At 44.5% G+C, this 115,343-nt stretch carries 89 protein-coding genes and 1 pseudogene; 13 read left to right on the top strand and 77 right to left on the bottom strand.

The window, feature by feature from the left end; genetic code table 11:
- Positions 1 to 92: 92 nt before the first annotated feature.
- Positions 93 to 830: a DUF4886 domain-containing protein gene (locus tag GVN20_RS21555; protein WP_166560341.1), complete on the top strand. Its 738-nt coding sequence runs from the start codon at positions 93 to 95 to the stop codon at positions 828 to 830.
- Between the two features lie 50 nt (positions 831 to 880).
- Here GVN20_RS21555 and GVN20_RS21550 read toward each other — a convergent pair whose 3' ends face one another.
- The 38 genes from GVN20_RS21550 to GVN20_RS21365 form a co-directional block, all read right to left on the bottom strand.
- Positions 881 to 1,090 (bottom strand): RpiB/LacA/LacB family sugar-phosphate isomerase, encoded by a 210-nt coding sequence (locus GVN20_RS21550; protein ID WP_166560340.1) that lies wholly within the window; start codon positions 1,088 to 1,090, stop codon positions 881 to 883.
- 18 nt (positions 1,091 to 1,108) lie between these two features.
- The gene (locus GVN20_RS21545; protein WP_166560339.1) at positions 1,109 to 1,345 is read right to left on the bottom strand and encodes a TIM barrel protein; all 237 of its coding nucleotides are present in this window, start codon (positions 1,343 to 1,345) and stop codon (positions 1,109 to 1,111) included.
- 109 nt (positions 1,346 to 1,454) lie between these two features.
- Positions 1,455 to 1,808 carry an SDR family NAD(P)-dependent oxidoreductase gene (locus tag GVN20_RS21540; protein WP_166560338.1) on the bottom strand — a complete coding sequence of 118 codons (354 nt, stop codon included), beginning with the start codon at positions 1,806 to 1,808 and terminating at the stop codon, positions 1,455 to 1,457.
- Positions 1,809 to 2,102: 294 nt separating this feature from the next.
- Positions 2,103 to 3,995 carry a histidine kinase dimerization/phosphoacceptor domain -containing protein gene (locus GVN20_RS21535; RefSeq protein WP_166560337.1) on the bottom strand — a complete coding sequence of 631 codons (1,893 nt, stop codon included), beginning with the start codon at positions 3,993 to 3,995 and terminating at the stop codon, positions 2,103 to 2,105.
- Positions 3,996 to 4,008: 13 nt separating this feature from the next.
- Positions 4,009 to 4,752 (bottom strand): LytTR family DNA-binding domain-containing protein, encoded by a 744-nt coding sequence (locus tag GVN20_RS21530; RefSeq protein WP_166560336.1) that lies wholly within the window; start codon positions 4,750 to 4,752, stop codon positions 4,009 to 4,011.
- 243 nt (positions 4,753 to 4,995) lie between these two features.
- A complete protein-coding gene (locus tag GVN20_RS21525; RefSeq protein ID WP_166560335.1) occupies positions 4,996 to 6,171 on the bottom strand; it encodes a PP2C family protein-serine/threonine phosphatase in 1,176 nt (391 codons plus the stop codon).
- A gap of 79 nt (positions 6,172 to 6,250) precedes the next feature.
- Entirely contained in the window at positions 6,251 to 7,147 is an 897-nt protein-coding gene (locus GVN20_RS21520; protein WP_166560334.1) for a sensor histidine kinase, read from the bottom strand.
- 23 nt (positions 7,148 to 7,170) lie between these two features.
- Entirely contained in the window at positions 7,171 to 10,968 is a 3,798-nt protein-coding gene (locus tag GVN20_RS21515) for a sensor histidine kinase (RefSeq protein ID WP_166560333.1), read from the bottom strand.
- A 22-nt stretch (positions 10,969 to 10,990) separates the two neighbouring features.
- The gene (locus tag GVN20_RS21510; RefSeq protein ID WP_166560332.1) at positions 10,991 to 13,879 is read right to left on the bottom strand and encodes an MFS transporter; all 2,889 of its coding nucleotides are present in this window, start codon (positions 13,877 to 13,879) and stop codon (positions 10,991 to 10,993) included.
- Between the two features lie 22 nt (positions 13,880 to 13,901).
- Positions 13,902 to 14,450 carry a GNAT family N-acetyltransferase gene (locus GVN20_RS21505; RefSeq protein WP_206023339.1) on the bottom strand — a complete coding sequence of 183 codons (549 nt, stop codon included), beginning with the start codon at positions 14,448 to 14,450 and terminating at the stop codon, positions 13,902 to 13,904.
- Between the two features lie 42 nt (positions 14,451 to 14,492).
- On the bottom strand, positions 14,493 to 17,093 hold the full coding sequence (locus tag GVN20_RS21500) for a TonB-dependent siderophore receptor (protein WP_166560330.1): 2,601 nt from the start codon (positions 17,091 to 17,093) through the stop codon (positions 14,493 to 14,495).
- A 25-nt stretch (positions 17,094 to 17,118) separates the two neighbouring features.
- Positions 17,119 to 20,310, bottom strand: coding sequence for a hypothetical protein (locus GVN20_RS21495; RefSeq protein WP_166560329.1), 3,192 nt, complete (start codon positions 20,308 to 20,310; stop codon positions 17,119 to 17,121).
- Positions 20,311 to 20,345: 35 nt separating this feature from the next.
- A complete protein-coding gene (locus GVN20_RS21490; protein ID WP_166560328.1) occupies positions 20,346 to 20,771 on the bottom strand; it encodes an ATP-binding protein in 426 nt (141 codons plus the stop codon).
- Positions 20,772 to 20,951: 180 nt separating this feature from the next.
- A complete protein-coding gene (locus GVN20_RS21485) occupies positions 20,952 to 21,272 on the bottom strand; it encodes an anti-sigma factor antagonist (RefSeq protein WP_114070625.1) in 321 nt (106 codons plus the stop codon).
- 34 nt (positions 21,273 to 21,306) lie between these two features.
- Positions 21,307 to 23,424 (bottom strand): glycogen debranching protein GlgX, encoded by a 2,118-nt coding sequence (gene glgX / locus GVN20_RS21480; protein WP_166560327.1) that lies wholly within the window; start codon positions 23,422 to 23,424, stop codon positions 21,307 to 21,309.
- A gap of 2 nt (positions 23,425 to 23,426) precedes the next feature.
- Entirely contained in the window at positions 23,427 to 23,765 is a 339-nt protein-coding gene (locus GVN20_RS21475) for an STAS domain-containing protein (protein WP_166560326.1), read from the bottom strand.
- 21 nt (positions 23,766 to 23,786) lie between these two features.
- Positions 23,787 to 25,613: an AGE family epimerase/isomerase gene (locus tag GVN20_RS21470; RefSeq protein WP_166560325.1), complete on the bottom strand. Its 1,827-nt coding sequence runs from the start codon at positions 25,611 to 25,613 to the stop codon at positions 23,787 to 23,789.
- A 63-nt stretch (positions 25,614 to 25,676) separates the two neighbouring features.
- Complete coding sequence (locus GVN20_RS21465) at positions 25,677 to 26,096, bottom strand: VOC family protein (protein ID WP_166560324.1); 420 nt, start codon at positions 26,094 to 26,096, stop codon at positions 25,677 to 25,679.
- 12 nt (positions 26,097 to 26,108) lie between these two features.
- Positions 26,109 to 26,681 (bottom strand): DJ-1/PfpI family protein, encoded by a 573-nt coding sequence (locus GVN20_RS21460; protein WP_166560323.1) that lies wholly within the window; start codon positions 26,679 to 26,681, stop codon positions 26,109 to 26,111.
- A 118-nt stretch (positions 26,682 to 26,799) separates the two neighbouring features.
- The gene (locus GVN20_RS21455) at positions 26,800 to 27,225 is read right to left on the bottom strand and encodes a hypothetical protein (protein ID WP_114464159.1); all 426 of its coding nucleotides are present in this window, start codon (positions 27,223 to 27,225) and stop codon (positions 26,800 to 26,802) included.
- 55 nt (positions 27,226 to 27,280) lie between these two features.
- A complete protein-coding gene (locus GVN20_RS21450; protein ID WP_114070632.1) occupies positions 27,281 to 27,673 on the bottom strand; it encodes a nuclear transport factor 2 family protein in 393 nt (130 codons plus the stop codon).
- Between the two features lie 25 nt (positions 27,674 to 27,698).
- Positions 27,699 to 28,355 carry a hypothetical protein gene (locus tag GVN20_RS21445; RefSeq protein ID WP_166560322.1) on the bottom strand — a complete coding sequence of 219 codons (657 nt, stop codon included), beginning with the start codon at positions 28,353 to 28,355 and terminating at the stop codon, positions 27,699 to 27,701.
- A 36-nt stretch (positions 28,356 to 28,391) separates the two neighbouring features.
- A complete protein-coding gene (locus GVN20_RS21440) occupies positions 28,392 to 28,799 on the bottom strand; it encodes an ester cyclase (RefSeq protein ID WP_166560321.1) in 408 nt (135 codons plus the stop codon).
- A 48-nt stretch (positions 28,800 to 28,847) separates the two neighbouring features.
- Positions 28,848 to 29,288, bottom strand: coding sequence for an ester cyclase (locus tag GVN20_RS21435; protein WP_166560320.1), 441 nt, complete (start codon positions 29,286 to 29,288; stop codon positions 28,848 to 28,850).
- A gap of 57 nt (positions 29,289 to 29,345) precedes the next feature.
- Positions 29,346 to 29,783, bottom strand: coding sequence for an ester cyclase (locus GVN20_RS21430; RefSeq protein ID WP_166560319.1), 438 nt, complete (start codon positions 29,781 to 29,783; stop codon positions 29,346 to 29,348).
- A 73-nt stretch (positions 29,784 to 29,856) separates the two neighbouring features.
- Positions 29,857 to 30,648, bottom strand: coding sequence for a nuclear transport factor 2 family protein (locus tag GVN20_RS21425; RefSeq protein WP_166560318.1), 792 nt, complete (start codon positions 30,646 to 30,648; stop codon positions 29,857 to 29,859).
- Positions 30,649 to 30,685: 37 nt separating this feature from the next.
- On the bottom strand, positions 30,686 to 31,096 hold the full coding sequence (locus tag GVN20_RS21420) for an ester cyclase (protein ID WP_166560317.1): 411 nt from the start codon (positions 31,094 to 31,096) through the stop codon (positions 30,686 to 30,688).
- A gap of 42 nt (positions 31,097 to 31,138) precedes the next feature.
- Positions 31,139 to 32,011: an ester cyclase gene (locus GVN20_RS21415; protein ID WP_166560316.1), complete on the bottom strand. Its 873-nt coding sequence runs from the start codon at positions 32,009 to 32,011 to the stop codon at positions 31,139 to 31,141.
- Positions 32,012 to 32,076: 65 nt separating this feature from the next.
- Positions 32,077 to 33,591, bottom strand: a complete 1,515-nt coding sequence (locus tag GVN20_RS21410; RefSeq protein ID WP_166560315.1) for a GMC family oxidoreductase — start codon at positions 33,589 to 33,591, stop codon at positions 32,077 to 32,079.
- A gap of 38 nt (positions 33,592 to 33,629) precedes the next feature.
- Positions 33,630 to 35,336 (bottom strand): thiamine pyrophosphate-binding protein, encoded by a 1,707-nt coding sequence (locus tag GVN20_RS21405; RefSeq protein ID WP_166560314.1) that lies wholly within the window; start codon positions 35,334 to 35,336, stop codon positions 33,630 to 33,632.
- Complete coding sequence (locus tag GVN20_RS21400; protein WP_166560313.1) at positions 35,326 to 36,153, bottom strand: type 1 glutamine amidotransferase domain-containing protein; 828 nt, start codon at positions 36,151 to 36,153, stop codon at positions 35,326 to 35,328. Before GVN20_RS21400 ends, GVN20_RS21405 begins: the two co-directional genes overlap by 11 nt.
- 71 nt (positions 36,154 to 36,224) lie before the next feature.
- On the bottom strand, positions 36,225 to 38,081 hold the full coding sequence (locus tag GVN20_RS21395; RefSeq protein ID WP_166560312.1) for a glycogen synthase: 1,857 nt from the start codon (positions 38,079 to 38,081) through the stop codon (positions 36,225 to 36,227).
- 728 nt (positions 38,082 to 38,809) lie between these two features.
- Positions 38,810 to 39,550, bottom strand: coding sequence for a LytTR family DNA-binding domain-containing protein (locus tag GVN20_RS21390; protein WP_166560311.1), 741 nt, complete (start codon positions 39,548 to 39,550; stop codon positions 38,810 to 38,812).
- Positions 39,551 to 40,445: 895 nt separating this feature from the next.
- On the bottom strand, positions 40,446 to 41,486 hold the full coding sequence (gene selD / locus GVN20_RS21385) for a selenide, water dikinase SelD (protein WP_166560310.1): 1,041 nt from the start codon (positions 41,484 to 41,486) through the stop codon (positions 40,446 to 40,448).
- A 9-nt stretch (positions 41,487 to 41,495) separates the two neighbouring features.
- Complete coding sequence (gene mnmH, locus GVN20_RS21380) at positions 41,496 to 42,539, bottom strand: tRNA 2-selenouridine(34) synthase MnmH (RefSeq protein WP_166560309.1); 1,044 nt, start codon at positions 42,537 to 42,539, stop codon at positions 41,496 to 41,498.
- A 78-nt stretch (positions 42,540 to 42,617) separates the two neighbouring features.
- Positions 42,618 to 42,938 carry a hypothetical protein gene (locus GVN20_RS21375; protein WP_166560308.1) on the bottom strand — a complete coding sequence of 107 codons (321 nt, stop codon included), beginning with the start codon at positions 42,936 to 42,938 and terminating at the stop codon, positions 42,618 to 42,620.
- A 112-nt stretch (positions 42,939 to 43,050) separates the two neighbouring features.
- On the bottom strand, positions 43,051 to 46,554 hold the full coding sequence (locus tag GVN20_RS21370) for a PVC-type heme-binding CxxCH protein (RefSeq protein WP_166560307.1): 3,504 nt from the start codon (positions 46,552 to 46,554) through the stop codon (positions 43,051 to 43,053).
- 22 nt (positions 46,555 to 46,576) lie between these two features.
- The gene (locus GVN20_RS21365; RefSeq protein WP_166560306.1) at positions 46,577 to 47,824 is read right to left on the bottom strand and encodes an SGNH/GDSL hydrolase family protein; all 1,248 of its coding nucleotides are present in this window, start codon (positions 47,822 to 47,824) and stop codon (positions 46,577 to 46,579) included.
- 258 nt (positions 47,825 to 48,082) lie between these two features.
- Here GVN20_RS21365 and GVN20_RS21360 point away from each other — a divergent pair, with 258 nt between their 5' ends.
- On the top strand, positions 48,083 to 49,240 hold the full coding sequence (locus tag GVN20_RS21360; protein ID WP_166560305.1) for an ATP-binding protein: 1,158 nt from the start codon (positions 48,083 to 48,085) through the stop codon (positions 49,238 to 49,240).
- Positions 49,241 to 49,243: 3 nt separating this feature from the next.
- Entirely contained in the window at positions 49,244 to 50,266 is a 1,023-nt protein-coding gene (locus tag GVN20_RS21355; protein WP_166560304.1) for an LLM class flavin-dependent oxidoreductase, read from the top strand.
- An 85-nt stretch (positions 50,267 to 50,351) separates the two neighbouring features.
- On the opposite strand, the gene GVN20_RS21350 is transcribed toward GVN20_RS21355, so the two are convergent.
- A complete protein-coding gene (locus tag GVN20_RS21350) occupies positions 50,352 to 51,320 on the bottom strand; it encodes a site-specific integrase (RefSeq protein WP_166560303.1) in 969 nt (322 codons plus the stop codon).
- A 199-nt stretch (positions 51,321 to 51,519) separates the two neighbouring features.
- A complete protein-coding gene (locus GVN20_RS21345) occupies positions 51,520 to 51,990 on the bottom strand; it encodes a YopX family protein (protein WP_166560302.1) in 471 nt (156 codons plus the stop codon).
- Between the two features lie 252 nt (positions 51,991 to 52,242).
- On the opposite strand from GVN20_RS21345, the gene GVN20_RS21340 reads away from it, so the two are divergent.
- On the top strand, positions 52,243 to 53,064 hold the full coding sequence (locus GVN20_RS21340) for an XRE family transcriptional regulator (RefSeq protein ID WP_166560301.1): 822 nt from the start codon (positions 52,243 to 52,245) through the stop codon (positions 53,062 to 53,064).
- Between the two features lie 75 nt (positions 53,065 to 53,139).
- Here GVN20_RS21340 and GVN20_RS21335 read toward each other — a convergent pair whose 3' ends face one another.
- The 3 genes from GVN20_RS21335 to GVN20_RS21325 all read right to left on the bottom strand — a co-directional run bounded on the left by GVN20_RS21335 (position 53,140) and on the right by GVN20_RS21325 (position 55,172).
- On the bottom strand, positions 53,140 to 54,114 hold the full coding sequence (locus GVN20_RS21335; RefSeq protein ID WP_166560300.1) for a YitT family protein: 975 nt from the start codon (positions 54,112 to 54,114) through the stop codon (positions 53,140 to 53,142).
- An 80-nt stretch (positions 54,115 to 54,194) separates the two neighbouring features.
- Complete coding sequence (locus GVN20_RS21330) at positions 54,195 to 54,686, bottom strand: hypothetical protein (protein WP_166560299.1); 492 nt, start codon at positions 54,684 to 54,686, stop codon at positions 54,195 to 54,197.
- Between the two features lie 108 nt (positions 54,687 to 54,794).
- A complete protein-coding gene (locus tag GVN20_RS21325; RefSeq protein ID WP_166560298.1) occupies positions 54,795 to 55,172 on the bottom strand; it encodes a hypothetical protein in 378 nt (125 codons plus the stop codon).
- Between the two features lie 358 nt (positions 55,173 to 55,530).
- On the opposite strand from GVN20_RS21325, the gene GVN20_RS21320 reads away from it, so the two are divergent.
- Entirely contained in the window at positions 55,531 to 57,366 is a 1,836-nt protein-coding gene (locus GVN20_RS21320) for a CocE/NonD family hydrolase (protein ID WP_229599145.1), read from the top strand.
- A 91-nt stretch (positions 57,367 to 57,457) separates the two neighbouring features.
- On the opposite strand, the gene GVN20_RS21315 is transcribed toward GVN20_RS21320, so the two are convergent.
- From GVN20_RS21315 to GVN20_RS21295, 5 genes are all read right to left on the bottom strand, one after another.
- Complete coding sequence (locus GVN20_RS21315; protein ID WP_166560296.1) at positions 57,458 to 58,321, bottom strand: DUF1080 domain-containing protein; 864 nt, start codon at positions 58,319 to 58,321, stop codon at positions 57,458 to 57,460.
- Between the two features lie 24 nt (positions 58,322 to 58,345).
- Positions 58,346 to 60,988 (bottom strand): c-type cytochrome, encoded by a 2,643-nt coding sequence (locus GVN20_RS21310; protein ID WP_166560295.1) that lies wholly within the window; start codon positions 60,986 to 60,988, stop codon positions 58,346 to 58,348.
- 479 nt (positions 60,989 to 61,467) lie between these two features.
- On the bottom strand, positions 61,468 to 62,310 hold the full coding sequence (locus tag GVN20_RS21305) for a hypothetical protein (RefSeq protein WP_166560294.1): 843 nt from the start codon (positions 62,308 to 62,310) through the stop codon (positions 61,468 to 61,470).
- Between the two features lie 14 nt (positions 62,311 to 62,324).
- Positions 62,325 to 63,269, bottom strand: coding sequence for a ParA family protein (locus tag GVN20_RS21300; RefSeq protein WP_166560293.1), 945 nt, complete (start codon positions 63,267 to 63,269; stop codon positions 62,325 to 62,327).
- Positions 63,270 to 63,584: 315 nt separating this feature from the next.
- On the bottom strand, positions 63,585 to 64,523 hold the full coding sequence (locus tag GVN20_RS21295) for an inositol-3-phosphate synthase (protein ID WP_310586842.1): 939 nt from the start codon (positions 64,521 to 64,523) through the stop codon (positions 63,585 to 63,587).
- On the opposite strand from GVN20_RS21295, the gene GVN20_RS21290 reads away from it, so the two are divergent.
- On the top strand, positions 64,514 to 65,101 hold the full coding sequence (locus GVN20_RS21290) for a substrate-binding domain-containing protein (protein WP_166560292.1): 588 nt from the start codon (positions 64,514 to 64,516) through the stop codon (positions 65,099 to 65,101). The genes GVN20_RS21295 and GVN20_RS21290 overlap by 10 nt on opposite strands.
- 15 nt (positions 65,102 to 65,116) lie before the next feature.
- Here GVN20_RS21290 and GVN20_RS21285 read toward each other — a convergent pair whose 3' ends face one another.
- Together GVN20_RS21285 and GVN20_RS21280 are read right to left on the bottom strand one after the other, a co-directional pair.
- On the bottom strand, positions 65,117 to 67,720 hold the full coding sequence (locus tag GVN20_RS21285; protein ID WP_206023338.1) for a PQQ-dependent sugar dehydrogenase: 2,604 nt from the start codon (positions 67,718 to 67,720) through the stop codon (positions 65,117 to 65,119).
- Positions 67,721 to 67,808: 88 nt separating this feature from the next.
- Positions 67,809 to 69,038: a fibronectin type III domain-containing protein gene (locus GVN20_RS21280; protein WP_166560291.1), complete on the bottom strand. Its 1,230-nt coding sequence runs from the start codon at positions 69,036 to 69,038 to the stop codon at positions 67,809 to 67,811.
- Between the two features lie 398 nt (positions 69,039 to 69,436).
- On the opposite strand from GVN20_RS21280, the gene GVN20_RS21275 reads away from it, so the two are divergent.
- Genes GVN20_RS21275 through GVN20_RS21265 form a run of 3 tightly spaced genes read left to right on the top strand, consistent with a single transcriptional unit; the run spans position 69,437 to position 75,662 of the window.
- Complete coding sequence (locus tag GVN20_RS21275) at positions 69,437 to 72,592, top strand: SusC/RagA family TonB-linked outer membrane protein (protein WP_166560290.1); 3,156 nt, start codon at positions 69,437 to 69,439, stop codon at positions 72,590 to 72,592.
- Between the two features lie 23 nt (positions 72,593 to 72,615).
- A complete protein-coding gene (locus GVN20_RS21270) occupies positions 72,616 to 74,100 on the top strand; it encodes a SusD/RagB family nutrient-binding outer membrane lipoprotein (protein ID WP_166560289.1) in 1,485 nt (494 codons plus the stop codon).
- Between the two features lie 20 nt (positions 74,101 to 74,120).
- A complete protein-coding gene (locus GVN20_RS21265) occupies positions 74,121 to 75,662 on the top strand; it encodes an alkaline phosphatase family protein (protein WP_166560288.1) in 1,542 nt (513 codons plus the stop codon).
- A gap of 94 nt (positions 75,663 to 75,756) precedes the next feature.
- Here GVN20_RS21265 and GVN20_RS21260 read toward each other — a convergent pair whose 3' ends face one another.
- From GVN20_RS21260 to GVN20_RS21245, 4 genes are all read right to left on the bottom strand, one after another.
- Positions 75,757 to 76,530, bottom strand: a complete 774-nt coding sequence (locus tag GVN20_RS21260) for a DUF1080 domain-containing protein (RefSeq protein WP_166560287.1) — start codon at positions 76,528 to 76,530, stop codon at positions 75,757 to 75,759.
- A gap of 155 nt (positions 76,531 to 76,685) precedes the next feature.
- Positions 76,686 to 78,404 carry a GMC oxidoreductase gene (locus GVN20_RS21255; RefSeq protein ID WP_166560286.1) on the bottom strand — a complete coding sequence of 573 codons (1,719 nt, stop codon included), beginning with the start codon at positions 78,402 to 78,404 and terminating at the stop codon, positions 76,686 to 76,688.
- Between the two features lie 16 nt (positions 78,405 to 78,420).
- Positions 78,421 to 79,026: a gluconate 2-dehydrogenase subunit 3 family protein gene (locus GVN20_RS21250; RefSeq protein ID WP_166560285.1), complete on the bottom strand. Its 606-nt coding sequence runs from the start codon at positions 79,024 to 79,026 to the stop codon at positions 78,421 to 78,423.
- Between the two features lie 154 nt (positions 79,027 to 79,180).
- Positions 79,181 to 79,429, bottom strand: a complete 249-nt coding sequence (locus GVN20_RS21245; protein ID WP_229599144.1) for an alpha-L-fucosidase — start codon at positions 79,427 to 79,429, stop codon at positions 79,181 to 79,183.
- 245 nt (positions 79,430 to 79,674) lie between these two features.
- Between GVN20_RS21245 and GVN20_RS21240 the strand changes: the two genes are divergently transcribed.
- The 4 genes from GVN20_RS21240 (at position 79,675) to GVN20_RS21225 (ending at position 82,447) form a co-directional block, all read left to right on the top strand.
- Positions 79,675 to 80,541 carry an AraC family transcriptional regulator gene (locus GVN20_RS21240; protein ID WP_166560284.1) on the top strand — a complete coding sequence of 289 codons (867 nt, stop codon included), beginning with the start codon at positions 79,675 to 79,677 and terminating at the stop codon, positions 80,539 to 80,541.
- Positions 80,542 to 80,732: 191 nt separating this feature from the next.
- A complete protein-coding gene (locus GVN20_RS21235) occupies positions 80,733 to 81,323 on the top strand; it encodes a Crp/Fnr family transcriptional regulator (protein WP_166560283.1) in 591 nt (196 codons plus the stop codon).
- A gap of 64 nt (positions 81,324 to 81,387) precedes the next feature.
- A complete protein-coding gene (locus GVN20_RS21230; RefSeq protein WP_166560282.1) occupies positions 81,388 to 81,798 on the top strand; it encodes a hypothetical protein in 411 nt (136 codons plus the stop codon).
- 61 nt (positions 81,799 to 81,859) lie between these two features.
- A complete protein-coding gene (locus GVN20_RS21225; RefSeq protein ID WP_166560281.1) occupies positions 81,860 to 82,447 on the top strand; it encodes a nuclear transport factor 2 family protein in 588 nt (195 codons plus the stop codon).
- Between the two features lie 56 nt (positions 82,448 to 82,503).
- Here GVN20_RS21225 and GVN20_RS30045 read toward each other — a convergent pair whose 3' ends face one another.
- From GVN20_RS30045 to GVN20_RS21110, 23 genes and pseudogenes are all read right to left on the bottom strand, one after another.
- Positions 82,504 to 84,393: a glycoside hydrolase family 97 catalytic domain-containing protein gene (locus GVN20_RS30045; protein WP_310586841.1), complete on the bottom strand. Its 1,890-nt coding sequence runs from the start codon at positions 84,391 to 84,393 to the stop codon at positions 82,504 to 82,506.
- A gap of 229 nt (positions 84,394 to 84,622) precedes the next feature.
- Positions 84,623 to 86,239 carry a RagB/SusD family nutrient uptake outer membrane protein gene (locus tag GVN20_RS21215; RefSeq protein WP_166560280.1) on the bottom strand — a complete coding sequence of 539 codons (1,617 nt, stop codon included), beginning with the start codon at positions 86,237 to 86,239 and terminating at the stop codon, positions 84,623 to 84,625.
- A gap of 20 nt (positions 86,240 to 86,259) precedes the next feature.
- A complete protein-coding gene (locus GVN20_RS21210) occupies positions 86,260 to 89,619 on the bottom strand; it encodes a TonB-dependent receptor (RefSeq protein WP_229599143.1) in 3,360 nt (1,119 codons plus the stop codon).
- 185 nt (positions 89,620 to 89,804) lie between these two features.
- Positions 89,805 to 90,896, bottom strand: a complete 1,092-nt coding sequence (locus tag GVN20_RS21205; protein WP_166560279.1) for a FecR family protein — start codon at positions 90,894 to 90,896, stop codon at positions 89,805 to 89,807.
- A 66-nt stretch (positions 90,897 to 90,962) separates the two neighbouring features.
- Positions 90,963 to 91,559, bottom strand: a complete 597-nt coding sequence (locus tag GVN20_RS21200) for an RNA polymerase sigma factor (protein WP_166560278.1) — start codon at positions 91,557 to 91,559, stop codon at positions 90,963 to 90,965.
- 161 nt (positions 91,560 to 91,720) lie between these two features.
- Positions 91,721 to 92,962 (bottom strand): MFS transporter, encoded by a 1,242-nt coding sequence (locus GVN20_RS21195; protein WP_166560277.1) that lies wholly within the window; start codon positions 92,960 to 92,962, stop codon positions 91,721 to 91,723.
- A 76-nt stretch (positions 92,963 to 93,038) separates the two neighbouring features.
- On the bottom strand, positions 93,039 to 94,433 hold the full coding sequence (locus GVN20_RS21190; RefSeq protein ID WP_166560276.1) for an FAD-dependent oxidoreductase: 1,395 nt from the start codon (positions 94,431 to 94,433) through the stop codon (positions 93,039 to 93,041).
- A gap of 8 nt (positions 94,434 to 94,441) precedes the next feature.
- Complete coding sequence (locus GVN20_RS21185) at positions 94,442 to 96,328, bottom strand: FAD-dependent oxidoreductase (protein WP_166560275.1); 1,887 nt, start codon at positions 96,326 to 96,328, stop codon at positions 94,442 to 94,444.
- A gap of 9 nt (positions 96,329 to 96,337) precedes the next feature.
- Positions 96,338 to 97,711: an FAD-dependent oxidoreductase gene (locus tag GVN20_RS21180; RefSeq protein ID WP_166560274.1), complete on the bottom strand. Its 1,374-nt coding sequence runs from the start codon at positions 97,709 to 97,711 to the stop codon at positions 96,338 to 96,340.
- Between the two features lie 29 nt (positions 97,712 to 97,740).
- Positions 97,741 to 99,603: an FAD-dependent oxidoreductase gene (locus tag GVN20_RS21175; RefSeq protein ID WP_166560273.1), complete on the bottom strand. Its 1,863-nt coding sequence runs from the start codon at positions 99,601 to 99,603 to the stop codon at positions 97,741 to 97,743.
- A 62-nt stretch (positions 99,604 to 99,665) separates the two neighbouring features.
- Positions 99,666 to 101,114 carry a SusD/RagB family nutrient-binding outer membrane lipoprotein gene (locus GVN20_RS21170; RefSeq protein ID WP_166560272.1) on the bottom strand — a complete coding sequence of 483 codons (1,449 nt, stop codon included), beginning with the start codon at positions 101,112 to 101,114 and terminating at the stop codon, positions 99,666 to 99,668.
- Between the two features lie 32 nt (positions 101,115 to 101,146).
- Positions 101,147 to 104,572: a SusC/RagA family TonB-linked outer membrane protein gene (locus GVN20_RS21165; RefSeq protein WP_166560271.1), complete on the bottom strand. Its 3,426-nt coding sequence runs from the start codon at positions 104,570 to 104,572 to the stop codon at positions 101,147 to 101,149.
- Positions 104,573 to 104,759: 187 nt separating this feature from the next.
- Entirely contained in the window at positions 104,760 to 105,866 is a 1,107-nt protein-coding gene (locus GVN20_RS21160; protein ID WP_166560270.1) for a FecR family protein, read from the bottom strand.
- A gap of 100 nt (positions 105,867 to 105,966) precedes the next feature.
- Positions 105,967 to 106,539 (bottom strand): RNA polymerase sigma factor, encoded by a 573-nt coding sequence (locus GVN20_RS21155; protein WP_166560269.1) that lies wholly within the window; start codon positions 106,537 to 106,539, stop codon positions 105,967 to 105,969.
- A gap of 87 nt (positions 106,540 to 106,626) precedes the next feature.
- Positions 106,627 to 107,943 (bottom strand): gluconate:H+ symporter, encoded by a 1,317-nt coding sequence (locus tag GVN20_RS21150; protein ID WP_166560268.1) that lies wholly within the window; start codon positions 107,941 to 107,943, stop codon positions 106,627 to 106,629.
- Positions 107,944 to 107,964: 21 nt separating this feature from the next.
- Positions 107,965 to 109,113, bottom strand: coding sequence for an alpha-hydroxy acid oxidase (locus GVN20_RS21145; RefSeq protein ID WP_166560267.1), 1,149 nt, complete (start codon positions 109,111 to 109,113; stop codon positions 107,965 to 107,967).
- Positions 109,110 to 109,451 (bottom strand): annotated as a pseudogene (locus tag GVN20_RS21140) (L-rhamnose mutarotase). The gene GVN20_RS21145 and the pseudogene GVN20_RS21140 overlap by 4 nt, the downstream one beginning before the upstream one ends.
- A 2-nt stretch (positions 109,452 to 109,453) precedes the next feature.
- Positions 109,454 to 110,707, bottom strand: a complete 1,254-nt coding sequence (gene fucP, locus GVN20_RS21135) for an L-fucose:H+ symporter permease (protein ID WP_166560266.1) — start codon at positions 110,705 to 110,707, stop codon at positions 109,454 to 109,456.
- A gap of 9 nt (positions 110,708 to 110,716) precedes the next feature.
- On the bottom strand, positions 110,717 to 111,115 hold the full coding sequence (locus GVN20_RS21130) for an SDR family NAD(P)-dependent oxidoreductase (RefSeq protein WP_229599142.1): 399 nt from the start codon (positions 111,113 to 111,115) through the stop codon (positions 110,717 to 110,719).
- A gap of 667 nt (positions 111,116 to 111,782) precedes the next feature.
- Positions 111,783 to 112,514, bottom strand: coding sequence for an ABC transporter ATP-binding protein (locus tag GVN20_RS21125; protein ID WP_166560265.1), 732 nt, complete (start codon positions 112,512 to 112,514; stop codon positions 111,783 to 111,785).
- A 56-nt stretch (positions 112,515 to 112,570) separates the two neighbouring features.
- Entirely contained in the window at positions 112,571 to 113,803 is a 1,233-nt protein-coding gene (locus GVN20_RS21120; protein WP_166560264.1) for an ABC transporter permease, read from the bottom strand.
- 1 nt (position 113,804) lies between these two features.
- Positions 113,805 to 114,947 carry an efflux RND transporter periplasmic adaptor subunit gene (locus GVN20_RS21115; RefSeq protein WP_166560263.1) on the bottom strand — a complete coding sequence of 381 codons (1,143 nt, stop codon included), beginning with the start codon at positions 114,945 to 114,947 and terminating at the stop codon, positions 113,805 to 113,807.
- A 2-nt stretch (positions 114,948 to 114,949) separates the two neighbouring features.
- Complete coding sequence (locus tag GVN20_RS21110) at positions 114,950 to 115,297, bottom strand: TolC family protein (RefSeq protein ID WP_310586843.1); 348 nt, start codon at positions 115,295 to 115,297, stop codon at positions 114,950 to 114,952.
- Positions 115,298 to 115,343 lie beyond the last annotated feature (46 nt).

Raw genomic sequence — 115,343 nt, 5'->3', positions numbered from 1 at the left:
TAGAGTTCTTAACGGGAAATTCTGCCATTAACGTGTTTTAGTAGAGGTATATTTGGAGAAACAACGAGGTTTAAATCAATGCATCCATGAATATGGCAAAGAAAAGCGTCTTTTTTATTGGGATAGTGTACTTGGTTTTCCTTTCTAATGCACTCCGTTCTCAGCCCCTTCAAAATTCGTTGCCCAAAGAACTGAAAATTCTGTTCATCGGCAACAGCTACACTTACGGCAACGACCTGCCCGAAATACTGGCTCAACTCATGAACGGCAAGGGAATAAAAGTCAGCTATGAATCAGTTACCGTTGGCGGGGCAACGCTGGAAAAACATTGGTTGGACGGGAAAGCAAAAGGAGCGATTCACAAACAGACCTGGGATTATGTGGTGTTGCAGGAACAAAGTACGCGACCGTTTAGCCATCGTGAAGCTTTTTTTCATTACGCAAAGCTGTTTACGGAAGAAATAGAAGCAGCCAAAGCCAAGCCGCTGTTCTACATGACATGGGCCGCCAAAGCAAATCCCGACGAACAGCCCAAACTTTCGGAAGCGTATCGAACCATTGCCAAAGAAACGGGCAGCTTAGTGGCACCTGTGGGCGAAGCCTGGAAACAGGCCGGTTTGGTAGGAATAGATTTGTTCATCTCCGACGGAAGACACCCCAATTTATTCGGAAGCTATTTGGCCTGTTGTGTTATTTATCAAACGCTGTCGGGAAAAAGTGCATTGGAATTGCCGCGTCAATTACTGAAAGATGGGCAACCCAGTGCCGTCCTTTCGGAATCGCAGGCAGAAACTTTACAGCGAATGGCCGATGAAATAATGCTTAAATAATTGCTGAAACCCGAGACTTTTAATATTTTTAAATGTTATGAAACAGCTAATTACCACGCTTGTTTTTGTATTTTGCCTAACCGCCCGAACAGTACTGCTTTTGCTACTTTGGCGGCAAAGTAAGGATACCGTACAATGTCTTCGGAATAACAGCAAACATCCTCAACGGTGTAGCTTTTTTCGGTCAGGTATTTCACCAATGCCACTTTAAGGGCATAGCCGCCGTGGTCATTTCCGATGTAGATTTTTGGTTTTTCCATGGTGTTTTATAATAACTGTTAGGAAACGATTATCGGCAATACTTCTGCTCTTCGCTCATTATAGGCATGAATCAAAGGCAATAGAAACTCCGCTGATTGTCGGGCGGCAGTATCGGGGTCAGGCTTTGGAAGGATTTCAACCGAGACCCACCCGTCATAGTGGGCTTGAAAAAGGCTATTCATGATTTTGGGGAAGTCTAAATGCCCCTGCCCGGGTGCTAAACGATTGGAGTCAGCGAAATGAATGTACTTCACAAAATCAATATGTTATGCCAATTCGGGGCCTATGGTTCGGTCTTCAATATTCATGTGGAATACATCCGGCATGAGTTTCATGTTGGGCCGATTGACTTTTTTCATTAACTCAACGCCCCCTCGACGTTATTGATAAAGTCAATTTCATACCCTCGGCGGGAGAGCGTCGGATGATGCCGGCGTTGTTGACCAAAATATCAATAGGGCCTATATGGGTTTCAATTTCATGTATCGCCTCTTTCACACTTTCGGCATTTGTTACGTCAAACAATGCGCCTATTGCGTCGATTCTCAATGATTTCAATTCCTGAATACATTGAGTTAGCTTTTCGGAATTACGGGCATTAATGACCAACGATGCACCAGCTTCTCCCAACCCTTTGGCAATGGAAAAACCGATTCCCTGCGTCCCTCCGGTAATCAATGCCCTTTTGCCTGATAGATTGAATAAAGATAATGACATACTTTTTACTAAAATAATACAAGACTTTGTTGGATACAAAGGTATAATCCGCGATAAAGAAGAAGTGGAAGAGTTTTAGCGAACACTTAAACTATTTTAGCAAGTTTAGTCGGAAAGTTAGAGGATAGGGGTTAACTTGTATTTATTAGTGGGCTATTTTCTCCAAAATCATTGCTCCAATTGTGGTTACTTCACGAACAATTTTTGAAACCGTAATTTGCACCGATTGCCACGCCCCCGAAATATAGACCATTTTTGCTTATCTCTCTACCCTTCATTATTAGCTACTACAACTTAGTATACCGCATGATTACCCATTACCTTTTCAAATTGTAGAAATGTTGAGTAGCCCTCGGTAGTTTCGATTATTTTGGAGTCTCCTTTGAGTTTTTTACTTAAAATCTTTACCAGATTCAATCCAAAAGCGGTTCCATTATTTAATTCTGGTGCTTTGGCAGAGCCAATACCATTGTCTTTTACTTGAAGGCAGAGTTTGTCATTTTCCTCACAAAACGAAAGTTCAATCTCGCCTGTTCGCCCCTCGGGAAAAGCATATTTTAGGGAATTGGTTAATAATTCATTAACAATCAGGCCAATAATCATTGCGGTGTCTACGTCTAAATAAATTGGATCCAACTTATAGTTAATCGTGACTTGCTCAGTGGTAAGCAAACCAAATGAATCCAATAACGAAATACCCAGGTTTTTGAGATAATCGTTCATATCCACTGTTCCTGGATTGATTCCCATGTATAATTTTTGGTGAATAAGTCCCATCGCTTCTACGCGGTTTTCGCTTTCTCTTATTGCTTCCAATGCGGCTTTATCTTTTATGTATTTACTTTGTAGATGTAATAAACTTGAAAGAACTTGAAGGTTGTTTTTCACACGATGGTGAATCTCCCTAATCAAATATTCCTTTTCTTTATTGCGTTGGCGTAAGGTGCGAATGAGCCTAAATAGCATCAGACCACCAATAATCATCAAACCAAGAAAAGAAGATAAAGTCCAAAGTTTTATTCGGTCCTCTGATAATTGCTTATTTTGTAATGCAATTTGAGTCTCCTTTTGTTCTGATTCGTATTGCGTCTTTAAACTTGAAAATTGAAAATTTTTCTGAGCATTCAGTAAACTGTCACCGATAAACGATGCTTTCTTCTGAAAATAAAAGGCTGAATCGTACTTTTTTAGTTGACCATAGGTATCAGCTAGTAGTTTATAATTATCTACAGCCTGTTGGGAGCGAAATGTTTTTTTTAATAGCTTTTCATTTTCAATTAAATATGGCAGAGCTTCCCGATATTTTCTCATCATATTGTATATATGTCCAATACTGCCAGTAATAGAGGCGGTAAGCCAATAAATTCTGCTATTTTGGGCTATTCGGAGGCTCTCTTTATAATCAGCAAGGGCGGCTATATATTGTCGTTTTTTTTTGTAAACGTTGGCTCTACTATTCAATGAGAGCGCAATATCTGTGTCGTAGTTAAAAAGACGCCTAATGTTTAGACTTTCATTAAGAAATGTCAATGCTTTTTGAGAGTTACCAGACAGCAGCCAAGCATCCCCCAGAATTTGGGCCGACGTGGAGAGGTCTCTTAAAATATTTGATTGTTTTTGCTCATCGTATGCTTTTTGTGCATAATTGATTGCTTCTTCAGATTTATTCTGTGAAAAAAAAACGGAAGCTAAATCCGAATTAGCTTTTGCAATTCCAATGGGGTCATTGAGTTTTTGATAAATTGTAAGCGCCCGAAATCCGTAAAGTAACGCTTTGTCAAAATTGCCCAAATAATTGTATACCCAACAGATTCTACCAAAAGTTTTGGCTTCCCATTTTAAATTGTTTTGCTTCTGAAATGCGTATAAAGCTCGATTGTAGTAATAAAGAGCTGAGTCGGGTTGATTTAAATTTGCCCCGACATTTCCTAGATTAAACTCAATTTTGGGAATCCACTCTTGGTGATTATTTTCCTTTGCAATATGGTAAGATAGGTGAAAAATTCTTTTAGCGCTTCCTATATCAGTGTTGTTAATAGATTCTGCTAATGTATATAATTTTCTGATTTTTAGGAGAGTATTGTTCAATAACAAAATCTTTTTCTCAGAACTTTCGGGAAGTGTATTTTGTGAAAATGCCGAAAAACTAAACAAAAAAGCCAGAGTTTTGAGTAAAGTTTTTTTCATTATTGAAATGAAATTAAGAAATCTTCTTTAAACGTCCCATGATTTCTTCTCGGGCGGATTTGCTAACTGGAATTTGGTGCTTACCAATGTAGAGGGAAAGGTCACCAATTTGCTCAACATGGTTCAAATTAACAATAAATGAACGATGTACCCTCAAAAATTCAGATAGATTGCTCAGGGTTTCACTAAATTTACCTAAGGTTTGTAAAATTTGAATCTCTTTCGTCCGAGTAAAAACTTTACAATAATAATCGTTGGCTTCGACCCATTGGATGTCCTGAAAAAATAATCGTTCCATACCGTTTTTTACTTTGACAAAAAGCCGATCTTGAAGAACGTAGGCACTTTCATTTTCAGCAACATCAACCATTTTTTTTGTTTTTACGGCTGATTGAATGATGGCTAATTCAATTGCATGTTTTAAATCTCGACCACGATAAGGTTTGGAAAGAAAAGCCGCTGGTGCAGTGGTTTTTGCTTTTGAAAAGGTAATTTCATCAGAATTACCCGTCAAAAAAATGATTGGAAACTGAACTTTTTTTGAAATCTGTCTTACTGTTTCAATCCCATCCCATTTTCCCGACAACTGCACATCCATGATAATTAAATCTGGAGAAGATTGTTGGAGATATTCATAAGCTTCCTCACCATTATCGAAAAGTCCAATCACTTCGTAGCCCATCTCCTCAAGGCGGTCTTGGAGGTCTGCTCCGATAATGGCATCATCTTCAACAATAACGATTTGAATTGCATCCATAATTTACTTAAAAGGAAGTTTTGAGGAAAAAGGTCAATATCATTAGTGTATTAAATAAGGGTCTAATTAAGCCATTTTAGGACTAAAAATCATTTTTTTGTGTACGAAAGGGCTAAAAATTATATGCCAATCGTAGTTTTTTATTATACGAAAAAAAAGCAGCCTCTGAAACTAACCCTAAAAGGGGGCGTTTCGAGGCTGCTTTTTAAGCAGTTTATTCGTTTAATAAACGAAATTTTCTCCTTAGTTGCCGTTATACTGAATCGTCAAGACGGTAATATCATCAAATTGTGAGTTTTCACCGATAAAGTCTTTCAAGTGCTGGCGAATGGAGTTGTTGATGTCTTGGGGCAACGGTGCATTAACAAAAGGTGTTAAAACTTCTTCTGCTCTATGGGTGCCGAAGCGGTCGCCTGCCGTATTATTGGCATCGGTTACACCATCTGTATACATAAAAAGGGTGTCGCCAGGGTTTAAAGTCAACACTTGTTTTTTATAGTTGTAGCTCGGGTCGATACCAAGTGCCATACCCGTTGTTTTTACCACCGGTTCAACTCCCTTATCTTTTCGTAAAATGAAAGGTGGCTCATGGCCTGCATCAACGTATTCAACGACGCCTGTCTGTAAATCTAAAATGCCAATAAAGGCAGTTACAAACATAAAAGAGTCGTTGTCTTCCGATAAGAATGCGTTAACTTCTTTTACTTCATCGGCGATATCTTCATAGTTACGGTGTAAAAAATGGGTTTTGAAAATGGCTTTTGTAATGGCCATAAACATACACGCTGGCACTCCTTTATCAGATACATCTCCGATGATAAAGAAAAGGTGATTTTCGTCAATCAAGAAGAAATCGAATAAATCTCCACCTACCGATTTGGCTGGTTCGAGAAAGCCGTGCAAATCTAGGTCTTTTCGATTGGGGAAAGGTGGAAAAATCTTAGGCAACATTGATTGTTGAATATCCCTGGCAATGAGCAAATCATTCTGAATCGAGACCAATTGGTCTCGCTCCTTCTCATGCTGTATCACCATTTCGATGTACCCGGCGGTTTTGTCAATGGTAATGTCTAAGTCATCAAAATTGATGGGTTTTGTTATAAAATCAAACGCTCCAAGGTTCATGGCCCGCCGGATATTGTCCATATCACCATGAGCCGAAACCATCACCGCTTTTATCCTTGATTTTTTTATTTGGTTGAGGTGCGACAAAAAAGTCAGCCCGTCCATTTCGGGCATGTTGATATCCGAAAGCACAATGTCGATGTCGGAATGTTCAGTTAACGCTTCGAGGGCTTCAACGCCATTGTGTACAAAAATGAATTCGTATCTTTTTTCACGAATTTGTTTTCTGAATCGAGTTTGGATGAGCATTTCCATATCTAATTCGTCATCCATACTTAGTATCTTGATTGCCATTGTCTTGGTAATTTGAGGTGAGTTTTAACGTTTTAACTGATTGGTTAGGTTATAATGGGTTATAATGCACTTAAATATATTATAATGTTAAAGGAATTTGAAGAGTAAATTCAGTAAATTTACCTGCCTCAGAGTCAACACTCACCGTGCCTCGGTGCATAATATTTACAATATCACGGCTCAGTGCTAGCCCTAATCCAGTGCCTTTACCAACGGGTTTAGTGGTAAAAAAAGGTGTAAATAGTTTTTCTTTAATTGAATCTGGAATTCCTATGCCGTTGTCCCTGATTTTTATCTCAACCATATCACTCAGCCGTTTTGAAGTGACGATGATTTGGGGCGCGTATCCTTCAATCTGCAGTTTGAGTTTTTCATTGATGGCGTAGCAGGCATTATTAACCAAATTAAGGATCACCCTACTAATCTCGGTAGCGGAGATTTTTACCATTTTTACGGTGGTATCCAGTTGAAAAACCAACGATACATTGAACGACCTATCCTCTCCGCGGGTGCCTTGATAGGCGAGTTTTGTAAATTCTTCTAACAAAACGTTTAAATCAACGGGATCAAATTGGGGGTCCTTGCTTTCGCTTCTTGTTTGCGCTAACATACTTTGGATAATTCGGGTAATTCGGGCCCCGTTTTCTCCGATTTTCTGGTTAAGACCAGTTAGTTGGTCAAGCAAAAAAAGCAAATCTTCCTCCTCTTCGGTGAGTTGAACATCCTTACGATTGTCAAAAATCTCTTTTATTTCTTTGACTAATTCAATGGAGAGTTTTGAGAAGTTATTTACAAAATTTAGGGGATTTTGAATTTCGTGCAGAATTCCTGCCGTTAACTGACCAATTTCGGCCAATTTATTCATTTGTTTGTACCGCTCTTTAAGTGCCTCAATGTCATGCTCAGATTGGTGATTTTCTTGGTGTTCTAATTCACCCTTTTTTTCAGACTCAATCGTTTTATTGTCATTTTCCATATATCCTTTTGGTTAAAAGAGGCTTAGTTGAGCGTTGGTAACGTGATAATTACTTCGGTAAACTCCCCCTCTTTGGAAGTGAGTTCTATTCTCCCTTTATGGAGTTCAATGATGTCTTTGGTCATAAAAAGGCCCAATCCAGTACCTTTTGAAGTTGGTTTGGTGGTAAAGAAAGGGCTAAAAATTAGATTTAAATCACGTTGTGGGATTCCTTTTCCATTGTCGCGGATTCTTAACTGAATTTCACCGTTGATTAGTTTCGTTGTTAATTTAATTTGGGGTGAAAAATTTTTATTGAGTTTACTTTTTTCCGACACCGTGTAAAGGGCATTATCAATGATGTTGGAAAGAACATCCCCAAACTCAGGCGGGAGAATGCGGGTTTTTAGCGATTGGTTTTCTAGGTCAATGAGCAATTCACCGTTAAAATCCCTGTTCTTTTGGGTAAAGTCGTGAAAAATGACTTTTGCTCTGCTCTCAATAAAATAATTTAAATCTGTTTCAAAAAACTCACGGGATTTTTCTTTGAGCAATTTCTGCATGTCCTTGACAATACGCGTTGTACTGTTTCCATGGTCATAAATTTTGGTAATGCTATTTTTGAGTAACGTCAGCGAATCTTCAAATTCTTCTTGTAAATCCTGATTGATACCCGCTTTGTTCTTTTCGAGCAGCTCATTGAGTTCATCAATCAAAATGGTTGAAGATTCAGAAAAGTTGTTTATATAATTCAACGGATTCAAAATTCGGTCAACAATTCCTTTGGTCAATTGACCCACCGAGGCCAGACGTTCCTGTCGAATCAACTCTTCTTGGGTATTCTTAAGGTTGCTCAGGGTCTTTTCGAGGTCTTCCAGAATGCGGGTTTTGATGTAAGCCGCAATCAGGTGTTCCTTTAAGTTTTTAATCATGTTGAAATCTCGTTGGTCAAACGCGTTTGCGCGGACGGAGTTTTCGAGCGTGATAAAACCTTCAATATGATTATCCACTTTGATAACGATGGCAATCATGGATTTAGGAGTCACCAAAGAATCAATGGGGTTATTCAGTTTTTCATAGGTAATGTCATTCTTAAAATAAATATCTTCGTAGACTTCTATGGCTTCGTAAATATAGCGATTTTCGGCTTCTTCAAGGCTTAATTGAACCGATTCTACCGTCGATAGTTCATTGAAGCCATAAAGCGCTTTGAATTGATAGCCGTTGGTTTCTTTATTAAAAATCAAAGCACTGGCACAGTCCATGTTACGAATGATTTTCAAACGGTTTAAGACGGTTTGAAACAAATTCGCGAAGTTGATTTCTGTATTGATGGCCTGAACGATAAAGTCAATTTTTTCGAGTTGATCATTTTTGGTAGTAAGCTCTTCTGATTGTTGTTCCAACTCAACTTTTTGGGTCACCACTTCCTCCGTACGCTCACGAATGAGGTTTTCAAGTTCCAATTTTTCACGAACCAATACCCGCAAACGCCAACGTACGGAGTTGTAAATAAGCGCTCCAATCAGCAAAATGTAGGCGGCAATAGCCCACCATTTAAGATACATTGGCGTTGCTATCGAAAATTCGACGATGGCTTCATCACTTTGTTTTCCGTAAATATTGCGGGCTCTTACCCTAAATTTATAGTTTCCTGGCGGAAGGTTGGTATATTCCTTTTGAGATTGTGTAGTCCATTCTGACCACACTTTATCAAAGTTTTCGAGGTAGTATTGAAAGCTCAATACTTCGTTAACATTAAAACTCGGGGCTGAAAATTCAAATTCTATGTTATTATTATTGGGCTCTAAACGAATTTTCGGCACCGACAGATTATCAGTAATGGCTGTTGAATCGGTAGGATAACCGTTGAATAGCGCTTGTTCGCCTTTGACCGTCACTTTTCGAATCAATGCTGGAAACGACCTTTGGTATTCTTGACTGAGGTTTAAATCAAACCGAATCAAACCCTCAGATCCTCCAAACCAAATTATGTTTGATTGGTCTGGATAAATAACGTTAAATGGTATATCTGAAATCGGCAAAAATGGGGTATTAGTGGCCTGATAAGGCTTGTTGGGTTGGCCTGTTGGTAGATAAGAAGTTATCAATTTTTCGTCGCCACGGGTGGTCCATATTTTTCCACTTCGCTCTTCCAAAATTTTTCCGTTCCAATATACAGTTGCTGCACTATCGGTTTGGAAAAGATTAAAAGGTTCGAATTTGTCTTTTTGCGACTGAAACCGAAAAATTCCCTTTTGATTATAAGCAATAAGTCCTTTGGAGGTGTTGGTGATACGATTGTACGATAAGGGCGGCAAACCATCTTGGGCGGAGTACTTTTTTTCCTCGTTGGTTTGAACGTTGATTTTTATGACGCCGTCAGATAGGGTTTCAAGCCACAGATTCCCTTTTTCATCTTCGGTTATGCCTACTATTTGCTCATTGGTTTTACCAACAAGTCGGAAGTTTCGTCCACCGCCTGCTAGGTTCAACATTCCTAACCCATTTTGCTGCCCCACAAAAACCACGGAGGGATTTATTTTAGAAACGTAGACGCACAGTGAATAAAAAGGAGTAAGTTGTTGACTACCACGTTCTGAAACTAAAAATAAGCCTCTGTTGGTAGCTGCTAAAAGTCCATTAGAGGCCACAGCCAAGTCAAAACAACCTGCATTGAGGGTAGCTACGGGCTTGACGTTAAAATTGTCGATGTAAAAAAGGCCGTTGAGAGTGGCAGCATATAGGCGTCCATTGGCCCGTACTACGGCTTTTACTTCGCCCTTCAGGTTACTAAATTCATTGAATTTTTCAATGGGAGAGTCTACTTCAATTTGTACAATACCGTTATTAAGCGCTAACCATAATGCACCGTCACGGTTGGTAAACATGGCATTAACGAGCATGTTTTGCAGGTAGTCATTGTCTTTAATTTGGTTGATAATTTGACCATTTTTAGAAATAATAACGATTCCTGCATTTAAGGTTCCAATGGCAAATTGACCATTTCTTAGTACAGTTCCAGAGGTAGTTTGATTGGTAATTAATTGGCTATTGGCTTCACAATCAAAAACTTTGATGGTATTTTGGGATAATTTAAATAAACCTTGACTGCTCGTAAGCAACAGGAATTCATTGTTTTCTAATGGAAATACCGCGGTTAGATCAAAAAGAGTAGGGGTGATAGCGGTTTTGGGGATCGGAACCAAGTTTTGGCCCTCTAAATACTGAGGCCCTCCGTTTTTTAGAAATAAGATAATTTTTTGATTTTCATAAAACGAAGACAGAATGGTACCCTTAACTCTAAATTCTTTGAGTCCTTTGGAGGTGAGCAAAAAAACGTATTCTTGTGAGATAAAATATACCCCCGCCTTTGTTTGAAATATATTCAGGATTTGCCCAAAGGAAGTTTTAATGGCTTTGCTTAAACTTTCAAAATAGAGCGTTCCGGTGCTATCAGGTTTTAAATAGCCAAACTCACCTTTTCCACCCACAAACACCCGTCCGAATTCACTTACACACAGGGCCGAAACCTTTGTGATGTTTTGGGTAGGAATGGTTCGCCACGAAACGCCGTCGTACTCAAGCACTCCCGCAAAATTTCCGAAATACATCAAACCCCGTTTATCTTGCGCAATGGCGAAGTTTTGACCGTGGGCATTGTATTGTTTCGGATTAAACATTCTGCTGAGGGGTATTCCCTTTTCAGTAGCCTGTTTGTTGTATTGTCCCCACACTCCACCTCCCCACAGTAACAAAAGCCACATGGTCATTCCACGGGCAAAAACAGCTATTTGGCGTAAACTGTTTGGTAGTTGATAGGTTGACAATAAGTTTTTCATTGATTCTTTTATACTGGACGGTTTAGGCTGTTTCCAAAGCAACATCCTCTTTGTAAGCAGTATTTTCGGCAATAAGATTATAAACTAAATAGGGGTCCAAAAGAAAAATAGTGCTGTCTTTCAGGGTATTAACTGAGTGTAGATACACCTTGGGTGGAGGTTCGGGTTCGCGAAACCAATACCCACCTTCGTTTATCCATTGCTGATTACCGTCGGTTTCAATTAATTCAATTTCACCGTCATATACAAACAACAATGGTGGGCCCGCCGTACAATACCGATCCATGAGAATGGTTTCGTAGGAGGTTAATTGAAGTTTTTGCAGTGAAATGGTCACTGGTAAGAGCGAATCGGCGGGCAATTTTTTTAATAAATCTATGGACCGAATGGCATTGAGTTTATTGATTAATAAATCTTCCCTATTAAACCCATGTTCAATTTTTTTGCAAAGGTCAGACCGATGGCAGTTGGGTAAAAAAGCGGCTGTTTCCTTAAATTCTTCAAATGCAGTAGGGTATAACTGGTGCAACACATAAAGGGCAGTTTCAACAATCACTTCACTGTTTGAGTGTGCACAAGAGATTAAAATGTATTGATTTTGGGAGTTTGGAAAATGCAATAAGCTTTGAATTGCCGAGGCTTTTAATTCACTCGAAAGCTGCGCAAAATCCCGGTTTATAATGTCAAGCACGCGCTCCTCGGGCGATAAGCGTTGCTGTGGATAATTTTCGCGACATTTTTGTAGTTTTTCTTCAATCGACTCATCTTCAAAAATAGGGGCCAATTTTACGCGAAGTTCTTCTGAAAGGGCCATCGAAAAGACTTCCTGAACAAAGCCTTGTGTGGTTTCATTTTTATTTTCGTATAAGTCCTTAATTAAGTTAAAATCTTGGTCTACAATCAAAATATTGAGCAGATTGAATAGTTTAGGGGCTGTTTGTCTGGTTTCTTCTTCCAACGAACGGAGTAGCGGAGCTAATTCGGGCATTCGCTCAATATCGGCTTGGGCGGCAATTAGCCAAACCACAAAGGCTGCCTTTTCGTCAATTTCAGCGTTGATGTGGGTGCGTTCGAGCACCGTTGCGGTATAACGATTCTGATTAAGCGCCTCAAAAACCCGGTCTCTGATGTGGGGGTCGGGGTGGTTCATTTTGGCTCTCAAAAAACGCGTTGAAGATAGGCTATCAATTTTTTCAACTATACTGATAATTTCTTTTTGGGTTGCCCGGTCGTTTTCAGAGCGGTTAAAAAAACGTTCTAATTCTCCCATGACAGGGTCGCCGATGGAAGCTAGAGCGGTTTTTGTGGGGAGCTTAAAGTAGTTTGACGTGATATTATTCAACAAATGGGGCCATAATTCCATTTTTCGGATGTTTCCAGCGGCCAGCAGAGCTGCCCTTTTTACGCGAGGGTTGGGGTCCTGCATCAGGGCATCAATATATTTGAAGGCATAATACCGTCCTGAGTTTTCAAGAAGGGCCACCGACTCAAGCCGTTCTTCGGGCAACGGAGAGTTTGCCATTTTGATGACATCATCGAAATCCGTTTTTTTGCCCGTATACTCCACTGGCATAAATGTTTCTGTGTTTTTTTTATCGCTTGTATTTTTACGTTGTGCTGATTCTTTCAATAAATTTTTCAACACATTCCGGTAAAGAGTTTGGGTACTGAACGCAACCCATAACCATACAATTAGAATACCCACAAAAATGTAGGAAAGATAAATGGTGTCGATAAACGTAAAATAGGTCAGACCTAAAAGTAGTACTCCAGCTACAATATTTCCTCCTGCTTTGGGGCCTCCTTCAATCCGGCTTTGTAGTTCAAGCCTTTCTTCAGGATGTATGGGTTGGAAAAGCAATTGGTAGGAAGGGTCACTGATAGATTTTCTAACCGTACTCATTGCAAAACGGCTCATGACGATAAACGCAAAAAAGACGTAGGTAGTACCATAAAAGGTTCCATAAACGGCGGCAAACGCATAAAAGATGGTCAGTACCAAGGGCAATACAATCAAGCCAAGTTTTAAACCGTATTTTTCAATAAAGCGTCCGTATAGTAAGGTTTTGATTAACAGCTCAATAATAGCGCAAAGGCCAAAAAATAACCCCAAAAAGCCAGTTAATAATTCTTTGTCGGGAAATACCTTTTTGGATTCAACGGCAAAAATAAATTCGACATAAAACAACCCCATTACGGGGAACAACGCCAACATAAATACCGCTGTATAATACGGGGTTTTGAAAAAATAATTGAAGGTTTTTTGTTTCGGTTTTTCTTTTTCGCGCGAGAAAATGGAAAGTTCTGATTCGTATTTCTTAGAAATCGTTACCATCAAAACCAAACAAAAGACCAGTGTGCCAATCGATAAATACAACAATCCGTTGGTATCAGTAAACTGCAATAGCAGCGGAACGGATAAATAACTAAGGATGGATGATACTACGTCTCCTGTGGTAATAAAGCTAACGAGCCGCTTGGCTTGTTGAATATTAAAAATGCGAGAGACAATGGCCCAAAATGAAATTCCATTGACAAAAACAAAGACGCGGTTCCAGATAAACAGAAAAAAGTAAATCCATTTGTTGCCCGTAATGAAGTGGCCAATGAGCAGTCCTGAAACGGAAATAATCAAGAAAACAATCAAAAACAGAGCGATTTTTGAAAAGTATACGCGTTCTTGAATTTTAGAAACAATGTATCCCAAAGCATAAACGATGATGCCACTCGCGATGTACGCTTTTGGCAGCATGGTCCGGTCAAAACTATTGAGAAACAAAGACATCGTTGCGGTATAAAAAATAGCAACGGACACACCCATAAAAAAAGAGTAACGCATGAAAGGATTGACAACCTTGAGGTCGCCTTCTTTCAAGTTCATCAGGTGATATAGTCGCTCTTTTTTTAACATAATCAAGTAAAATATAAATGGACTAAAGGTCTAGCTTCATCAGGAAAAAAGGCCTTTCGGGCATTTCGGGGATATTTTCAAGTTGAGAAATTAAATTAAAACCTAATTTCTGTAAATGCACAAGTCGGGACAATTGAGGAAAAGCAATCATTATTTTTGAACCCGCTTTTGCCGCTAACTTTATGCGCTCATTGTCCAGAATTCTAGCAAAACCCCGACCCCGAAACGCGGGGTCGACCACCAAACGGTTGATGGAAGCAATGGGGCTTTTTTGAAAAAGCGGACGATGTTCGTCGTGCAAAAAATCTGCGTAAGGAACCTCCTCGATGCACTCATGAAAACTTAAACGTGCCGCTGCCACAATGACTTTTTCTTTGGTAATAATCCAATGGTGCGCGTTTTTATCTAAAGAATCAATCCACACTTCCTGTGAAAAAAAAGTGGGATTTATGCCATTCTCATTTCGCCAAGCCCTAATTCTGAACCGACCTATTTCTTCCATTCGTTCTGGAAAATAGCCCTCATGAATTTCAAACCCGTCGGGCAATGACTTTATTTTGTTTCTTTCCATTACTAAAAAGTCAAAAAAATCGGGTAAAGTGTTCATTATGAATCATTTTATTTCAAATAATATACCCATTGAAATATTTCGTTTTTCTTGCGGAAAACGCGAAGCTCCCACAATATTGTCGGCTTCTCTGATTCCAGGGACAAAATATTCTTTGTTTAGTAGATTATAACTTGTTACCTGCAACGATACCCCTTTGATGACGTCGTGGTAAGTCAGCGCACCATCCATGATAAAATAAGGGTCGAAGAGTTGGATGGGGTTTCGGCTGCCAGAAGTTCCAGCTCCAGTTTTACGGGCACCCACATAATGAGAGGTGATGTTTAGCCTCAGACTTTTTGTGAATTGATAGTTTGCCCCAATATTGAATGAAAAATCGGCAATATCGCTGATGCGTAAATTTGAGGTTAAGTCGAGTGGGTTGGTGTAGGTAAAATTGCTCCACACGTTGAGTTTCTCCCATTGATAGTTTACTTCGGCCTGGAGCCCCCAAATCCGCTGACGACCAATGCCCTGAAATTGATTGGTTTTGGTTCCGTTTTCCAATACTACCGAGGCCAAACCCACCGCATTACTGTAGTTGGCGCGGTAGGCAGCAACTGTAATATTGAGGTCTTTGATGGGTTTGTAATAAAGGCTGAATTCCATGTTTCTCACTTTTTCTGGTTGGAGCGTGGGGTTATTCAGCCGCCGTTCGGCGGTGGTGCCGTATTTTTGAAGATATGAAGCATCCTTAAAGGCTTCTGCATATATAGCCTTTAAGATAAAGCTCCCCTTGCTATAAATGGCTGATAATCTAGGGTTTGCTACCATGCCGTACCCGCCGTTGTTTCTAACGCGGTTGTTGTCAACCCGCAAACCACCTACTAAACTGAGCGATTCGGAATAACGATATGTGGCTTGGGCGTAGATGCCTATATCAAAAACCCGAAAGTTGTTGCCACCCCGAAGTGTATCGGCTGGAAAACCCTGTTCTTCGGGATTACCAGTACCAGAGGTAACATAATTGCCCTGAATAATACTGTTTCGATACTCTACCCCGCCGTTGACGTCGAGGTTGAGCAAAGGACTCCAGAGCGCCCGAAATTCGTTGCGAAACTGGTTGGAAACGCGGTAATTGTAAGTAGTGGAGAAAGTAGGTCCAGTACCTGCTGCTAAGTCGGCGATACCCAGACGGGCGTTGTAATAACCGCGGTATGAAGGCAAATTTGTTCCTCCGTCTATTTCATGAAGGCGGTAGGATGAAAGGTTGATAATCTGGAATTTATCATTTATTACCTTGTTGTAAGTCACGGCAAAACTTCGATAATAAGTTATCCACCGACCTAAGTCGGCGGTATTGATTCGGGATAAATTTGTATACCAAGGTACAGCCCCTTCGTCGGTTTTCCAGTTGGTGATGGCAATGGTTAATTCTTTAAATTCAATTTTGGTTTTCATGTACCAGTTCTTAGAATAATCGTTGAACTGGACGGGTTTATCCAAGGCATTTCCGTTAAAAAGTCGGTTATCTAGCTCAGCGGCTTTTTCGGCTCCTTTCGGAGTAAGTCGGAGTGCGCTAGGTACACCGTTTGTGAATTCAACGTTGAACAAATCAGAGTTTGGAAATTTGGTCAATAGTTGGGTACTGTTGATGTAATTGAGCGCGTCGGTGCCTGTTTTGTCGAGTCGTGTGCCATAGGCGGCGGGGTTACGGGCGTCGTAATTCCATTCAGGGTATTTCGACAAATTCATTTCGTTGGACTCAAAAAACCTACCCGTAACCGAAATGGCCACGTCTTTGGTTTTGACTGCTACAGTTCCGTCAGCATATCGGGTTTTCCAAGTTCCTGACTTTATTTGGCCATTAAACCGTACTTTGTTGTTGCCGTCGATAATCTCGCGGTATTTTTTAGTAATGATATTTATTACCCCCATGAAAGCGTTGTTTCCGTATAAAGTAGAAGCGGGCCCGTACACTACCTCCACCCGGTCTATGTCGGAAAGCGTATACTGGCGCGAAATGGGGATATTGTCTGAGGCCAAATCGTTTTCTTCCACCCCGTCAATGAGCATCAGCATACGGTCGTTGGAAGTAGAACGGTAGCCCCGCGTGTAGAAATTTGAATAGCCTGGGCCGTTGCCTTTAGCAATGTCGAATCCTGATAAATCGTGCAGAAGTTGTTCTAAGTTTTGATAACCTCGTCTTACAAAATCTTTCTCAGTAATAACAATTACTGTTGCGGGTACTTTCAATACGTTTTCAGCCCTTTTAGATACAGATGTAATTTGTATAATGCGTTCCTGCGAATCTTTGATACGTTGAAACATATCTTTGAATTGGGGTGATGCAGCAAAATCAGGGTCAAAATTGGGGTTAATAGCCAACAAACTCTGAATGGATTCAGCAGCTCTAGCGCTTGAGTCCATTGCCAAATGCGCCATGGCCAGTATTTTATAGGCTTGAACCTTGGCCGTTGGCGAAAAATCGGTTTTTAGACAAGGCAAAAGGATTTGGAAGACTTCGTCAAAGTTGCCCGTGGTGTACTTTTTTTCGGCCTCAGGAATGCTCACCGTTTCGTCACAAATCTGTCCCATTGAGCACGTTGCCTGTAAGCATGCCCCAACCAAAATTCCCCATTTTATCAGTTGTATAATTTTCATCATTGTACAGGTCATTTTCAAAGTATGGTTACTTTAAGGCCGTTTGCACTTTTGTGAATTCGACATCTTTTCCTACATATTTATTCCATTCGTCGACGGTCAAGTCCCGGGTGATTTTTTTACTTACTTTGGCATACAGCTCTTCGATGCCAATATCCCAGAGTCGTACCGTACGGTCGGCACCATAAGAGATGAGTTTTTTACTGTCTTTTGTAAACCGCACACCCGTTACCCAAGTGTTGAAATCGTTGATGACAATGGGCTGTTGTTGTCGTGTTATATCTTCGTAATTAAATAGGTGAACCGACCAATCAAAACTGCTCGTTGCCACCAAATGACCATCGGGAGAAAAAACAATATCACTGACGGTCGAATTGTGTTTACCCAGTACTGTACCCGCCGAAAATTCAACGATTTTGTCATTTTCATAATCCCATACCGTTAGGACCCCAGCAGAGTTTCCGGTCAATATTTTCCTACCATTAGGGCTAAATGCGAGCGCTGTTACTCGTGCACCCATTCCGTAAAAAGCAAAAACGGCGGGTGCTTTTTTCAAATCATTTAGTTCAAAAACAACAACTTTTTCTTTTGAGCCACAAACAATTTTTTGGCCATCTGGGCTAAGTTTTGCGCAAAATATATCAATCCCTGAACGCAAATTGGCCACGGAGTCAATGCCGTTGCCCGATAGATTCCAGGTACGAATATTTCCATCATTGCTCACTGAAACCAGCTGATTGTTTTGGGCCAGCAAAAGTGAATGGATTGGGCTGCGGTGCCCTTTTACTACCACTGGCGTTGGGGTAGGGGAGTCGATGTTCCAACTGAATAAGGTGCCCAAAGCTCCACCCGCAATAAGTTTTTTCTCATCGTTGTCTAAGATAACAGACCTAAATCCCTCGTTTGATTTATTGCCGCGACTGAACGAACGAGTAGGTTGAATCGGGTTGATGCCATAATCCCAGAGTTTAATGGTGGCATCATCGCTACCTGAGGCAAAGATATTATCGACTGATTTCACCCCAACGGCTACTGAGCGTACCACATCGGTGTGCCGCCTTAATATTACTTTTGCAGTTGTACCAGCGGCTTTGGCGAGGGCATTAAAAATATCTGGATTGCTTTTTTCACCTAGGCTTTTCAGGTTGAGATTATAAGCGTGCAGGGCCAGCAAGGCGGGCAATTCATCCTGCGAATTTTCGGGCATTTGAAACGACTGAATGGCAATTGCCCGGGCAATTGCTTTTATTTTTTGCCGTTCAGCATCTCGCTTGGCGTTTTCGGCGATGGTTCTTTGCCTTTCCGCTTCGCGGCTTGCTTTTTCGGCCTCATCTTTGCGTTTTTCGGCCTCACTTTTGGCGGTTACGGCAATTGTCTTTTGATTTTCAGCGTCTCGACGGGCTATTTCTGCTTTGTTTTTTTGTTCAGTTGCGGCCTTTTGGGCCATTATTGCTTCCTGTCGCTGAATCTCCGCTTTTCGTTGTTCGGTTACCGCTATCCTTTTTTGTTCTTCGGTTAGTTGTTTTTGGGCTTCCGCAATTTCTTCTTGTTGTTGGGCAATCCTTTTTTGAGAGATTGCTTCTCTTTTTTGGATTTCAGCCTTTTTTTGTTCTGACAAAGCCAGTTGCTCCTTTTCTAACGATTCCTTTTCACTTTGTTGGGCTTGCGTTCGGAGAATGATGGATACCACCAAAAACATGAGCGACAACAACGAGCCAATCCCCAAGGCTATGGCAAATTGGCGGGTTCGTTTTACCTCTTTTTTGTGGCGACTTTCTTTATTTTGTACCTCAAATTCATATTGGCTACGGCTGTATTCGAGGTAATTTATGGCTCTTTCAAAATAGGGGTCGTAGCGGAGCGCCCATTCTTTGTTGGGGCGGTTTTCTTTTAACCACCTCAACCCAATTTGTAATTCGGGATTTACCCATAAACCTGTTTTCCCTTGTTGGTATAAGTCGGCCGAAAAACTTAGGTTTTTGTATAGTTTTGCTGATTCAGTTTCCTCATCGACCCATGTTTTCAGGCGTTTCCAGAGGTAGGTAAGGCGTTCGTGGGTGAGGTCCACTACCGATGCATCAGAAAGCGGAGTGGAGTAGGAGGGAGAAAGAAAAGAAGTCCCCAATTCACGCAGGCGGTCAATGACATCCAAAAGCAAAAATTCATTTACCCCCGTTACTTTTTTAATGGTTGAAACCGTAGTTGGGCTAACCACCCCGACATCTCCTGAACCAACTACAATCAGTGACTTAAAAAGTTTTTCGGTAACTTGTTTGCGTTTAGTATCAAATACATCCTGATAAATTTCTTCGGCGTGGAGTGATAGCGCATCAGACATGGTACCAATGGCCTCATAGTCTTGTTCATCAATCGGCTGCTGCGGTGATTTGTGGACTTGCCAATAGTCCCAAGTACGCATGAGTGAATGTTGAAGTACAGGAAGTTGGTCAGTTTTGCTGCCAATGTCGCCCAAGAGACGATCTACTAAACTGGGCGAAATATCCACGCCAACGGTTTCGAGTGGCCCGTTGATGGCCTGAATGATTTCGGCGTGGTTCATCTTGGGCAATAGATAATACCCGCGGTTTATGGCTTCAGTCAGGCCGTTGTAGTTGGTGCAATAATCTAAGTAATCGGAGCGCATCGTTAGTGCCACGTGGATGGGCATCGTGCGTTGCTGAATGAGTCGGATTAAAAATTCAATAAAAAGAATGGTTTCATCACGGTCTGTGGTGATTTGCGCTTCTTTTTGGCGGTAGCGAAATACTTCTTCAAACTGGTCAATGACCAACAAGATATTTTTGTCACCGAAAAGTTGAAAAACTTTGGTTAAACCGTCAGAATCATTAAAAATGAACGACTCTAGGTTGTTAATGATTTTAGGGGAAGAACTACCGATGTTATATTTTGAAATGTAATCGGTAAGAATACTTATTAGGTTTTTTATAGGGTTAGCACCTGGTTTTAAAATGAGAATATGCCAGCCATTTTCGAGCGTATTTTCCAATCGGTTTTTTTCCAATGAAGGAATCAAGCCGGCTTTAATTAACGAAGATTTTCCACTTCCAGACGAACCGATAATGGCCAAAAAACGCGAGCTACTTAATTTTTCTCTCAGCTTTTTGACGTGCGTTTCTCTTCCAAAAAAAAGATTTGCGTCTTTGGAGTCAAAACTTCTCAGTCCAGGGTAGGGGTTCGCATAAGTTCTGTTGGGTGCCATATTAAAAAAAGACAGTCAAGGGTTGCCCCTTTGGGCTAGGGACTTTTGATATCCACTACGAAAATATTTCGATTTCGATTATTCTTGTACTCATAAGAAAAATCACTTACACCGGTGATGGTAAGGTAAATTCCTAGTCCGCCAATGGGCCTTTCTTCCAGTGGCAGATTGAAATCCTCCTCGTCGGGGAGTTCACGAGTGGTAGGGTCAAAGGGCGTAGCATCATCCTCAAAAATCACTTTAAATTGATTGGGGGTAGCTTCGCTAAAGACGTCAATATTTCCCTCTAATCCAACATTCTGATAACCGTACAAGATGATGTTTGTCGCAATTTCATCGACTGCTACCAATAAATTATAGGTTGCTTTTTTGTCTACTCCCGCCTCTTGGGATTTTTCTTTGACGTACTGCCGTATGGCATCAAGCGAGTCAATGATTGCCGGAAAGGTTTTCAGTTCCATTTGTTAATTGACAAAGTACGAACGATGATTGAGTTGATTCTCTATACGAAGCATAAATGTTAGTGAATGCTTTTGCCATTAAAATAGATTTAAGTGGTTGAGAAATATGGTAGTATCACCACTTTTCAACCACTTAAAGTCTATTTGATGTATCCAAAAACATTTACTTGTCGTGATGACCTAAACGGGGTATTGATCAACAATATTGACGCTGTGTTGAAGCCCCGTTTTTTCGAGCGTATCGACGATGATTTCCTGCGGTTTTACAATGTAAATCGTAAGTCCAACGCCCATTTTTTGCTTTGAAAATATCAAAACGCGCAATCCTGCCGATGACATAAACGACAGATTTTCTAAGTCCAGAACGAGTTCGGTAGGCGATTCAAGCGCTACTTTTTCGATTTCTTTTTGAAAAACCCTGGCCGATAATGAATCCAGCTCGCCCGTCAGTTTAAGCTTGGCAACTTTATCGACTACTTCTGAGGTTATTGTAAAATCCATGTTATTGAGTGTTTTTGGTTGAGATTAATCAATTTTATTTTGCGACCAGAACAATGACTGAGCGTCCGCCTACAAAAAAGCCTGCTTGATTTTCGAGCAAAGGTTCCTCTCCAATTTGGTGGATGTCTTCTGAGTTGGCCATGTCGGTGTTGGCAAAAACGTGCCATTTCAACCCAGGCTCCAGCGTCGGAAGTTCAAAATGCAGCGGCTCCCAGTACATATTCAGGGCTACGTAGATGGTTTCGTCGCGTATGGTTCCCCCTTTGGCGTGGCTTCCGCAGAGCATAAAAGCCAAGGTGCGGCTTTCTGCCGACCAATCTGGCCGCCATGCCAACGTACCATGGAAGCTAATATCGGGCAAACCGCTTCCTACGTAGTCGTAATGACGGAAGTGCGTTGGGCTTCTGAGTACAGGGTGCGCCCGACGGAATCGAAGAATCTGTTGGGCATAATGAAACAAATCAGCGTTTTTATTGACCAATGACCAATTCAGCCAGTTCCATTCCACATCTTGGCAATACGTATTGTTGTTGCCGAGTTGGGTATGTCCCATTTCGTCGCCCATCAAAATCATCGGAATTCCCTGACTAACCATTAAAATCGTCAAGGCATTTTTGATTTGTTTGTGGCGCAGAAAATTAATGGCTTGGTCGTCGGTTTCTCCTTCCCAACCGCAGTTCCACGAGTTGTTGTCGTTGGCACCGTCGTTGTTGTCTTCGCCGTTGGCCTCGTTATGTTTTTCGTTGTAGGCAAACATATCGTGCAACGTAAATCCATCGTGACAGGCTACGAAATTAATACTCGCGGTTGGTCCTCTGGAGGGGTATAAATCGGGGGAGCCTTGAAGCCGTTGGGCCATTTCTCCTACCAGGCCCGTATCTCCTTTCAGAAAACGGCGTACGGTATCGCGGTATTTTCCGTTCCATTCGGCCCAGCGACCGTAGGCAGGAAACGAACCCACTTGGTACAAACCGCCCGCGTCCCAGGCTTCGGCAATCAATTTACACTTAGCCAAAATGGGGTCGTAGGCCAGTGATTCCAACAGCGGCGGGTTACTCAACGGGCTACCGTCTTGGGCACGGCCCAAAATAGCGGCTAAGTCGAAGCGGAAACCGTCGATGTGGTAATCGGATGCCCAATAACGCAGGCAGTCAAGCACCATGTTTCTAACCACGGGGTGGTTGCAATTCAGGGTGTTGCCTGTTCCAGAGAAGTTGAAATAATACCCCTCAGGCGTAAGCATGTAGTAGGTTTTATTGTCAATTCCTCTAAACGAGATAGTATGCCCACGGTGGTCGCCTTCGGCGGTGTGGTTAAACACCACGTCCAGAAAAACCTCGATACCGTTTTTGTGCAGTTCCTTGATGAGGGTTTTCAATTCATCCACCTGCATTCCAAACTTACCAGTGGCGGCGTAGCCTGCTTTGGGTGAGAAGAAGTTTACGGTACTGTATCCCCAATAGTTAACCAGCATTTCGCCCGTTTTGGGGTTGGTGCGGCTATTTTCCCACTCATCAAATTCATAAATGGGCATGAGTTCAATACAGTTGATACCCAGCGATTTGAGATACGGAATTTTGCTACGAATACCCGCGAATGTACCCGCGTTTTTGGTTTCAGACGATGGGTGACTCGTAAAACCCCGCACGTGCATTTCGTAGATGGATAAATCTTCGATGGGTGTTTCGAGCGGGTGGTCGTTTTCCCAGTCAAAATCCTCAAAGGCCAACCGCGAACGGTAGGGGTACACATCATCCCAGTTGGGTTGGGCACGCCAGGTATCACGGCCACCCAAAACTTTGGCGTAAGGGTCGCTCAAGATGACATTTTTGTCAAACCGATGACCTTCTTCGGGTTTAAACGGCCCGTCCATGCGATAGCCATACTCAAGTCGTTCAAAATCAAGGTCAAAAACCGTCATGCAATACACATCCCCAATCCTGAATTCGTCGGGAAACGGGATTTCTGCGTAGGGCTGGGCTTCACCACGTTCAAAAAGAACCAAAGTACATGAAATAGCGGCACTTGAATAGACGCTGAAATTGACCCCGTTTGGCACCATGGTTGCTCCAAACGGTAGCGTATGCCCCCGTCGGAATTTTATACCCTCGTGTTCGTGGGTTGGGTAGTAATCAATACGAATATCTGCCATAGTTAGCCCTTTTTTAGTGTTTCTACCGCTTCTTCTAACTTATTAACGATGATAAAGAAGTTGATAAAACCAGTGTTCGACATTACGTCCTGAATATCTTCGGATACTCCTACGAGCACCACTTTACCGCTTTGCGATTTTATTTGCCGATAAATCATCAATAAAACCCGTAAACCAGCGCTTGAAAGAAATTCCACTTTGCTCAGGTCAATAATGACTTGCCCTTGTCCTTTGATGGCCGAAATGGCGGCTTTTTCAAATTCGGGGGCGGTTTTGCTATCTATGTTGCCTTCCACCTCAATGACAGCAATGCTCTCTATTATATTCTCGGCTACTTTCATGTCGATAGTGTATTGTCTAATTTAAATAACTGGACTTATAAGCACTTTCACCCGAACCCTTTCGTCGGTTTTAGGGAGTGTGACAAATAACTCGTTGGCGTCAAAATTGGGGTACGGCTCATCGTTGATGTAGCACGCGCTGATATAAACACTTCCTTTGGGAAGAATATCAGGCGAAACAAATAACTTATTGTTTTTGAAACCATTAGGGTATGGCTTGAAGTAGAAATAAGTTGGTTTTTTGGTGATAAGCAAGTTGGTATATACTGCCGACAAGAAGCACAACTCAGTGCTGTGATAGGCACTCATTGAGTGGCTACCTTTGAAGCGCTCAGTACCCAATAGATATGGCATACCGTTGCCAAACACGTTGAAGTACACCCCACCGTCGTCGGTATCAAGGAAAAACGCGTTGTAGAAGGCGGCCGACTCGCGGGCGTATTTGAGGTATTCGTCGTCTTTCAGGATTCCGTGCAAAATCATGTACGCAAGAATGGCTTGCTCTTGTTGCCACCACGCCTTGCGGTCGTGCCATACAAATTGGTGACGACCGTTGGTTTTGGTTTCGCGCTCTACCACGTCATACCAACCACCACGCTGCGGGTCAGAGCCTGCTTCTGGCATCAGGGCGGCGATTTTCTTGGCAAATTCGAGGTAAGAATCTTTGGCAACGAGCGACTGCATACGCATCAAGTTCCAGGCTATTTTGAGGTTGTGACCCACAACGGCCCGGTTTTGCTGCCAGCCCCAAGTTTGGTCTTTGCTCCAATCTTCAAAGAATTTCTCCTGTACAAATGGACTGTTTTCGTAATCAGGGAAGTATTTGGTGATGGTATCAAAAGTGTACTCAAGGAAGTCGGCGTATTTTTTCTCACCCGTGGCCAAGTAAAGGTTGATGAGGTAAGCGGGCGCGTGGTCACCGACTGAGTTCCAGTTTTTGCGGGCACGGTTGTGAGCCAACGATTCTTCGTGGGCATCCAACGAAATCGGGTCAATGTGTGAGTAATAGCCCTCTAGTTTGTCATCTTTGAAGTATTTCTCAAACAGTTCAATCGTTTTTTCGATGTCCCACATGATTCGTGGATCACCCGTCAAACGGTAAGTCTGGGTAGGACCAGCCAAGGCATAAATTTGCTCATACATTGGCAACGAATCCAAGTCATCGCCGAATTCGGAAGTCAATAACTTGGTTTCTTTTTGGCCATCTACTTTTACGCCGTGGTACCAGTATACCAAGTCAGCATCTTTGTCATAAAAACGCATGTGGTCGCGGAGGTATTCCGTTCCCAATTCAGCACCTTCCAAAAACGAGTCATTCCCAGTGAGCATGTACGCCGAAGCAAACCCGTAAATCATGCGGGAAATGGTATCCGTTTCCTGCAAATAATCCCCTTTTTTTGCACCCGCCAAATGAAGCATGGTGCGGTAGTTTTTATAATTAATCGGCTCTTGCGGATAATTAAACTGCCATTTCAAATAACTCGTGGCAATGGAAGAAATTTGCTGAATCCACCAATCTTGCGCTTCGTGGCGGTATTCATGGGGTTGGGTACTTGGGAAAATAATCCACTGAACTTCAAAAACGGGCTCGCCACCTTCTACTGGTGGATAAAATGTACCGTAAGAATACAGAAATTGACCTTTTTGGGCTAGCAAATCTTGCATCACTCCAGAGGCATCCTGATAGGATTCATCAAGGTTTCGGAACGTACGTGCATACGTAGAAGGAAGCAAATTTACTTTAAAAACCCGCTTATCGGAGGTTTCGACAGTATACCATTTTTCGGCAGCGTTGTATTCTATGATGTACCCTGCAAGGGTATCAGAGAAGGTAAAATCGAGTTTCATGAATTGAGAGTTTAATAGTGTTAAATTAAGGATTTAGAAATCAGTCAGAATTTGAATCGGTGATTAATCCTCTTGGTCAACGTAGCCTTGGGTGATTTCAATGATATTCCCTTCGGGGTCTTTGACCCAGGCGGTTTTCCAGCCGGGTATAAAATCATCAAATGCAAGTGGGCCCAATGTAATGACCGCATCTGAACCCATTTCTGCCAGTTTGGCGTCTACGTCGGCAACAGAAAAAGCCAAATGACGCAGTCCAGGATAATGGGGGCCATCACCTTCCACGTTGGGAATGGGGCGCTCTTCGTCGGGGGGGAAAACTTCAAAGTAAAAATTACCAGCATCTTTCAAGAAGACCAGTTCTTTTCCTTCGCCCAACGAAATGGTTCGCGCTCGTTTAAACCCGAAGTATTTTGTATAAAAATTCTCAAATGCGGCGAGGTCTTTGACCGTTACCGCTACGTGAAAAAATGAGGTAGAGAGCATATACAGCCTTATTTAAGCTTTTTCGGATAAGATTTCGATGATTTTGGCAGCAAAAAAGTGCGCATGTCCGCCCGAACGACCCGTGACTAAATCGCCGTCAACGACGACATCCTCATTGACGTATATCGCTCCGTAGGCTTTGGCGTCGCCGATAAGGTTGTTATGACAAACTAATTTACGACCTTTAACTAGCTCAGTAGCGGGGGCCGTAAGCCACAACCCATGGCAAATGATGCCTTTGAGGATAGTTGGCTCGGCAAAAACGCGTTTGAGGAACTCAGTAGCAGGAGGGATTTTTTCAACATCTTCAGTATACCGCAGCCTGTCAGACACCATACCCGAGGGCACGATGATGGCCGAGTAGCTCCGCAACTCTTCGTCGCTCATGTTTTCAAAACTTTCCCAACAGTCCATCGGCACTTTGTGTTCGTGACCGGTGAAAGTGATTTTGGGCTGCCCCCAGAGTCGGGTCAGGAAATGAACTTCGGCCCCTTCTTCCGGAAAACGATATTGATAATAAAATATCTCGTTTTCGTAATAGTCGGCTTCAAAGAGAATTCCAATTTTTTTACCAATAAGTTTCATGTTAATCCGGTTTAAAGGCTAATTTAATGGGCTGTAAATCAGCAACTTTTTAAATAATTTCAGTAAGATAGGTAAAATAAAGAACTCGGTATTAATTCTTTATTTTACCTGCTTTGAATTAAAGCGTTGCCGACCCTTCATAGTATTTCAAATCGTCGACTGTATATCTGGTGATGATGGGGCTACCGTTGGGGCCCACTTTCACGTCCCATGTTTGGTATGCGTCAAGTGTAATGCGCTTGCTGTAAGCATCGGGTGCATTCCAAACACTTGCTTCCCATTTTACTACAACTTTTACCACGGCGGTGTCGCCATTGATGACGGCTTCGGTCGATTTTACGGTGTGTACTTCATCGAAGAAAATGCGGATAACGCGCTGAAACCAGCCTTCAAAGCCAGCGTAGCCATAGACCGTTGCTTCTGGAAAAACCATTTCCAATCCTTCGTCAGCCAGCATCGGAAGTACTTCAACCATAGGAGCGTGAACGTCTAACTTGCGGTACCAAACCTCGGCAAGTGATTGTATTGATTCTGGAGTTAACATATAATTTCTTGTTTAATAAAAGTTATAATTTGATGCGATGGGTTAGGAGTAAGGCTTAGGCCAGTGTACCGTCGGGGTGTTGCACCATACCTGCAAAGTGAATGGCGATTTTGCCGTCTTTAAGCACCCAGCTGTCGGCAAAGCGCATATTGGCGGTATCATTCCCGAATTTCATCGTGATTTGTTCGGTAATCATCAGGGTTTGTGGGTCTTCGGTTTCGGCCCAAAACACGATGTCGGTTTCTAGTCCGTCGATCCCCAAAATTCCCTGCATGTGTTCACGGATTTGGTCACGACCTTTGTAAATAACGGGCGCTTTTGAAAAACTGCTGATCAGAAGCGCGTCATCAGTGTATTGATCCAGCAGGGCCTCAATGTTTTTGTCAAGGATAAGTTGGATGTGTTCGCGGTACATGTTGCCCAGCGGGCTGTCGGGTACGTTTTTCATGACAAATAATATTTTTTCAGGTTGTTTATTCTTTGTGAGCAGCTTCGTTGACAAGGCGTTTTTGAAGTCCCAAAAGCCGGTTGAGTGACCAAAAAAAGATACTGGCCAACGTCACCAAAACGAGGGCAATTCGTAGCGTGTCGTTGGGCTCGGTTTCCCATCTCTTTTTAATCAACAGATAATAAGCAAGTCCTAATACAAAATAGACCGCGCAAATGATTGCGTGGCTATTAAGGTCTGAAGAATGGCCAGTACGGTTGCTATGGTTAAAAACAATGGGCCAAACGTACCAAATCGTCATGGCAAAATGCCAAGTTGAAAGGGCCCAAACATACAGTTGAAAATGATGCGGAGATTCTGCCAAAAATGACCACATCAAAATCGGAAATAAAGCCGAAAAACGGGCGGTATCGAAGATAAATCGGTTGAAAGAACCCTGATACGGCACGCGCTCCATCAAAACACTGAATCCCAACCACGCCGTAACGATAAAAAACAGCGTGGTCAGAAAAGAAACTAACACCAAGACATCGTTCCAAACGGTAAAATCAAAGTTTGGGGATGTGTTCCAATGAAAGCGGTCATTAAGAAGACGAAAGCCCGTTACGAGCGTAAGTGAAAAAAACAACGTAATTAGATTCGGTAATCTTACCAGTACTTTGGATAAGGTGTTAGTTTCCATTTTTGTGTTTAGTTGGGATTTTGTTGAAGGTAAGGTTTAGCGAAGTTGCTCCAGCAATCCCCAATCGTCCCAGTTCGCCCATGCTTCTGTTATTTTACCATCTACGACGTGGTACATAACTATGCCTTTCCAGGTGGCTCTTTTACCCGTAGCTGGGATTCCAGCAAACGTGTTTTGGTGCGTGCCTGGTGCGGCAAACCGTACCACAACTTTGTCACCCTCGGCCACCATGTCTACGATTTGGAGGTCAAGGTCAGGAAACGCGCCGTAGAGCATATCCATTTGATTATGGAGGGCATTTTCCCCTTTGATTGCCTCTGGAACGGCCGAACGGTCGATATAGAAACCAGGGGCCGTAAAATCATTGAATTTACTAAAGTCTCGATTGACAAGGATGGCATTTACGTATCCTCTGACAAGTTCTTTGTTTGCTTCGACTGACATAATTTTTTGGAGTTTTAAAAAGAGTTTAATAACTGCAACCCGCAATTCTTAAAAGTCGTACAGTTTTTTGATGCCGCCGATTTGATTCATCAGGCTCATGACGTCATTCTGAACCTTGGCTTCGTAAATTTTCCCTTCTTCGTTAAATCTGAAGAGTGTCATTCCGTTGATGGCAACATCTTTGTAGCTGGCTGGTACATTGCGCCAAGTACCAATGTGCTTGGATTTCATGGCCCAAAAAGCGGCGCCGTTTTTTTCATCAGCTACAATATCTTCTTCTGACTCAACTGAATAGGTCAAATTCTCAAAAATACTTCTGTTTCTTTCAACCAATCCCATGAATGCAGCACGACCGTCGAGGTGCGCAAAAGCCAGTATAAACTGGAAGTTTGGGTCAATGATTCTCTCGGCGATTTCTACGTTGCCTTTGCTCCAGACATCTTCCAGAAACTGGCGAATCGCTACTCTGTTTTGTTCAATTCTAGTCATGATGACAGTTGGCTTGAGAGGATAAAAGTTGGGTTTTGAACCCAACTTATGGATTGATTATGCACCCGGAGGAGGAGGAACCACGCCTAATTGTTGCAATAGCCCTAATTCATCCACGTTTGCCCAGCGCTCAGCAATTTTGCCGTCTGCCATTCTTACAATCGTTGTACCAGTAAGAGTGATAGTCTTGCCGCTAGGGGGCATTCCCATCACACCACCCGTATCTGTTCCTAAAAGGCTCCAACGGTGTACCACCTTATCAGCTGTATAAATCTCGTCAAGGATGGTCAACTTAACATCAGGCATGGCATGACGAAACATACCAACGATGTGTTTGAAGCTGCCAGAGCCGGGTTCTGTCTTACTTTTACCACCTACCAAAGAGTGGTCAACTGCATCGGCAGATAATAAATCTTCGCGTACGTTGCCTGTGTTCCATGCGGCCTCAAAAAACTCAATGCAAATCGCATTATTTTGTTCGGGAGTAAGTGACATAACTGTGTGTTTTAGGTTTTATTATTGGTTTTTTGTAAAGGAAATTGTTTCTTACTTTGTTGTAAAATGTTATTTATGAGGTGGTTGTGTCGTTGGAAAAAGCCACTTCGGTCGGTAGTGCGCCCATCAATGAACCCACCAATTGTAGATGTACTTTTCCTTCCCGAATCAGCATCACATCATAAACACGTCGTTGGCCCAACGAACTTTTTACGGTGGCCTCAAACCAAATGTAATCATGGTCGTTGGTAATGTTTTCGACCGAAAGGGGCGTAAATCCCGATTCTTTGGCAAACAGGTCTTGAAACATCTGCCTGATGGCTTCGCGACCGGCTACATCTACCCGGGCCGTTATCAATTGAGCATCCTCTGTAAAAAAATCATCCGCCAATCCATTAAAATCACCCTCACTGTGAAATTCAAGATAGCGACTGTGAAAAGCCCGTGCCATGCTGGAATCAGGAGCTGTAAAGCCCGAAAAATCATCGGATTGCCACACGGTACCTTGGCGTAAGCCAAAGAGTTGAAGGTAAAATTTTCCGTTTTGAATAAACTTTACCTCGTAAATTTTGACAGGATTACCTTGGGGATTTTGAATGGTCATTTCCATCCAAATAAAATTTTTGCCCACCGTAAACTTGTCTATGGTACGTTCTCCAAGTGTGCTTAAGCGGCTCAAATACAGTCGTATCAACTCTTTTAGGGCTAGGTGTCCTTCCGCCCTGAAAGTGAATCCATGGATACGGGCATCGGCAGAATAACACTCCTCAACCATTCCGTCAATATCGCCTCTTTGCAGAAAACCCATTTGCTTCGCTTGCAAAGCTTCGACTTCAGCGGTTTGGGGGTTTTGATTTTCCTGCATGATTGAAAATGACTTTTTTCGTTGGAGGTATTATTGTTTATTTAATCACACCCAATTGCTGTAATAAACCGAGGCTATCGCCCGACATCCACATTTCGGCAATCTTTCCGTCTTGGATGCGAAACATATTGATCCCTTGGTCGGTCACATCGCGATTGGTGGCAGGGTTTCCCAAAAATACACCCGTATTTGTGGCAGTATAGGACCACCTGCAAACCACCTTATCACCTTCAGCTACCAAATCATGGATCGTAAAATGAACATTTGGAAAGGCAATGAGTGCCGTTTTTAACCATACTTGAAAAGATGGAGGCTGGTGTGCCTGACCAGGCGGAAAGTGCAATTTTACGTCTGGATGCGTAATCTCGTCGATTACCTTTTCGTCCTTTTTGTTCCAAAGGTCAGTCCAGTATCTGGTAACCACTGCTTTGTTGGCTTCAATTGACATGAGAATAGCTTTAACGTTTTCGGTAAAAAAAACAGAGTTTATTTAGGCAGGAATTACGCCTAATTGCTGCATGAGACCGAAATCATTTTCGTTGACGTGAACAGAAACAATCTTGCCGTGGCGAATGGTGAAAATGTCGATACCAAAGTCTTTGATTTTGTTTCCTGTGGCAGGTGCTCCCAAGAACTCTCCCAAGTGAGTTCCCGTAATTTGCCAACGGCTGGCTACTTTGTTGCCTTCGCTCATGTGGCGCAATGCCGTAAACTGAATATCGGGGAATGCATTACGGAGGTACATCACAAAGCCTTTGAAAGCCTCGTATCCCGTAATTGGCTCTGGTTGGGTTGGAATAATGAAGGCGAAATTGGGAGCCAGAATTTCTTCAATCACTTCCAGTTTACCTTCGCTCATGATGTCTTGGAAATAACGCATCGCCAAGGCTTCGTTTTGCTCAGGAGTGGTTTCTTCCACAATCTCTGGGGCAGGAATTACGCCGAGTTGCATCATCAATCCGAGGGTATCTTCGTGACCGATTGACTCGGTGATTTTGCCGTCTTTGATGGTGTGCCAAGTCATTCCATCAATCTGGAAATAATTTCCAGTAGCTTCCAAATTGCCTTTTACGGTCAACAATGGTCCACCAACGTGCGTGCCGCCACCTACCCAGCGGGTAGCTACCCAATCTCCACTGGCCACCATGTCTTGAGGGTCAATGTAAAAATCAGGGAATGCACTGTGTAACATATTTACCAGACCCAAAAAACCATCTGGCCCGTGGAAGGGCTCGGGGTGAGTGGGTAACGTAAAAACGAAGTCTTCTGACAGAATTTCATAGGCTGAATCCTTATTCGCCTGGTTCATGATTTCATGAAAGTACCGACGCGCGATGGCTTTGTTTGGGTTGCCTTGTGACATTTGTGTAGAAATTAAAATTTATAAGCTGGTTTAGTTACTTCAAATCAAGATTTGTAATTATTCATTTAGGCGTCTGCCAAAATCATATCAGCGGCTTTTTCGCCAATCATAAAGCAGACCGCTACGGTATTGCCACTCGTCACGTTTGGCATTACGGAGGCATCGGCCACGCGCAAACCAGATATTCCGTGAACACGCAAGCGGGAGTCTACCACAGCTAAGTCGTCAGTGCCGATTTTGCAAGTACCTGCGGGATGCCAAAGCGTTGAGCTTTGGGTACGAATGAACCCATCAGGATCTCCAGGACCAGGCGCTAACTCACCCCCATTAATGGGCGCAAATGCTTTGGTATTGCTCAAATTTCGAACCAGTTGAATGGCTTTTCGCAATACCTCCATGTCGTCGGGATGCTCCAGATAATTGGGATTAATGAGCGGCTTGTCGTGCGGGTCGTCTGAACGAAGTTTTACGTCGCCTACGCTTTTGGGTTGCACAAGAATCGGGAGAAAAATGCAGACATTACCGCCAAAATCTGGCAAAACAGGGGCTAAAGGTGCGGGAATACTGGGGGTAAAATTGAGCTGTAAATCTGGCCCAACTGAATTTTCGTTGGTTCTGACAAACAACGCATTTCCCGTCAATAAAGTGGTCATTGGACCGTCGTTGGTACGGAAAATAACGGGCAACTGCACGTGATCCTGCAAGTTTTTACCCACACCTGGCAGCTCATGCTGTATTGGAATACCAACGCTTTGTAAATGTTCAGCCTCACCAATGCCCGACAGCAAGAGGATTTTAGGAGAACTTAGCGCTCCCGCACTGACAATTACTTCCTTCTCAACGAGGAGTTGCTCAATCTTGCCGTTCAGTTGGTATTCAACGCCGATTGCCCGCTTATCCTTGATCAATATACGCGTTACTTCGGCGCCCGTAATGAGCGTAAAATTTGGACGGTCAAGAATAGGCTGCAAAAAAGCGGTGGCGCTGCTTGCTCGTTGGCCTTCAGGAGTGATGTGAAACTGAAGCAACGCAGCTCCATTTTCTTGTCGCTCACCGTTATAGTCCCAGTGTGGGCCATCATAACCGAGCTCAACAGCTCCTTGCAGAAATTCTTCAGAGCGCATTACTTCGTCGGGACAGTCACGCACGGAGATTTCACCGCCTGTACCTCTAAAATTGGGATCTCCACCTTGGTAATCCTCCAATCTTTTGAAATAAGGTAAGACATCCTTGTAGCTCCACCCGTCGGCCCCTAGTGCTTGCCATTGATCGAAGTTAGCGGGGTTGCCCCTTACATACATCATGGCATTGATAGAGGTACTACCCCCTACCACTTTTCCCTGATTGATGGTCAGCTCGCGGCCAGCCATTGCAGGTTGGGGAGTGGTAGGGAGCGACCAATCAAGTTGAGAACCCCACAATTTTACAAAGCCGCCTGGGTCAACAACATTGGCGGTTTGATCCCATTCTCCGGCTTCGAGCAGTACAACCTGCACGGAAGGATCGGCACTGAGTCGGTTTGCAATCACGCTTCCCGAAGCACCTGCTCCGATAATAATGTAGTGACAGTGAGATTTCATTAAAGGTTTAGGAAAGTTTTAAATAACGTCAACTGATATTAATGAGAACAATTGATTTTAATCAAGTCGGGTTTATAATCTCCTTCAAGCACCAAGTCAATCAGGAATGGTTCGTCGTCGGCCAGCATTTTTTCAATGGCTGGCAGGATTTCTGATTCTTTTTCTACCCGCACCGCTTTGACTCCCATGGATTGGGCCAAAAGGTCGAAACGAATGGCAGGGTAAGATAAATCAAAGGGCAGCGGGTAATCGTGCTTATCAATGTTGCGTTCTTTCCAATAAACGTCAATGTTGAGTTGAAGCAACTTATACGAACCGTTGTTGCAGACGATAAACTTAGCCCCTGACTTGTGTCTTATGGCCGACCAAAGCGCTTGTATCGTGTACATACTGCCCCCGTCTCCCGAAAATCCAATCACTACTTTGTCAGGATTTGCCAGTTTTACGCCAATGGCACCTGGAAAACCAACCCCGAGCGAACCGCCCCGGGTAACAAAGTAATGCCCCGCTTGGCGCGGTGGAATGTACCGCGTAATGGCGGGCGAATTGGTCAAGGCTTCGTCGAAAATAATGGCATCTGATGGCAATTTTCGAGACAGTACTTCGGCAAACTGCGCCATTCGTAAGGTTTCTCGAGCGGGTTCGTCTTGGTCTTTGGCCAGTTCGGCAGAATGTTTTTTGGCTTTTTCGTCACCAATCTGGTGAACCCGGGCCGCCGCCGCTGCTTTAAATTCGGGCGTCATGGCTGATTTCAGCGCGTCGGCCAGTGCTTTTAGCGAAAGTTTTGGGTCGCTGACTACGCCTACATCAACCCGGTGATTCTTGGCGATTTCGTAACTGTTGAGGTCGAAATGCACCACCTTGGCCCCAGGAGCATAAATCTCACCCGTTTCGGGAAATACCTCTGGCAACATATAAGTGCCAACGATAAGGTTTATATCCCCTTTGGATGTAATGGGCAGACTATAAGACCCAAACATGTGCCCCGTGGTACCTTGATAAAGCGGGTGGGTAGTATCAAAAATAACATCCCCAAAATCTACACCGTATACTTCGGCACCGATGAGCTCCGCCACCTGAGTTAATTCTGGGATGGCATTAGAGTAAGCCACTCCGTCCCCGATGAAAATCATGGGTTTTTCGGAAGCCAAAAGCATATTTGCCGTTTGGGTAATCAGCTCAGGGTCAGGAAGTACCCGCGTAGAGGGAATACAGGTTGGGAAAACTTCCTCTTCATTTACTTCGTCGAGGACGTTCATAGGCAAACAAACGTACACGGGACCCATTGGTGGGGTAGAGGCAATTTTTACGGCTTTTCTGAGGGTTCTCAACAATGATTTCGAATCCATCACCATCGTCGAAAACTTCGTGACGGGCGCCATCATTGCCACTAAGTCATTGGCCATTTGCGCATCCATGTTCATGTATTGCGTACCAGCATCCGACCCAATCACCACCAGAGGGGCGTGGCCTCTTTTGGCTTGGTAAACCGCACCCACCGCATTCCCAATCCCAGGAGAGCTGTGGAGCTGTACCAACGTAGGGCGTTGGGTATGCCGAGCATACCCATCCGCCATCATTACGGCAATACTTTCTTGCAACGTAAGAATATACTTCATGTCGGGGTATTCGGCAACGGCGTCCAGAAAACCCTGTTCAACCGTTCCCGGATTACCAAACATAAAGTCCATCCCGTCGGCCAAAAACTGCTCGACGATTTTTTGATTACCAGTTTTACCAGCCATACCGTTTTACTCCTTTATCAAGCACATTTACAAATTGTTCGCCAAACTCGAATGAACATTGAAGAGAGCGAGCAGTAATGAATGGATAATCCACAATGACGGAAGTTTCTTTGCCAAAATTTCCATGGAATTGACCTTCAGGGCCAACGGCATCGGCCAGAATGTATTCAAGGCAATATGGTGGAGGCCCCATGTTGAGGTCGGTGTTGAGGAATCCTGTACCGTCGTGATAATCATACTCAATGCAGTGACCAGTCACGTGTTTGCCTTTGATGATGGAAATACGCTCGTTGAAATCACGGGCAAAAACCAACGGAGCAACCCCGTAACAAATCGCACCGATGGGTTGATTTTTTTTGTAAAAACCTAAAATTAGGTCATGTACGCGCTGGTTGTTTACCATGTCGATGATTGGACCGCTACCGCCGACCAATAAAAGACCTGCATACTCTTCCGTTAATTTTTCTTGGGCTACTTTTAAGTCAGTGAAATACTGCTCAAATGCTCTCAAAAAGTTTGGCGTTGAGAAATAAGGTCTTTCAGGAACTTCCTCCGAAAGGTTGCGACGTTGCTCTAAGCGATTTGTAGCCTCAAAAGCTTTCACTTTTTCGGCGGCTTCGGGCGTAGTGACGCAGGTGCCTAGCGGTGGATCTACGTAAGTAGTATCATAACTTGGGGGTAAGGCCTGGGCCTTTTTACCCTTCGGGGTCATGAACTCGACGGTATAACCGGCGGCTTCCAATTTTTCGAGGGGCCCGACTAACTCAACGCCCCAGTACCCGTACTCAGACAGGATAGCCAAAATTTTCTTAGACATAAAAGAGAAAAAATCTATGATGAACGATAAATTGAATACTATACTTTATTCTTTGATTTTGCTTGTTTACCTCAATACATATCGCTCGCTTCGACGGGCAAAGCCGGCGGATGAGGGATGTTTTTTTTTCGTTTTAGGGCTATTTCATGCGCGGTGTCGTAATGGGTGCGCATGTTGTTCCAACTGAATTTTTCAAGCACATTTTCCATTCGGTTGCGCTCGGATTCATTGCTGCGTCGGGTCTTTTTGACAAACCGAAACATGATATCTGTCAACTGCTCAACGGATTCAGTATACGTTTGAGATTTTCGGTTGACGACATAGATACCCCGGTCGTCGTGATTTTTCATATTTTGGGTAACATAATGTCCAAAACCTGATAAATTACTGGTCACCGTTGGCACCCCTGCCACCACACATTCTTGGGGAGTATAACCCCAGGGCTCATAAAAACTCGGGAAAATCCCTAGATGGCATCCGCACACAAATTGCCCATATTCAAGTCCAAATAGCGGATTGGAAGAAGTAATAAATTCGGGGTGATAAACTACCTTTACCTTATCCTTCTGATTATTAAGGAGATTAGTTTGTCGGCAATAATCCGTGATTTCATCATCCTGTGCCAAATCATGGGTCAAAAAAGCAGGTTGATTTTCTGAGCGCCAGCTCAGAATCGTTCTTACCCTCCGGTGTTGGAGGTATTCACTAACAAAAGAATTGAGATTAGGCAATTGAATCTGATCGCCTGTTACAAAACTTTTGAAGAGCTTACTGCCTACTTCCTTTTGAATGGATTTACAGGTTTCTTCCAATTCGTTGAGTACAGAGTGTGAATTGATGACCGAAGCATTGACCGACCTAACTTTTTGATTGGTAATTATAAACATCACCACTGTAGTGTCCATACGCGCCTGCTTCATTTTAGTGTTAAGCAGAGAAAGTGCTTCGAGGGTAATATCAAATCCTTTGTTTTTATATTCAAATCGACCCGAAGTAAAAAAATAGATGGTCTTGTTCAGGTCAAATGAATAACTCGGAAAAAAATGACCCATTATAAACTTATGAATGTGCTTTCGGTACTGCAAATGCAGATTTTCTAATTTAAAGAGGGGGAACTTTTCCAATTTGATGCCATTGGGCGTAATTAAATCGGGAACCCTACCCAAAAAATGAATGCATTCCTGGGAGGTAATTTCACTGATAGTGGTAAAAGTACCCGCACTTTGGGCGGCCATCCTCTCAATAATCACCTGCGCCTCAATACCGTATCGACGAGACTCATGTCGCCAGTCAAATTTTTCGAGTTTTGTGTAAAAATCTGGTTCATTTTGGGCTAAATACCGCCCTAAAATGGTGGCATGGGTGGTAAATACAGTAGCGATGTTTACCTTTTTTGCGAACAATTTTGGCAAACCACTCCCCGTCATCCACTCGTGGAAATGGACAACAACTTCATTAGAAATGGGATTGATCGACATGAATTCAACAATAAAAAGTCGAATCAATTCACCGAATGCAAGTACTTGATTTACAAGTGGGTCTGTCCCAAAGTCCTGTACTCTGTGTTGTTCCTGAAACTCGGTTTTGAGATGACTAAGTTTGGACCAAATACAGTTTAAATCAAATAAAATTACCCTTGGTTTACCTGTAACCAGCAACCAATAGCCACAATGTATGGTTAGGCCCATACCTCGTAACTTTTCTACTGTTTTGCCAACAGGGGAATCATTCGGATAATCAATCGGTTCAAATTCTACCGCCTTTTGGGCAAAATAGGGGCCCATCATTATGTAGCCATCTCCCCATTTATCCATCATTGATGGAATTTTTGAACGAATTACAGTATGAATTCCCCCAATTTGGTTACATATTTCCCAAGAAACTTCAAACAGTAGTTTCTTTTTCGAATTTGTAATTAATGAGGTCAAAAGTGTTACCGGGTTTAGGGGTTACAATCAATAATAATGCACATCTCCACAAATGCACATTGAATGAGCACATTTGAAATCAGAGGCAAAACAAAAAAAGCCATAACCTAAAAAAAAAGATTGACGAATTTGCTTGCCACAAGAGTGTTACAGGACCAAGCACAATTGATTTAGAGTTTTTCAGCTGTGCTTGCCGAAGGGTTAAAACGTTTGAGAATACTTTGTTTTGAGTCTTTATGCTAACATTGATATATCAAAAATCATTGATACCCTAAAGAATACCAAATATTTTCAGTGAAGAACGCTCATTTTCCATTGAATTGTATGTTATTCGCAGGGAAGATGCGATTCTTCGTCAGGGATTCGGTTTTTTAACGCTAAAATTTACAGGGAAAGCAAAAACTTTATATGCCTTTAATATATAGGTGTCTTTTTAGGATAAAATTAACTTTATATGCCATTTTTAGGGCTGTGCTTGTTTTTTATTGAAAGGTGAATAACCTTGTATTTTCAGTGAAAGTGTTTGTTTTTTCAGTGAACGATTCGTTTTGTCCAGTAAACTATCATTTTTAGTTACAAACTTGTCAAGTCTCTTAAAAATCATTAGTATTCTTCATTTTGGGCTTGATAATGTAATGAGAGTTAAAAGAAAAATACCATTTAACGGTTTAAAAATAGCTCTAGGAGTCAAAAAGTCCTTTTTGAGTTAATATAAGTAGAAAAATTACTTATATCTTTCTAAGTCGACTCATTAACTCTTCTTTCGATGATTTACTTAGAGGAATCTGTTTAGTTCCAATATGAAGATGAAGTTCCCTTATTTGCTCTACATGTTTAAGATTTACAATGAAAGACCGATGTACTCTTATAAATTCGGGGCGGTTTTCGAGGGCTTCACTTAATTTGCCCAAGTTCTGTGTAAGCAGAATATCGTTTTCTTTCGATATGATTTTACAATAATAATCTTCGGCTTCAACCCATAATATATCATCAAAGAAAACGCGTTCCATTCGGTCTTTTGTCTTTATAAACAGTCGGTCGCTGAGGCATGGAGTACAATCGGGAGACTTTATGGGCCTTGTATCTTTTGGTTCTTTTTCTGAGTTTTCAAGAGCTAATTCAATCGTATATTTTAAATCACGGATGCGGAATGGCTTAGACATAAAGGCTACTGGTGCCGTATTCTTTGCTTTAGCGAAGGTATCCGCATCGGAGTTGCTCGATAAAAATATGATGGGTAGCTTCTGTTTTGTTAGTATTCGTTTGGCAGTTTCGATTCCATCCCATTTTCCTGCCAGTTGAATATCCAAGATAACCAAATCTGGGTAACCGTTATTTAATGAGTTCACCGCATTTTCTCCCTGTGAAAACGGGCCAGTTACAATGTAACCCATTTCCTGTAGTTGGTCTTTAAGATCAGCTCCTGCAATGGGCTCACCTTCTGCAAGAAGTATATGTGTTTTTTTCATGTGTGAGGTTTTTCATACCAATTCCATCCATTCGGTCAATACATAAGATTAAATGAAGCCTTGTGCATTAACCACTGTACCCCGAAATTTAGATATTTCAACTAAATGTTCTCAATCATTAGCATAAAAAAACTCATACAAAAATAAATGAAAAATATTCCTATTTGCAAGTACCAATTGTATTTATCTAAAAATTGTCAGTCATATTTTCTAAAGTAGGGTATTTTTTTTAATTAAGTGTCTGGTATTCAGAGTTAGTTTCTGGGAAAAATCATATTTTATTCTGTTAGGAGCCAACACTAGCAAAGTGGAATTGTTCTATTAGGTACATATTTTGTATTTGAATAATAGTTCCACTTCTACCTGCTGGCACTTTTGTTTTCTATTTCCTCTTATTTAGTAAAGAATTTATCTAACGGTACTTCAAATATAACTATAATGTATATACGTTTGTTTTGTTTGTTGATATCAGCAAAATAATTGACCGAATATGTTTGGCTATTATTATCAATTTAGGGTTAGAGGTAATCGTTTAGTAATTTATCATCTTAAGATAGAATAAAAAAATATTGGGAGTGTTCAATCGTTTTGTTTCTAATACGCGTATCGCTAACTTAGATTTATGCTAATTTTATGGTAGTTCTCTATAATTTATATAATTGGGTGTTACGGTTTTTGTTGTTTTCGTTATTTTAGTAACTGTAAGTAATTATGTCTTTTTTCTATATTTTTAAAAATCACTGCGAATAAATTATATGGTTTTATAACGGATTTATTACGATATAAATTTATTTTTTATTATACTCCAACTTCTAAAGTAATGTAATCCTCATTACATCTTGTCAAAGTTTGTGGACGAAAAAAAACATTCATCCACAACTTGACTCTAAATTAGTTATTGAACCGAAATCAATGGACCATCAGTCTGTACATTAAGCCGACCAAAAGATTGAAAATTATGACCTAGCCCTCTTAATGATTGCTCAAATTCGTCCGTAGTTTCTTCTGAAACAGCAACCAATAGACCGCCGCTCGTTTGGGGGTCGGCCAAAATGTACTTTTGTTCATCGGTAAGCGGCCCTACTTTATGGCCATAACTCTTCAAGTTACGCTGTGTGCCGCCCGGAAAACAATTGAGGGCAAGGTAATACGGGATTGATGAAATAATAGGAACTTTATCAAATTCAATTTCAGCTGATAGGCCGCTACCCTCACACATCTCCGAAAGGTGCCCCAATAATCCAAAACCAGTTACGTCGGTCATCGCTTTAACGCCTTCCATTTTGGCAAAAACTTCGCCTAGTTTATTGAGCGTAACCATACTTTTCAAGGCAATAGCCGCATCCTCTGGCAGCAAAACCCCTCTCTTCTGAGCGGTTGATAATATTCCCACCCCCAACGCTTTGGTCAAATACAGTCGACAACCCTCCAGTGCGGTAGAATTTTGTTTAAGTTGAGGAATGCTCACCATTCCATTTACAGCAAGTCCAAAAACGGGCTCAGGACAGTCAATGCTGTGGCCTCCAGCCAAGGTGATGCCCGCCTCAGCGCAAACCGCTCGGGAGCCTTCCAATACTTTTTGGGCAACCTCAGGGGGAAGTTTATCAATCGGCCAGCCTAAAATTGCAATGGCCAAGACAGGTTTTCCGCCCATTGCGTATACGTCACTGATGGCATTGGCCGAGGCGATGCGTCCAAAATCGTAAGCATCGTCCACGATGGGCATAAAAAAATCGGTCGTAGAAATCAAAGCCGTTCCGTTGCCCAAATCCAACACCGCCGCGTCGTCGCGTTTGTCATTGCCCACGAGCAAGCGAGGGTCTGTATGAACCGCAATCGGACTGTGAAGAATTTTATCAAGAATAGCAGGGCTGATTTTACAACCGCAACCTGCACCGTGGGAGTACTGAGTAAGTTTTATTGTTGAACTATCCATTGACGTAAGCTATACCTGCTCAAGTAGAGGCAGGGTTTGGGTAAAAGTTAAAATCTTGCTGGCATTTACTGCCATGTCATAATCAGTGATAACCAAAGTAAATAGTTTTTCTGGTTGACGTTTAGCCAAACCCGTTGTGTAGGTTTTATCATAATATACCAGCACTAACCGAACAAAATCTGTCATGCGGTTCTCACGAATGGCCGTAACGGCCAGTTTAGTTTGGAGCGGCCCGAGTCGCTTGTGGATTCTTTCGGTACATTCGACCAAAAAATCTTTGTCCAATTCTCCATATTCCTGCACCAAAGCATTGATTCGTTGTTCGAGTCCTACCTGAATATTAATTAAAACTGCCTCTTTCATCTGATGCCAAAAAGGGTTAGGAATAAAAATTTTACCAATGGTCAGGCTTTCATCTTCTACCCAAATTCTGCGTTGCGGATTAAGCATACGCAATTGGTCGGCAAAATTATTTTCAAACTGTTCCTGCGTGGGCTGCACCATTTTGTTCATCGTACCGTAGGAAGAACCTTGATGCTGCGCCAAATCTTCCAAGTCTATCACCTGCTCACCTTCGTCTTCAAGGGCATGAAGGAGTTTGGTTTTTCCTGACCCAGTCATCCCTCCCATTATCCAGAGCTGATAGGTTTTTCCAAATTGATTCAATACCCACCTTCTGAAGCTTTTATAGCCCCCTTCAATAAGGTAAACTTCAAATCCATATAGATTTAGTGCCCAGGCCATTGCCCCGCTTCGCATGCCTCCCCGCCAGCAATATACACCAATCTTTTTTTCGGGAGCAATTTCCAACGCCCGTTTGATAAAACCCGACCACTTCGGTCCAGTCAAATCAAAACCCAGCAAAATCGCCTCTTCCCGTCCTATTTGTTTGTAAGTTGTACCCACTACAACCCGTTCTTCATTGCTAAACAACGGTAAGTTATACGCATCAGGAATGTGCCCCTGCTCAAATTCGGCGGGGGTTCGAACGTCAACCAAAGGGATGGCGTTTTTTAAGGGAAGAAATTCATCAATGGTGATATTTTTAATCATATTTAAACAGCCTTTGGCCGTAAAATTAATAATGGAAGTCGTTGCAAGAACATGATTTTGGGAGGAACTTCTTTGGAATTAAATCAAAAGGTCGTCAATTTTGACACCTGCAATTCTCATGGCTTCGTATTCCACTTCTACGATAAACTCCGTTTCATCTTGGCTAAAATTTTCATTATCCCATTCTGTAAAATAAGTCTGCACGCGCTCTTGAAGGTTAGTTGCTTCTGCCCTGAGTTGGTGGATTAAAAAGTCGGCAAAACGCAGCACTTCGTTTCGCATTAGTTCAATCGTTTGCTCCGAGGAAGACTCCACTTCGCGGTCTTCCCAATGATCCAAAATAAACCTTTCTTTGATTTTATAAGCTTCCAACTGCTCAATACGCTCCTGATTCGGCATCAATTGTTTTTTTTCAAAGGTAACAAAAATTATCCCTAACTCTTCTTTCCAAAAGTTAGGGATGATTTTTGGGCAGAACCTCTGCGCTAAATTAAGTTATTTTTAGGTCTTACTATCTGCCCATCACCAATCGTGTTTGTGCCGCTCCATTCTCATTTTCAGTTAGTTGCACATTTAATACATTGTCTTTATACAAACTTCTATCCAATGCCAATGTAAATGTATGAATCCCTGGTGCTAGGTCGGAAGCTACGCCTCGCTCCGTTAGTTTGAGCGGTTTTCCGCCCACCCAGGCGGTGATACCTGCGGTAGAATTAAAAGCCAAGTTGACGTTTCCCTTGCTTAACACTTCTATGTCAAACTTCACAAACGTATACTTTTTGTTTGCATTTATTTCAACAACAGGCAGTTCTTCCAAGGGCAAATCACCCGCTACTTTGCTATAAAAGGGCTCATAAGCAAGCTTGGCATTGTCTTTCGCCACGTAGTTAGGGCCTTCCGAAAGAATCTTTTTAACCAACTCCTTACTATTAGAAACACTGTTCCAACGACGAACAAAGCGGGTTGTCGGAACCCTAAATTTACCAGATTCGCCCATTTTGGAAAGGAAACCGATAAGGTTTTTGAATTCTTCTTTGTCCAAACCAGCCGTCAATCCCGCAGGCATCAGCGAGCCTGAAATTTTTTCAACGACACTGATTTGACTTTTAGGTACTGCTACTTCAGAGCCCGTTACGTCGCGGATGATGATTTCGGCCGTCCCGTTACTGACAATGTAGCCCATCATCTCACTTTTGTCTTTTTTAACGATGCGTTGTAGCTCGTAACCTTCTTTGATGGAGGCATTAGGGTACAGAATAGAGCGGATGATGGTCTCGGCGGGCGAGCTAGTTCCTAAGCTGCTTAGGTCTGGCCCGATGCGCCCCCCTGCTCCTCCAATGGCATGGCAGGTGAGACAAGCAAGTCCAGCTTTACGGAAAATCAATTCTCCTTTGGCAGGGTCTGCGGTTTCTGCGATGGTTTTTGCCAAACTGCTGATTTCCTTTTCGTTTAATTCCTGCGGCATTTTTTCAACTGGCAATACCCCCCCCGTTGCTTCCAATGCTTTTACGAAGGCTTTAATATCTTCACTGTTTCGTCGGTTGTAAGGGACGGAGCGTTGCAAAACCTGACGCCCTGCGATAGCCATCGACTCGGGTATTTTTTGGGAATTCAATTCTTCGGTCAATGCAACGGTAGCGGCTTTGGTAGCAATAAATGACCTAAATAATTCAGAAACATCCGTTTGACTTGGCAGCGTACGCAACAGGTCCGAGGCGATGCGGGCTGCATCAGTGGCATCTGTCGAAACCAATCGTGAAGCGGCCGCAACTCGCAAATCAGCTGGGTTTTTACTATCCGTAAGCCCAATGAGGGCTTTGCGCGCTTGGTCATTTTTCATAGAAACCAACGCGTCAAGAGCGGCTTTTCGGCTGGTTTTTTCCCCTTTTTCGGCCAAATTGACCAATTTGCCGTTCAATTCCTTGATTTGCCACAAACCAATCAGACGAATAGCAGCAGTGGCAACCGCTTCATCTTCACTTTCAATAAACCATGTAATGCGATTCAAGTCACCAGATGGTTTTGCACCTCGACGGGCGGCCTCTTCTAGCGCGGTTAATTGTGCTGCAACTTGTTTATTTTTATTTGCATTTAAATCAACAGCTTTGCCAAAAATGATGGCTAAATCTGCCGCCTTACCAAATTTAGAAATTGATGCCAATACATCGCTGCGGTATTCCTCAGGCACCCGGTCGGCTTGGTATAACTGCGCCAATTGCGAAACCGCTTCGGTACTACTGGTTGATTTCAGGGCAAAAACCGTCTTTTTGGTATCTCCAAAGAAATCTGGAGTAGTTTTCACTCGCGCTGCCCACAACGGCTCTAACTCTCGAACGGTTTGCCAAAGGGCAAAATCCAGAAACTCGTCCATAGAATTATCTAATAATGAGAGCGCCGTTCTGGCCGATTCGGCGGTTTTTACATTGCGAAGTCCAATCACAGCTTCCAATCGCACCTGCGGATGAGGGTCGGCTACAGCCTTGGTCAAATGGGCAACAGGATTTGTGACTTTCGTAAACCAAAGCCCAAGAGCCCTCAAGGCAGCCGCGCGCGCTTTGTGATTTTTGGCGTTCAATAAAGACAAAAGTAGCGGTTCATTGACGGTGTCGAGGGTTTGGTACACCCAAAGTCCCTCCAACAAATGATGTTCATAATTGGAGTCATTTTTATCCAAATTCTGAACCCATTTTTGAAGGGCTGGAATCACTTCCGTGGCCCCACGGGTTTTCAATACCTGCTTGGCCTGCGCCCTGGTCCAGTCTTCGGGCAGTTTGAGTGCTTCTAAGAGTTCATTCACTGAAGCTTTAGTTAACTGCATTTTTTTTACCAGCGGACGATTTTTTGCCACAATCCGCCAGATACGACCGTGCTGCTGGTCGCGGCGCGGGTCATGAAAATCCACTTCTCCGTGTTGGATAATCGGGTTATACCAATCGGCTACATAAATAGCTCCGTCGGGTCCAACCGAAATATCAACGGGGCGAAAAGCTACGTTATCAGTCCACATCAGGTCCTCAACCTGCTTCGAAGCATACCCACTTCCCTGTTCTTCTAGTTTAAAGCGATTGATTCGGTTGGCACGAAAGTCGTTGGTAATCAAGCTTCCTTGCCACGATTCTGGCAAGTGCCTACCCGAAACAATATCCAACCCGCTGTGTTTAGGTTGACCCGGATTCAGGCCCCTGATGATTCGCGCCGCACCAGGAGCGGTTACGAAAGTAGCCCCCGGAAAAGCATAATTGATGCCTTCTCCACCTGCCCCGTCGGTCAGGAAAGATTGCCCCCAGCGGTCAAATTGCAGCCCCCACGGATTAATCAACCCACGGGCATACACATCCATGTCGAGATTTTTGGGGTTAAGCTGCCACACACCACCGCCTTCTAGGCGCTTGGTCCCAAACGGCGTTTCGACGTGGCTGTAGATGTAAATCGACTGGTTAAAATAAAGTCTACCCTCTGGTCCCCACCGAAACGTATGAATAAGGTGGTGTGTATCGGCTGTTCCAAAACCGTTTAAGATGCGGCGTCTTTTGTCGGCTTTTCCATCTCCGTCAGTATCGGAAAAATGCAGAATTTCGGTGGAATTCGCCACATAGACACCTCCATCCCCAGGCAATATTCCCGTGGGCGTGATTAGCCCTTCGGCAAAAACGGTTGACTTATCGGCCTTGCCGTCGCCGTCGGTATCCTCGATTACAAAAATTTTATCGTTTGCTTCTTCCCCAGTTTTAAGGTGAGGATAAGCAGTACTGCTCACCACCCACAAACGTCCGTCAGCGTCCCAGTTCATTTGAATGGGCTTGGCCACGAGCGGGTCAGCGGCAAACAAGGTTACTTCAAATCCTTCTGCTACTTTAAACGAACGAAGCTCTCGCTCCACATCTGGTTCTGGATTTGCCTTGCGGTCGTCTTGGTAAACCGTAGATGTAATGAGCAGAGATAAAGGAATGAAAATAAACCGTTTAATAAACACAAGTGTGGTGTTGGACGAATTGAAAAAGCTGAACTTTTGCATAATAACTTTTAAATCTTTTATACTACTTTACCGGGGCAAGTTGATACACAATAGGCTTTGGAGCACTTTGCAGGGCTATTTGTCCTTCCAGCCATTTGATGATGAGACTTTGGTCTTCGAGGCCTTTGGCGTGGCGCCCTTGCTCGTACGAGCGAAACCCAAGAATGTATGTTCGATTGAGGGGGCGGTATTGAAAAAAGAATTGCTCATTTTTTTTCAAAATCATTTCCCTCAATTTACTGACTTGATTGAATGACGGCCCTTGGGTAATTTCAACCCCTTCAGCCCATTTTTTTTCCGACGCCGTAATCACATGCTGATTATCGGCAGTCAAGGTATAAAACCCCTTTTTCAACCCTGTTACCCTGATTATCTGGCCTTTGGTAGGAATCGAGGGATTATTTGTCGGAAACGGAAGGGGTAAAAAACGCTCCTCGGCAGTAAATTTCAGCATCCCATTCTTAACATCAGCGTCTAGCATTTTAGCCGTTGCCACCGCCTCAACGTTATCTTTTGTCACTGCAATGCTGACGGCTTTTGGTTGGGGATCCAATCCGAGATTCTTTTCCAGTACTTCGGCCAAGTAATAATACCCCGCCTCATTTAAGTGAACTCCATTTTCCAAAATAGTCGTTTTTTTGCTCATTTCTTCAATGGGTTTGTAAATATCAATAAACATTTTGCCGCGCTCAGCAGCCAACTTTTCGATGGCAGAAGCATAAACCGCAAGATTTGCATTTCTTTTTTCAACATTTGCGGTAACATCTTCATACTTGACAGGAATCGGTGAAAGCAGAATAGACTTTGCGCCCAGTGAATCAATTTTATCTAGCAACTTGGAAAGTCCATCCCTAAAACGCGGCAGGCCTACTTCACCTTCTTGCGCCTCTACGCCACCATAAGCTACAAAAACCACGGTTGGCTGTGCTTTGGTGATTTGTTGAATGAGGTGCTCATAAGGTGTCGGAGGATTGGTAAATGTACTCCTCGCTTCTCCCCAAACATTATCCCCCGTCCAACCCAAATTTCTGAATGTTACATTATGGCCTGGCCACCGCGTGGTGAGGGCCAATTCCAGGTATCCATATTGAAATTCATTTTCAAACAACGAATTTCCTAGAAAAACGACTCTGTCATTGTCTTTAAGTTCAAAAATTTGGCTCGTAGATGGGGCTATTTTAGGCTGATTTTGGGCCACTACTGACCCAATGGCAATGGAAATTACGACTAAAATAGGACTGAGTAAAGCCTTTACATTTCTCTTTTTCATACAATTTGCGGCCCGGTAATGGATACCGGCAATAGAAGGTCGTGTGAATGTGTTTTAGTTAATAGAATAAGCCAGTTCGGTATATTTCCGAACTATACATAAAAAGCTTTTATTGTAGCACTTATACTACGAAAAGGGCTATTTTCCACGAGAGGGCGTTTTTTGCTGGCAGCAATTTTTTCTTGGCTTAAATTTGTTCGTTTTTTTAGAAAGTTAGTTTTTCGTACATTTAGGAATTGAATTCCTAAATGTACGAAAATGATTCAACGACACCTCTCGTCTAAGATAAATGCATTGTTGGAAAAATACCCGATTGTGAGCATTACGGGGCCAAGACAGTCGGGTAAAACAACACTCGCAAAAATGATACGACCTGACTATCAGTATGTAAGTCTGGAAAATTTGAGTATTCGTCAATTTGCCCAATCTGACCCGCAGGGTTTTTTGACCCAATACCAAGGCGGGGTCATTTTGGATGAAGTACAATACGTACCCGAATTGTTTTCATACTTGCAAGTGTACACTGACGAAAGAAACCGAAAAGGTGAATACATTTTGACGGGTTCCCAAAATTTTCTGTTGATGGAAAAAATTACCCAATCATTGGCAGGACGAGTCGCGGTATTTCATCTTTTACCTTTTTCGTGGAACGAACTAAAAAACACCGAATATCAGTCGAAAAACTGGGAGCAATACCTGATAGAGGGCTCGTATCCGCGCAAACGCGTCGATGATATTGATGCAGATACATTTTACGAGAATTACCTCCGTACTTACATTGAAAGGGACGTTCGTCAGGTAAAAAACATTTTGGATTTAGGACTTTTCCAGCGATTTATTCAGCTACTAGCGGGCCGAATTGGGCAGTTATTCAACCAAAATAGTTTGGGAATCGAACTAGGGCTTGACAACAAAACCATGAATTCGTGGCTTTCCGTCTTGGAAACTTCTTTCATCGCTTTTCGCTTACAACCTTATTACCAAAATTTTAATAAGCGTGTGGTGGGTACGCCTAAGGTCTATTTTTATGATACAGGATTAGCGGCGTATTTACTAGGGATAAAATCTACGGATGACCTAAACCTACATTTTGCAAAAGGAACACTATTTGAAAACCTGATTATTAATGAGTTACAAAAAGATGTACTCAATGAAGGGGCCCGCCCAAGGTTTTATTTTTGGCGTGATTATGGTCAAAACGAAGTGGATCTATTGATACAAGAAGGAACGCAACTAAAAGCCGTGGAGATAAAATCAGGAAAAACCATCAACAACGATTTTTTTAAAGGTCTCAATTATTTCAAAAAAATAGCCCCTGATGCCCAACTGAACTTGGTTTATGGTGGCGTCGATTTTCAAAAAAGAAGTGACACGACGGTGTTTAGCATTGAACAAATCAACAAAATTGTAAACTAAAAAATGGAAATTGGAATTGACAGTTTCGCCGCGGTAACCATCAACTCGACGGGTGCAGAAAATACAAGTACTGAGGCAATGGCCCGTTTATTGGACCGTATCGAACAGGCAGATCAGGCAGGACTTGATGTGTTTGGCATTGGAGAACACCACCGCAAGGAGTTTCTTGACTCGGCCCCTGCGCTTATTTTGGCAGCGGCAGCCGCCCGTACCAAACAAATCCGCCTGACGAGCGCGGTTACTGTGCTCAGCGCCGCTGACCCTGTGCGGGTATTCCAAAACTTTGCAACCCTTGATTTGATTTCTCAAGGTCGGGCCGAAATGGTTGTAGGACGAGGCTCATTTACTGAAGCCTTTCCATTGTTTGGGCTGAATCTTCAGGACTACGATGCGCTTTTCTCAGAAAAGCTAGAATTATTGCTTAACATCCGTGACAATGAGACTGTTACGTGGTCTGGAAAATTCCGCCCTGCACTTAAAAACCAACCCATTTACCCAAGACCCCAACAGGATCCGTTCCCCATTTGGTTAGGGGTAGGCGGAACACCTCAGTCGTTTGTACGAGCTGGAGTGCTCGGTTTACCGCTGATGGTGGCCGTGATTGGGGGCGAAACGCACCGTTTCCGGCCCTTAATTGATTTGTACCGTGAAGCAGGTAGAAGGGCTGGCCACGCACCAGAAAAATTAAAAGTAGGCTTACATTCTATCGGATACGTGGCAAATACAACCGAAGAAGCCATTGACGACTTTTATCCAGGTTACGCCGAAACTTTTACCCGAATCGGTAAAGAACGGGGTTGGCCACCCGTGAGAAGAGAACATTTTGACGCCCAAAGAGGACCACAGGGGGCGCTGCTCATTGGTAATCCAGAAGAAGTAGCAGAAAAAATTCTGCGCCACAGCGAAGCACTTGGTGGTATTTCCCGATTAACTTTCCAGATGGACAATGCCGGATTATCGCATTTAAAGCTGATGAAATCCATCGAATTGATTGGGACACGTGTTGCGACAATGGTAAATCAGTAGAATTATAGGCCTGAAAACTGCCTGAGAATTGTCTAAATTAGGGCTAACTACTTTGACTCAGAAAATAAACGATTCTCAGGCGGCTTTAAAGACCTAATTTTGTGGCGGCATTGTGTTTTTTGATGTCCTCAATTCGGGTGTATCGCTGAATCATCAAACTCGTTTTATGCTTGCTTTGACGCATAATTTCAGAATCGTCGGCACCGTTGATCTTTGCAATGGTGATAAATGAAGCCCGCAAGGAGTGCGCCGAATATTTTTCTCCTAAGTATTTTTTGACCGTAGTATAAACCGTCATGTCGTTGAGTCGGTCAGTCGTTAGTCGGTCGCCCTTACGTACTCTTACGAACAGCGGGCCAGCGGAGCGCTCTAGCCGCGTAATCCAGTTTTTTAAATTCCTAATAGGACATAAACTTGCTTCGGGGCTGTAAAAAAATGCCTTTTCTTCTGCTTCCCCGTATTGATTGGTTTTACTTTTTGACGAGGTTATTATTGCTCCTTCTTCGTTAAATTCAATATTTTCGATGTTTAAATCCACCAATTCTGAACGGCGGTAAGCTCCTGCAAAGCCCAATAAAATCAGGCTTTTATCACGCATTCCAGCGTTGGTTTCGGTCTCCATTGTTCGTAAAACTTTCTTTAATTCATTCATCTGAAAAGCAGGAGCCTGTTTTTGGCGAATGCCTTTGGTTCGTTTGATGCCCTCCATCACCGCCTGGAAAGCCCGGTCATGCGTGGGCAGGTCAACATTATTCAACTCGTGCAACTTCCGAATGGCCGCTAATTTACGATTAATACTCGCCCACTTGTGCGTATCGGCCAAATGTGAAACGTACGCTGACAAAGTCGCAGCCGTGGCGGGGAATTCTGTTTGCCCGTTTTCATTACACCATTCCTTAAAATAATGTACATCCGATTTATAGGCGCGTTGGGTATTGGCTGCCCCTTCCAAGCCTTTGCGCACATAATCGGCGATTTTTCCAGAAAGTGCTTTGGGAAGTTGGGCATTAGGCGAAGTTGCTGGAACGTTTTGAGAGGCAGTGTTTTTTGACATCGGTTCAAAAAAGGGGTGAAAAACAAAAATAATTATTACTTGTGATAATTAAACCTTATCGTAAGTAATAATTTTACTTACGAATAAAAAAAAGATATAAAATTATAAAACTAAGTGCAATTGATTTATTCAATAAATGCAGCTTAATGAGCGAAGAAAAAAGGCAAAAAAAATATTAGCTTAAAGTAGTAGACGGCAACTATCCTGCCATGCGTCGAGAGTTATTGAAGGAGTTATTTATTTGAACCCGAAATGGTTTTATGAATTCAGGATTCTCTAAAATATTTCCTAATATCTCAATTTCTTTTTCATGCGAACTTCTAACTGGGCCTTCTAAATGGAGTTTATTGTCTTTGACCGAATAAAAATGATAAGCTTTAAAAACCTCATTCCAAAGAATGACGCAAGGTTGTCCGTTGTAAATGACAATATCTGCTTCGAAGAGATTCTCCCCGTTTTTGTCACTAAAGCCAATAAATTGGAGTTCGATAAACCGTTTTATTTTCGGATTAGTTTGAAAAGCTGAGCCATCAGGTAAGATAAGTTTCAATCCCTCATCAATATGAAGTTGCACAGGCAAACCATCGAGTGTTAGCTTAACTGGCGATAGATGCATTTTTTTTCCATCCCATACCTTAAATACATTTCGTTTGTTAGGTAGCCAATCCATCGTATTGTTGTTTTAAATTTTGAACTTAAAGCACTTCGGATGACTGTACCCAAAACCGTATCGCAAAAGATTTGAGCTTGTACATCAGATGATTATTTTTGATACATATTGTTGCAAATATATGTTACAATATGTATCACATACAAGTTTTTGCAATGATTTTTCAGGTATATTTTTTGTATACCAATAAATTGGCTACTATTTGGGTATTTATCCAACCATTTGTACATTTGTTACGTAACAATTTGTAGCATGTACGTATCCTCAAACCTTGTTTTCCTCAGAAACAAAGAACATAAAAGTCAGAATGACATCGCCGATGCAGTACAAATCGGGCGGGGAAGCTATTCTCAATACGAACGCGGACGTTCTATGCCACCGATGGACGTTCTCCTGCGTCTGGCTGATATTTTTAAGGTAAGCCTGGAGACGTTGGTTAGAAAAAATTTGGCAACAATGAATGCCAGCCAACTGGATGAAATCTTTAATGCTCACCTCAAAAATGCCAAGGGCCTCAACTTGCGCATTCTGCCCATATCAGTGGGCAACGACAACCTTGATAACGTAGAATTGGTACCGAAAAAAGCCAAAGCAGGGTACATTGGCGGAGGGCACGAAGATGCCGATTTTATATCCGAGTTGGTACAGTTTAGGTTACCAATGCTCCCCACAAATCGGAAGTTTCGGATGTTTCAGATAGAAGGAGATTCTATGTATCCAATACCTGATGGCTCGTATGTACTTGGCTCTCATGTTCATAACTGGTTTAGCGTCCGCGAAAACAATGCTTATATCATCATCACCAAAGAAGACATTGTTTTTAAAATAGTAACAGCTAAACCCTCAGTCCAAACCACCGAACCGTACCTGACACTCACTTCCTTAAATAAGCTTTATGCTCCCTATGATTTAAAATTGGAAGAGGTGTTGGAGATTTGGGAATTCAGTCTTTATATGAGTTCTGAACTTCCCGAACCCGAACAAGAAGCACCCTTTGGCGAAATACTGAATGAAATTAGGGGGCTAAAAAGAGAGTTTATTGCCCTGAAGTTAGGATTGAATGACAAGAAATAAGCCTTTTGCACTCAAAGGGAGTAGCCTCTACTACTCCCCGCGAAACTAAACGATACTGTTTTTCACAAACTTTAATCAGTGCTTCAATGAGCGTTTTTTAATCATCCCACCTTTGGTATCTTTTACACTGCTCATTACAACGAAAGAATTGGGATCAATGGTTTGAATCTCGGTGTTCAATTTATTAAGCTCCAAACGCGTAATAACCGTGTAAATAATATCAAATTCACCAGTTTCGCCGCTTTTACCGTAGCCGCGTTTTCCTTTGTATACCGTCACACCTCGGCCCATTTCGTTGATAATCATTTGCCGTATCTCTTCGTTGTGAACCGAAATAATGGTAACGCCCGTGTATTCATCAATACCCTCAATGACAAAATCTAACGTTTTGGAAGCAGCCAAATACGTAATCATTGAATAAAGGGCAGTTTCAATGGAAAGAAAGTAGGCTGCTGCCGAAAATATAACAATGTTAATCATGATGATAATGTCACCGATGGTGGTGCCAAACTTGCGGCTTAGAAAAATAGCCAAGACTTCTGTCCCATCAATCACGGCCCCACCCCTCACGGATAAACCAATTCCGGCTCCCAGAAAAAAACCACCAAATACGGCCACCAACAAGTTATCGTTGGTTATTTCCGGAAAATGAACGGTTGCCACACAAACTGCTAAACCCGCAATGGCGAGGGCCGTTTTGACCGCAAATTGTTTGCCGATGACGATGTAACCGAGGAAGACAAACGGTAAATTTATCAGCACTAATAAAACCGCGAGAGGTATACCCGTCAGCTTTGTAATAAGGAGTGATATTCCAGTGGCACCTCCATCGATAAAACTATTGGGAATCAAGAAACTTTCCAACCCAAAAGCGGCCGACGCAATTCCGAGGCAAACCAAGATAAAATCTTTGAAATACCTGACAATATTAATTTTGAGTTCACGAAAGCCTTTGGCCAGTACGAAGTCTGAATATTTCTGTTGGTCCCCTAGCGATTTTTTATTGCGAAGAATCGTTTGGGTGATTACTTTGGTCAAGAACGAATTCATATTTTTTATATTTTGAAATGGATGGGTGTGAATTTTATCCCCAACAGAGTCGCTAAGCAACACTGTTGGGGAGGGGAAATTTATCGTAGAGAGGTCACTACTGCAATTTTGTCATTGACAATCTTACCCCATTTTTCTACCATTTGCAGCTCACCAGATAGTGTCAAACTATCATGAGCAGCATTATAAAATTCCAAAATAACCTCTGGTTTTTGTTTATTCTGGTAAGTAAATGCCAACTCAAGTATATCGATTCCACCCGAACTACTGGCTGTTTTTCGGGTGATAATGACCCGACATTTTTGAATTTCAGAGAGGTTTATTTGTTGTAAAAACGCTTGGTCCTTCACGGTTCTTGTAAAGAAAATTACGTCATTTTGGTCATCAATTCCAATGCTTGAACGATGCCATGAATCAAATCTGCTGACAGTAAAATTGCTCATTTTGGCAAAATCGAAAAGCCTTTGGCGTAGTTCCTCACCTTTTTTACGATTATTTACACTTATTAAAACAAACGGTATGATACAAATAAGTATGACAATCATACCTACGATTGAAGCTCCTAAATCCATTTTTTAGTCTTTTAAATTTTTAAAATACACAATCGCTACAGAGACGACAGTCAAAGCCATTTCTGCAAAGAATAATTTATAAGAAGTTACGAAAGGATAAAAACTTAATTACCAGAAGTAATGGAAAGGAAAAATGATATCGGTCCGCTCTAAACGCACCAATAAGTTGAGGGAATAGAAACTGTACTGTGAAAAAGTCGTGTCAAATAACTGCTCAGCTGTTTTGTAGCACGCCAGAAACCTGTTTATAAAGTTTTCGGGACGAGGAAACGAAGGGGATTGTGGAGGCGCAACTGATATTTCGGCGTGCGCAGTGAGGCAAAATAGCTCTGGTAATTGTACAGAACTACTGTGTTTACTTTGAGAATCAGCAAGTTGCAAATCTGCTGAATGGTTGACAAAAGCATTCCCACTGTATAAGCTTAATATAAAGCTATACAGGGTTAAAATGCCTAAGAAACCAATCAGTTTTGCCGCTTTTTTCACCAAATAAAGGTTATAATTGATTATTGTATTTCGGCAAGTTACAAAAAATAGCAAATTTAAACTACTGTTTGAGAAGAAATCACAATTGAAAAACAAAATAAAAAACTGCCTTTTCAAAAAATACCTTTAAAATAAACAGGTTTAAGCGCCTTTGTTAGCTAAAAATAGGCGTTGAAGCAGTATATTGCGATAATTATAGGTTATTCTATTTTGTCCTCACTTCATTATGCAAAAACTTAGATTTACGTCTCCTCCCCCCCCATTATTTAGTAAACTCCCCCCACGTTGGTTTACCTCAAACGATCAAATTGGCTTCATGTCGATTTTGTTTTTTTTCCTTTTGTACTCCACTGGTTCGATGGCTCAACTCACAAAAGCCAAGGAAGATTCTATCTACGTGCGACAGCATTATACAAAACTAGAACGAATGGTGCCCATGCGTGACGGGGTCAAACTGTTTACCTCTATTTATGTTCCAAAGGATGTATCGACGGGGGCAAAATACCCCATTATGCTTTGCCGCACGCCTTACAGTTCGGCACCGTATGGCGACACACTGTACAAAACATCACTGGGGCCTTCCATGCATTTTGCACGCGATGGGTATATTTTTGTTTATCAAGATGTTAGAGGAAAATACATGTCTGAAGGTGATTTTGAAGCCTATCGCCCGTTTATTCCAAACAAGAAAAACAAAACCGATAATGACGAAAGCTCCGATGCATTTGATACCATTGATTGGTTAGTCAAAAATGTGGCAGGAAACAACGGTCGGGTGGGCACTTGGGGCATCTCTGCGCCGGGTTATTATACCACCATGACCAACATCGAAGCGCATCCCGCTTTGAAGGCTTCTTCGCCACAAGCCCCCGTAACAGATTGGTTTATGGGCGATGACCGCCACCACAACGGGGCATTTTTTTTGATGGGTACGTTTTCGTTTATCTCTTCTTACGGCGCGCCAAGACCCACACCTAGCCCCAAGGGGAAGCCAGGGTTTTCGGCCTACGGCACTCCCGATGGCTACGAGTTTTATAAAAATCTAGGGCCGCTTAAAAATGTAAATGAGAAGATTTTTAAGGGAGAAAACCGCATTTGGAATCAGTTGATGGAGCATGAAGTGTACGATGAATTCTGGCAATCACGTACGCCAGTTCCGCACCTTAAAAACATCAAACCCGCCGTGATGGTGGTGGGCGGTTGGTTTGACCAAGAAGATTTGTACGGACCTTTGAAAGCTTACGCAGGTATTGAACGTAACCAACCAAAATCGCCCAATCACTTGGTCATGGGTCCGTGGATTCATGGCGGATGGGCACGGGGCACGGGTGAATCGTTGGGCCATATCCGTTTTGGCTCCCGTACAAGCGATTTTTACCAAACAAACATTGAATTACCCTTTTTTAATCATTACCTGAAAGAAAAACCAAACCCAGAACTGCCCAAAGCTTATATTTTTGAAACTGGCTCCAACGAATGGAAAAAATATGACCAATGGCCTCCCAAAAATACCGTTGAAAAAAAACTTTATCTGCACTCTGATAGTAGTCTTTCTTTTTCGCCCACCATCACAACGGCCCCACCCGCATTCAATGAGTACCTAAGCGACCCAGACAAGCCCGTTCCTTACACCGCCGAAATTAGAAATATCAGAGGAAGCGATTTCATGTACGAAGACCAACGATTTGCCGCCCAACGCCCCGATGTGCTGGTGTATGAATCGGAAGTTTTGACGGAGGATGTGGCGATTTCGGGCAATGTTTTTGCCAATCTGTTTGTATCAACCACGGGCACTGACGCCGATTTTGTGGTAAAATTGATTGATGTTTATCCGGGCAATGCGCCCAATGATAGCCCCGAAAATCCACGTAAAGCAATGGGTGGTTTTCAATTATTGGTACGTGGAGAAGTGATGCGGTCTAAATTCAGAAAGAGTTTTACGGTGCCTGAGGCAATGGTACCCAATAAAGTTGAGCATGTAGCCTTCGACATGCAGGACGCCGCCCACCGCTTCAAAAAGGGTCACAAAATTATGATTCAGGTCCAAAGCAGTTGGTTTCCATTGGTTGACCGTAATCCACAAAAGTTCGTAAATATTTACAAAGCAGAAGCGAGTGATTTTCAGAAAGCCTTTCACCGTGTGTATTGCTCAGGCAATAGTTCTTCTTACGTCAGCGTCAGGGTGTTAGAGTAATTCTTTCTTTCAATGTTTTGTAATAAAAAAAGGTGTTTGTTGAAGCTAACAACTACTTCAACAAACACCTTTAAATGAAGGACTTAAGTGATTATTTTCTTCTCCTTTTTTTGTATTCACAGGTCGAGTTATCGGCCTTTACAAAATAGGATTTGTAATTTTTGGCTTTCGGGTCCATACATCCTTTCAGCTCCAACAGCTCAACTTTACGGAATTCAACGGGGTGACTTTCACTTTGCAGCGAGATTGATCCATGTTCCAATAATTTTCCGTTGACCAACAGTGCAGGGTCGTGTCCGCTCACGTTACCGCCTCCAAGTTGGGGTTTATTGTATTCCAACACTTTTTCTCCATTTGCAAAATGTTGAATGAGTGAATCGCCCAATACCAGTACTTCGGCCCGTACCCATTGATCCCCATTATAGGTTTGTGAGGTAGAATTAATGCAATGTTGCGTAATTAACTTACCGTCAATGACAACATTTGTACCCGGCGTACATAGGTTGCAGGTAGTACGTTTTTTGTCGTTTCCTCCCAATAACTGTACTTCGATAGATGCTGGGAAATCTTGCTTTAAACCCATGGTTTCGGCGGGCTGACCATGAACCATGATGCCGCTATTGCGCCAGGCCCAGCCTTCTCCTTTGGGAGCCTGCTCGCCCACAAAACGGTATTCTACAGCAACCCGATAATACGAAAAATCACCTTTGTAGAAAATGTGGCCGTATTGTTGTTTGAAATCATCGTAAGCGTCATACCTCACAACCATACTGCCGTTTTCGACCCGAAAGGTATTTCCAAAATTTTCGTTAAGGGCGTATCCTCTGATTTTAACATCCCAACCGTCGAGATTTTTACCGTTAAACAATTGTTTCCATTCCTCTTTATCGGCTTTTTTTTGCCCAAAAGCCACGACTCCGAGTAGGATCAATAGGCCTGTCAATGATGCTTTCATAGGTATATTATTAAGTACGTTACATTATTTTTGTTGGGCAAGGAAAGTCAGCAATGAGGCAAATTCCTCGTAAGAAAGTGCATTAACCAACCCTGAAGGCATCATCGACGTTTCCATTTCTTTACGACTGACAATGTCAGATGTTTTAAGGGTTGTGACCTGCCCCGTAATATCTCTCAATACTACTTTGGTCGCCGATTCTTCCGTAATGAAGCCCATGTAGCTTTTATTACGCTTGGCGGTGATGAGAACCGTAGAAAATCCTTGCGAAATTGAGGCATTGGGCTTTAGGATAGATTCTGCAATCTGTTCCCGATTCATGATAGAGCCAATTTGCCCCATGAAAGGGCCTTTCATTACTTCGCCTTTTGAAAGGCTGTGGCAGGCAATACAGCCTTGTTGGGTAAAAATCGTTTTTCCTAACGCCGCATCTCCCTGAAATTTGGCCATGGCCAACATAACATCTTCAATCGACGCCTCTCCTACCTGTCCTTTTTTATTCCTGATTTTTTCCAAATCAACCTTTACTTCCTCCTTCACGGCCACTGGTTCTTCTTTCCCAAACTCAGGGATTTCCATCCGGTGACGACTGTTTAGGTCGATGTAAAACTGTTTATCGGTCGATTTTTGCCACTCCGCCACCAAGAAATCCTTGATTGCCGCTGAAGACTCCCACGTAATTGCTTTATAATAAGGCCCGTGGGTATCGGGGCGAGTGCTCCACCACCAAGAGCCATCATAATCAGCTTCTTTTTTATAAATCCGCGAAAGTGTAGTAAGGATTTGCTTTTTTAGCGATTCATCATTTGTACGCTGGTAGGCAGCCATCAACCCATTTGCAGCTTTAGAATCGTGCATATAGCGCAACGCCCAAAGCGCAATCGTTGAATTGGCAGTTCCAATGGCTTTTACGCAAGCATCCACGGCATTTAGGCTTACAAGCGACCGTACCGCGATGTGGGCTGGAATAATGGCCGAATTTGGCGTAGCGTGAGGGCCTTCCGTACCAATGGCTGGAGCGGCAAACGTGGAAGGAACGGCCACTTGCAACAGCGCATCAGCGACCTCTGTACGACCCAAACGGCCCAGTCCAACGGTAGCCGCCACCCTAACCCGAGGAGAAGAATCTTTTAATCCATTGAGGAATGGTTCTGTTGGCACGGGCGCCAGATTTCCCTTTCGGTCTGCCAATGCGCGTAACGCAAATTCTTTCAAATCTGCATCTTCTGTCAGCTTGAGTAGATTCGCTATACCCTCAACTCCAGTGGCTTGTGCGTAGGTAAAAAGCGCCGCTACGCGTGCCGCAAGCGGTTTATTTTTGTCGGTTGTTAATTTCCAAACCGCCTTACTGTATTTTTTCGTCGGACGCGTAAGCAATTCCTGCTGGGCCGCCAATCGAGCTACTGCACTGCCCGAAGATAAGTAGGCTGTTAACTTACTTACCGACGCTTTTTTAAGGTCAGCAAAAGGCTTGTAAACCCAGTTTTTGGGGACAGCCCGTACCACAAATCCTTTTTTAGGATTGCCCGAATAACCTGCCCCATCCCAAGCTGAAAGATAAGCCCGCCCAGAAGCATCGATATCAATATCGGTGATTTGGGCTAATTTAATAAACGGCTCCTCTTTCTGAGTAAAGCTGGCACCATCTGGCGTAACGCGGTGAATATAGAGCTGGCTGCGCCCCCAATCGGCCATCATGGGTACGTTATTGTATTTTGCGGGCCAAGTTGCGTCATCCATAAACAGCGCTCCAGTTCCCGAGCCGCCGCCCAAGTCAATCAGTGCGGGGATAATTTCATCGGTAAAATGTTTGAACAACACGGGATAACCGTATTCGCCAGACTGAATTTGGTTGCTGAAACGAATGTTCCAACCGCCGCCGTCGTTGGTATTGCCCCGGGCAAAAATATTCATGTACGGGTCAATGGCTACGTCATAAATATTTCTCATGCCATGGGTATATACTTCCATTTCGGTACCATCAGGACGAACACGGACAATTCCCCCGCCCAACATGGTCATTTTTTTTCCTGAACGGTCGGTAGCGTTATGGAAACCAAAATCCCCAACTGCTATGTAAATCCATCCATCAATCCCCATGCGGATTCCGTTGGTGGCGTGGTCAGTTCCGCGACTTTGTAGAAATTTGGGCGAACTGATGTGCTCGATAAGAAGGGATGAAGGTCCATCGGCCACCCCATCATTGTTTTTATCTTCAAAAACCACCAAATTCATTCCCGTTGCAATTCCCGTTTCTTTGGAGAACACGGTATGAAGTACATAAACCCGGTCGCCAATGGGTAGAATTCCACGCGGATTGTCCGCCAAAGCATACGTAGTATGTTGGTCTATTTTTCCATCATTATTAGTATCAACCAATCTGACTATACTTCCATTGCCAGGTTTTTTACCAAGTGAACCCATTTTATCAACCCCAACATACACCTCTCCTGAAGGAGCTACGGCAATACATGCTGGACTGGGTGTGATGTCGGCGCTGCTGAAATTAGAAATACTAAGCTCTTCGGGCCAACTTGAAGCATTCCGTAGGGAATCAATTCTGGTTGTAGTAGTGTAGTTTTTCGGTGTTTCAGTTCTCCACGGTTGGGTACCGTTTAAAATGAGGAAAAGCAATGAAGCAATTAGTGTGTAGGAGACTTTTAGCATATAAGATAGAAATTTATGGTCATTGAGTAAAGTAGGGTTTTAACGGATTATAATACTGACTTCGAAGTCTTTTGATGATTTATTTTGCTACTTCAACTCCAATTATTAAGTAAAAGACGAGTTTGTTCTCTCATAACTCACGCAAAACTACTAATTCAACCGAATGAATATACCTTTTTTCTGATTTGGATGATAATTAGTATATGTTTAACCTTGAGTGAAGTCCTAGACGAACATAACTTTTGACGTTTTAATCATAAGTGCAAGTTTTGCACTTATGATTAAAATATTGTTTATCAGATAGTTATAAATATTTTTTATTCTTTGTATTTAAAAACAACAATTTTAAATTCTTTCATTTTTTCACAAGAACAACCGAATATTTCTGTGTTTTTGTAGCCACTACTTCTACATTAAAAAAGTAAAAAACCATAAGTGCAAGTTTTGCACTTATGGTTAAAATGTTGATTATTAATACATTATAAATATTTTTTTAATTCTTTTACCTTTTGCACAAGCAGTGCGTAGTCTGATTTTGAAACCATATTTGTCGCAATTCTTGCTACTTCCTTTTTGCGTTGTGTCAGCTCTACCAGAAAAGGAGATGAGTCTGTTTTGGCGGGCTCAGAAAGTGCCTCAAGGGATTGAAACGCTCCTTCAGCAACATCTTCCCGTTTGCCCAATTCCTGTATTGTTGTTTTGTTCAGAGTGGCGTTGCCAGCCAATACCTGTTGACGTAGCTCTGGCGAAAACTTAGAAATACCCTTGGCAAAATTTCCATCGTTTTTAATTGTACGCTGGCTAACTTTGAATTCATCGGCCAGCTGCTTCGAGATATCTATACCACCTTCTTCGCGGTCGTATTTTCCCTTGCGACCTTTTTCACGATTGTACCTTAGCCCCCTAAAAAAAGACAATTGCTCGGGGCTTAAATTTCGACGTCCTAGTTGGAAATCAATCATGTAATCCTTGACTTTCTCAAGGTCATCAAACTTTAGAAGTACAATCTTAAAATCAATCGTATATTTTTGGCAAATCGTGTATCGATTGTGCCCGTCGATTAACACATAAGCCATTTCGTCAGTGTCATCCAAACCCGCCGCCTTTCGAGTTGTTTCCCATACGGCCAGTGGGTCTTTACATCCCTGACTCAAGATATTTGCTTCCAGTATGGACAATTCGTCGGTCGTCAGTGGGGTAATAAATTGACGAAGTTCTTCCAGAATGATAAGTTGCTTTTTTATTTTTTCCACTTCAGAAAATGCCGAACTAGGCAATTGAGCTGTTGCTTTTTTGATACCCGACATGAAATCTTTTGCCATATCTCGAAGAAAATTTATGCTGTTGCCAGTTCCTTAGCCAGCGCCAAATACTGGTTTGCGGAATTGGATTTAGGGGAATATTCAAACAGGTCTTGTTTGGCTACCTGCGATTGTTTGATGACCGTGGAGGTTTCAATCAGGGTGTCAAAAATGGCAAAATGACCATAAACCTGACAAATATGATCAATCATTGTACGATGAACGCTCTGATTTTTGTGAACCATTGTAAAAAAAATCCCCCTCACTCGTAACGAATAATTCAAATGTTCTCTAATTTCAAAAATACGATTAAACAGATTCTCAACCCCGTGATAGGCCGATGCTTCGGGCTGAATCGGAATGAGACATTCGTGCGAAGCAACCAGCGCGCAGGTAGTCAGCACATTAAGAGCGGGAGGGCAGTCAATCAAAATAAAATCATACTCAGAGAGGATAGGAGCAAGTTTGTTGGATAATCGCTTCTCGCTGCCAATTGAATTTACCAGTTCTAACTCCCGGTAAGCCATTTGAATATCAGAGGGGGATAAATGCAGTTTTGGCTCTATTTCGATGATTGGAAGCTCTCTTTTATCCAACAAAGAATCAATTATCTGCGTTTCGGGTTGATGGATTCCAAAACATTGTGACAAATTTCCCTGCGAATCCATGTCCAGCATCAGCACGCGGTTCCCGAGCAAACTCAGGGCTTTGCCAAGGTTGATGGTAGATGTTGTTTTTCCGACTCCGCCTTTGTGATTGACGATAGATATTACTTTGGCTTTGCTGAATTGCTCCTCCGAAAAACCATAGTTTCTCAATACTGGTCCCAATTTAGACAAGTGGTTCTCGTTGAGATTTATCAGTCCACCCTGCGCCTTGTAGAGGGTTTTTGAAGGCAATCCCGCCTCTTTTTCAATTTGTGAATGATTCAGTGCAGGTTTTGATCTAAGAAATCGAAACACAATATCCTGTGTCAACATCAGCAATAAGGGTTAAAGTAGAGAGCCAAAATTAGATATAATTTTATCAATATCTCTTTTTTTAGATATAAAATTATCTAAAAGTACCCTGTTACATAATCATGATTTACTTGATGAGACATCAAAGAATGTGAATTGTCAATAAATTCAAATTGAAAATAGTAGTTGCGAGCTAGTTAGTGAATGTAAAGGTTTCACCACCAAAATTATGATTTAACAGGCTAAGCTCACGACAGAGAAAAATAATTGATAAAATGGTAATTTCAAATAAAAGTATTGTGGTAAAGTTTTACCAAAGTACTTTTATCAGTACAACTAATAAGAGGCATCTTCCTCCACATTTTGGTAGTAATCCATACCCAAGTTCGTGATCAGCTCTTCCCCCATCAGATAACGAAGGGTATTTTCGAGCTTCTCAAGTTGTTTAAACAAATCGTGGATAGGCTCCAGTTCGGGCAAAGTCTGAGGAGCTTTCCAATAAAACGAAAGCCATTCCTGAATTCCCGCCAATTCGGCCCGCTTGGCCAAATCAAGAAACAAGGCCAGGTCAAGCACGATCGGTGCGGCCAAAATTGAATCCCGACAAAGAAAATTAATTTTGATCTGCATCTGATACCCCATCCAGCCGAAAATATCAATGTTATCCCAACCTTCCTTATTATCACCCAAAGGAGGATAATATTCGATTCGCACTTTGTGATGTATATCGCCCCACAATTCAGGGTTTTGTTCACCGTTCAGGATTCCATCCAGCACATTGCCCTTGGATACTTCTTTGGTTTTAAAGTTTTCGGGAACATCAAGTACCAATCCGTCGCGGTTACCTAAAATATTGATTGAAAACCAGCCTCTTACGCCCAAAGCCCTTGCTCTTAAGCCAGGAGCCACAATTGTTTTCATCAGGGTTTGTCCCGTTTTGAAGTCTTTGCCCGCAATAGGGGTGTTGGTCAATAGGGCCAATTCTTCCAGCGCGGGAATATCCAGACAAAGATTGGGTGCCCCCATGGCAAAAGGAACCCCCGATTTTAAGGCGGCATACGCATACATCATTGAGGGGGCAATGTCCGGGTCATTTGTACGTAACCCTTCCTCAAACTTTGCCAATGAAGAATGTACCTCTTGTGCCTCATGGTAAATTTCCGTCGAACCCCACCATACCATTACAAGACGGTCGCAGTTGTGGGCAATTTTGAAATTTTCAATATCTGCCAAAAGCTCTTCGACCAGCGTCGACTTGTCGGTGTGTGTCTTCACATTTTCACCTTCCAGGTTATCAGCGTATCGCTATTTTAACGGGAGGAGATCATTTGAACACCTGTCGCAGTCGAATCAAAGGGTACCGGGAAGCTATCAGTCGATACGGAATGACGCCTGACGAATCACTGATCGTGAAAACGGGTATGAGTTTTCAAGAAGGACGAGTGGGCTTTCAGAAGGTGATGAGTATGGAACAAAAGCCCGATGCTATTTTTGCCACTGGAGAACAAATAGCGTTGGCGGTTTATTCCGAGACAAAAAAAATGGGTCTTCACATCGGCAGTCAACTAGGATTGGCAGCTTTCAGTTGCGATCCTTTACTGGCGCTGCTTGAGCCTTCGGTAACGGGTCTGGGCCAAAAGGGATTTGAAATGGGCAGCATGGCGGCCCAACTCTGTATCAACGAAATTGAAAATGAAAACAAATCGACAAAATCACGCGCCGAAACCCTCTCCAATGAGTTGATCATTCGGAAATCTAGCCTGAAAACAAGTGCCGATACTCTGGTGGTAAGTTCATACAGCAGTTTCCTGAGCGGAAAAAACAGCGATGAATCACTCGTTTATATCTACTGAGTTTCTGCCCCAGAATTACTTTCCAAACTCAAGCCATCGAAGATTCAGCGTTTTCCAGATATTGGCTCCTCCCGACGTTTCCCTGTACACGACATAAACATCCTGCAGCCCTTCGGACGCACGAAGGGGGACCGTGGTTTCTTCTACATCCTTACCGCCGACGGGTACTTCTGCAATGACGGGCCCCAACGGGCTGCCCGCCCTGATTTCCAGCGTACCGATCAGTTTTGGTGTATAGAGATTGGTTTTCAGGGTTTTTAACCCGGTCAAATCCAAATTTTTAAAGCAGATCCAGGCACCAGTTTCATTGTAATTCATTGTGGAAGCACCTAGGGCGGGGGCGTTTTTCTTAGCCACTTTATGGAATACATCCGCTTCGGAAGCCACAAATTTTGCGGGACGCAAACGAACAATATCCTGCCCCACCAGCCTTCCGGCATCGGTGTAGCGGGCAATCATAAAATAGCTCCCCTGCGGCTGACTTAGTTTGACACTTCCCTTTGACGGAAGCTGCGGGCTTGGTCTGTTGAGTGAAAGTATATACCGAACCATTTCGGCGGCATCTTCCTTGAGCAGTTGCGGGTGCGCCGACATCACGTGGTCTTTGGTCCAAACCCCTCCCCCGCCGTTGATGATCTTTTCGGCCAGTTTCGAAATGTCGACTTCGGAATAGCGTTTGGCTACCTCCTGATAGCTCGGACCTACGGATTTATTATTGAGGGCGTGACATGCCTTGCAGTCACTTTGTTCTATCAATGTTTTGCCTTTCAGCGTCACTTCTCCTGTAGCCATCATACCTGCTGCGTCTTCACCTTCTGGCAGGTAATGAAACAATACCTTGATTCGCTTGGGGTCAGTGATTTTGTCCTCGCGGTCAGTTACTTTTACCTGATAGTTGACTTCGCTTTCATCGAAATAAAAAGAGCGATTTCCCTGCCAGTCCACCCTGACTGTCGGCGGTTCGTTGCCTACGCGTACCGTCAGTCTGTTTTCCGTCATTTTTCCTTTGGGGTCAGTGACCCGTACTCGACTTTGATAAATACCAGGCTTGGTAAAGGTAAAGGTTGGCTCAGGCCCCCGACCCTGTACGGTGTTTGCCGTAAAAAACCACTCATACTTCAGCGAATCGGATTTATCATAATCAAAAGAACCTTTGGCCGAAAATCGGACCTTCAGCGGCGCGGCTCCAACGGTTTTATCGGCTGTAATTTTGGCCACCGGGGCGCGGTTACCTTCGTTGTATTCAATCCGAACCAGTTTGGCATCGGTATTTTTGGCGCGCCAGTAAGTACCGTATTCCAGCATGTAGAGCTCACCCTTCTTATTAAAGGCCATATCAACGGGGTGGTTGAATTCGGTCTCCGGCAGAAAGCGCTCCAATTTTTCCAAATCACCGTTTTCTTTCATTTTAGCCATAAACACCCATCCTCGCATCCAGTCGTATATAAAAAGTTTTTTGTCAAAATAGCGGGGGAACTTTCCCGCAAAAGCTTCATAATCATCGTAATAATAGACCGGGCCACCCATGGCATTGCGCCCGCCCGTACCAAGTTCTGGAAACTCGGGAGAATCGGCATACGGATACCAAATGAAGGCGCTTTGGGCGGGAGGAAGTTCTTTCAGCCCTGTATTGTTGCGGGAAAAATTAATCGGTTTCCGAGCATCAAACAGCTCTCCCGATTTCTTTGCATCAAAATCATAACGATAATACGGCTTATTGTTGCCGACAAACATCGGCCAACCGAAATTTCCTGCCCGGCGTGCCTGATTGATTTCGTCATTTCCTCTCGGGCCGCGCATCAGGCTGTCATTCCCGGCATCCGGGCCCACTTCTCCCCAGTACAGAAATCCAGTACGGTTATCTACCGAAATACGGTAGGGATTGCGGCATCCCATCACGTAGATTTCAGGACGGGTGCCGGGCGTGCCTTTGGGAAACAGGTTTCCTTCGGGAATGGTATATGCGCCATCCATTGTAGGATGAATTCGCAGAATTTTACCGCGCAGGTCATTGGTATTGCCAGATGATTTGAGGGCGTCAAAGCGAAGGCGGCCAGGACGGTCATCCGAAGGCGAATAGCCGTCTGATTCAAATGGACTGGTGTTATCGCCGGTGGAAAGATACAAATTCCCTTTCGCGTCAAAGGCAAGCGAGCCCGCTGAATGATTGACTCCTTCGTGCAGCAGCGGTACGCGTAGAATTTCTTTTTTATTGATCAATCCGGTGGCTGTGACCTCAAAACGACAAAGTACGTTTGCAAACCCCTCTCTTTGAGGTACTGGGTCGCCGTAATACATGTACAGCCAATGATTGGTACTGAAATTAGGGTCAAGGGCCAGGCCCAGCAGTCCGTCTTCGGCGGTAGCACGTACACTCAGCTTGGCAATGAGCTTTTTTTTATTGGTTTTAGGGTCAAAACTGTTGAGGTTACCGATCCGTTCAATATAATACACCACCCCGTCGTCGGCAATGTCCAGTTCCATGGGTTCATTAAGGTCATCGTCCAGCACGATCTTGGTAAAACGGCTGTCGTCGGGTTTACTGGGAACGTCAGTAGCGACCGTGAATCCAGTTAAACACAAGGCCAATAATAGATATTTCAACTTAATGATCTTCATTTCTAAAAATTAATAATGAGAAAATAGCTAATAAGCGCTTAAAACGTTTTTATTAAGTCCAATAGCGAAGAAAAAAGAACAGATGCTCCTACTTTATACTGATTTCTTTACTTTTTCCGCTTTCGAGATTTTGATAATTTACTGCCGTAACGGTGATTTTGTCCGATTGACTCAGTGAAGAAAACACGTAGTGAAAAAGTGGATTCGCGGGCTCCGGCGCATCGTGAAAATTGGATTTCTGCCCCGGCACTGTTCCTGCCAATGCACCGTTCCTATAAATAGTAAACTGCTTTATTCCGCTCTCCAAATCAATCTCCGCCTCCCATTTCAACATGACCCCAGTCGATGAGGCAGGGCTTAGGGATAGGTTTTGCGGAGTGGGCGGGGCTGAAGTATCCGTCACCCATCCCCTACGGACAAACTCTTGCCAGTGATGAGCGGCCGATTCGGAAGGCAGCCAAACCCAATCATTTCGTTTTTCAGGTACAGCCGCAAAAGGCTTGATCTCAAACGAAGTCGGATGCCCCAACCAACCTATCAGGGAATCCAACAGCACGGGCTTTCGGGCCTCTTTCGGGAGTCGCAACGAAAGCATTTCATCCATCCATCGTATGTAAAAACTGCGGCCATCGCGGTTGCCGTGGTCGGCTTTGGGATCAATAGCTACCCCCCAATACGCCCCGAGGCGTCGGTATGCATTAAAGGATTTGAAGGTAAGCGCTTTGACATAATCCTGACCGTCAACAATGTCTTTTTCACCTGCCATCCACATGACCGGGATTTCTTTTACAGCGGCATTCCAAACCATGGAAGCATACCCACCCGACCTCGGTATAGCGCACAGTACACTTTTAGGATGGTCAAACAGCATCCCTGTACACCAAAACCCGCCGCCCGAATGACCCCATAATGCCCACGGAACGGCAGTCAACTCGGCATGACCCGTCTTTTCGGCAAGAGCCTGCAGTGCCCGGAGAAAGGCATTTCCTGAACCTGCCTGCGTATTGAACCACTGCGAACAGGCTTCAAAATTAGTCAGCTCCGTACCTAACAGTGCCATTTGATGCTTTTGGGCCAGGGCCTGCCATTGAAGATCATTGGCGTGGTTGAGCCCGTGATTGGAGGCTCCTGTACCGCAGCCGTGCTGTTTGACAATTATTCCCCTAACGGTAGCCGTATTGCGAGGAATCCATAACCGATACGCGGCAGATTTGAACTGTTCTCCTGCTTGGGGCTGAATGTTGATCTCAACATACTTAGCCTGAACAGACTGTACACCCATCGAAAACACAAGGAGAAATAGATAAAACAGTTGCATAGTGCTGTATCAGGAAATATTAGTACATTTTTTATAGACATTATACTGCAAATAACCTTTGTTTTTCCAAGGTTTACTCCGCAGATGTTGGCAACTTTTTCCACTATTTTGGCATCCCCTCCACCCAGGCAGTTACTCGCTCGGCAGGTTTTACGATGTATATGGATTGATACAGGAATTCAAAGGTAAATTCTTTCTGAAAGTAACGTTTTATGAACAAATGAAGCATCGGCTGTTAGTAAAATTAACAAAGCCTTAAACGTTTCTTAACGTCGGCGGCTTGCTGAAGCCCTAATTTTGCAGCGAAACATTTTATAAAAAAAGTCACAGCCGTTGCACCGGCTGTGACTCAAGTGATTTTCAGTTTCTTATCAGGTCACTAAAAACGCAGTAAAATTATGAAAAAAAATCTACTTTGCAGTGGATGGCTAATGGTGTTGTGCTGTATCTTCTCCTCTTTTGTACAAGCTCAGATTGCATCGGTTTCAGGCAAGATCACTTCGGCTTCGGGAGAGGCGGTACCAGGAGTGAACGTTCTGATCAAAGGCGGCACCGTCGGCACCTCCTCAGACGCCAACGGAAATTACAAACTCAACGGGGTAACTGCCACCTCCGTATTAACGTTCTCCGCCATCGGATTTGCCACTCAGGAGATAACTCCAGGCAATCGCAGCAGCATTGATGTTGTTTTACAGGAGGATACCAAAACCCTAAGTGAGGTGGTGGTGACGGCATTGGGTATCAAACGTGAAGAAAAATCACTGGGTTTTGCCGCCCAAACCATCAATGCCAACGTCGTAGTGGATGCCAAAACCAACAACTGGGCCAATACCCTTTCGGGAAAAGTGGCGGGACTGAACATTCAGGGCGTAGGCGGCGGGCCCATGGGCTCGGCCCGGATTACACTCCGGGGTGAATCATCGCTCAATCTGGAAAACAATCAGGCCCTGATCGTAGTGGACGGTGTTCCTATCAGCAGCAAAATCACGGGCACGGGCTTCAGCTCGCACCTTTCGGCCGACAGTCCGATTGATTACGGCTCTACCGTTTCTGACCTTAACCCCGACGATATAGAAAAAGTTACGGTGCTGAAAGGCCCCGGAGCCACGGCTCTCTACGGGAGCCGGGCCGCGGGCGGTGCGCTGATCATCACCACAAAAACCGGGGTCCGCAAAGACCGGGGCATCGGCGTGACTTTCAATACCAACTTCAACATTGAGCAGGTAAACCGCTGGCCCGATTATCAGTTTGAGTACGGTGAAGGGCGTACCGACGCCTATTATTCCTACTTAAACAGTGCCGACGGCATCAATACAAGCACCACGGCCGCCGCCGGACGGGCGTGGGGCCCGAAATTTAACGGTCAATCCTACTTTCAGTACAATCCCGACGCTCCCGACGGCAAGCCCACAGAACGCACTCCCTGGGTAGCCTACAAAGACTACATCTCGGGGTATTTCCAAACGGGACGAACCTTTTCCAACAGTCTTTCGCTCGAAGGCGGAACGGATAAAGGGTCGGCTCGGTTTTCGTTTACTCACTTAAAAAACGAGTGGATCATCCCCAATACAGGTTTTGAACGCATCAATGCCGCACTGTCGGTCAATCAGCAACTGTCGAGCCGACTGAAGATCATGGGAAAGGCCAATTATACCAATAAACGCAGCGATAATCTTCCCGCCGCAGGCTACAACAATCAATCGCTGATGTATTTCCTGATCATCGGGCCCGCGCCAAATGTGCGGCCCGAATGGTACAAGCCCTATTGGCAGCCAGGTCTGGAAGGAGTGCAACAACGCAATCCGTTCAATCCTGGGCCTGATAATCCTTACCTGAGCATGTACGAGATGCTGAATAAATTGAACAAACATGGGCTGATCGGAAATATATCGGCTAACTATGAAATTTCAAAAAAACTGGACCTGATGGTCCGAACGGGCGTGGATATGTCTTTTGAATACCGCTCGCAGCAGCGCCCTTTCAGCATGACCAAGTACCCCAGAGGGATGTTCAGGGAGCAAAATGTCTTCAGTTATGAATCTAACACGGATTTTTTGCTGACCTACAAAGACAATCTATCCAATAAAATCAGCCTGACGGCTTCTGCTGGAGGTAATGCCATGCGCCAAACCTATGATTTTGCGGGAATGTATGCCGATCAGTTGGCTCAACCGGGTATCTATCAGATTTCCAACAGCCTGGATCAGGCCGTTGCCGACCCGCTCAAAACGAAAAAAGCCATCAACAGCGTTTACGGATCGGCGCAGTTTGCCTACGACGAAAAGATTTTTCTTGACCTGACCGGTCGGAATGACTGGTCCAGCACGCTGCCTTTTGCCAACAATTCCTTTTTTTACCCCTCCGTGAGCAGCAGCTTCCTACTGAACGAATTGTTTACCCTGCCGGAAGCCATTTCCTTTGCCAAGTTCAGAGCGTCGTGGGCGCAGGTGGGCAATGATACGCGCCCCTACCAAACCGCCCGCTACTACGACCGTATTTACGGAAACAGTTTTACCAACCCGGGAACCTTGTTCAATGCCAACCTCAAGCCCGAGATCACGTCCAGTTATGAACTGGGCATCGACCTACGTCTGTATAAAAACCGTCTTGGCATGGATGTGGCCTATTACAACAACAACAGCCGCAACCAGATTCTGGCGGTTCCGCTCGACCCCACGTCGGGATTTTCCAATGCGCTCATCAATGCGGGCCTCATCAACAGCAAAGGATGGGAAGTAAAACTCACGGGCAAACCCGTAAGTAACCCCACTTTTACATGGAATACCACGCTGATCTGGTCACGCAATCGCAGTTATGTGAAGGATCTTGCCGAAGGCATTACTAACCAGACCATTTACAATCACGGGAGCAACGTCAGCATTGAAGCCCGCGTAGGCGGCCTGATGGGCGACATGTACGGGCGCGGTTTTCAGCGCTCGCCCGATGGCCAAATCATCTACGGCACCAACGGCCTGCCCGCCCAACTTGACCCGAACGTTAAAAAATGGGGCAATGCCTTTGCCGACTGGAAAGGAAGCATTATGAACGAATTTAATTATAAAGGGTTCAGAGTGAGCATATTGCTGGATGGACAAATGGGCGGAAGTATGTATTCGCAAACCAATCATAAAAACAATACCCTCGGCAAAACGCGCGTTACCCTGCCCGGGCGCGACGGCGGTTTGATCGGCAACGGCGTAGTGTTACAGTCCGACGGCTCATATAAGCCCAATACCGTTAAAGTGGCCGCAAGCGCCTACTACGACAACTACTTTCAGATCAGCAATGCCGAAACCAACATTTTTGATGCTTCATTCTTAAAGATCAGAGAAGTTCGGTTTGAAGGTAACGTTCCGCAACAATTACTCCGCCGTACTGGCATACGACAGATGAGCGTGGCGGTGTTTGGTCGCGACCTTTTCAATTTTACTTCGTTTCCGGGTTTTGACCCCGAAGGCGGCAACCTCAACAACGGAACCCTGACGCCTGGTGTGGAGCTGACCCAGTTTCCTTCCACCCGCAGCATGGGAGTGAACCTGACGTTTAAGTTTTAACTATATTACGGACATAAAGAATCATGAAAAATATACCGCAACGCCTCGTTTTGCTCTTCATCATCATTGCGTCTCTGACGTCATGTACCCAAAACTTTGAGGAGATCAACGCCGATCCCAACCGCCCCGAGCAGGTTAATCCGGGGGTTATTCTTGGGCAGTTACAGTACCGAATTGTCAACAACGGGGTATCGGCGGCCCGCAACTTCACCCACGAGCTAATGCAAGTAGATGCCCCGCGTGCCAGCACGAGCGGGCAGGGCCTGCACCGGTATATCGTCAATCCTGGCGCAGGGGCATGGTCGGGTCTTTACCAAAACCTGACCGACATTGAGGATATGTACGCCATTGCCGACCGGCTCAAAGAGAATAATTACAAAGGCATTGCCCTCATTTATAAGTGCTGGGCATACTCAATTCTGACTGATCTGTATGGTGATGTGCCCTATTCGCAGGCCATCAAAGCGACCGAAGGAAATTTCAAACCTGCCTTTGACAAACAAAAAGATATTTATACACAGATTCTGAAAGACCTGGAAACGGCCAACAGCCTCTTTGACGATACCAAAGCCCTGACCTACGGCGGTGATTTGGTCTACAACGCCAACGCACTGACCGGTGGCAAAAATGTCGGTATCCAAAAATGGAAAAAGTTTGCCAATTCGCTCCGGCTTCGCCTGTTGCTCCGACTCCTGAAGCGCGACGGCGAGCTGAACATTAAAGAGCAGCTCAACGGTATACTGGCCGACCCTGCAAAATACCCCACTTTTACGGCTACAGCCGATGATGCCATTTTTCGCTACCCGGGCACTTTCCCGTATTTTAATCCTTATTATAATGCCCGCACCCTCGATTGGCGAGAAGGTACGTATTTTACCGAGTTTTTCCTCGAACCCCTCAATGCCGTTCAGGACCCGCGCCGTGCCGTTTGGGCTATTCCGGTCACCGTCAACGGCACCCCTGTTTTTAGGGGCATTCAGAGCGGTTATCCCACCACGCTGGAATACGTGGTAGGTCAAAATTCCAGTTACACCGACGCCCTCAAAACCCTGCCGCAGCTTGGTATCATGATGACTTTTGCCGAAACGGAATTTATCCGGGCGGAACTTGCCCTCAAAGGATACAGCACTGGCAAAACCCCCAAAGCCCATTACGAAGCCGGCATAGCTTCTTCTATGGTGCAGTGGGGGGCCACACTGCCTGCCGGTTTTTTAAACCAAAAGGGAGTGGCCTACGATGCCGCTGCCCCCGCAGAAAAGCAACTGGAGCAGATTATGCTCCAAAAATACTACGCCTTTTTCTTTGTAGATTACCAATCATGGTTTGAAAAACGCCGTACGGGCTATCCGGTCTTACCGCGCGGCACGGGTATTCCGGCCGAAAATAAATTTCCAAGCCGTGTGCCATATCCTACGTATCTCCAATCCCTGAATCCCGAAGGCCTTTCGGCGGCGGTGGCTTCCATGGGCGGAGACAACAGTGACATAAAAGTATGGTGGGAAAAATAAATAAACTAAAACGCAGCGATATGCTTCCTAAATTCACCTCATTGGCGGTCCTACTGGCCGCTCTTCTGAACCTTGGTACGGCAACGGCCCAGACCGCACCGGACTCCCTCAGAACACTGATCGTTATTTTTGACGGTCTGCGTCCAGATTATATTACCCCGCAAACCATGCCGAATGTCGACGCATTCCGTAAAAAGGGCATTTATGGAAAACACCACCACAGCGTTTTTCCGACCGTTACCCGGGTCAACTCTTCTTCTTTTGCCACGGGCAGCTATCCGGCCACCCACGGATTGATGGGAAATACCGTCTATTTTCCGCAAATCAATGCCACCAAAGGGCTGAATACCGGAGATGCTTCCGAGCTCATGAAGGTGGCGACCGTCACCAACGACCAGCTTCTGACCACCGTTTCCATGGGAGAAGCTCTGCAACAGGCCGGAGCCAAAATGATGGTATTCAGTTCCGGCTCTACCGGACAGGCATTTCTGCAAAACCATAAGGTCAGCGGCGGCGCAGTGGTCAATCCCGGGCTGATCTTACCCGAAATCCTGAAACCCGTTTTGGAAAAAGAGATTGGACCGATTCCCGCCCATGCCACGCCCAATTCACCTCAACATCAATGGGTTACGGACGCCTTACTGAAATACGGACTCCGAATGGACGGCCCGCTGGTGAGTACTATATGGTTTTCAGACCCCGACGGGACGGCCCACGGTGACGGCATCGGCTTTCCCAAGACCATGGCCTCCATTAAATCCGTCGACGAGCAGTTCGGAAGAATCCTGGCTGAATTGGAACGCAAAGGACTTACCGATCATTTCAACATCATTATTTCCGCCGACCACGGATTCGTTACACACATTGGCAAAAACGGAATTGCCGAATTTCTGATCAAATCGGGCCTAAAAAAAGACAAAGAAAGTGACGATGTTGTGGTGGTCGGCGGGGCCGTGTATGTTCAAAACCACGATAAGCCAATGATCGAAAAAATTGTTTCCGCTTTACAGGCTCAGGAATGGATCGGGGGCATTTTCACAAAGGCGGATCGTCCGGGCGACACAAAAGGATGGGTAAAAGGTACTGTTTCGTTTGATGCCGTTCACTGGAATCATGCCGAGCGGGCGGCTGATATTCTGGTAGATTATAATTGGAATGATGACAAAAACGGCATGGGGTATGCCGGTTCAAGCTACAGCGGCGGCATCGCGGGCCACGGCTGTTTCAGCCCTTACGAAGTGCACATACCCCTGATTGCGGGCGGGCCGAGTTTCAGAAAGGCAACTGAGAGTGAGTTGCCTACGTCTTTTATTGATATTGTGCCTACGGTGTTGCATATTCATCATATTCCAGTTCCTGAAAGCATGGACGGACGGGTATTTCACGAATTATTGACGGAAGAGACGGAGCAGCAGACCCCGATTGCCAAAAAAGAAACGATCATTTCAACCGCTCCCTATCCTGGCGGCACGTATACTTTGCGGGTAGAGCGAACCCTGCTGGGAAAGCATGCCTATGTTGATCATACCAAAGTGGAAAGGGTACCCGCTGGTAAGCCCTAAGCCTGCATTTTTTTGGCCGCTGTTTGCCGATCGAATCCTGTGAAAGTTCTGCAAACAGCGGCCAAGACTGGCTTACCTTTACCTCAAAAAACAGTTACAAAGGTCGAATCCAGATATTTCTGAAACTGACTTCGCTGCCGTGTCCCTGAAGTTTTAGAGACGCTTTGCCGTGGGGCTCGTACTTAGGCACGCCAATGTAAGCGATCGGGCCCTGAATTTGGAAGTGATTCAAGACCAATATACCATTGTGAACTACCGTTACATACGCTGGAACATTGACAGCTCCGTTGGGATGAAAAGAGGGTTCGGTATAAAAAATATCGTAAGTATTCCACTCACCAGGCTGGCTGCATGCGTTGGCCAGCGGAATGGCCTGTTTGTATAGACTTCCGCATTGGCCGTTGGAGTAAAGCGGCACTTCATCTTGGTATGAATCAAAAATCTGCACTTCGTAGCGTTCCTGAAGGAAAACCCCGCTGTTGCCAGCGTTATGCGGGTCGGCAGAATTTTTGGAATCGGCGGGAATTTTAAATTCAACGTGCAGTTGACAACTGCCGAATTGCTCTTTGGTCTGAATATCACCGGTATTCAGTTTCACAGTCATGGCTCCGTCCTTCAGGTTCCAGTTGGCCGGAGAACCGTCTTTGGACATTACCCATTGATTCATCGTTGTACCGTTAAACAAAACCATTGCATCGGAGGGGGCATCACCAGGCTTTTGGGCCGGAGTAACGATAGGCGGTTTTACGTCCCAAAACTCAGTTGCTTCGGGCTTGGACCAATTCTTTTTAGACCAATCCGTCTTCTGAGCGTAAGAAGTAAGGGTACTGCCTGTTAAAAGCAACAGGGAAAGCAAAGTATTTTTCATTTCCATTCTTGTATACCGGTTTGTGTAGGTATTACAAAAGCGGCAAAACGACGAAAAATAACCGTTTCCCTATTTCTTTGAAACTCACCCGCTCCTCTTAGGTTTACGGGTAAGTTTCAAAGATGTAAACCCAGTATGCCTTGCCACTCTGCTGACTACAGATTTTTTCTTTTCAGCTCCGCCACCGCAAAGTCGGCCGCCCTGGCCGTAAGGGCCATATAGGTCAGCGAAGGATTGACGCAGGAAGAGGAAGCCATTGCCGCCCCGTCGGTGACGAACACGTTTTTGCAGGCGTGAATCTGATTGTATTTATTTAGAACCGACGTTTTGGCATCTTTCCCCATACGGGCAGTACCCATTTCGTGGATGCCCAGACCTAAATGAACCTCGGGGCGGTTGTAGGTTGTAATGGATTTGAATCCTGCCGCTTCCAGCATTTCGGCCGCTGAATTGGCAATGTCTTTTCGCATGGCGATTTCGTTTTCACCGAATGCGGCATCAAACACGATCATCGGAATACCCCATTTGTCTTTTTTTTCCGAATCAAGGTACATCCGGTTGTTAGGGTTAGGCAGTACTTCCCCAAAACCGCCAAAACCGATGCTCCACATGCCGGGTTGTGTCATTTCCTTTTTGAAATCGGCCCCGAAACCATCCTGCCCCGCGCCGCGCTTCCAGTCACTGCGACTTGCCCCGCCCTGGTACCCGAAGCCGCGCAGATAAGCCGTTTGTCGGTCATTGCCCCAGTTTCTGAAACGGGGAATATAAAGGGAATTGGGGCGTTGACCGAAGACGATATTCTCTTCAAAGCCTTCAATGGAAGCGTTGGCTCCGACGCCCAAATGGTGGTCCATGATGTTACGGCCTACCTGATCGCTGTCGTTGCCCAAACCATTCGGAAAGCGACTTGATTTGGAGTTCAGCAGCAACGCGGCGGTATTCATTGAGCCTGCATTGAGAAAAATAATTTTGGCAAAATATTCACTGACTTCGAGGGTATTTTGGTTTATCACCCGAACCCCTTTGGCTTTTTGGCTTTTCTCATCGTAGAGCACTTCCGCCACAATGCTGTCGTGCAGCATGGAAAGGCGTTTGGTTTTGGCGGCGGCAGGAATGGCTCCCGAAAGTGAGCTGTACACCGCGCCGTACGGACAGCCCCGGGCGCATTTGCTGCGGTATTGGCAGGTAGCTCGGCCCAGAGCGATATGCCAGGGTTGAGGCTTGGTTAGATTGGCCGTACGCCCGATGATGACGGGGCGACCCAGCTTTGTCTTTACTTTCTCCGTAAAATGCCGCTCGGGCGAATACATCGGCATGGGAGGCAGAAAAAAACCGTCGGGAAGCACTTCCAGATTATCTTTACTGCCGTTGATGCCCACAAATTTTTCGGCGTGGGTGTACCAAGGGGCTAGGTCATCGTAGCGAATCGGCCAGTCCACTCCGATGCCTTCCAAAGCGTTGGCCTCAAAGTCTCTACGATTCCAGCGGTACGACTGTCGCCCCCAGTGCATGGATTTACCACCGGTATGGTAGGCCCGAATCCAGTCGAAAGGGCGTTTTTCGATGTAAGGATTTTGTTTATCGTTGGTAAAGAACGGCCCAGTTTCTTCGTTGGCCAGCGTCCCGAAACGGTTATTGGCCCACAATTCTTCCGCCGAATGAACGGGTACTTTCCCACGGTGAGCAAATTCCCACGGGGCTTTCATGGCCGTGTCATAATCCTCAATGTGTTTGACTTCACGCCCGCGCTCAATCATAAGCACGCTTAAGCCTTTCTCGGTCAGTTCTTTGGCCGCCATGCCTCCTGTCATGCCCGAGCCGACCACAATCGCATCGTATCGGTGCGTTTTATCCACTGTCAGGTTTAAATTCATTTTCAGACCGTTTATATTAGTATGCGTAGATTTTTTGGTTGGGTTTGATTTTTACCTCTTCCAGTTTTCCGGGAATCGGCACGTACTCAAAAGAACCTTTGATGCCCGCTTCGGATGTGAAATAACCGAGCAGAGTCAGCTCTTTCATCAGTCGCCAGAAAGGAAGACCTTTTGTCTGTACTTTCATCAATTCACGGTCTTCGTTGTCGCCCATTTTTGATTGCTGCATATTGTAGGCTTTCATGAGCTCTTTGGTATCTTTTTCAACCTTACGCAGCAGTTCCGTTTTCTCAGCCCCGTTTTTGGTTAAAAAGCCCGCTGCCCGCAGTTCCTCGACACCTTCAATAAAACTGAGGTGCACGGGCGTACGGTAACAGTCATTGAGCATGAGTTCAATAAATGACGGTACACCAGCCTCTTTTGCACCCGCCGTTTCGGTCTGGGGAATGATCATTTCAGCCACTTCGGCCACAATTGTACGCTGTATATTATTGAGTTGAAACACGGCTGCCGGTGCTTCGGCACGAGGATATTCCAAACGCTCTATGGCCAGCAGGGTGGGCATCGAAAACGCTCCCCCCAGTAAAACGGCTACGTGACTAATGTATTCTCTTCTGTTCATTATTTGTATAATTTTGGTTGTTAATCGGACGGCCACACCAACAACTGTCGCCTATTAGAAAAGGTCCTATTACCCATTTTTCTACCTTCGAATTGCCTTACTCCGTTTTTTTCATTTTTCCACTAATACGGTTCCCAAATAAAACACGTGTTTTTCAGTTGTAGAGCCTTCGCCAATAATGCTCGGCATAGCGGTCATAGATTCCGACGCTGTCTCTGACGGTCGGACTGTAGGAAGGCACGGAATACACTCCCCAATGGATAAAAATACCGAATTTGGCATCTTCAAACCACGACGGAACGGGGCGGCTGTCGATGGAGGCCCAATCGGCCTGATAGGTCTTTTGTGCATATCCACAGAGTGACAAGATTACTGCAATACTTAAAATCAGCAGTTTTTTCATTGGTAAGAAAGTGTTGAATTAGACGAGATTAAAGTAAAATTAAGAGCTTATCGGAAAGACGGTTTTCCTTGGTTCTCTCTGTGCGTCTGAGATTTAATTATTTTATCGGTAAAAAATAGCCAGAATAGAATTCTTCAACAAAAAAATGAAATAGAATCAAGTGTAAATTCATCTATTTTGGCAATATTTACCATTATTTTGGCATCAAATTAAACATTGTTTACAAATACTGTAATTCTGTTTCCATGAAACCGCAATTATTAAAAGTATCGAAGGCATTGGCTCAGTCATTCAGTGTACGTCGTGATGTGGTGCTATACTTTTATAACCGCTGGCACTATCATCCAGAGCTGGAATTATTGCATATCGAACAGGGCTCTGGTACTCAATTTGTTGGCGACAGCATTCAGCATTTCAACAGCGGTGATGTACTGCTGATCGGCTCCAATCTGCCGCATTACTGGCGCTGCGATGAAAAGTATTTTCAGGGAAATGAAGACCTTTACGCTCAGGCGACGGTGGTACACTTTTTGGGGGATATGTGGGGCAGCACCTTTCTTTCCCTTCCTGAGAATCAAGCCATTGCCGAACTAATCCAAAGGGCCAAACACGGCATTCGATTTTTGGACAGCGCTCGGGATACCAGCCGGGAACTTATTCAGTCGCTACTGCATCAAACCTCCGGCAACCGACTCATTACCCTGTACCAAATTTTGGATATTCTGGCGCAAAGCCATGACTATGAGCTACTGTCCACCACTTTTCAAACGCCCCAACTCGACGAGGACGACACCGACCGCATTAATCGTATATATACCTATTCGCTTACGCATTTTCAGCAAAAGATCAGTATTGAAGAAGTGGCGGCGGTAGCCAATATCAGCCCCAATTCGTTCTGTCGGTATTTTAAAAGCCGCAGCCGCAAAACGTATTCCCGGTTTCTGCTGGAGCTCCGGGTAGGGCATGCGTGTAAACTGCTTCGGGAAAATAATTTGAGTATTGCCCAGATATGCTTCGAGAGCGGTTTTCATACATTTTCTAACTTTAATAAATATTTCAAGAGTCTGACCGGAAAAAGCCCGATCCAGTACCAGCGGGAATACATTGCCTAAGTTTTGGGGACCGAGTGAACTACACCGATGTATACCTTTCTGCCCGATTCTGAAGCGCTCCCCTCTTTGGTAAGGGATTCCTTTTCGGAAAGTTTTTTAGCCAGATCCGTTACGATTCTCATTAAGATGCCCTATAACCCTAACCCGCCGCTGCCTTACTGAACAGTTACCCGTTTCAAGCCTCCCTTATTATGTTTTCCGCCCTGTATACCTTTATCCAACACTACATTGACGTAACCGACGAGCAACTTCAATTCATTGCTTCTCGGTTTGATCTGCAAAAAGCAAAAAAAAACCGTATACTGCTCAGTGCAGAGGAGGTATCCGAAGAGTTCATCCTGATCACCAAAGGCTGCACGCGCGTATACCTCAAAGATAGCCGAGGCAAAGAGGTGGCCGTATGGTTTGCTCTTCCAGGCTATATCGGATCGGATATTCAGAGTTTTATCAGCGGCAGACCCTCGAAGTTTTTCATTCAGGCCCTGACCGACATTGAATACGTCAGAATCTCAAAGGAAGCGTTTCAGCGTATTTCGGAATCGGTACCACAGTGGGAGACCTTTCAGGCTAAAATCTGGGGGGAGGCGGTTGTACACATTATTGACCGCATCATTCAGTTTCAATACCAATCGGCCGAAGAACGCTATGAGTTGTTATTGAAAAACCCGATGTACAGTCAGTGGGTACCGCAAAAACACCTTGCTTCCTTTTTGGGAATTACCCATACATCACTGAGCAGACTCAGAAAAAAACGGGCCAAAAGAGCCAAAAAGTTGCCATAAGGTAACTTTTTGGCTCTTTTTGAACATTCATTTCGGGTAAATGTTTTTAAAATAAAACCTTAAAATGAACAACTCCACCGCTTTGGAGTCTGCAGGTATCACTGTTTTTACCGCTTGGCAAACGGGCGAAAAAACCGGCGACTACGTTCAAATGAAAGAATTTATCACCGAAGGATTCATTGCTTTCTCACATCCGTTACTGGGCAGGCACGATGGGCACTCAGCCCGTGAAACGTTCCTGAAACTGATGGACGACCGAACCCTTTCGCCCAATGAGTTAAGCTTTCGCAGCCTACGGGTCACTGCCCAAAACAACCATATTATTTTTCAATTTGATTCGGCGGGGACAGTCATGAACCAAGCCCAGCCTTACGACGGATTCAACCTGATCGCTTTGACATTTGAAGCGGGCGTTTTGACGGGCTTTGAGGAATATTTTGGCTTTGTATATCCGCAATGGTTTGCCCGTGGATAAGACGGCCGCCGTGTTTTTTGTTCATTTCAGCTTATCCATCAACTCCGAAACCCTTTAAGTTATGCATTTCATCCCATCCTTTACCGAAAAAGTCGCTATCGGCTTACTGCTGACGACCCTTTTCACCCTGAACTCCTGTAATCAACGGACCGGGCAATCTACCGAACAACTTCAAAAAGACTTTGACAATCTGAAAGTTCAGCACCGCCAATTGCTGGACGAATCAGAAATTCGAAACACTATTTACCGCTTCAGTGACGCCGCCAATCGTAAGGACGGAGAACAGTTTCAATCTCTCTGGGCAAAAGAAGGAGTTTGGAAAATCGGGCCGCCCATCAATGTCGAATTCAAAGGGAAAGAAAACATGGGGGCTTCCGTCATTAAAATGCTTGGCCTTTGGGATTTTTTCGTGCAGATGCCTTCCGCTTTGGTTATTCAAGTCAATGGTGATACGGCAACGGCGCGGGTATATGTCAATGAAGTGGCCCGCAGGTCGGATGATAAACACGGTAATTATAACCTGTCGATGTACGAAGATGAATTGATCAAAGAAGACGGAAAATGGGTGTTTATCAAACGAACCTATCACACCGTCTACCAGGATGCACCTGATTACAAAGGTTTGATTCAGCCGCTGCCTAAATTTTAATGCAACTCATGTAAGATTAAATCGCCGGCGAGTGGGGATTTAACCTTATAGGCCTTTCACCGAATTTTGAGGCAAGCCCCGCCAGCCGGTGCCAATACAAGCGGAAGTACAGAAGTGGAAGTAACGCGTTTATCAGTTCGTTTAATTTTTCCCGTGCCGTCGTCTTCGTAAAGGGTGGCCGTATAGGTTTTGTCAGGTTGCAAAAAAGAAAAGGTAAGGTCAACGGTGCGGGCTTGGTTATTGGTAATGATGCCGGCGTACCAGACGCTTCCTTTCCGGCGGGCTACCGTGACCGATTCGCCGGGCCGCCCGTTCACTACTTTTGTTTCGTCCCAAACGGTCGGTATCCCTTTCCAAAATTCAATTTCATCTTTGTTGGGATAATGTTCCGGTTTGCCGTACCAAAATACATACTGTAAGGGACTGTAATAAATGACCGGCAGCGCCAATTGGTGCGCTTTGGTCGTTTTGCTTATGCCGGGCCGAATCGTTTCCACGTTAAAACAATACGTATAATCGGCAGCTCCGGCAATGTAACGGGTGAAGGGCAGCACGGTATTGTGGGTAGCGTCGGGAAACCCTTCATTCCCCAAAACCCCTTCTTGCGTCAGTAAATTCGGGTACGTTCGGCTGAATCCCGAGGGTCGATACTCGTCATGGATGTCCAGCACCATTTCGTATTTGGCCGCTTTTTTCACCGCTTCGTGCAGCCACGCAGTCCAGCGATGGGACCCGGTATGCACAAACCCGTACTTGATTCCTGCTACGCCCCAACGTTTGTAGAGGGGTAATAACGTATCCAGTTGCCGCTCCAATGCACGGTGATTCACGTACAGAATCACCTTTATGCCTTTGGAGGCAGCATACCGAATGGCTTCCTGCAAATCCAGGTCTCCTTTAGGGTTGCGGCGCGGATCAACTGTAACAGTGGTGGCATCTTCCTTTACCTCGTATTCATATCCGTACCAACCCGCGTCAAAATGAATGTAATCGATCAGCTGGTCTACGGCAAAATCCACCAGTTTTTTTGCCCCGTCGGTCGAAAGGGTGACTTCCCGCATGACCAGCCCTGGTTTGATCCACGCCGTATTTTGGATTTCAGACGGCGGATTCAGGTTCAGGATCAGGTAATTGTTTTCCAAAAGCCGACTGGGTGTTTCGGCCACCATCACCACTCGCCACGAAGTAGAGAAAGGCGATGTTTCCACCACCTCTCCAAAGAGTTGGGTTCTCAGAACATTTTCTTTTTCGGTTGTTATTAATCTAACGCGGGGATAATTAACCTGTTCTGCCTGCGCAATGCTTGCGTACAGCCCGTTAGAAAGCTCCAGCGTCAGGGGTAGTTCCGCCGATTTCTTCCAATCTTTCAGGGGCTTTTTTTCGTATTCTGCCTGTGCTGCGGGAGTGTGCCACGCCTGCGTATCAGGCGGCAGGGTGAAATGGGTGAGTTCATCACCAAATTCCAGAATCTGCGTACTTAATTCTTCGGGAAAATGATACTTGAAAGCAATGCCTTCATCATACGCCCTGATAATCAATTGCATCGATCCTTTTCGTTTCAAATCGGTGTGTTGGAAGGTTAGGGTCAGTTCATTGAAATTGTCATTATACTGACTCTGCTCTCCGTAAACGGGCTGCCATTTGGCCGTTTGACTTCTTTTTGCCGTCCCTGTGATTCGCAGTTCTTTGGACCAATCGCTGTACCCAAAACCAGTTGGCAATGTTTTTAACCCCAATCGGGATGAGGCGATCGCGGGCCGCGCCTGATACATAATCTCGTAAAAAGGGACGGACTTTTCTGCTTCTATGTCTTTGAGAGTCAGCGTAAAAGTGAGTTGGCCATTGGGGGAAATCACCTTGAGGGAATCGGATTGAGCGCGGAGTGAAGAAAGCGTTCCCCAAATGAGTAAACTAAAAAGGGAGGTTATTTTTAAGATAGTATTCACGCTTCAGGTAAGTTAAAAAGATACAATTCATTTTTGCCGGGTTCTGCAAGCTTAATCCATATATGCTTATGGTATTACTAATTTTGCCATAATTTGCCAAAAAAGGAAACCTTTTTTATTCACCGCTTTTCCATGTGCGTTTTCTTTCGCAGAAGTGTACCTAAAATCACCGCCGACACTTAGACGGTGATTTTAGGTACTATCTACTTTTTAATTCTATGAAATGTGTTTAGTACCCGGGATTCTGGATAATTTTTGCACCAAAATTAGCATCAATGAACTTCTGCGGAATAGGGAATAGGGCGTTTTTGGGTTGAATGGTATTGATCGTAGTGGCAAAACCGTTGTATTTTTTAGTCCTTTCCACCAGTTTGCCCATTCGGCTTAACGTCAGTCGACGAGGTTCTTCCACGATCAGTTCCCGCAAACGCTCGTCGAGAATATAGTCCAGATCGACCCGGTCTGCCGCTACCGGTTTAGCTTTGGCCCGCGCCCTGACGACATTGAGATCATCGGCCGCCTTTTGTTTATCGCCCTTCATTAAATAAGCCTCGGCGCGTAATAAATACGTTTCCGCCAGTCGCATCATCGGCCAGTCATTCCAGGTCCGTCCGTTGGTAGCTCCTCCCAAAGACAGCCCTTCCACCTTTCGGAAAGCGGGGTATATGTGGTACAGCGTATCCAAATTCGGGTGATATTTGACCTCCTTCAAAAAATGCTTGGAGGCCGGATTATTATAGTACCATTTGCGACGGATATTGTACTGTGAGTTACGCATATCGTTGGGGTCTTCTTTCCAAATATCATACAATACATGATTGCTCGGCCGCATCCAACTTACACCCCGCCCCAGACTGTCAACGATCAGCATCCCAGAAGCATTATCGGGATCACGGGCGTCGAAATAGCGTGCGCCCCAGCACCGCAACCAGTTACGTCCGTTTCCAGAAACGGTCACCCCACCGGGAGTTTGAAATTCGTACTGAATCACCCATATATTTTCCAGATTACCGCCCGAACGGTTTTGATTTCCGTCTTTCCATAAGTCGGAGTACACATCCCCGGGTTGGGTTCGCTGCGTGCCGAACCGTTGGGTCATGAGTTGGTTCCGTCCCGAATTAATAACAGACGTAGCGGTCTCAATAGCTTTATCGTAGTTTCCCAAACTGATGTTTACCTCAGTCAGTAAATGGTCAGCGGCATTTTTTACGATTCTGCCGGGTTGAGGCTCTGCCAACGGAAGCCACTGAGACGCAAAATCCAGGTCGGCCTTGGCAAACTCCAGCACTTGTTTTCTCGGACTTCGTTGGTAATCGACTTTGGGGCCAGTGGCAATTTTATCAGCAATCACCACATCTCCGTACAGATTGGTGAGCATATTGTGGGCATAGGCCCTGAAAAACCGGGCTTCGGCAATGACCGCATTTTTTTGCTTTTCATCGCTCCAAACCGCCGTAGGGCGCTGTGCATAGTCGATGATCTGATTGGCTCTCGGCAAAAGATTCAAATACCCCCAATCCCAAAAATGATTGACACCCGTAAACGTAGGGGTGAGTTGGGTTTCGTAATTTCTTAAATAGGCATCTCTGACCCCGATGGACCCAATATCGGTACCGAAATAAACCGACCAGTACGCATTTTGATCGTCGATACCCGCTACTTCACGCACGGCCTGATGAAGGGCCGTAATTGCACTCTGGAAACCGGCATTGTTGGTGAGTGTAACATCCGGTGAAAGAAATGAAAGGGGTTTTTCATTCAGAACCGCTTCATCGCAGGCTTGAGTGAGCAGGAAAAAAGGAATTAAAAGCAATCCTTTCAGGGAAATTTGAATATATTTTTTCATCTTTTCAATAGTAAAAGGGACTAAAAACTTACGTTTAAACCAGCAGATACTGTACGAGGTGTAGGAAACGCCCCCCGCGAACCCTGTCCGCTTTCGGGGTCCATGGCCTGCCATTCGGTAAATGTGTACAGATTCCGGCCGCTCAGGTATACTTTTAAGCCATTCATTTTCATTCGATTCAGCAGGGAACGGGGAAAATCATACGCCAATGAAACTTCCTGAATTCGTACAAAATCGCGGTTTTGATAATACGCGTGTCCAAAAGGATTGGTGTATACCAGAGAAGAGCGCGTGTTGGATTTATTCTCCGGAGTCCACCAATCTGCATCCAGAAAATTTGAGGCCCGGCCTGGGAAGTTACCCGCACCATTACCGCCGGCGGCATTATCCAGCGCCAGCAGGTTGTTTGTATTGATCCATCCCTGCAGGGCATTGATTGAAAACATCAGATTAAACGGACCGTAACGAACGTTGTTTGTTATATTCCAGCGGTATTTTGGTTGCAGTGTTCCCAATACCTGACGGTCATTTACATCAATTTTCCCGTCGCCGTTTGCATCCTGCATCCGGAAAAACCCAGCTTTCTGACCGGCAGGAATTTGATCCCCCACCTGATATACGCCATCAATTTTGTAATCATAGGCCACCGAAATCGGCTGGCCGATAAACCAGCGGTTGTTGATGTCGTTGTCTTCAATACCATCCCCGTTGGCATCGCTTTGGTAAATGTGTACTATTCGGTTCTTATTGGTGGAAAAGGCAATGTTGCTTGACCATTCCAGCTTACCTTTTTGAACGTTCAGCGTATTGATTGTTACCTCAATGCCTTTGTTATTTGTGGCTCCGACGTTGGTCAGGATGGACGAAAATCCTGTCGGGCCTGGCAGTTGGCGGGTCAGCAGAAGGTCGCGGGTATTCATGTTATAGTATTCCACCGCTCCTCCCACTTTTCCTTTAAACAGCTCAAAATCAACGGCAAAATTGGCGGTGGTGGTCGTTTCCCATCCCAGGTCAGGATTGGCTAAATTGGCAGGAAAAAGACCGGTAGAGGTAGAGCCGCCGTCGCCGTAAACGTACTGAACCTGTCCCTGTCGGGTAAGCGACTGATAGGCTGAAATCGCCTGATTACCCACTGAACCGTACGAAAGTCTGACTTTGAGCAGGTTAATGGCCGAAATATTTTTCAGAAAGGGTTCTTCGGATGCAATCCACGCCAACGCTGCCGATGGAAACACTCCGAACTTGTTGTTGGCTCCAAATACCGAGTTGCCGTCGCGTCGTGCCGTTAGGGTAAGCAGGTACCTGTCCATAAAACGGTAGTTGACGCGTGCCATTGAAGAAATCGCATCCACCGCCGACGCCGATGAAGCAGAAGTCTGAATCTTGGCCAGTGAAAGGTTATTCCAGCCGTTGGCATCGCTTGATCCTGAAAAATCCGTTCCCGAGCCTATTATTGATTCGGTAAAAGTTTGGTTACGGCCATACAGTAAAGTAACATCCACATTTTGATTCGTTCCGATTCTTTTATCATACGTAATGATGTTTTCCAACACCCAAGCGTTGGTGAAATCCGCACGTCGATTGGCATTTCCCAATTCTTTCCGGCTGTTGCGGTCATAGATTGGGCTGAAGTTATCCAGGTTGTACCAGCGGTAATTTGGCGAATAATTGATACGATACGACAAGCCGCTGATAAATGGGAAATCAACCACCGCGTAGAAATTTGCGAACAGATTGCGCTGAATCTCCCGATTCTTGTTGATGACGGCATTCAGTAGAATACTCCCCACCAAACCGTCTTCATTGCCCAACGGTTTGGGGTCGGTTTTGGCTTCATCGGCCCAGATATCATTGTAGGGTGAGGTCCAGATGGCTACACTCATATCCGCTTCATTGCCCGACAGATCTCGCTCGGCATACTGGGCGTTTACCCCTGCTTTGAGCCAACGGGTGATTTGATTATCAAGGTTGATTCGTACACCTATCCGTTTGGCATTGTCATTATAGATCAGCCCTTTTTCATCAGCATAATTTCCGGAAATGAAATAATTGGTTTTTCCAGTACGGCCTGAAATGCTCAGATCTACGTTTTGAACTCCCGCTGTTTGCGAAGCGGCCTCCCATGGATCAACGGTGTTGCCAGCAGCGTAGTTTTTGGCTTCTGTAATGGTCAGGTAATTGGAAACCTTTGCCGGGTCTGCTTCCAGACCGCTCTGGCTGCGCCAATCCAATGTTTTTTGAATGTACCGCTCAGGAGTCAATAATTTGGGTCGATAACTCCAATTCGAGGTTCCGTAAAAAGTACTGAAACGAATAGTCGGCTTTTCGGTCGTTCCTTTTTTGGAAGAAATCAAAATCACCCCGTTGGCCGCCCGCGCGCCGTAAATAGCGGTTGCGGAAGCGTCTTTCAGCACTTCCATGGATTCAACATCTCCGGGATTGATGTCATTCAGGCTTCCTTCAAAGAAGATACCGTCTAAAATGATTAGCGGATTATTGCTGGCCGAAATGGAGCGCTGTCCGCGTATCAAAATGCTGCCTCCCTGACCGGGCCGGCCGTTGTCGGTAAACTGCACCCCCGCCACGCGGCCGCGCAGTGCCTGAGCGATGTTGGTATTGGGCAACCCTTCCATCTGTTTCAGATCTACGCTCACCACTGAGCCAGTGATGTTTCGGCGTGACTGTGTTCCGTAGCCCACAACGACCACTTCACCCAGGGCTTTTATGTCGGCTTTTAGGCTGATGGTAACGGAAGTACGGCTCCCGATCGTAATTTCCTGCGGAAGGTAACCCACAAAGGAAAAAATCAACATAGCGCTTTCGTCAGGAACGGCAATTTTAAATTCGCCGTCGGCGTTGGTGGTCGTACCGCGCTGGGTACCTTTGACCAGAATACTTACGCCGGGCAGCCCAACGGCGTTTTCATCGGTTACTTTTCCTGTAACGACCTGTTCTGTAAAGGCTTCGACGTTTGGGGAGGGCACCTCAGTTAGGTCCAGTTCTTTCAGGGAGGATGCCGTAACCCTCGACAGGATAATCTGATTGCTGATCACTTTGTATTTGATCTTGAACGGAATCAATATTTTAGCTAATACTGCCTCCAATGGCTCATTTGAGGCACTGATGGTGATCCTAGGTGCCGAAACGATCAATTTGGGGCGGTACGTAAATTTTACATTGGCTTTTTTTTCTATTGTGGTCAGAACGCTCAAAAGGTCCTGATTTTCAATTTGAATACTGATTTTACGATTCAGCAATTCCTGAGCGGAAACATCCCTTGCCAGCGACACCCCCGCGAAAATCATCGCAATGCAGCACTGTATGAGCGTGAGTTTCATGAGTTGGAGCCCTTTTTTTTTGATTTGTAATCTTTTTTTCATTGATTTACAGAGGTTTTTGTGATTAGAAGAAGCAAAAAACTACCCTTCACATCCGCCGGAAATCGGATGCGGTTCATAAGAACCATGAAGGAAATTTGGAGCCGATAACGCCGGAATCGTTATCGGCTTTCTTTGTAAGATCAGGTTCTTTTTTGAATCATTTCAGATGGTTTGCGTTTTAAGAATCAATTACAGCCCTTTCCTGATATAATCACCTGAGCATCAACTACCTTATAAGTAGCCTCAATGCCTTCGCAGATAATATCAAGCTTTTCAAAAAGAGTTTCATCGGTCAGCGAGGTGGTTAGGCGGCACCTGACCATCACCTCTTCATCGTAAACAATATCAACGCCATAGGCTTTTTTAAGTGCGGCAAATATGTCATTAACGGGTGCATTCTCAAATGACAGATGCCGCAATTCTTCCGTTGTCAAAATCACCGACGGTTTTTCCACCAATGAACGCGTCAAACGCTCGTCTTCTTTACCGAATGTCACCCGTTGATTAGGCGTTAACACAATTCCCTTCGTTTCAGGGTCCTGATTCCGAGCGACACTACCGGCAAATACGGAAACCCTACCAGTTTTTACCTGTACGATCACCTGTTTTTCCCGTTCGTTGGCCCGAATCAGAAAGCTGGTTCCCAGCACCTTGGTTACCAACCCGTTGGCATAGACCATACACGGTTTTTCGGGGTTTTTCATGACATCAAAGAACGCTTCACCCGATAAATAAATTTCGCGAAGCGGTCCCGAAAATGACTCGTTATAACTTATTCGGCTGCTGGGTTCCAGCATAACCGTACTGCCGTCGGGCATCTTTACTTTGAGGCTCGTTTCGGCGTTGTTCACCACCTCTCTAAGGGGCAGGCGGGTTTGGGCCACCAATTGCTGGTACACTGCGTTGGTCTGCTGAGAAGATTCTTTCGTCACCCAATACCCAATGCCCAACACAAACAGCACACAGGCAGCCGCAGCTATGTACCGCCAATATGAATTAACGCCTATATATATACGTTTACTTGAATCGTTTAGGTTCTCCTCAATGGTCATCCAAATACCCGGAGTTTCCTCCACAGGAGCTTTTTGACCGGAAACCAACGCCAACTGCTGCACCGCCGACCTGGCATGATGAACCACCCGACTCTGTTCGGGATATTTTTCTAGATAGTTCTGCCAAAAAACGTCAGCAGCGGGTGTCGGATATTTGGCCCATTGGATAAAATCATCATCTGTGATGAATTCTTCGAGGGTGTAGTTTTCGTATGATTTTGTCATAATCAAGCCATTCTACCCCCTAAACCGGCTGACTTATGTTTTGTACCCTTTTTAATTGAATTTTTTTTAATTTTTTTTGAATAATGCCGTGAAGGGTAACAGAAACCACCATAATGTTGTAAAATAATGCCGAAGTTCGGTAATGGCTTTGTGCAACAGATTTCTGACCGATTGCTGATTGATATGCATCATTTCGGAGATTTCCTCAAAACTGAAATCATGATAATAACGCAACTGTATGATTTCCTGTTGACGTTTAGGCAGTTGCTGAATCGCCAGTTTAAGTCGTAAATGGCGCTCAGTCAATTGCTCTCCAGCAATCAGATCATCTTCAGATGACAATTCTCCAATGATATTTTCAAACAGATGGGCGGAGTCGATGGCAACATGATTATTTTTTTCACTGTTACGAACAATTCTGTTTCGCAATGAACGGTATAAATAAAAACGCACGGAATCTGTTTCCGCCAGATTTTCGCGGGTTCGCCACAGATGCAGGAAAAGATCCTGTACACTGTCCCTGATAAGTTGCCGGTCAGAAGTAACCCGGTAACCATAACTGAGTAAATCTTCAATGTGCCGATTGTATAACTCCGCAAACGCTTCACGATCTCCTTTTTTGAAGGCCTGCCAAAGCTGTATATCATTTTGGGTAGTTATCAATTGCCGTGACGCGTTTAGAATCAACCCAAAAATAGACACTTATTGATTTATTCTACAAATAAATTGTTTTTTTCATGTAAAAACCCCTAAACTGGCCAACAAAATAAGAAACCCCTGGCGGAAGCCCGGCAGGGGTTAATGTCGTTCATTTAACCTATCTACTATTTTTCCAGAAAGTCCAGATCTTTATCGTGGGTTTCGGCAATGGTCAGCGTGCAGTAAAGTCCGATCATAAAACATAGTGCTCCTACCAAAGCACCAGAGTCAATTACGCTGAACCCGCTTTTGAAATAACCGAACAGCGTAGTCATCAACACCACCGTACCCCGTACCATATTGGGAATGGTCGTGGCCGCCGTGGCCCGAAGGTTCGTGCCGAATTGCTCTGCTCCGATGGTCACAAACATGGCCCAATAGCCAATGCCAAACCCCAGCAGCACGGTAAGTCCATAAAGCATTGATGGTGTTTGAACTCCTCCGTAAAGATATACCCCCGTAAAGACCGCTGTAAACAACATCAGATACAGCACCGCTTTTTTGCGGGAACGCAGACCGTGACTTAAAAAACCGCTTGCCAGATCGCCCGCCGACAGGCCGATGTAGCACCACATGATCGAAAGGCCCGGCAGGATTGGCTCAGAGATATTCAACGCTTTGCCGAATTCATTGCTGAAGGTAGCCAGGATGCCGATCACAAACCACGTGGGAAGGCCCATGCCGACACATTTCAGGTATCTTATCAACCGCTCGCGCCTGGTAAACAGCGAAAAAAAGTTGCCCTTTTCAACCCGTTTCTGCGATTTGATGGCTTCAAAGGCCCCCGATTCAAACACCCCCAGCCTCAGCAGCAACAGCGTGATGCCCATGCCCCCGCCGATGAAATAGGCAGTTCGCCAATCAAAAAACTCGACCGTAAAATACGCAGCCACAGCGCCTAACAGGCCGACGCCAGCTACCAAAGAGGTCCCGATGGCCCGAAGTTGTTTAGGCAATATTTCTGAAACCAACGTGATGCCCGCACCCAATTCGCCGGCCAGACCGATGCCCGCTACAAAACGAAGTATTTTGTACATATCCGGCGATTGCACAAAGCCGCAGGCAATGTTGGCAATGGAATAGGTAAGGATAGAGCCGAACAGTACCGACAAACGTCCTTTTTTATCGCCCAGCACGCCCCACAGGATGCCGCCCAGCAAAAGACCCGTCATTTGCCAATTGAGGATGGAGGCCCCCGTGGTGGAAACTTCGGCGGCCGACAGCCCCATGGATTCCAGGCTGGGAATGCGCACGATGCCGAAAAGCAGTAAATCATAAATATCTACAAAATAGCCTAACGCGGCAACAATGACGGGGATACTCAATAAATGTTGGAGAGTGGTTTTTTGGGTTAACGTGTTATGCATTTGAATTGAGTTTACTGAAAAAAACATCCGTACGGAATCCTCCGTTTATACAGGACGTACATCGGGGCAAAAACCCTTAGTGAGTTTTGTGTTTTTTATTCATTTGAAGACCATACACCTCCTGCCATTGCACGTCTTTGGGTAACCGATGGCTCAGGGCCGCTTTGGCGGCTACTTTCCCGGCAGCCTCGCCCATGGGAACGGCATTTCCCGTGACCCTGTAACTCGCGTGGGCGTAAAAATCACCGCTGATGCACCGACCGGCCATCATCAGGTTATTCACATCTTTGGCAATCAATGAGCGCAACGGAATTTGGTAAGGCTTCATTTTTACTCCGCCACTGCCGTAACCGCCGCCTTCACCTTTAACCAGCGAGTGAATATCCACCACGAACCTGACCGTGCACACACCGTCTTCAAAGGTAGCTCCCCGCATCAGATCCTCTTTGGTCAGGGTATAGAGTCCGTGAATGCGGCGTCCTTCCCGGATACCGATTTGGGCGGCGGTGGTCACAATCCGAACATTCGACCACATGCCTCCCGACTTTCGCAGTCCGTCAATGATTTTATTGACTTCGTTACGGGCTTCCACGGTCGCCTGTGAAACCGCCCCTGCATCCGTGGCCGATACGCCGTACTGGTGATTGACCATCAGGGCCACCATATCGGGACGGATGGAGAAAAAGGAGGGCATGGAATAACTGGCATCAATCCCTGTTTTTTGAATTTCAGCGTGCAATTTTTTCTTGCCCGTTTCTGAAGGAGAACCGTCTTTGCCGTAGCCTTTAATATAACCCGCCTTTACCAGATCATCTTCGTTTAAACCGCTCAAAATGACCATCAATGACATGGGCTGGACTCTGCCCGTTTGGGGTTCACCCATTTCAAACCCGCAGCCGGCCCGGGCCGCAAGTTCTCCGTTGCCCGTAGTATCAATAAATACCTTCGCTTTCCAGGCTTCCCTGCCCGAAAAACTCTCGGTGGCGATGTAATCGATTGTATTGTTTTTGCCTTTGTAAGCAGCCGTGACGCGGGTGTGCAGGCGAACCTCCACTCCCGCTTCCCAGCACAGCTGTTCGAGTGTCCATTTCATTCGTTCGGCATCGTATTTCTTGGCTGTATATTGGGCATCGGTAGCATCCAAGCGGTCAATGATCTCTTTCATGATGCCAGGCTTGCCTTCATGATCAATGATGTTACTCAACAGACTCGCCGTCCAGACCCCGCCCAAACATCCGTGAACTTCTATCAAAGTGGTTTTGGCCCCGCTTCGAGCTGCACTCAACGCCGCACCGATTCCGGCCGGCCCGCCGCCGCAGACAATTACGTCGGTTTCTTTTACGACGGGTAAATCACGCTTGGGTTCCTGAAATGTTTGTGCATCTTTTTTTAAGTTGCCCGCTTCCAACGTTGACATGGGAGCGAAAGCCGATAAAGCCCCCGTTTTCAGAAAATCTCTTCTTTTTAGCATGGGTATCGTTATTTTTTAAGGTAAAGGTTGTTCAAAAATTCGCCCCTTTTCCAGAGTTTTGATTGGTATAATTTCTTCGCATCGGCTTGTTGACCATCCGGCAGTTTCCTGATCCAATGCAGGGCCAATATCTCTTCCAGTACTTTCTCCGATTCAAGGTTATGGTAGTCTATGGCATCCATGTATTGCAATTTATGGACAGTCCGAGGCTTGATTTGAACCTGTTCCAGCGGGTACAACTCGTGAAAGAAACCTTTTGCCCCAAAATATTGAACGGCTTCAAAATAGGGCGAATCGGCGTCCACATCACTCACGTAGATGATTTTAGCCTTGTTTTTCAACAACAGGGATTGTAATTCCTGTACTTTTACTGCGGTTACCTTCACGCCGTTTTTGATACTCAAATGCGCGGCCAATCCTGCCGCCTGCCCCAATGCCGACCAGGTGGGTTCTAAACGGATTCCGCAAAAACCGACGTGACTCGACGAAACAGCTACGGGCACGAGTAAGTTCTCAAATTTCTTAGGCAACATCACCCCGTAAGGAATCTGAAAAGGCTGCGGGACAAAGTTAAAATCTCCTTCGGTCATGTCTGCATAGACAGGCCCAGGGGCCGAAACTCCGTGACAATTGAGGGCGTAATCACAAATGGCCACCGTATTTGGATTTAATACGGAACGAATGGAGTTAGGTGCCTGATAGGTATCTTTTTCGGTAAAAACCACGTCACCCATGATCCGACGAGCTTCGCGGATGTAAAGACGATACGGGAAATTGCGGGGGGCCGCCCCGTCAGTATCCGTAAATTCATCTTTGGCCAATCCCCAAATTTGCGCTTCTCTGCGAATGTCAGGAGGAATACTTTCATCATTTTGTAGAAAGTAAATCATGCCCAAAATATGTTCGCGGTGCTCCTGAATGATACGTGAACGAACTTCGGTACTTCCGTCGGGATATTCATAATTTTTCCCCAACGACGACATACGCACGGGGGCATTTTTGATGTCGTTGATGTCGGCCTTGCGGTTGGCGATGGGCTGCACCCGTAAAATCCCTTCGGCACTTTGAGTAAAAATTTGCTTTACTTTTCCGCTTTTAAATACTTGGGAAATCGGTAAATACTTTTCACGGTTATAGTTTTGGGGCATTTCCACTTTTCGGCTGTTTTCGACCGAATCAGTCATGATGATGCGGAAATTGTAGGCCTGCACTTTTTTGTCGCCTTCACCCGTACCGCCCGTCAGAATCTGTCCGCCTTTCGAGAAAATATGCCCCGCAAAGCGTTCGCAAAACTCATGTCGTGACTCCCTGCCGACCCGGTATTCCGCTCCTGCCGCTACGGCCAGATCCCCTTCGTAGGTAGCATCAATAAAGACTTTACCTGAAATTGCAATCGGCTTTTTATCAAACAAATTAATAAAAGTTGCCGATTGTATTTTTGATTCACCCCGCTTGTTTTTTATAACAAAAGCCCTGGTGATTCGGTGTTGAGTATATACTTTTATCAGTGGCAGTTCTGTCAACATTTGCCCGAAAATCAATTCGGTTACGTGCGGCTCGGCATTCACGCCGAAATAGCACTCTTTTACCTGCCTGGAGTTTTTGCCGTACCTTTTTTCATAATAGGCCAATGCCCTGAATCGATATTCATTAAAAGTACCACTTAATGCTTCCTGTGAGATGAAATCAGTAAATGACAGTCCGCCCGACATCAGCCCGCCGATGTGTTTGTATTCTTCCACCAAAGCCACACTGTGCCCCTGACGGGCGGTATTGATGGCGGCAAAAATACCCGAGGGCGTGGCCCCGTAAATGACAACGTCGGTTTTGGTTTGGGCTTTCGCCCAAGTACCTATTGTTAACAATAAAACGATTATTATGCGTAAATTTATCATGCTTTATTTTTATTCAACCTGCCATTTTACTTCTTCCCATTTTACCTCTTGTGGAAGCCTATTCGATAAGGCGGCAATCGCCCCTACTCTTCCTGCCGCCTGTCCCATCGGCACGGCGTTGCCCGTTACTCGATAGCTGGAATGGGCAATAAAATCGCCGCTGATGCACCGCCCTGCCATCATCAGCCCCTGTACGTCAGAAGCAATCAATGCCCGCATCGGAATATCATAAGGCAACAATTTTACCCCACGACTGTAACTGCCTTTGGATTCATCATCTTTCTTGACGGAATGAACATCTACGCCCATATTGACCCGACACACGGCATCGTGTTGGCGGGCACCTTCCATTAAATCTTTACGGGTAACGGTGTAAAGCCCGTGAATCCGACGCCCCTCCCGAACACCTATCTGCTCCCCCGTGGCCACAATCCGCAGGTTTTTCCAAACGCCGCCCAAACCACGTAGCCCATTCACGATTTTGTGCAACTCGGCTCTCGCCCGCAGCGTAGCCAAAGAAACCTGATTGGCATCGGTGCCGTTAAATCCGTACTCGTGGTTGGTCATCAACATATACAGATCTTCCCGAATGGGGTACAGGCCGGGACGGGTATAAGAAGGTTTTACTCCTCCTCGAATAATTTCATTTTCCAATCTTTTTTTAGAAGGTGTACCTATTTTGCTGTCTTCGGCATCTCGCACAAACGGCTTGATTTCATTGTAGTGAATGCCGCTCACTAAACATAACAAACTCATGGGCTGCCCAACGCCGTCGCTGCCGCCGTATTCGTATTTGCAGCCGGCCTGTGCTGCCAAATCACCGTCGCCTGAGCAATCAATAAAGATTTTACCCGCCCAGGCTTCCCGTCCTGATTTAGATTCAGTGACAATGTGGGTCAGACGGTTGTCTTTTTTGGCGGTTGCTGCCACACGGGTAAATAGTCGAACGGTTACGTTGGCTTTCAGACAATATTCTTCGAGCAATACCTTCATTTCTTCGGCATCAAATCCAAAACTGTCTCCACCCGAAATGGTGGCACTGCCGCCCCGTTGGGTCAAGTCCTGCATGATTTCGCGCATGAGGCCGGGTTTATTTTGGTTATCAATAATCCACGTCAGATTACCCGATGTCCAAACACCTCCCAAACACCCATGGACTTCCAGTAAAAGGGTTTTTGCCCCGTTTCGGCCTGCTTCAATTGCTGCGGAAACGCCCGCCGGGCCTGCTCCGCAGACAATGACATCGTATTCTCCCGTAACGGGGATTTCACGGGCTGATTCTTGCAAAGCGGCTGCCGTATGAGCATCCGGTGCCGAAAATGATTGCAGTAGTGGGTTTGCCGCACTGAGCAAAGCCGTACTTAAAAAATGCCTGCGTTCCATAATGGTATTCATTAAAATCGTTTTAGAATTTATTTGTGAGTTTTGAATTTTCGATACAGTTCATTCAAAAAATCCCCACGGGTCATGGTCAAAAAAATTTCCTTTTCGCTATCAGTAGCCTTATAGCTGATGATTTCTAACCAATGATTCATTAATTTCTGATTCATTTTTTGATGGGGATATACATAATGGTGCGGAAAAGCGGCAGTAAATTGCCCTTGAATAAACTTTAAATGGTCTTCAAAATGGACAGTATCAATGGCAGGTACTTTTACTAAAAAGCCCTTTTGACCGAAATATTGAGCAGCTTTGAAAAAAGGAGAACCAGGCAACACATCAGAAAAATAAATCGTTATCGCTCCCTTTTCGTGCAAAATCTCCTGAATTTCATGTACTTTCACATTTCTCAACTGTACTTTTTGTTTGATTGCCAAAGCCGCTGCTACGCCGGCTGCCTGCCCCAAAGCAGTCCAGATAGGCTCCATACGCAGGGCAGAGTAACCCACGTGCGTTGCTGAAATAGGCACGGGGGCCAACAAACCATCTATCATTTTAGGTACAATCACTCCATAAGGAATCTGATGCGGCACGTTGGAAAACGCCGCACTGAACTGCCCATCACGAATAGTAGGGTGAAAAGCGGTTCGTTTGCCAGTTCCGTGTGAATTCAGCCCATAATCACCCACGGCAATGGAATTGGCTTGCAGGGGTGCCCGCAAGCTGTTGGAGGCTTGTTGGGTATCCTGCTCTTTGAAAATATAACTACCGACCAATCTTCGCCCTTCCCGTACATAGAGGGCAGGAGTAAAGTTTTCGTTGTAGGTATATTCATCTTTGGGCAAACCCCAATTTCGGGCTTCGGCCTGAATGGACGCAGGAATTTCTCTATCATTCTGAACAAAATAAATCAAGCCCAAAGCATGGTCTTTGTGTCTTTCATAAAGCATCTTTCGGTGTTCCGGACTGCCTTCGGGCCAGGTATGACTTTCACCCCACAAGGCCAAACTCAACGAAGCAAAATGACGGTCATTTACGTCGGCTTTGTTGTTGGGAATTGAACGTATGGTGACCAAATTGAGGTTAAACTGCCTGATTTTGCCGCTTTTTATTTCTTCGAGTAATGGTAAATAGGAATCTCTGACGTAATTAGTGGGCTTAGGTACTGGAATAGCATTGGCCAGGTCTTTTGTCATACAAATTCTGAAATTATAATTTTGAATTTCTTTATCGCCGCCCCCCGTGCTTCCTGCCAAAAATTTTCCATCTTCCATAAAGACCTTTCCAGCATATCGTTCCCCAAATTCTTCTTTGGATTCTCTGCCCAAACGATACGCACAGCCTGCTTTTGCTATCAAATCGCCCTCGTAGGTGGCATCAATAAAAACCGTTGCTTTGGTCATAATCGGCGCTTTTCCTGCGGTAGAGGCAAAGCTTACCCCCGTCAATCGGTTGCCCTTTTTTTCCGTTCTTTCCAGTCTGTAATTGGTAAAAACCTCAATATTAGGCTGCTCCGACAGCATTTGCTCAAAAATTAATTTAGCAACTTTCGGCTCATAATAAGCCCCTCGATAGCAATCTTTCACCTGCTGTGATTCAGGCCCATAAGTACTTGTATAATAAGCCAATACACGGTTCATAAATTCTCGAAATGTGCCCTGCACTGCCTCAAAAGTGCGAAAATCGGTAAATGATAATCCACCGGAGGTGAGTCCGCCAATGTGATTGGATTCTTCAATCAGGGCTACCTTTACGCCCAATTGAGCCGCATTGACCGAAGCGGCAATACCCGCAGGCGTAGCACCGTAAACCACCACGTCAAATTGTTTGGGAGTCTGTCCAAACGAAATAACCGATAGGAATAAAATTAAGCAAGCAAGGACTGCTTTCATCATCAAATTGTGAATAAAGAGATTCTGTTTCTGAACTCAATCGCTCAGAAACAGAATGAGATTGGTTAAAGTTTAGCCCAAAACAAGCGAGCATTGTCCTGATACACAGTATTCTGGTCAGATACCTGCGGAGCGTTTGCGTTACGGGAGATTTCATCTACCGGATACGGAAAGCGTTTTGCGGTACCATCAGGGTCGTTGAGGGTAATCAGGCCCGTACGACGGACATCATTATACGCTTCCTGACTTTGAAACACGAACAGGAATATGTATTTCTGGGTAATAATGTCTTTCAATGTCAATTTATCAACTCCCATCAACACTTTTGGCCGGGCCAAATAAGCGTTGATTTGAGCAGCAGTAATCGCCGCTGCTGAGTTAAAAACAGCCGATTGGGCCATCGCCGACCGCACGGCTGCATCGTAGGCGGTGTATGCCTTGGCTTTATCACCCAAACGCAATTGAGCTTCAGCTTCGATAAATTTCAATTCGGTGTAAGTCAATAAGGGCAAAGGTGAAGTACGGTTTTGAAGATACAAAGGTTTTGAATACAGCGTACCGTTGAGGGTTACGTCGGTATTTGCCTTGCTTGTGGGGGGCGTTATGACTTTACCGCCAATTTTGGTAAACCAAATATTGGCTCTCGGGTCGGCCAACACATCTTCATTTGATTCAAGAAACGACTTCATGGCCGTGACAATTCCGTCGGCTATCACAATGGTAGAGGCATTCATAAAGTTGTTGGCAATGGGATTGGCGTTTTCAGGATTGCTCTGATAACCCGTGACCGTGAAGTTTTCGGCAGAGGAAAACGAATTCCCGATAGCCGTTAAAACATCGGCATCTTTGGGGCTTACATTGCTCAGGCGATTTAACAAACGGGCTTTCAGGCCCCAAGCCGTTTTTTTCCAAAGCGTCATATTGCCTTTAAACACCAAATCATCGTTTCCCGGGCGAGTGGCCGCCGTAGTTGCCTGGTCGCATTTTTGAATACCTGCATCGAGCAATTTCTGCATTTCGGCATATAAGTCCTGGGCTTTGTCAAACTTTGGCTGAATGATACTCTCCAGACCTACCTCTTTGTAAGGAATATCACCGTAGGTATCTACCAAAAGTAATAAAGTATAAGCCGACATAATATCGGCAATGGCCGCATAGCCCTGACGTTGCTGTTTATCAGCTTTGGCTCTAACGTCGTTGAAATAGCGTATCGCCTGAAAACCACTCGTCCAGTTGGTACCACCGCTTACGCCGAGGGTAGAAGCACCGCCAATCTGCAATTTGGTAGCCGTATTTACTCCCGTGAAATTGGTGTGTTCTGAAGCATAGCCACTAATGATGGAAATGCTGCCTACCACCCGTTGAAATACCATCATTTGAGCAGCAGGGAGAATGGTATTCAATGGTGCGTCAGAAATGATATTGGGATTAGTGTCAATCTCATTGAGTTTTTCGTCTGAGCACGCACTGAGAATAAGTGACAGGAAAGCACTGAAGTATAGGGTCTTTTTCATTGGAATTGAAGCATATGGTTGTAAAACGTTACTTAAAATTTGAGGCGGATCCCTCCTCCTAAACTGCGGGTTTGGGGTTGTTGATACCACTCAATTCCCACCGAATTACCCGTACTGGCTCCTGAAAAATTAGTCGTCATGTTCAATTCGGGATCAACAAACGTGTTGGTAATCAGGAACAAATTACGGCCCGTCAAAAAAAGACTTGCCCTTGACATACCAATTTTTTTGGTGATTGCAGCAGGCAGATCATAATTGAGGCTTATTTCCCGTAATCGAACAAACGTGGCATCGTCTAAGTTAGATTCATGGTTGGCACTCAATGCGGCCCAATACGTGTTGGTTTTGTAAATGGCAACGTCATTATCACCTTCTACTACCAAGGCCCCGTTTACAAACCTTCCTTTTTTGCCGGGAATCACCTGTTGAATCTCCCGGTCGAGCGTAGCTTCTGATAAACCCCTTACCCTTGATTCGTCCTGTAACTGAGAATAAAACAGCCCCCCTTTGCGCCAATCTACCTGAAAACCAAAGGTCAAAGACTTAAACCGAAACGAGTTGATAAAATTGAATTCAAAGTCAGGGTTGGGTGTACCCAAAATTTGCAGTGTCGGTGATTGCAATGGAATTCCGTTGGTGGAACTTACCACAATTTGGCCTGAAGCAGGGTCTCGTTGGTAGGGACGACCGTAGAAAGAAGGATACACCTGTCCTTTTTCTGCCACCAGTTGAACTTTTGATTGGGCATCTGCCAGCAAAATGCGGGTCAGGCCCGAGGGCAGTTCTTCAACGGTGGTTTTGTATTTCGAGAAATTAACGTTGAAGTCCCAATGGAAGTCGGAGTTTTTCAGGGGAGTCAGACGAAGCATAATTTCATGCCCCCTCGAAAGCATTTTTCCGGCATTATTCACCTGACTGCCAAAACCCGTGGAAGGAGGCAGCGGAATACCAAATATCTGTCCGTCGGATAGGCTTCTGAAATAGGTATAATCAACACTGATTCGATTTTTTAGAAAACGCAGTTCCGTTCCCAATTCTACACTACGGGTGTTTTCAGGGCGAAGCGTAGAACTGATGCTGGTACTGCTTGGCAAAAACCCAGCCACTCCGTTGAGCGGAAATTGAAACCCAGGATTGGCAGCCGAGTAGCCTACGCCATTGACGAAAAGCTGTCCCAATTGACCTACCTCGGCGTAGTTGGCTCGCAGTTTGGCAAAAGTAAACAGGTTTTGGAGTGATGGCACGGCTTCAGTCAATACAAAACTCAACCCTGCTGAAGGATACAGAAAAGAGCGCTTGCCTGAAGGTAAATTGGAGGCATAATCCTGCCGAGCCGACAGGTTCAGATACAACATTTCTTTGTAGCCAAGGTTTGCATTGCCGTAAAAACCTACAACTCGTTGGGCGTTGTTGCTGTTGTTGGCGGTAATGGTTGTGCCGTTGGCAATGTTGGGCCAGTCGCCCACTACCAGATTTGCACTATTGGTGCTGTTGTTGGTACGACGAATGTCAAACAACTCATTTCCTGCAATCACATTCAGTACCAAATCTTTGGTCAAATTTCGGTCATAACTCAAAAATAAGTTAGAGTTAAGCTGAGTTTCCTGTTGGTTTTGCAATAAAAATTTCCCTCCGCTTGGTGGATTTGTTCTTCCTGTCGGCCCCGTGCCCAATTCGTCGTAAGTTTCGATTTTGGTATTAAAATTGTCCAAGCCCACCCTATAAGTCACCTTCAAGCCTTTGGCCAATTGATATTCTAAAAACAGGTTTCCGTAAGTGCGTGCAGTCCGACTGTTTCGAAAGTTGTTTTCTACAATCCAATAGGGGTTGTTTTGGGCGGCTCGAAACAGGATTTGCCGGTAAGGGTCAGTGGCCTCGGCATAAGGTTTTCCTTTCAGGTTGTAGGAAGGTGGAGTTTCGTAAACAGTACGAAAAAAAGCAGCGTTTCCTACCTCATCGGGAAAGTCATTAACGTTAATATCTGCATAATTTATGGAGACACCTACTTTGAATTTCGAAAACGGGGTCAACAATCCGTTGAATTTGATGTTGGTGCGCTGCAAGCCGGTATTGGCAATCACCCCCGTTTGGTCAGTGCGGCCTACCCCAATGGCGTAGTTGCCGAAACTTCCACCCTGTGCTATTTCCAAATTATTATTGAAAGTAGAACCCGTTCCGTAAAACTCCTCCATATTTCGGTACGAAGCGGCCTGTTCCTGCTGACCCAACAAATTGGTATAGGTACCGAGTGTACTGATTTTGGGGCCGTAGGCAAATAATCCGTTTTGATCAAACACACCGTTATTTCCCTGTGCGTACTCGTATTGCAACTTGGGTAAAAAACTAACTTTATCCTGAGCAAATTGTGATTCAAACGTAACAGTAGGCTTGCGATTGGCGTTTTTGCCGCTTTTGGTCGTAATAACGATCACCCCGTTCGACGCCCTTACGCCATACAGGGCCGCCGCCGCCGGTCCTTTCAAAATATCCATTGATTCCACATCCGCAGGATTGAAATCAATGGAACGCCCCCCGGCCGCCACGGGTAAACCGTCAATGACATACAGAGGCTCATTTGAACCCGTAATGGAACGGGAGCCCCGGATATTTACCAGGGCAGGACGGCCCGGCATGCCACTGCTCAATCGTACCTGGACCCCCGCTGCTTTCCCTTGCAATGAGTTTTGAATGTTGGTATTGCCGACGGCTGATATGTGTTCACCGGCTACTTTTTGTGAAGCATATCCTAAGGCCTTTTGGTCGCGCTTGATACCAAATGCCGTAACCACTACCTCATCCAACGTCTTGGTATCTACTTTAAGGCTTAGGTTGAGTTGGCTTTGATTCCCAACCGCTACCTCCTGCGACAAATACCCCACAAACGAAAACACCAAAACTGCACTGCCATCGGGTACGTCTATTTTGTATTTACCACCAGCATCCGTCGTGGTGCCGCGTTGGGTTCCTTTGACCAAAATACTTACCCCAGGCAATCCGGAACCGCTTTCATCGGTGACGGTTCCTGTAATGATTTGGTCGAGCATTTGGGGAAATGCGTTTGGGAGCTCAAGTTGTCCGGTTTGGGTTTTTTCCGATATTCCCCGTTTGAGAATGATCTGCCTTCCGACAATTTCGTAAGACAATTTTTGGGGAGTCAGCAGTTTTTCCAACACCGCCGAAAGTTTCTCGTTGGAGGCAGTTACCGTAATTTTACGGGATGCCCGAATGAGATTGGGACTGTACGAAAACTTTACTTCGGCAATTTTTTCAATTTCGGAAAGTACTGAATTAATGTTCTGATTGGTAACCTGAATCGAAATACGACGCTCCAGCACCTCCTGCGCCGCTGCGTCATCAGCAAACGAAAGATTAGCAAAAATCAGGGCAATACACAGATGTATAAAGGACCATTGCATGATTTTAACCGCCCAATGCCGGGCAGTGTTACTTTTTTTCATAGATTTGAATGTTTTTGTTAAACGAAAAATTTGACAAAACACCCCCGCATCTGTACACTACAGATGTCGTTCGCGCGATAGGGGCTTATGAAGTCGGTGATGGTGGTGCATTGCCGACTTCTCTTTTTTTAATGGATAATCAGGTACCGGTTCAGTTCATTCAGCTTTGTGTTTGGTGAATAATAGGTTAATTGGCACAGCCTTTGCCCGAAATAATGATCTGAGCATCTAAAATCTGATAGTTGGCTTCAATACTTTTACAGATAATATCCAGTTTTTCATAGAGTGACTCGTCGGTTAAGTCGGCGGTAAACTGGCACTTGGAGAAAATTTCCTCATCAAACACCATGTCAATCCCGTAGGCCTTTTCAATCATATTGAATACATCAGAAGCCTGGGCAGCTTCAAACACAAATGAGTACCGCATCGGTGTGGGTGTAGTGGCACTCAGTAAAGTTGGATTTTCTACCAACGACTTTACCAACCGGATTTCCTGCCGTGATAAGACTGCCTGTTGATTAGGCAACAACACTATGCCCTCACGTTCTCTATTGCTGATATTTTTCCGATTACTGATTTTCTCGGCTACAGCAACTGCTACTCGACCCGTCCGAACTTTAACCTCTACATTTTTATCTTCGGGAAACGCCTTTACATTAAAACTTGTACCCAGTACCTTGGTGACCAATTCATTGGCGTACACAAAAAATGGTTTATTTGGATTTTTGGCCACTTCAAAAAATGCTTCTCCGCTCAGATACACCTCTCGTTTACTCCCTTCGTTGAAGGTTTTGGCGTAACTTATCCTACTTTTGGGGCTTAGAAAAATGGAACTTCCGTCGGCAAGCGTGACAAGAATGGGTTTGGGCGTATCGTTTACTTTTTCTGTTAATGGTGATTCGGACTGCTCCCGATTCACTTCATACGTCAACTCAATAGGGGCAGTTTGACGATTTACAAACCACCAGCTCATCACCAATACCACTGATGCCGCCGCTGCCCAACGAGCCCACACCGGTAAGCGACGGATTTTAACCTCCTGCTCTTCCCCGAGCTGCTGCTGTATCTGCTGAAACACCCTGTCTTCATTTGCTTTTGTGGAGAAACCGCTCTCCACCTGCGCTTCAAGGGTCAACAATATATTTTGGGCAACGGTAATTTCCTGCTTTTTTTCAGGGTGCCGTTGTAAAAAATCTTCCCAAAAAGCCGAAGATTCGGCCGTGGGGAATTGAACCCATCGCCGAAAATGAGCATCTTCTATAAAATCGCTGGTGGTGAATTGCGAATATTTCATGGTGACTATTTTGGAAATAATGGTACTATTCCCATTCTGTATAGAAAGAGACAATCAGGAAGGTTTTCAACCTCCTGAATCGAAAAAAAAATTGAAAAAATCATAAAAAAAACGGCACGGCAATGATAATCAAGGAAATAGCCAGTTTACGAAGGATCTGAAGGGCTTTCTGAACAAGGTTACGGGCGGTTTGCTCTTTGATATGAAGAAGGTCGGCAATTTCTGAATACTCAAAATTATGATAATACCGAAGCAGAAGCGCCTCATTTTGACGGGGGGGTAATTGACTCAACCAGGCCGTTAACTTTTCTGACTGAATCAGGGTATCTTCTTCATGGGTAAATAAGGTTTCCGGTGAGTCTTCCATCGGTAAAAACGACTCTTCTACCTTTCCCCATTCTTCACCATGGAGAAAATCGGCTTTGAGCGAGCGATGAATTTTTCGACGAAGCGAACGAATCAGATAAAATTTAACCGATTGGGCCTGACTTAACGAATGACGACTGCGCCAAATATCCACAAACAGATCCTGAATGGCATCGTTTACCGCATCTTCGTCTTGGTGAATGCGTTTTCCATAACTGAAGAGTACCTGAAAATACCGACGATACAACGCCTCAAAGGCAGTTTCGCTGCCTTCACGTACCGCCTGCCAAAGGGTTTCGTCGGTCATTGTTACGTTTATCACGGATTCCTCAATGTCGCATTAAATTCAACAAAAGTAGGAAAAAATTAAACTTTGTAAAGAAGTCGATGAATTTCAACCGATTATTGCATTTAACAGCATCACGCCTAACAAACCTGATACCGAAACCAGCGTTTCCATCACCGACCAGGTTTTGAGGGTATCTGCCAAGGATAGTTGAAAGTATTCCCGAAAAAGCCAGAAGCCAGCATCGTTTACGTGCGAAAACATCATGCTCCCCGCCCCGATGCTCAACACCATCAGGTGCGGTTCGGTCTGCGTTGTGGATAGCAAAGGAGCCATAAATCCAGCCGTTGTAATACCTGAAACGGTGGATGAACCTACCGCCACCCGAATGACAGCGGCCATCCCCCACCCCAAAATAAGCGGATGAAGCGTGGAATGCTGCATCTGTTCGACAATGGATTGGGTGACCCCGCCATCTGTCAGGACCTGTTTCAGCGCTCCCGCTCCCCCAAAAATCAGAAAAAGCATGGCTACGTCTTTGATGGAATCTCCCAAAAGGGCCGTTATCTCCGCCATTTTTCGGTTTTGCCGGATACCCAGCAGATACACGGCCGCCAATACCGAAATAAACATGCTTACGGTGGAGTCGCCGATGAAACCGAGTGCCTCAAAAAGAAATGAATTTTCGGGCAGAAAGGAGGAAAGAACAGTCGTTGCACCGATTAACCCAATGGGTAATAACACCGAAAAAAGACTGCTGAACAGCGAAGGCATTTCTGATTCAGGCAAATCGGAAGCAACGAAAGCCGGATTGGGAAGGGTTGTATATTTTTTCAGCGTTACCCCGAACAGTGCCCCCGAAATCAGTATGGCCGGAATCGCCACAATGATTCCGTAGAAAAGGGTCAAACCCATGTCGGCATTAAACTGCTTTACAATCGCCAGGGGAGCAGGGTGCGGGGGCAAATACCCCTGCGTTACGGAAAGCGAGGCCAGCATGGGAAGCCCGATGTAAACGGCAGGGAGTTTGAAACGATAGGCAAAGGTGATGACCAATGGAGCCAAAAGCATAAAACCCACGGAATAAAACAAAGGTAAACCTACGATAAAACCCGTGATCATAAACGCCCAGCGTACATAATCTGTGCCGATAAACTTCACCATTTCGGTCGAAATACGTTGTGCCGCCCCGCTTTGCGCAACCAATTTTCCGAGCATTGCCCCAAGGGCAATAATGGACACAATCGATCCTAACGTACTTCCCATTCCCTGCTGTATGGCTTTCAGAATGGCCTGTGGTGGCATCTCCAAAGCCAGACCAACCCCCAAAGAGACAACAATAAAGCTTAAAAAAGTATGAACTTTAAAATAGGAAATGAATAAAACCAGTAGGATAAGTCCGCAAACAGTGATAATTAAGGCCATAAAAGAATCAGATTACGGTGTTCAAACCAAAAAATTCGGAAAGTCCTCCACCCGCTCACAGCATATCTGATCCATTACCTGCTGCAATTGCACTTTCAGCATACTGATGGTATGGTTGCCTCCTTCATTGCCCAGGGCACCCACCCCGTACATAAAGGTGCGGCCCATAAAGGCAAAATCTGCTCCGCTTGCAAGGGTACGGGCTACGTCGGGTCCCGAACGAACGCCACTGTCCATCATAATTTTGATTTTCCCCTTATAGTTTTCAACAATCGGCAGGAGCGATTTTATCGCCGATTGAGCCGCGTCCAATTGGCGGCCTCCGTGATTGGAGACAATGATACCATCCAGCCCTAGTTTTACGGCCAATTCGGTATCTTCCTCGCTTGCCACTCCTTTCAGTACCAGTTTTCCTTTCCATCGGTCACGGATGGCGGCGATTTTGGCTTCGTTGACCCGTCCCGAAAACGTTTGATTCATATAAGCGCCCAGCGCTTTCATATTCAAGCCTTTGGGCATGTATTTTTTCATGGTGGCAAAACCGGGTTGTCCATGATAGAGGGTATTCAGGGCCCAGGCGGGTCTACCGAAAATCTGCAGAAAATTAGTCAAAGACATTTTGGGCGGCATCGCCAGGCCGTTACGAATGTCGCGGGGGCGGAACCCGAAACTGGGTACATCGCACAGGACGCACAGTACCTTGCAGCCTGCCGCTTCGGCTCTGTCAAGGATGTCGTCCCGTAACGTATCTTCTTTGGGATGGTATAACTGAAACCAAAACTTTCCTTCGGTCAATTCACCGATTCGCTCGATACTAGCGGTGGAAACGGTACTTAAAATAAAGGGGATATTATGCTGTAAAGCCGCTTTTGCCAATATTTCCGGGGCATTGGGCCACACCAACCCCTGTAATCCGATGGGGGCGATCCCGAAAGGAGCGTCGTAGATATGTCCGAAAAGTTCGGTTTTGAGGGTGGAGCCCGTATGCTTGGAAAGGTAGTAGGGTTTTAATTCCACTTCCCGGAGTTCTGCCGTATTCTTGATCAGATTTACATCCTCATTGCAGCCTCCGTCCAAATATTCAAAGGCAAAGCGGGGAACGCGCTTTTTGGCCATACGTATCAGGTCATCAACTGACGGATAATCGGTATTGTACTGTAGTGGTGTCATGATTTATTTTTCAGATCAAAAATTTTAGTCATCATCAGCCATTTTTCTCCTTCTTTGGCCATCGGTAAGGCCTGTTGGTATTGCCATACAAAATCTTCCCATTCCCTGACTTTCGGGTTCTCGGCATCTGCTTTCCGTTTTGCCTCAAAGGAAAAATTATCGGCGGTTTCCATGATCATATACAGGCGAACGCCGATACGGTAAATTTCCATGCTCACAATACCCGAATCAATGATCGACGCTTAGATTTCAGGCCAAATATTCTGATGCAACCGTTCGTATTCGGCGATCAGCCCGGCATCATCTTTTAAATCCAAAGCTAAACAGAATTGTTTCATATTTATATGGAGTTTTTAGGTTGATGGCCTTTCATGCCGAAAAAAAGAACCATAAAAAAGCACAGCAAAGGAACAACGTAACCTTTCTGAATATCATCACCGGCGTTGTCAATGATCTTACCCATGATTACTGGAAAAATAGCCCCGCCAATGATAGACATGACAATTAGCGAAGAGGCGGGTTTGGTATTTTCGTTCAGGTCTTTGATACCCAGTGAAAATATCGTCGGAAACATGATCGACATAAAAAATCCCAAACCGCCCAAAGCCAGTACCACGTTTTTACCTTCGGCAAAAATAGCCACACCGCTGAGAAGTATACAGAGTAAGGCGTATACGGAAAGAAGGGTTGCGGGTTGAATATACCGCATGATGATTGTTCCGATAAACCTGCCTGACATGAACAGCAGACCGTATACCCCGAGATAATACCCTGCCGTTTTCTCGTCCACTCCGCCGCCCGAAACAGCCATTCTGATAAAAAAACTCGTTACGCAGACCTGGGCTCCCACGTAAAAGAACTGGGCTGTGACAGCCCAAACCAAGTGCTTATATTTGAGGGCTTTGCCAATGCTGCCCGAAGATACTCCGCCGGTTCCTTCTTTAAATTCGGGAAATTTCAGCACAGCAAAAACCACGGCCAGCACCAGCAGAAAACTCCCCAAAATCAGGTAAGGCATTTTCACGGAAGCAGCTTCGGCGGTGAGATAGGCCATTTTTTCTGCCACCGGCATGGCGGCAAGTTCTGCCGCAGAGTATTCTTTTCCCGAAAGAATAAACAGCGTACCGATCATGGGAGCCAGAAAAGCCGCCAGACCGTTGAAGGACTGGGCTAAATTGAGGCGAGCGGTCGCTCCTTGGGGATCACCGAGTTTGGTGGCGTACGGATTGGCCGCCGTTTCGAGCATCGTCAGTCCACAGCCGATGATAAACAGCCCCAACAGAAAGAGACTGAAACTGCGGCTATCGGCGGCGGGAATGAACAAAAACGCTCCTGCGCTGAAAACCAACAGCCCTGTAATAATCCCATGTTTATAACCAAAGCGCTTCAGCACTGATCCCGCCGGAATGGCCGCTAAAAAATAAGCCAAATAAACGGCCGTATCCACGAAAGTAGACTGCGTGTTGGTCAGTAAAAGCGCTTTTCGTAAGTGCGGAATCAGGATACCCGTCAGGTTATTTGAAATACCCCACAGAAAAAAAAGGCTTGTCACTAAAGCGAAAGGAATGACATAATTCGGTTTGGCATTTTTCATCGTAAAGATTTAAGGTTCACTGAGTGAACGGTCTAAATGAATACCCGCCGCATACAGGCAGTTATAGACTCCCCTGACATTGACGTTCAGGATTCGGTCAAAATCCTCAGCAGAGGTGGTTTCCATCTTACCGACGTGTGCAATTCCTGCATTATTGACTAAAATGTCGATATGTTTGATCTTGTTGAACGCGGTCAGCACTTCACGTTGATTGGTCACATCACAGACTTGAGCAAAGGCCCGGCCTCCGTCATAAGTTATTTGCCTCACGGCTTCTTTTGAGGCCTCGCTATTCAGCTCAAAGATATGAACGGTAGCTCCCATGCGGGCAAAAAGAATGGAAATGGCTTTGCCGATACCACTTCCTCCGCCGGTAATTACCGCAATTTTATTGGTCAGTTGAAACATGCTCAGGTTACAAATTACTGGTCGTCGAGTGATTTAAAATGTCTGCTCAATAAGGTGTCGTTTGCCGCAAAAGAAGCAATCCCCAACAAAATTTGCCGGAGATTGATTTGTCAAGGGCATCTATCTACTTTTATTGTACACTTTCAACAGCATCATTAATTTAGAAATACTTCCGCACAGCGGTTGTCTCAATATATCTCCGATTCCGCACATTCGTTCTGTTTTTTTTTAATGACAGGACGTAAAACAATGGAGACTAATTTCATGCAAAGAAATGGGCTTTAGCCATAGTTGTATACCGATGAATTGGCAATATTTTCCAATATTTTAGCAAATAAGTATCAAAACGCTTAGAGATAGTTAAAAGCTAACGACTGAATAACCCAGGCGGTGCTACGGATTCGTCATTAGGTCCCGGATCAACATGCCTTGGAGCGTCTCATCCTAAAAAAAACCTGCTAAGAAGCCTCTCCGCCCTATATATAAAAATTAAGGTGTTCAAATCATCTGGTGCCCTAAAATACGCATGAAGTACAAACACCGCAACCGGCTCGTATCGATAAGCTACAGCAAATGACTACACCACCCTATTAACACTCCTAATCAATCGGATACTACTGAAAATACCGTGTTAGGCGCATACAGGTAAGGCTGAATGCTGAAAGGTTCACTCAAAATCATTTTTGTCCTGATCGATTATCCTACCGTCGGCCAATTCTATGGTTCTGTCAGAAGCTTTGGCGAAGTCATTATCATGGGTTACTGCTATGATGGTCTGGCCGTATTGGCTCGAAATCTCTTTGAAAATATCAAACACAACAGCCGAGTTTTTACTGTCCAAATTTCCAGTTGGCTCATCTCCCATCAGAATGGCGGGGTCGTTGATCAACGCCCGGGCGATGGCTACCCTTTGCTGTTGACCACCGCTCAACTTGGAAGCCGGTTTAAGCGCCTGGTCTTGTAAACCCAATATTTTGAGTTTTTCATAAGCCTTATGTTCTATTTCTTCGTAGCCGTATTTCCCCAATCTTCGAGCGGGGATCATTACATTTTTTAAACACGTAAACTCGGGCAACAGATAGTGAAATTGAAAAACGAAACCGATATTTTCATTGCGAATAGCGGCCAACTCATCGGGCTTTTTACCCGTTATTTTCTCACCTTTGATGTACAATTCGCCTTCATAGACGGTGTCCATCGTACTCAGGCAATACAGAAGGGTGGATTTGCCCGAGCCGCTTTTGCCCACAAGGGTCAGGAACTCGCCTTCGTAAGCATCAAAGCTGACATTGTCTAAAGCTTTAAATTTCACGGGGTCATAAAAGTATTTTCCTAAATTTCGGGTGCTTAAAACAACCTCCAAACCCCCGATGGAGGTTTTTTCTATCAATGTATTCATTTATTTTCTGTCTTTTAACTATCTTTTTTTAAAAGAGAAGATGGGGGTCGAAGGTGCTACTTTCTGAAAATTTCAACGGGGTCAACTTTTGCGGCTTTGCGAGCAGGGAAATATCCGGCACAAAGAGTTATTAACATACCTAAAATAAAGCTTCTGATAAAAAGTGTAATCTCAAAACCAATGGGAAAATAGCCAACCGGGCCACCCATATAGATATTTGACATGATGGCAATTAAAACTGAGCCCAAAAGCAAACCGACCGCCGTTCCGATTATTCCCATAATAATAGCCTCAACAATAAATATTTTCACTACATCGTTGCCATTAAAACCTGTGGCTTTAAGTATGGCTATATCATTTATTTTTTGAATAATCGTTGAACTCAAAATATTGTAAATTCCGAATCCAGCCACAATTAAAATAGCCATTGAAATAGCTCCCATCATGGTTTCACGGGTGTTGTTGCCACTTAAAACATCTGCATTGCTTGTTTTCCAGTCTTCTACCGTATAGGAAGTCAATTGCTGTAATTTCTGGACAAAAGGCTCTGGGTTATTGGCATCACGGGTATTGATGAAAAGTGTACTCACAAATGAGGGCCCTTCCTTTATAAACTGCTGTGCTGTGCTTATGTTCACATAGGATTTGGTGTTGTCATTCATGCTGCTGCCTGTCATAAATATTCCCACGATTTTCATCACTTTTACGATCCCGAAAGAAGAGGTTACGGTTATGTTATCATTTATACTTAAACTCAGTTTTTCAGAAATACCACTGCCAATAATGATTCCGTTGAGGTTACCCTGTAATGCTTCGGTGTTACCTGCCACCATATATTTATCGGTATTAAACATTTGAGCATATTCTATCATGTTCACTCCGTTCCCCGTACCTTTTATTTGGGCTTTGCCCCGGTTATAATATGCATCAAAATTTACTTGAGCAATAGCGTTTGTAACGTAGGGTTGGCTTTTTACCGCAGCTAACAATGCCTCCGGATTGATGATTTTTTTTGATAAAGTAGTAATCTGGGGATTGATAATAACTCGCAAACCTGAGCTATCATCTGTAGTCAAAGGTTTGCTTATTTCATCATTTTTATAAATTTTTATGTGGGCATTATTTTTGAATATTTCGTCAGTGGAATATTTGCTGAAACCAGCGTCCAACGAATTCATGAATAAATACATGCCTACTCCAATAGCTACTCCCAATGCAGCTACCATGGTTTGCTTTTTCCTCGTATAAATATGTGTAAAAGCAATGTCTATATTTATGTTCTTTTTCATTCTACGGCTTTAATTGTGACCCTACTTCAGAAGTGACTATTTCGTTAGCTTCAATATTTTCTGTGATTAAAATCGTACTATCCGTAATTCCGCTCAGTACCTGTACCCAATCACTGCTGGCAAATTTGATCGTAATCTTTACCTTTTCTTTCTTGTCTTTTACCTGTACAAATCCCCCAAAATCAACGAAATTTCTGGGTATCAATAGGGCGTTCTTGGCGGTAGCCACCGTAATATTGCATTGTAATTGGGTGTTTACAATAGAAAAGTCAAGGGCTTCATTGAAAGTGATTTTGCAGATAAACGACTGAGTACTTTCGTCAAAAGCAGGCAAAATTTCGGCTACTGTACCTTTGTAGGTTTTGTCTTTGTGGGTATTGAGTTGCACCAATGCCTCTTGGCCAACTTTGATTTTGCCAATGTTGCTCTCATCCACATTTACCCTTGCATAAATATCGGCCGGCTCGCCAATCAAAGCAATGGCTTCGCCACGGGTAACGTAGTCGCCTGTCTGCTTGTATTTTTTATAGACTTTGCCGCTTTTTTGCGCTTTGATCTGATTTTTACTCAACACCACAGTATTTACTTCTTTCAATGCCCTATTGCTAATCACTTGCTGTTCGGCTTGTTGCTTGATTTCCCTGTAATTTTCGAGCGAGCTTTCATAATTGGTCTTTGAAGTTTTGTATTGCAATTCGCTGTTTTCAAGGTCTATTTTGGCAATACTGTTGCTTTCCCAAAGCTTTTTATAGCGTTGCCATTGCACATGATCCTGCTCCATTTTTTGTTTATTGAGGTTGATGTCATTTTGGGCCTGCAATAAAGCCGGGGCATTGCTTTGGGTGTTGGCTTGGGCAATGCTGTACAATTCTCCAGCACTTTCCCGGTTGAAACCGCTCTCTTTGTTGTCAACCACTGCCAATATTTTACCTGCACTCACGATCTGGCCCTCTTCAAAATTGACCGCTGACAGATAGCCATCCGTTTGTGCTTTGAGTGTATAGGTATTTTTAGCTTCCAAAATACCCGAGGCAAAGACCGTTTCGATTACATCTTTACGAGTGGGTTTGGTTTCTTGGTTTTTTTTGCCGCAAGCACTCAACAGACCCACAAGTGCGATGAATACTATCAATCTACTTTTCATTGTTACCTGATTTTATTGTTAAAAACAATTTTTGATTGGGCGAGCATTACACTCACCTTTGAAGAAATAAGGCTGTATTGGGCGTTGAGCATGGCATTGAAACTGGTCAATGTTCGGTCAATGCTGATAAGTCCTTCTGAATAAAGGTTTTTGTTTTTCTCGTAGGTATCTTGCTGAATCTCAAGAACATCGACATGACTTTGCAGTTGCGAAACAGCCTTTTCAAAATCATTGACCAATTGCCTTGTTGTTAAATCGGCCGTGATTTGTGCCTGTTGGGTATTTTTCTTTGCCAACTCATAATCAAAATACGCTTTTGTGTATAATGATGCTAAAGAAGGCCATTGAATGATGGATAATTAGGCCAGCTGTGGATAAGTATTGAAGCGTGATTAC

Source organism: Runella sp. CRIBMP (assembly GCF_009905605.1).
GTDB lineage: Bacteria > Bacteroidota > Bacteroidia > Cytophagales > Spirosomataceae > Runella.
This window is presented reverse-complemented; position numbering and strand designations above follow the sequence as displayed.

Coding starts and splice junctions, on each gene's coding strand:
- GVN20_RS21390 (WP_166560311.1), bottom strand. CDS start 39,550: ATGAAAAAAACACATATACTTCTTGCAGAAGGTGAGCCCATTGCAGGA.
- selD (WP_166560310.1), bottom strand. CDS start 41,486: ATGGATAGTTCAACAATAAAACTTACTCAGTACTCCCACGGTGCAGGT.
- GVN20_RS21155 (WP_166560269.1), bottom strand. CDS start 106,539: ATGACCGACGAAACCCTTTGGCAGGCGGTACGTGAAGGCAGCGAAACT.
- GVN20_RS21130 (WP_229599142.1), bottom strand. CDS start 111,115: ATGTTTCAACTGACCAATAAAATTGCGGTAATTACCGGCGGAGGAAGT.
- GVN20_RS21410 (WP_166560315.1), bottom strand. CDS start 33,591: ATGAAATCTCACTGTCACTACATTATTATCGGAGCAGGTGCTTCGGGA.
- GVN20_RS21430 (WP_166560319.1), bottom strand. CDS start 29,783: ATGTCACTTACTCCCGAACAAAATAATGCGATTTGCATTGAGTTTTTT.
- GVN20_RS21415 (WP_166560316.1), bottom strand. CDS start 32,011: ATGTCACAAGGCAACCCAAACAAAGCCATCGCGCGTCGGTACTTTCAT.
- glgX (WP_166560327.1), bottom strand. CDS start 23,424: ATGGCAGATATTCGTATTGATTACTACCCAACCCACGAACACGAGGGT.
- GVN20_RS21540 (WP_166560338.1), bottom strand. CDS start 1,808: ATGTCATTATCTTTATTCAATCTATCAGGCAAAAGGGCATTGATTACC.
- GVN20_RS21170 (WP_166560272.1), bottom strand. CDS start 101,114: ATGAAAAAGACCCTATACTTCAGTGCTTTCCTGTCACTTATTCTCAGT.
- GVN20_RS21205 (WP_166560279.1), bottom strand. CDS start 90,896: ATGACAAAATCATACGAAAACTACACCCTCGAAGAATTCATCACAGAT.
- GVN20_RS21435 (WP_166560320.1), bottom strand. CDS start 29,288: ATGACTAGAATTGAACAAAACAGAGTAGCGATTCGCCAGTTTCTGGAA.
- GVN20_RS21375 (WP_166560308.1), bottom strand. CDS start 42,938: ATGCCGAATCAGGAGCGTATTGAGCAGTTGGAAGCTTATAAAATCAAA.
- GVN20_RS21125 (WP_166560265.1), bottom strand. CDS start 112,514: ATGAATACATTGATAGAAAAAACCTCCATCGGGGGTTTGGAGGTTGTT.
- GVN20_RS21460 (WP_166560323.1), bottom strand. CDS start 26,681: ATGAAACTTATTGGTAAAAAAATTGGAATTCTCTTTGAAGCCGACTAT.
- fucP (WP_166560266.1), bottom strand. CDS start 110,707: ATGAAAAATGCCAAACCGAATTATGTCATTCCTTTCGCTTTAGTGACA.
- GVN20_RS21275 (WP_166560290.1), top strand. CDS start 69,437: ATGAAAAAAAATCTACTTTGCAGTGGATGGCTAATGGTGTTGTGCTGT.
- GVN20_RS21215 (WP_166560280.1), bottom strand. CDS start 86,239: ATGAAAAAATATATTCAAATTTCCCTGAAAGGATTGCTTTTAATTCCT.
- GVN20_RS21405 (WP_166560314.1), bottom strand. CDS start 35,336: ATGGCTGGTAAAACTGGTAATCAAAAAATCGTCGAGCAGTTTTTGGCC.
- GVN20_RS21425 (WP_166560318.1), bottom strand. CDS start 30,648: ATGCAGGAAAATCAAAACCCCCAAACCGCTGAAGTCGAAGCTTTGCAA.
- GVN20_RS21340 (WP_166560301.1), top strand. CDS start 52,243: ATGTACGTATCCTCAAACCTTGTTTTCCTCAGAAACAAAGAACATAAA.
- GVN20_RS21310 (WP_166560295.1), bottom strand. CDS start 60,988: ATGCTAAAAGTCTCCTACACACTAATTGCTTCATTGCTTTTCCTCATT.
- GVN20_RS21370 (WP_166560307.1), bottom strand. CDS start 46,554: ATGCAAAAGTTCAGCTTTTTCAATTCGTCCAACACCACACTTGTGTTT.
- GVN20_RS21165 (WP_166560271.1), bottom strand. CDS start 104,572: ATGAAAAAAAGTAACACTGCCCGGCATTGGGCGGTTAAAATCATGCAA.
- GVN20_RS21535 (WP_166560337.1), bottom strand. CDS start 3,995: ATGAAAAAAACTTTACTCAAAACTCTGGCTTTTTTGTTTAGTTTTTCG.
- GVN20_RS21400 (WP_166560313.1), bottom strand. CDS start 36,153: ATGTCTAAGAAAATTTTGGCTATCCTGTCTGAGTACGGGTACTGGGGC.
- GVN20_RS21510 (WP_166560332.1), bottom strand. CDS start 13,879: ATGTTAAAAAAAGAGCGACTATATCACCTGATGAACTTGAAAGAAGGC.
- GVN20_RS21450 (WP_114070632.1), bottom strand. CDS start 27,673: ATGAAAAACGTACCCGACAGCCCGCTGGGCAACATGTACCGCGAACAC.
- GVN20_RS21120 (WP_166560264.1), bottom strand. CDS start 113,803: ATGAAAAAGAACATAAATATAGACATTGCTTTTACACATATTTATACG.
- GVN20_RS21240 (WP_166560284.1), top strand. CDS start 79,675: ATGAAACCGCAATTATTAAAAGTATCGAAGGCATTGGCTCAGTCATTC.
- GVN20_RS21225 (WP_166560281.1), top strand. CDS start 81,860: ATGCATTTCATCCCATCCTTTACCGAAAAAGTCGCTATCGGCTTACTG.
- GVN20_RS21285 (WP_206023338.1), bottom strand. CDS start 67,720: ATGAAGATCATTAAGTTGAAATATCTATTATTGGCCTTGTGTTTAACT.
- GVN20_RS21230 (WP_166560282.1), top strand. CDS start 81,388: ATGAACAACTCCACCGCTTTGGAGTCTGCAGGTATCACTGTTTTTACC.
- GVN20_RS21245 (WP_229599144.1), bottom strand. CDS start 79,429: ATGAAAAAACTGCTGATTTTAAGTATTGCAGTAATCTTGTCACTCTGT.
- GVN20_RS21505 (WP_206023339.1), bottom strand. CDS start 14,450: ATGGAAAGAAACAAAATAAAGTCATTGCCCGACGGGTTTGAAATTCAT.
- GVN20_RS21465 (WP_166560324.1), bottom strand. CDS start 26,096: ATGCTCTCTACCTCATTTTTTCACGTAGCGGTAACGGTCAAAGACCTC.
- GVN20_RS21440 (WP_166560321.1), bottom strand. CDS start 28,799: ATGTCAGTCGAAGCAAACAAAGAACTTGTCAGAGGATACGTAAATGCC.
- GVN20_RS21270 (WP_166560289.1), top strand. CDS start 72,616: ATGAAAAATATACCGCAACGCCTCGTTTTGCTCTTCATCATCATTGCG.
- GVN20_RS21160 (WP_166560270.1), bottom strand. CDS start 105,866: ATGAAATATTCGCAATTCACCACCAGCGATTTTATAGAAGATGCTCAT.
- GVN20_RS21360 (WP_166560305.1), top strand. CDS start 48,083: ATGATTCAACGACACCTCTCGTCTAAGATAAATGCATTGTTGGAAAAA.
- GVN20_RS21470 (WP_166560325.1), bottom strand. CDS start 25,613: ATGAAACTCGATTTTACCTTCTCTGATACCCTTGCAGGGTACATCATA.
- GVN20_RS21500 (WP_166560330.1), bottom strand. CDS start 17,093: ATGATGAAAATTATACAACTGATAAAATGGGGAATTTTGGTTGGGGCA.
- GVN20_RS21260 (WP_166560287.1), bottom strand. CDS start 76,530: ATGAAAAATACTTTGCTTTCCCTGTTGCTTTTAACAGGCAGTACCCTT.
- GVN20_RS21175 (WP_166560273.1), bottom strand. CDS start 99,603: ATGATGAAAGCAGTCCTTGCTTGCTTAATTTTATTCCTATCGGTTATT.
- GVN20_RS21235 (WP_166560283.1), top strand. CDS start 80,733: ATGTTTTCCGCCCTGTATACCTTTATCCAACACTACATTGACGTAACC.
- GVN20_RS21300 (WP_166560293.1), bottom strand. CDS start 63,269: ATGTTGACACAGGATATTGTGTTTCGATTTCTTAGATCAAAACCTGCA.
- GVN20_RS21345 (WP_166560302.1), bottom strand. CDS start 51,990: ATGGATTGGCTACCTAACAAACGAAATGTATTTAAGGTATGGGATGGA.
- GVN20_RS21145 (WP_166560267.1), bottom strand. CDS start 109,113: ATGACACCACTACAGTACAATACCGATTATCCGTCAGTTGATGACCTG.
- GVN20_RS21265 (WP_166560288.1), top strand. CDS start 74,121: ATGCTTCCTAAATTCACCTCATTGGCGGTCCTACTGGCCGCTCTTCTG.
- GVN20_RS21190 (WP_166560276.1), bottom strand. CDS start 94,433: ATGCTAAAAAGAAGAGATTTTCTGAAAACGGGGGCTTTATCGGCTTTC.
- GVN20_RS21250 (WP_166560285.1), bottom strand. CDS start 79,026: ATGAACAGAAGAGAATACATTAGTCACGTAGCCGTTTTACTGGGGGGA.
- GVN20_RS21475 (WP_166560326.1), bottom strand. CDS start 23,765: ATGAAAGTAGCCGAGAATATAATAGAGAGCATTGCTGTCATTGAGGTG.
- GVN20_RS21280 (WP_166560291.1), bottom strand. CDS start 69,038: ATGCAACTGTTTTATCTATTTCTCCTTGTGTTTTCGATGGGTGTACAG.
- GVN20_RS21490 (WP_166560328.1), bottom strand. CDS start 20,771: ATGGAACTGAAAACCTTTCCGGCAATCATTGACTCGCTTGATGCCATA.
- GVN20_RS21315 (WP_166560296.1), bottom strand. CDS start 58,321: ATGAAAGCATCATTGACAGGCCTATTGATCCTACTCGGAGTCGTGGCT.
- GVN20_RS21495 (WP_166560329.1), bottom strand. CDS start 20,310: ATGGCACCCAACAGAACTTATGCGAACCCCTACCCTGGACTGAGAAGT.
- GVN20_RS21115 (WP_166560263.1), bottom strand. CDS start 114,947: ATGAAAAGTAGATTGATAGTATTCATCGCACTTGTGGGTCTGTTGAGT.
- GVN20_RS21420 (WP_166560317.1), bottom strand. CDS start 31,096: ATGTCAATTGAAGCCAACAAAGCAGTGGTTACCAGATACTGGACTGAC.
- GVN20_RS21305 (WP_166560294.1), bottom strand. CDS start 62,310: ATGGCAAAAGATTTCATGTCGGGTATCAAAAAAGCAACAGCTCAATTG.
- GVN20_RS21330 (WP_166560299.1), bottom strand. CDS start 54,686: ATGGATTTAGGAGCTTCAATCGTAGGTATGATTGTCATACTTATTTGT.
- GVN20_RS21515 (WP_166560333.1), bottom strand. CDS start 10,968: ATGAAAAACTTATTGTCAACCTATCAACTACCAAACAGTTTACGCCAA.
- GVN20_RS21365 (WP_166560306.1), bottom strand. CDS start 47,824: ATGAAAAAGAGAAATGTAAAGGCTTTACTCAGTCCTATTTTAGTCGTA.
- GVN20_RS21210 (WP_229599143.1), bottom strand. CDS start 89,619: ATGAAAAAAAGATTACAAATCAAAAAAAAAGGGCTCCAACTCATGAAA.
- GVN20_RS21350 (WP_166560303.1), bottom strand. CDS start 51,320: ATGTCAAAAAACACTGCCTCTCAAAACGTTCCAGCAACTTCGCCTAAT.
- GVN20_RS21530 (WP_166560336.1), bottom strand. CDS start 4,752: ATGGATGCAATTCAAATCGTTATTGTTGAAGATGATGCCATTATCGGA.
- GVN20_RS21445 (WP_166560322.1), bottom strand. CDS start 28,355: ATGGAAACTAACACCTTATCCAAAGTACTGGTAAGATTACCGAATCTA.
- GVN20_RS21255 (WP_166560286.1), bottom strand. CDS start 78,404: ATGAATTTAAACCTGACAGTGGATAAAACGCACCGATACGATGCGATT.
- GVN20_RS21195 (WP_166560277.1), bottom strand. CDS start 92,962: ATGCATAACACGTTAACCCAAAAAACCACTCTCCAACATTTATTGAGT.
- GVN20_RS21555 (WP_166560341.1), top strand. CDS start 93: ATGGCAAAGAAAAGCGTCTTTTTTATTGGGATAGTGTACTTGGTTTTC.
- GVN20_RS21550 (WP_166560340.1), bottom strand. CDS start 1,090: ATGGAAAAACCAAAAATCTACATCGGAAATGACCACGGCGGCTATGCC.
- GVN20_RS21150 (WP_166560268.1), bottom strand. CDS start 107,943: ATGGCCTTAATTATCACTGTTTGCGGACTTATCCTACTGGTTTTATTC.
- GVN20_RS21335 (WP_166560300.1), bottom strand. CDS start 54,114: ATGAATTCGTTCTTGACCAAAGTAATCACCCAAACGATTCTTCGCAAT.
- GVN20_RS21455 (WP_114464159.1), bottom strand. CDS start 27,225: ATGTTAACTCCAGAATCAATACAATCACTTGCCGAGGTTTGGTACCGC.
- GVN20_RS21355 (WP_166560304.1), top strand. CDS start 49,244: ATGGAAATTGGAATTGACAGTTTCGCCGCGGTAACCATCAACTCGACG.
- GVN20_RS21185 (WP_166560275.1), bottom strand. CDS start 96,328: ATGATAAATTTACGCATAATAATCGTTTTATTGTTAACAATAGGTACT.
- GVN20_RS21180 (WP_166560274.1), bottom strand. CDS start 97,711: ATGGAACGCAGGCATTTTTTAAGTACGGCTTTGCTCAGTGCGGCAAAC.
- GVN20_RS21485 (WP_114070625.1), bottom strand. CDS start 21,272: ATGGATTTTACAATAACCTCAGAAGTAGTCGATAAAGTTGCCAAGCTT.
- GVN20_RS21525 (WP_166560335.1), bottom strand. CDS start 6,171: ATGGCAATCAAGATACTAAGTATGGATGACGAATTAGATATGGAAATG.
- GVN20_RS21520 (WP_166560334.1), bottom strand. CDS start 7,147: ATGGAAAATGACAATAAAACGATTGAGTCTGAAAAAAAGGGTGAATTA.
- GVN20_RS21320 (WP_229599145.1), top strand. CDS start 55,531: ATGGCTCAACTCACAAAAGCCAAGGAAGATTCTATCTACGTGCGACAG.
- mnmH (WP_166560309.1), bottom strand. CDS start 42,539: ATGATTAAAAATATCACCATTGATGAATTTCTTCCCTTAAAAAACGCC.